This window comes from Pedobacter sp. (assembly GCF_041645105.1).
Taxonomy (GTDB): domain Bacteria; phylum Bacteroidota; class Bacteroidia; order Sphingobacteriales; family Sphingobacteriaceae; genus Pedobacter.
On sequence record NZ_JBAZQQ010000005.1, the window covers coordinates 1 to 115,343 of the forward strand.

A 115,343-nucleotide genomic window follows, 5' to 3' on the forward strand; every position below is an offset into this window, starting at 1 on the left:
CCACCAGAGCCGATGGTACTGCGGTAACACGTGGGAGAGTAGGTCGGTGCCAAATCTTAAAGAAAGCCGGTAGTTCAAATGACTACCGGCTTTTCTTGTTTATAGTAATTTCAATCCCAATACATCGGTTTATAAGAGCTTATAAATTAGGGCATGTTGTAACAACATAATTGTTTTTCCATCCTTAATTTCCCCAGTTCTGATCATGTCAATTGCTTTTGAAAATGGTAATTCAAGGACTTCTATATGCTCATTCTCTTCCTTTAATCCTCCACCTTCATTTACTTTCATCTCATTCGAATATTCAGCGACAAAGAAGTAAATCAATTCTGTAACTGAACCAGGTGACATATAAGCTTCAAAAACTTTCTCTACCGAAGTTATTCTATAACCTGTTTCTTCTTCAGTTTCTTTTTTAATGCAATCTTCAGCATTGTCCTTGTCAAGTAAACCAGCACAACATTCAATTAGGTAACCTGTTTCATTTCCGTTGAGAAAAGTTGGCATTCGGAATTGCCTAGTAAGTACAACCGTTTTTTGTGCTTTGTTATAAAGAAGTATTGTAGCTCCATTTCCTCTGTCGTATGCTTCTCTTTCCTGTATGGACTTAAAACCATCAGTTCTGGTTATTTCAAAGCTAATTTTCTTTAGTGTATACCAATTATCTGAAAGAATTTCTGTGTTAGTTATTTTTATGATGCTCATATTATTATTTTTTGAGCAAATTAAGTTGTTGGATTGAGGTATTTTTGGAATTTAGAAAAAATGATATTTATATAACCTGATCAATATGCAAATTTTAAATATGAAATAATCTTTTCATATTTAAATGCTAAATAAACGTTCTGTTTTATTAAAAGTGTATAGATTTACAAGGAGAAATTAGATACAAAATGGAGTTTAAACAAAGTACCCAGAAGGATATAGATGCAATTTTCCAACTTTATGATTATGCTACAGATTATCAGGGCGAGGTAGGTATATTAAAGTGGCAGGGATTTGAAAGAAGTATGGTTGAAAAGACCATAGACGAGAAACTTCAATGGCAGATTGTTATTGATGATGAACTAGCCTGTGTTTTTACTTTGACTTTAAATGATCCTTTAATTTGGGAAGAAAAAGATGAAGATCCTGCAATTTATATACACCGTATAGCTACAAATCCAAAGTTTAGAGGTAAACACTTCGTAAAACACATAGTAGCATGGGTAAAAAAGTATGCATTAGAAAATGGAAAGTCGTATGTAAGAATGGATACAGGTAGTGGTAATGAGCGATTGAACAATTATTATGTAAGTTGTGGCTTCAATTATCTTGGAGTAGTAAAACTAAAGCACACAGAAGGGCTTCCAAAACATTACCAAAATGGTTCATTCAGCTTGTTTGAAATAAAGCTAGGCTGATAATTCGAAATTTTATTTTATCTGGAGGGGAGATTATTCCTCTTCCTCCAGATAAATTTCATGGACTAAAAACTTTACGTGCTTAATGGGTTGTAAAAGTTCAGTAATGTCTTCCGAATCGATATGATAGATCGTTTCACCCGCATCTGGAATCTCAGAGTTTGGAATCAGTTCAAAAAACTTTATGGCAAGGTCTGTATCTAATTCTACAAGTTTGATATAATCTACACCGTTTGCTTTCCAGTCCTTTAATATTTGTGCATTAAACTGTACGTAGGGATTCTTATTTTCTTCTTCCATTTTATGCAGAGGGTTTTAATACTAACAGATTATTTATTGAACAGTTCAATGATCTTGCTGTAAGAAAGATCACTATAATCGTTAACATATGCATTGCAAGGAGGAAGTTCTTCTTTAGTATGAGAAGTTAATACTCCGACTACACGCATTCCAGCATTTAAAGCAGCTGATACACCAGAAAATGAATCTTCAAATACCAGGCACTGCTCAGGAGATACCACAAGATTAGCTGCAGAACTTAAATAAACTTCAGGATCTGGTTTATGTTTTTTTACATCTTCACTAGCTAGTACAGAACCTAATTTTTTACGGATATCAATTTTGCTCAATATCAAATCCAGATTGGCATAAGGAGCAGAAGTAGCTACACCCAATTTCACTCCATTATTTTTTAAGTCTGATATAAACTCAACAATACCAGTTATTGGAACAATATGAGGTTCATATATTTTCCTGAAAAGACTTTCTTTTTCCTGTTCAAGTTCTAAAAGTTCATTACCTGTAACAGGACGTTTAAAAAAATGGCTTAAAATATAACTATTACTTTTGCCAAACATATGTTCAGCAAATTCTTCATCAGAAGGTGCTAAATCTCTGGCAGCAAAAAATTCACGAAAGGCAAGAGAGTGGTAAGGGTTTGTATGGCAGATCACGCCATCCATATCAAATATAACTGCAATTTCATTATTCATATGATACAAATTTAGCGAAGTTTATTTGCATTGATGTATGCCCTTAGTTAAAGCTTGGTAAAGAAATGATTTCTAATTAATATTAAACTTTCAGTAATTACTGAAAGTTTAATATTAATTACTATCTTTGGTTATGGAACTAGCAGCAGCGAAACAAAAATTTATTGAAGCCTGGGGTAAATTGGGCTCTGAATGGGGGATTAACCGTACAATGGCCCAGGTGCATGCCTTGTTACTAATTTCTCCTGAAGCATTGACTACAGAACAAATTATGGATGATTTGAGCATCTCCAGAGGTAATGCCAATATGACTTTAAGAGATTTGATTGGCTGGGGATTGGTTGAAAAGCAACATAAGGCAGGCGAGCGTAAAGAATATTTTTATGCTGACAAGGATACCTGGAATATCGCCAGGCAAGTAGCAAAAGAAAGAAGAAAGAGAGAGTTGGATCCGGTATTGAAAATACTTGATGAGTTGTCCAATGTTCAAGGAGATGATAAAGATCCAGAGTTTAATACATTCAGTAAATCTGTTAAGGACATTAATAAACTCGCTAAAAATGTTGATAAAACCTTAGATACCATGTTAAAGGCTGAAGAAAGCTGGTTTTGGGGCTCAATTTTTAAAATGTTCAAATAGGTTTGCATTAATTAATAAGTCATGAAAACGCTTAAAAATCATTTGATTTTATTCGATGAAGAATGTCCGATGTGTAGGATATATACCAGCGCATTTGTAAGTACTGGTCTTTTAGAACAGGATGGACGTGCATCTTATCAGGAACTGCCCATACAAGTTTGTCCGAATGTAGATAGGCAACGTGCAGCAAATGAAATAGCATTGGTAAATCAGGAAACAGGAGAGGTTACTTATGGAATAGAAAGTCTGTTTAAAATATTTGCAATGGTAGTGCCTTTTTTAGGCCCTCTATTTAAGTTTAAGCCTTTTGTATGGTTGATGAGTAAAGTTTATGCTTTTATTGCTTATAACAGAAGGGTGATTGTTCCTCCAGTAAAAGGAGAGGATTTTCAGTATCAACCTAGCTTTAAGTTGCACTATCGAATCATTTATTTGGTTTTTACCTGGTTTGTTACTGCCTGGATACTTTCTGGATATACCAATTTAATGGCAGATATGCTGCCTGCAGGACATGCTTACCGGGAGTATTTTGTTTGTGGGGCACAAATCATTTTTCAGGGAGGAATTGTGTTTCTGGTTAATAAGAAGAAGGTATGGGCTTATTTGGGAAATATGATGACGATCTCTTTCGCAGGGGCATTGTTACTGTTGCCAGCATTGTTAGTGGCTGCATGGCTGAATCTGGATCCTCTGTTTTATGTCTTATGGTTTTTGGCTGTAGCTGGTTTGATGCTGCTGGAGCATATCCGTAGGACTAGACTTTTGAAACTTGGCTGGACTTTAACCTTTACCTGGGTATTGTATCGAGTTGCAGTTTTATTGATCATCTTTTTAATCGCATGAATATGAAATATCATAAAATAGTTTTAGCTGGTGGTAATGGTTATCTTGGAAATGTATTGGCAAATTATTATCGTGACCTGGCTACTGAAGTAATTGTGTTAAGTCGTAAAGCTGCTCCAGTAAATGGAAATATTAAAACAGTCATTTGGAATGGAGTTGATGAAGGTGGGTGGGAACAAGTGTTAGATGGAGCCGAACTCCTGGTAAATCTTTGTGGAAAAAATGTGAATTGCAGGTATACTGAAAAGAATAAAGCAGAGATCATATCTTCTAGAGTCAACCCAACTGTACTTTTAGGAAAAGCAATGGCTAAATTGAATAGGCCTCCTGAACTTTGGATAAATATTACGTCGGCTACTATTTACCGCCATGCGGAGGATCGTCCGCAGGATGAAGATACTGGCGATATTGGTTACGGTTTTTCAATTGATGTTTGCAAGATATGGGAGCAAACCTTCTTTGAAGTAAACACACCATCAACAAGAAAAGTAGCATTACGTATGGGGATAGTTTTGGGTAGGAGTGATGGTGCTTTTCCTCGCCTACTTAACCTGGTGAAATTTGGGTTGGGAGGGAAGCAAGGAGATGGCGAGCAATATGTTTCCTGGATTCATGAGCAGGATGCTGCAAAATGTACTGAATGGCTCATTGAGCACAAAGAATTAAATGGTATAATCAATTGTACTGCAGCGGAGCCAATAAAAAATACAGATTTGATGCGATCTATCCGTAACGCTTATGGTATTCCACTAGGACTGCCATCTCCAGCATGGTTATTGGAGTTGGGAGCAAAGGTTATCGGTACAGAAACTGAACTGATTTTAAAAAGCAGATGGGTATTACCCAAACGCCTTACAGATAGCGGCTATCAGTTTTTATTTAAAAGAATCGATTATGCGATTAAAGACATATTAAGCATTCGTTTATAGACTTGTCGCAATCGCCCCTTCGATATGTCGGCATTACACTGTATTAATTGTTTATAGCTGAGTTATCTTTACAGTACAGTATTGATATTAAATATTTAAGTTATGGAAACGACAAATAAAACAGTTATTACAGTACAAACCACCGTTAATCTACCTGTTGAAAAGGTATGGGAATCATGGACTAAACCAGAGCATATTATCAAATGGAATAGTGCTTCTGAAGATTGGCATACTCCGAAAGCTGAGAATGATTTAAGAGTAGGAGGATCATTTTCATCACGTATGGAGGCAAGGGATGGAAGTTTTGGTTTTGATTTTGGAGGAATATATGATGATGTTAAGACTCATGAAGTTATTGCCTATACGCTTGGTGATGATAGAAAAGTAAAGATCACCTTTGAATCAAATGATCAAGGAACAACAGTTACTGAATCTTTTGATGCTGAAAATGAAAACCCTGTTGAAATGCAAAGGGAGGGATGGCAGTCGATTATGGATAAGTTCAAAAAGTATACAGAAGAATTTTTTATTTCCTAAAATTGTGATGAGTATCAAATAAGGTAATTAGAATTATATATTTGTGTAATAAGAATGGTTAACTTCTTAATATACCCTTGAAAATATATATGCTATGAAAAAGTATACTTTTTTACTCCTGTTATTACTTTCTGTTTCGACTTATGCTCAGAATACCATTAATAATTACAAGTATGTAATGGTGCCAGAGAAATTTAGCTTTTTAAAACAACCCAATCAGTATCGGTTAAATGCGTTAACAAAAGCTTTATTAGAAGATAAAGGTTTTACAGTTTATTATGAAAATGAGCTCCCTCAGGAAATTGCCAATAATAAATGTAGTGCTTTACTTGTTGATATATTGGAGAAAAACGGGATGTTTAGTACCAATCTTACCTTGTTGCTAAAAGATTGTCAGAATAACATTGTCTTTAAAAGTAAAGAGGGGAAGAGCAGAGAAAAAGAGTTTAGCGTATCCTATAACCTTGCTTTAAGAGACGCCTTTACATCGCTTGACGAAACGCCTTATGCTTATGTTCCAAATGCACAAACCAAAGCACAGGCTGTGGTAAGTACACCTGTAGTTGCACAGCCAATCGTAGCAGCACCTGTTGTTAGTCCACCTGTTAATCAAAAACCTGTTGAAAAGGTTGTTTCGGTAGCTTCAGAAAATGCAGCAGGAACACTATATGCACAAGCAACGGCTAATGGATTTCAATTGATAGATACTACTCCTAAAATCGTTCTAACTTTATTTAAGACTTCACAGCCAGATTACTTTATTGGAAGCAATCCTTCTTCAAACGGTATTGTATTTAAAAAGAATGGGGAATGGTTCTTTGAATATTACAAGAGTAATACGCTTACTTCTGAAAAGCTGTTAATTAAGTTTTAATTACTTTTTGAAAGAAAGCTTTCTCTGGAATGCTTAAAATAATTTGGCCAGGCATAATTACCTGGCCAAATTATTTTAAGCATTTTCTAAATCTGCTATGATCAATTTTTTCATTTTCATCATTGCATTCATAGCCCTTTGTCCACGAACAGGATCATTAATCAGTTTAACAATTTCTTTAGGTATGATTTGCCAGCTGATTCCGTATTTATCCGTTAGCCAGCCACAGGCTACTTCATGACCTCCGTTAGAGCTTAGATAAGTCCAATACCTATCGATCTCATCCTGTGTTTCACAAGCTACAACCAATGATATGGCATCATTAAAACCGAATTTATGATCAGCGGAACTGTCCATGGCCATCATTACGAAATCATTGATCTTAAATTGAGCATGTTTTATAAATTCTTCAGAATCACCTTCTCCCTGTTTATAATTTAAGATTCCCTGAATATTTGAATCTGGAAATAGCTGAACATAATCCTGAATAGCTGTTTTAGCCTGACCAGCTTTGTTTCCTGTAAACATTAAAGTTGGGCTGAACTTTTGCAGCGTATCTGCTTTATCTCCTGTATACAATTGCCAGGAAACACCATACTTATCCTCTATCCAACCATATTTAGGGCTCCAATCATACTTGTCAAGAGCCATTAATATTTTTCCTCCATCTAATAATTTATTCCAGTACTGCTCTGTTTCAGCCTCTGATTCACACATCACCATAAATGATATGGATGGGTTCGGGCTGGAAGAAGGTCCATCATTAAGCAACATGAATTTTTGTCCACTTAATTCTATTAATATAACTATATCTGAAGTTTGTAATACTTTTGCACCTCCAAAAGTTTGGATATAAAATTCTGATGCTTCCGCAATTTTACCTTTTATTCCAAGGCATGGATAAATTGAGTTTTTCATAATCGTTTTGCATTAGTGTTTTACTGATATAAATATAGCACTGTTTAACATCACAAAAGCGGTATACGGTCGACAGATAACAGGGGTATATGCGACAAAAACAAAATGTTTTGTGCTATTGTTTTTTATAGAGGGTTTGAGACATTTGCTTTATTCCATCGCTATAACTTGTTGCTTTGATCTGAAAGGTATTTTCAAACTTAGAAGAGTCGAAAATGTAGTCATGATCATATTGATAATACATCTCTACGGTTCCTGCAACTACCTTTTTAAATATGCCTGCCAATTGAAGCATAAACTTATTGATTGTAGAGAAAGAGGGCTTTACTTCATAGATCTGTGCAGCTAATTCAATGAAATCTGTGCCTGTTAATGGAGCAGCTGTTGGTAAATGCCATATCTGATTTCCAGCTTCAGGTGCTTTTCCTAGTAAATACAGGGCTTTGCCCGCGTCAGGAATGTAAGTGAAATTGTGTAATACTTTTGGATTACCAATCCATTGCGCATTATTTCCGTTTGCATACTTATCTAATACCATCATATCCAGGAAGCTGTTCTTAGAGTCTGTACCATAAAAATCTGCAGCTCTTGCAATTGTTGCCTTTATATTTCCTGCTTTTACTTCGTCCATTAATTGGGTCGCTATACGGGCTCTTACCTCTCCCTTTATGCTAATTGGATTGTATGGTGTGGTTTCGAGCATCGGGCCATGTACAAGACCATACATATATACATTGTCAAAAAATATTAACCGGGCCTGTGTTTCACTAGCGGCATTAATTAGATTCTGCATAATAATTGGCCATTGCTGTTGCCAAATTTGTTTATCATAAATTAATCCTGCACACATATAAATAACTAATGATCCTTTTGTAGCTTGTAAAACTTCTTTGTAATTTAATAGATCAGCCTTATACCAGGCAACATTCAGACCCGATGTTTTTATTGGCCTGCGACTTACCAATCGAATGTTTTCCTGAGGATTGTGTTGAAGTAGTTCTTTTGTTATTGCATTGGCTGTTGGTCCGCCTGCTCCTAATATGGTATACATAGTTTTATGTTTTTGTATAGTGCAAACTTATGTGATGAACGCAGGTTAAGTTGTTAACAAAAGATAAGAAATTATGAATTTATTGATGAGGGTTGAAATACAGTTCTTTTTCTGATACGTGATAATGAAACAGGTGTTATGCCTAGATAATTAGCGACGTAGTGCTGTGGTACCCTTTGCATAATATCAGGATCCGTTTTCAGCATTTTTAAGTACCGCTCTTCTGGAGTGTCTAAAATAAAAGAAGAGATCCGATCTTCATAGCAGCAAATGTAATGCTCTGCAACTAAGCGTCCGAAACGTTCCATTTTATATGCCAAAAGTGGATGGTTGAGCATTTGTTTCATATTATTATAAGAAATAATGATGAACTCAGTTTCTTCAAGTGCTTGTATGTAGCCTGTGCCAGGGCTCCTTGTTACATAGCTTTTATAAGAGCTAACAAAATCGTTCTCGAAGCTGAAATAACCAGTGATTTCTGTGCCGTCTTTAATGTGGTAATACCGAACAGAGCCATTGACAACAAATCCTATATGATCACAGATTTTACCACTAACTGCAAAATGATCTTTCTTTTTAAGCGCCTTGAACTCAATGAACTTTTTAAGGATTTCCCATTCTGTATCTTCAAAAGTCACATAAGTAGCCATTCCAGTGCGGAATGTTTGTAAGGATGTACCAGTTATATGGGGAGTAGTCATTGCAGATTGAGTTAAAATTAGATGAAGATTCTTGTTCCGGAAAAACTTTTCCTAAACTCTTTTGGTGTACATCCCTTTTTCTTTTTAAATATTCTGTTAAAATTTGAGATGTTGTTGAAACCGCAATTATAAGCTATTTCGGCGGCAGTTTGAGTTGTATCTATCAGCATCCTGGACGAATGACCTATTCTAATATCATTTAAACTATCAATAAACGTTTTCCCGGTTCTTGCTCTAATAAATCTACTAAATGAACTTTCTGGCATATTAGCTACTTTCGAAACATCTGCAAGACTAATGCTTTTGGCATAATTGGTATTCATGTATTCAAAAGCTTTTTCAATTCTGCGGCTATTATAATTAAACTGACTGTTGTCAAATGCAGAATCAGATAGTGTTTTCATGTCCTTTGATATGGATAAGTCATGAAGTATAGAAAATAATTCGAGAACTGAGTCAAAGCCTGTTTTTTTGTCCAAGCCTAAAATTCTATCTTTTAGCTGGTGGACTGTTTCTCTGGAAAATAAAATCCCACTCTGGGCTCTGTCAAACATATTTCTTATGAAGCTTAGCTGGTTTCTTTTCAGCAGGCGGTCGTCCAGCAGCTCTTTATGAAACTGTATGGTTAACTCTTGAATTTTACCACTGGTACATTGATGAGTAAACCAGGCATGTGATAAATTGGGTCCGATAAGTACCAGTTCCAGATCTCCAATAACATCAATATGGTCACCAACTATTCTCCGGGCCCCAGGCGCATTGATGATAAAGTTAAGCTCATATTCTTCATGGTAATGCAAGGGGAAATCAAACTCTTTCTTTACTCTTGAAAACAAAGTAAAACAATCACTTTGTGTTAAAGGAGTGATTTCTCTGATGATATTATTGCTCATTTTAATATGCCTGTTAAAAATGTACTATAAATATTGACCGTTTGTTTCCCTTGGAAATAGATAAATTGAAATCCAAAATAGCATTTATTTTGACAAATACTTAATGATGACGATATTTTATAGCCCAAATAGTGATGATAACTAACTAGATATGCCGTCGTTTATCTGTGGAACCTCTATAAGTATAAAGATTGTAATTTATGTACAATTAAAATAATGGAGGGTGATATCTGATTATTTGTATGATTAAATGTTAAAATAGTATTAAGTTAAAGGTTTCGTTACGCCTAAATTTGTTATAACCAATGTAAACTAAATCTTATGAAACGAACTTTCTACTTGAAATTATTCAACAGTTTTTTTCTTTGCTGCTTTGCCTGTTTAGCTTTTGCGCAACAAAGACAGGTTGGGGGACAGGTAACGGATAGTAAAAATATGCCTGTTCCTGGGGCAACTATTAGCATTTCTGACACTAAAACAAGTGTGCAAAGTGATGCCAATGGTAATTTTAATATTCTGGTTCCCGACGGTTTTCAAACACTTGTGATAAAGTATCTGGGTATGGATACTAAAACTGTAAAACTAACATCGGGACAGAAAACTGTAAAAGTGGTTTTAGATGAGGCTTCCAGTGCTTTGGACGAAGTTGTTGTTGTGGGCTATGGAACTGTAAAACGTAGAGACTTAACAGGGTCGGTAGCTTCTATAAAAGGCAGCGATTTGTTAAAGACTGTACCAATAAGTATAAATGAAGCTTTACAAGGACAGCTTTCAGGAGTTGAGGTGCAACGCAATGACGGCGCTCCAGGTGCTGGTATCAGCATACAGATCAGAGGTGCCAACTCATTTGCAAGTAGTACAGAACCATTGTATGTAATTGATGGTATACCGTTTAATGCGGCAGCTACTCCTGTAAATGAAGCAAGTGAAATGAACCAAACCATTAATCCATTAGCCACCCTAAACCCAGAAGATATCGAAACTATTGATATCCTGAAAGATGCTTCCTCAACGGCAATTTATGGTTCCAGAGGTGCTAATGGAGTTGTGCTTATTACAACAAAGAGTGGTAAAGCCGGAGAAGATAAAATAGAGTTTTCTGTTAATACATCCTATAATACTATCGCTAAAAAAATTAAGCTGCTGGATGCTTATGATTATGCAACATTCCAGAATGAGGCCTATGCAAATCAGAACTTGTATGAAGGTACAAACAAACAGTTGCCTTATAGAGGAGAGATGATGACTGATCCTGCAACAGGTGGGACTTATTTGAATCCTGCACCGATTGATTTTAGAAATGGATATAATGGCGGGGGAACAAATTGGCAAGATAAAATTTTCAGAAATGTAATGACCAGTACTTATTCTCTAAGGGTTTCTGGAGGAAATGCAAAAGGAACCTATGCTTTTTCGGGGAACTATGTTGATCAGCCAGGGGTGATTGTCGGTTCAGGGTTTAAAAGGATTGGTACACAGATAAACCTGAACAGAAAAGTTCATAATTGGGTTGAGATTGGAACAAATACCAATATTTCAAGAACAACCTATAATTTGTCGAAGACAAATGCCGATAACTTTAGTTCAAATGTTTTGAATTCTGCATTACATTATCCATCAACTTTACCTGTTTTTGATCCGGCCTTAGAATCGGGATCTTCTGAATTAGATTGGTTTTCAGCAAATCCATTTACTTATGTAAGTAAAGCTAAAGATGTGACACAGTCTTTTGGATTGTATTCATCTACCTATGCAAAACTGAATATTAATGAATTTCTAAATTTTCGCCAGAATGTAGGGTTTAATATCAATCAAAATAACAGAGATATTTATTATGGAAGATATTTGATGGAAGGAAAAGCACCTAAGAATGGCATCGCATCAAAAGCTGACGATCAATGGCAGGGAATGACCTTAGAATCCATTTTAACCTTCAATAAATCATTTCAGAACAAACATAATCTGAATGCTACAGGGGTGTTTGCATACGAGACAGGGAGGTATTCTGGTAAATCTGTAACGGTTAAGAATTTTCCAAATGATATTCTGGAAGACAATGATATCTCAGCAGGTTTAGACAGGCCGGTATTAAAGAGCCGTAAAGGTGATAATACTTTGTTGTCTTTTTTAGGTAGAGTAATGTATAATTATTCGGGTAAGTATTTTGCCACTGCCTCATTAAGGAGAGATGGTTCGAGTAAGTTTGCTCAGAAACATAAATATGGTTTTTTCCCTTCATTTGATGCGGCCTGGCTGATTTCGGAAGAGGAATTCATCAAAAATAAATCTGTGATAAGCAATCTTAAACTAAGAGCCAGTTATGGTAAAACAGGTAATCAATCGATCAGTTCATATCAGACTTTAGATAGATTAAGCAGTACCAATGCAGTTGTAAATGGTACACTGGTCAGTGGTTTTTCTAATGGAAATCCGACTGATCCAAACTTAAAATGGGAAACTACCAGTGCGTCTGACATAGGATTAGATTTAGGACTGTTTCAGAATAGGTTGACATTGACTGCTGATGTCTACTATAAAAAAACTGAGAACCTGTTACAGAATTTACTGATTCCACTCAGTACAGGTTCTAGTTCTTATTTAACCAATTATGGTACAGTGACTAATAAGGGGTTAGAGCTGGCCGTAAATGCTGCTATATTTAGAGAAAGGTCTTTCAATTGGAATGTGAATGCCAATATATCTTTTAATCGCAATAAAATTTCTGGCTTAAATGGCGACCAGTTTGCACGTCGCTTATGGAGTGGAATAGATCAGGTATTTATACAAAGAAACGACTTGCCAATTGGAGCAATTCTGGGATATGTTGAAGATGGTTTTTATGATAATGAGGCAGAAGTAAGGGCTGATCCTGCCTTTGCGAATTTGGGTGACCCAGTGATCAGATCGATGATTGGAGAACGGAAGTATAAAAATATGGATAACGATAAAACCAGTATCAGTACTACTGATCGGGTTATTATTGGAAATACCAATCCTGATTATACTTTTGGAATTACCAATAACTTTCAATACAAGAAGTTTAATCTGAGTATTTTTATTCAGGGTGTTCAGGGAAAGGATATTATCAATTCAAACCTATTGTCTAACAAAATGGCACAAACAGGTAATGTCACACAAGAATCCTGGGATAACCGCTGGACGCCAGATAATTTCCAGAATGCAAAATGGCCTAAAGCAAATTCATCTTTCGACAGGAGGTTGTATTTCTCGGATAAGATCATAGAAGATGGCTCATATGTCCGTCTTAAAAATATCAATTTCGGATATACATTTAACAATCCTTTTAAAGGTCTGGCCTCTGTAAATGTGTATGGAAACGTTTCTAATTTAATCACCATTACCAATTACAGTTGGTATGATCCAGATATAAATTCCTTTGCAAGCGATCCGGCAAGCAGAGGTGTGGATCTAAATGCCTATCCAACAAGCAGAACCTTTACCGTAGGAATTAAAACTATTTTTTGATAAAAATATATAGTGATGAAAAGACTTAAGACTATAATATTCATTGCAATCGCAGCGTTGGGCCTGGGATCTTGTAAAAAGGCATTGGTGGAAACACCTTATGATTTTATTAACCCCGGACAACTGGGTACAACAGAAGCAGATGCAAAATTGTATGTAAATGGAGCTTTGAATGCCATTAATGGAGGCAACATGTTTCAATACGGCGCTTTTCCAAAAGTGCTTGAATTGGATCATGATGATATTACTGGCCCTGATTGGGGGATGGGTGATTTTGGAGCAGGGAACTTTACTGCTTTCTGGGGCATTAATACCATGTGGAGCGGTCCTTATACTTTAATTAAAAGATCAAACTTTGGTATTTATAAGATTACGCCAATGGGCTTTGATGAGAAAGCAAAAAACAACGCACTTGGACAACTGAACTTTCTAAAAGCATGGGGGTATTTTTTACTTGTTCGCGCTTATGGAGATGTTCCTCTTTATAAAATAGCTCTGGAAGAAGGGGCTGCTCCACAAATGCCACGTGCTCCTATAAAGGAGGTTTATGAGTATATTATTGAAACATTAAAATTAGCTGAGAGTCAATTGTACTCTGTCAAAGATGGGAAATATGAAATTGGCCGGATTAGTAAGGGAGCTGCAAGTACTTTGCTGGCTAAAGTTTACTTACAAATGGCTTCCGGAGCTTTGCCTGGTGCACAGATTACAGTAATGACTGGCCCTGCATTAAGGACTGTCGGAACTTCAAAAGTAAGAGTTGCAATGCCCGTTCCGATGACCTTTACAAAAAACGTAGTAGCAGGGTATGAAGGTTTTGATGCTAAAGCTTATTTTAAGTTGGCAAGAGATAAGGCAATGGAGGTTATTACCAGTGGCGACTATGATTTGTATCCAACTTATATGGATACATGGAAACTAGCTAATAGAAATAAGCTGGAGCATATTTGGTCGTTACAAGCTTTAAGTGGTGATGAAGAACTGGGAAATACGATTTCTAAAGAATACCTCGGTGTATTAAAAACCGCAATGCAAAATATTTCACTCGATGCTCCTCAAACATTAAGTGGAAGATGGTATGGAGTAAGAGATCATTGGTATGAACTATTTGAACCTGAAGATCAGCGGATCACTGATGGTATTTTACATCGCTGGCAGGATGCAAATGGGTTTTACCGATTTTTTCCGGGTAAGTTCTCCGATATTGTAAAAGGCGTAGATGTATCTCCAACGGCTTTAGCCATCAAGGCACGCTATGGTTTTCAGTCGAGCGATAGTTATGTAGCCAACTCTTTTCATATCGGCATGCTCAGGAAGTTTGCAGGGGTTACCGATCCAACAATAGACCGTCAGGATTTTGCTTTTCCTTTTTTAAGGTACGCAGATGTATTATTGATGTTTGCTGAGGCAGATAATGAATACAATAATGGACCTACAACAGATGCTTATACTTATCTGAATAAAGTGAGGTTAAGGAGTAACGCTTCAGAGGCAAAGAACTTAAATCTGGAGAGTTTCCGTTCAATGGTTATAGAAGAAAGAAGACGTGAACTAGCTTCTGAAGGGAATAGGCGATGGGATTTGATCCGCTGGGGAATTTATTTGCAGGTGATGAATGCTGTGGATATTGATGAAAATAACGTGCTTAAACGTAGACAGGAGAGACACTTGTTATATCCTATTCCTTTGGATGAGTTGAGTGCTAATAAATTAATCACAGGCAATAATAAAGGTTGGTAATTATTAAATTCATAAGGTTATGAAAATAAAAGTATTAAACAGTATATCATTGGCCATTGTGTTTGTTATGACCGGCCTATTATCCTGTAAAAAGGATAAGGTTGAATCTTGCACTGGAATACCTGGAATTACAAAGGTTTCTACAACACTAAACCGTGAAGATGGAAAAGATAAAGGAAATTTATCTGATTGGATTATTATACAGGGTACAAATCTGTGCGATGTAAACAGCATATCATTCAATAACATTGAGGCAGATTTAAAAAGTGCTTTTATCGAAGCGAATGAAGTAACTATCAAAGTACCTAGAGGAGTGCCTTCTGATGTTAACAACAAGATCATCCTGAAAACGAAAAACGGGACTGCTGAATATGGTTATACCATTGTTATCCCAGCTTTAGAGGTGTCGAGGATGTTAAATGAATATACACCTGCTGGCGAAACCATGGTTATCCTTGGCAAAAATTTCGATTTGTATGAAATCAATAAGACAGATGGGAAAGTGATTTTTGGAACTACTGAGGTTAATATTGAACGTGCAAGTGCTGATTCAATATATTTCAAAGTACCTGTTAATGCAGCAGTGAACTCCGTTATAAAGTTAAAGGACAAGAGAAATACGGTAACCCCTGTTCCTGGTTTTTATAGAGATAACAGAGGGATAATTTATGACATGGAAACAGCTGGTGATTATTGGAATTCCGCTGTATTGGTACGTCAGGATGGTCCGTTGCCAACACCAGTTGCTTCGAAATACGCATATTGGAAAGGAAATTATACAGCCTGGGGATGGAATGAGGCATTTCATATTGTCAGTAATCCTAAATTGGGTGATCATAATGTGGTCGGCTCTTCCAACAATTATACGATTAAGTTTGAATTGAATGTATTAGATACCTGGAAAGGGAGCAATATTAAAATAAAACTAATGGATATTACCTACACTTGGGTACCACCTTCAGGTTTTCCTGTAACAACCAAGGGCTGGGAAACCGTAAGTATTCCTTTAAATGTATTTAAAGTGAGCAATGTTCCGATTACTATAAGCCCAACACAGGCTGCCACAGCTAAAGAGCTTAGAATTTATATTCATGGTGCAACTGTCGAAAGTTTGAATATGGCCATTGATAATTTTAGAATTGTACCGAATGACTAAACTATATTTATTACCCTCTATTTTGTTCTTTTTGCTGGGTGCAGCTCATTTATGTGTTGCCCAGCAGAAGGTTCTTTCTAATAAAAAAGCTACTGATGAAGCTCAAAACCTATATCTGAATATGGATAGGTTAATGCAGAAAGGTGTGATGTTTGGGCATCAGGATGATTTAGCTTATGGCGTAAAATGGAAATATGAATCAGGGAGGAGTGATGTTAAAGATGTTGTAAATGATTACCCTGCGGTATTTGGATGGGACATTGCGGGACTGGAATCTGATCGTGATAAAAATATTGATGGTGTCCCTTTTTCTAAAATGAAAGCATATATAAAGTGGGTGTACGACAATGGGGGTATAAATACGATTAGCTGGCATATGCAAAATCCCTTGACCAAAGGTTCGGCCTGGGATACAACAAGAACTGTGTCTGCCATATTACCAGGGGGGGCACAACATGGTTTATACAGAAGCTGGTTGGATAAAGCAGCAGTTTTTCTTGATCATTTAAAAGGGAGTGATGGCAAAAGTATTCCTATTCTTTTCAGACCCTTTCATGAATTGAATGGATTTTGGTTTTGGTGGGGCGGCAGACATGCTACCAAGCAAGAATATATCAGATTATGGCAATTTACGGTTGCATATCTGCGTGATGAAAAAAAGTTACATCATCTGATTTACGTATACAATACCAATAGTTTTGCTACCCGGGAAGAATTTATGGAAAAATATCCCGGGGATGAATTCACAGACATGATGAGCTTCGATTCCTATTGCTTTGCTGCGTCAAATGCCTCGGAAGAACAAATAAAACAAGCATCAGCCAAGTTTAATAAGTCTTTGAAGCATAACCTTGAAATTTTACGTACAGAAGCTAAAAGACACAATAAGATACCAGCTTTAGCAGAAACTGGATTTGAGGGAATACCTGATAAATCATGGTGGACAAATACTTTGCTTGATGCTTTAAAGCAATATCCGGTTTCCTATGTATTGTTATGGCGTAACCATGGCTGGCAAAAATCAACCCAAAGGGATCATTACTATGCCCCATACAAGGGGCAGGTTTCGGCCGATGATTTTAAAATTTTTTATAAGAATAAAGCTACGCTGTTTAAAAATGAAATAGCAAAAGAATCTATGTATCAGCTAACAAAGTAAAAATGGCAGTACTTAAATTAAAAGAAAAGATAGGATACGGTTTTGGTGATTTTGCATCCTCCATGTTTTGGAAAATGTTTTCCATGTACCTGCTGTTTTTTTATACTGATGTATTCGGAATATCGGCAGCGGTAGTGGGTACAATGTTTCTGATCACGCGTATCTGGGATACCGCTTTAGACCCAATTATTGGAATAATAAGTGATCGGACAGATACTAAATGGGGTAAATTCAGACCCTATCTACTTTGGGTAGCCATTCCTTTTGGTATGATTGGTATTCTGACTTTTAGTACTCCGGAGCTTTCACAAAGTGGTAAAGTGATTTATGCATACATCACTTATACTTTAATGATGATGGTTTATTCTGCTATAAATGTACCTTATGCATCTTTAATGGGAGTTATGACTCCGGACATTAAGTCGCGCACAACTCTATCTACCTTCCGTTTTATTTTTGCTTTTGCAGGGAGTATTTTGGTACTTGCTACTGCAGAACCCCTGGTCGCCCTGTTGGGTAAAACAAATGATGGTATTGATCTACAAAGTGGTTGGCAAATGACCATTGTTATTTATGCCATTATCGCCTCGGTATTGTTTTACCTAACTTTTGCCTGGACACGCGAAAGGGTCAAACCTCCAATGAGTCAAAAAACGTCTTTAAAAGCCGACTTGAAAAACCTGGCAACTAATAAGCCATGGTTTATATTACTCGGTGCAGGAGTGTGTACATTAATTTTTAATTCTCTAAGAGATGGCTCGGCTATTTATTATTTTAAATACTATTTCAACCGTCAGGAAGCATTTACAATTCCATTATCAGACCTGAGTATTAATTACAGCACTTTATATCTGGTTTTGGGGCAGGCGGCCAACATTGTAGGCGTAGTGCTTGCTAAGCCTGTTTCGGATCGAATTGGAAAGAAAAATACATTTATGTATGCCATGATTGTAGCTGCAGTTTTAAGTTGCATGTTCTTTACGTTTGGAGAAAACGATCTGTTTCTGATTTTCTTTTTCCAATTTTTAATCAGCATCTGTGCAGGTAGTGTATTTCCTTTACTGTGGTCTATGTATGCTGATATAGCAGATTATTCAGAATGGAAAACAGGACGTAGAGCTACTGGATTAATTTTTTCATCCTCTTCAATGTCGCAAAAACTAGGTTGGACATTGGGTGGAGCACTTACTGGATGGATGCTTGCTTTTTACGGTTTTGAAGCCAATGTAGCACAAACGGAAGAAGCCAGAACGGGAATACGGTTAATGCTGAGTTTTATTCCTGCAGCAGGCGCTGTGTTGTCAGCCATATTTATCATTTTTTATAAACTAAGTGATGCTTTTATGATTAAAGTAAGTGATGAGCTTGAAGAGAGAAGATTAAAAGAAAATGTTGATCATTTATCCTAACATTAATACCGAATTAAATGAAATTTAAAGAGAAGTTGAATCAACTGTTTAAAGCATATGAAACTTTAGTATCTAAGGTGAATGAGCCATCTACTATCGATAATGGCGTTTTTAAACGATATAAGTATCCTGTATTAACAGCAGCTCATATTCCTGTTTTCTGGAAGTATGATTTGGATCAAAATAACAATCCTTATCTGATGGAAAGGATAGGAGTAAATGCAACCTTTAATGCAGGAGCCATAAAATTTAAGGATAAATACCTGCTGATTGTTAGGGTAGAGGCCAGTGATCGTAAGTCATTTTTTGCAATAGCGGAGAGTGATAATGGTATAGATAATTTTAGGTTCAGGGAATATCCAATCAATCTTCCTGTAAATGCTGGAGCAGACACAAATGTGTATGATATGCGTATTACCTTACATGAAGATGGTTATTATTATGGGCTATTTTGTACGGAACAACGCGATCCGGAAGCACATGAGTATGACCAGTCGGCAGCAATAGCTCAATGCGGAATTGTCCGTACGCTTGATTTTGAGTATTGGGAGCGCCTACCTGATCTTAAGACACCTTCGGCTCAACAAAGGAATGTAGTTTTACACCCGGAGTTTTATAAAGGAAAATATGCCTTATACACTCGTCCGCAAGACAGCTTTATTGAAGCTGGACATGGAGGAGGTATTGGATTTTCACTGTGTGAAAGTATGGAAAATGCTATTATTGGTGAGGAATATATTCTGGATAAGAAGGCGTATCATACTGTTTATGAGTTAAAGAATGGGCAGGGACCAGCTCCAATCAAAACAATTAAGGGATGGTTGCATCTTGCACATGGAGTAAGAAACACAGCCGCGGGACTTCGTTATGTGCTTTATATGTTTATGACAGACCTGAACGATCTTACTAAAATTATCCATAAACCGGGCGGGTATTTTATAGCACCGGAGGGAGAAGAACGAATTGGAGATGTCTCTAATGTTGTTTTTTGCAATGGCTGGATTGTAAATGGTGAGGAAGTATTTATTTATTATGCATCTTCCGACACGCGTATGCATGTGGCTACTTCTACAATAAGTCAGCTACTTGATTATGTGATGAATACTCCTGAGGACGGGTTTAGTTCCGGAGAAACCTTAAAGACCTTTTATAATCAGATAGAAAAAAATTTATTAATATTGGATAAAGTACCTACTGGTGATTAGTATGCTATGATTGATATCTGTAATGATGTAGAAAAGGCATTGGCTGATATTTTAAGCTACTGGACGAATAAAATGCCTGATCAGGTCAATGGTGGTTTTATCGGAAAAATAGATGTATTTGAACAATTAGATCTTGAGGCACCTAAAGGTGCCGTTTTGAATGCGAGGATATTATGGGCTTTTTCAGCTGCATTCATTCATACGCATAACCCGGTATACAAAGAAATGGCAGATCGGGCCTATAGATATATTATAAACCATTTTATAGATGGAAAATTCGGTGGAGTTTACTGGACTGTAACTTCGGAAGGAAAACCTTTAGAGACTAAAAAGCAGATTTATGCTTTGTCGTTTACAATATATGGTCTTGCTGAATATTATAAAATAACTCAGGATGAGGATGTATTGGAGGCTGGTGTAAAGCTTTTTAATGCAATAGAAACTCATAGTTTTGATAAAGATAGAGGAGGTTATTTTGAAGCATTTAACAGAGATTGGTCTCCAATGGAGGATCTACGCTTAAGTCGGAAAGATGTAAATGAGAAGAAGACCATGAATACTCATCTACACATTCTTGAAGCATATACTAATTTATACAAAGTAAATAAAGATGAGCAAGTACATGTTAAAATAAAAGGGTTGTTGGATAGTTTTTACAAACATATCATCAATCCCGAAACAATGCACCTTAACTTATTTATGAATGAAGAATGGCAGGTATCAGGTTCGGGAATATCTTATGGTCATGATATTGAAGCTTCCTGGCTTTTACTCGAAGCAGCCCAGTTATTGGGTGAACAGCCGTTAATTAATCAATTTAAAGAATTGGCGATCAGATTAACAGAAGCTGCAGTTCAGGGATTGGAAAAGGATGGCTCCTTGATTTACGAATACTTTCCTGAAAGTGGCAAGTTTAATAAAGAAAGACATTGGTGGGTACAAGCAGAGGCTTTGGTAGGTTTTTTAAATGCCTGGGAACTTACTGGCAAACAAGAATATTTTAATTACTTTAGCTCATGCTGGAGATTTATAAATCAATACATTATCGATAAAGAAGAGGGAGAGTGGTTTTGGGGAGTAGATGAAGATTTATTGATTATGAAAGGAGAGGATAAGGCCGGGTTGTGGAAATGCCCTTATCATAATGCCCGTGCTTGTATTGAAATTTTAAATAGACTGCTGAATAAAAGAATACCCAGCCAACCTCACTAAACTGTAAATTATAACCAAATGAGCTATTTTAAAGCCAACCTTTTTTTATTGTCAAAACTCACTTTAGGTGCTTGTTTCCTATTCTTTGTTAATCCATCACAAGCACAGGTTTACAATACGAAGAAGTTTGAAAAAAACATTAAAGCTTTCGATAAACGCGATAGTGTAGAAAATGTACAACCTGGATCAAATCTATTTGTAGGAAGTTCATCTATAACCAATTGGAAAGATGTAGCAAGTTATTTTCCTAATTCATACGTGATTAACCGTGGATTTGGTGGATCTAAATTTGAAGATCTATTGTATTATGCAGATCGTGTAATAATGCCATATAAACCTTCAAAAATATTTGTTTATGAAGGCGATAATGACATCGCTTCTGGTATGAATACAGAGTTACTGATAAAACAGGCTAAAGAATTAAGAGAGAAGATAGCTGTAGCTTTTCCTAAAGTTCCTGTTGTGTTTATTTCTGTGAAACCAAGTGTAGCCAGGTGGAAGTTGAAAGATAAGTATGAAGAGTTTAATAAAGCACTTAAGAAGTATGTAAAGAAAACAAAACGTACAGAATTCGCAGATGTATGGACACCAATGATTGACGATAATGGTGAAGTGTTTAAAGATGTTTTTCTAAAGGATAACCTGCATATGAAAACAAATGGTTACAAAATCTGGCAGAAGGTATTGGAACCAATGGTTTTAAAGAATAAAAAATAAAATTAATCCCGTTCTTGTAATGTTTCTACAGCTGGTTTTCTAAATACCCAGTATTTTTGCAGCACGTAGTTAAAACCCAGGGACACGATAATGTCGACCATAATCCTGGTGATCTTATAATCTAATTTAAGCCAATTGGTAAACAAGTAAGTGCCAGATGATTTTAGAGTGATACTACCAGCGACTACAAAAATAAACTTAACCAATTGTATGCCCACAGGAGAATGATAGGCTTTGTTGTCTTTGAAAGTCCAATATCTGTTAACTGAAAAGTTTAGGACTGCCCCAATGATTCCTCCGATGGCAATGGATATGGTGTAATGAATGTGCAGAAGTTCCGTGCAGAAGATCATCACAGCGTAGTCTAGTAATCCGCCTGTAAAAGCCGACATTTGTGCCTTGGCAAATACAAAAACAGATTTCTTCTTACTCATTAAGCAGCATTCTTTTTAGCTTTTCTTTCCATATCATCTCTGATGTCGCCCAGTTTTAAAAGCTTTCTGGTATCAAAGATATTAATGATGAAAAGAGTAATACATATAGCCCCAGCAAAATATCCAAAAAGGCCACCAAACATAGCTTCCAGGATAATAATTAGCGCCAAAATGATACGGATTTCAGTAGGCCCCACTAATCCGGAATCTATGCTGTAAATATCAGTTATTTTATATCTGAGCTGAGAAATAATCATGGCCCAACCGTACAGTACAACAAAAACAAAGGCAATAAGTTCGTACTGACCTCTGGCATAAACAAGGTAGCCCAATCCGATAAGAACGGTGCTTACCCAATCCATAATGATATCTAATGAAAAGCCATACCACTTACGTGGTATATTTCTGTAATAAGCTACACGCCCATCTAATGAATCACCCAGCCAATTAAGCGCAAGACCAATCACACCAAGTAACAGGTAATTTCTATTTTGTTGATAATGAGCTAGAATAAAACCCATAAGAACAATACCCGATCCCAATGTTCCGGCAAAAGTAAGCATGTTGGAAGTGATAAAGTCCGGGACTCTTTTAACGAGGAAGGAAATTGTTTTTTGCTCTATTGCATTTAAAATATTCGTTCTCTTTCTATCCTGAAATACTCTTTTAAGATCATCAGTTTCGGCAGATACAGTTAAAGTTTCTTCTCTCAATTTATTTTGTTCCATTAAGGCTCTATAATGTATACCTGTAGTACACCTTGCAAAAGTATAGAATTAAAACAATTCAAATTACTTTTTGTTGGAAAAGAACTTATCTAAGATAATTTAATTGTCAATTCTTTTAAGTTCAATCACTGTAATTTCAGGCCAGATACCCACACGCCCCGAAAAACCAATAAATCCAAAGCCTCTGTTTATGTTCAGAAACCGGCCATTTTTCTCAGCAATCCCTGCCCAATGTGCATATCTGTATTTAACAGGACTCCATTTTATACCTAAAGCTTCAATACCGAATTGCATACCATGGGTATGTCCAGATAAGGTTAATGCTATTTTTGTAGGATGGTTTTTAACCTCATTGTCCCAATGGGTAGGATCGTGAGATAATAAAATTTTGAAATCTGAAGGGTTTGTGCCAGATAGCGCTTTGTTAAGATCACCACGTTCACCAAAGCCAATACCCCAGTTTTCTACACCGGCGAGTATAATTTTCTCTCCATTCTTATACAACTCTATATGTTCGTCTAACAATAATCTGAATCCTATTTCCGCATGATGGAGTTTTAGTTGTTGTAGATTGGCTATTTTTGCAGCCTCACTTTCCCATTTTATATAATCACCATAATCGTGGTTTCCTAGTATAGAAAATTGACCATAAGGAGATTTGATTTGTGAAAAGTAACTGACCCAGGGCTCAACTTCATCCGCTTTATTGTTTACAAGGTCTCCCGTAAATACAAACAGATCTGAGTTTTGAGCCTTGATCAGATCTATACCTCTTTGTACCCCTTTAGCACTTTTAAAACTACCAGCATGTACATCCGAAATTTGTGTAATAGTGAAACCATCGAAACTCTTTGGTAAATCATCGAAATACAAAGTGTGTTTTATCACACGGTAAGCATATTTACCTTTTACAATTCCATATACAAATAGGGTTATGGTAAGGAAAAACATCAGCATTGCAAATTGCACCCAATATATGTTTCTGGGTGTCTTGGCAATCAGACGGTATAGATCAGGAGGGAGTAAGAGCAGAATAAAAACAAGTTCTGCGACAAACAATACCAGAAAAACATGGGTTGCAATTTTGAACATCATGTCCATACCATTATCACGCATACGTTGTATAGCATAGATAAGTGTAATCAGTATTAAGGTTGTTACGGCCCAGAATATTGGTGTAATGATTGGGTTCATACTCAAAGTATGAATGCCGGAAAGTACGTAGCTATTAATTAAGAAGAATAGTATTGCTATTACTGCAAAGGGCAGTATATTTATTTTTCGTTTCATTTTGTTTTAATTACAGCTTGGATGGAAAAGAGTTTCAGGTGTTACACGAAATTACATTAATGTGAAAAAAGATAGGTTATGTTTTGGAAGATTGGAATTCTAAAAAACTGATAATTGAGCGGGTTCCTTATAAGATTAGAATGATATGACTTTTTGGTTGAATCTGTTTATAAAATAATCCATTGTAATTCAATTATTTACATATTGTTTACAAATTAATACACTACTATTCCTGTATACTTTATATATTTGCTTTATGAACAAAACTAACAACAGTACTATTTACCTGAACATGCGTTGCATGTATGAGTAGAATTACGGACTGTTGAGATAAAAAATGTAAGCTTCTCCAGTCTTTTAGACAGAGGGGCTTTTTTTAAATAGAACCAATTTGACATGCACAGTTTTAGGACAGAGTTAGAGAATCCAATCGTTGAAAAGGATATTATTGATCTTGATAAAAAGATCAGGGCGTTTCGCGATGGTAAAATCCACGATGAGAAATTTAGAAGTCTGCGTTTAGCACGTGGTATTTATGGCCAAAGACAGCCGGGCGTACAAATGATCCGGATCAAACTGCCTTTTGGAAAAGTAACTTTTAAACAATTGTTACGTATTTCCGATGTATCGGATGAGTATGCAAGTCGAAATCTGCACCTTACTACACGTCAGGATATCCAGATTCACTATGTGAGCCTAGATCGGACTCCAGAATTATGGGAAGAACTTCAACGTGACGATGTGACAATAAGAGAGGCATGTGGTAATACTGTGCGTAATGTTACTTCTTCACCAGATGCAGGTATTAATCCAAATGAGCCGTTCGACGTATCACCTTATGCTCATGCTTTTTTTAAATACTTTTTGCGTAACCCGATTTGTCAGGAAATGGGACGGAAGATTAAGTTTTCTTTCTCCTCTGATGAGAGGGATACAGCTTATAGTTATATTCATGATTTGGGTTTTATTCCTAAGATAAACGAGCAGGGCGAACGCGGTTTTAAGGTTTTGCTTGGTGGTGGTTTGGGAGCTCAACCTTTTCTGGCCGAACTTGTTCATGAGTTTTTACATGAGGATCAGATTATTCCTTATGCAGAAGCTATGCTTAGGGTATTCGATCGCTATGGTGAACGTACCAATCGTAACAAAGCACGTTTGAAATATCTGGTTCAGAAGCTTGGATTGGAAGAGGTTTTAAGATTAATAGAAGAAGAACGTATTGCGAATAAGGTTAAATCTTTTACAATAGACCGCGATGCAGTTCCGGCAACACAAATCCCTGAACTGATTGATTATCCTGTCTTAGATGAAGTAACCAGTAGTCTGGATTATAAACATTGGAGAGCTACTAACGTTGTTGCTCAAAAACAGGAAGGCTTTTTCGCAGTATATTTAAAAGTTACCAAAGGTGATATCCCAACAGAGCAGGCACGTAAACTAGTTGATGCTATTGCACCTTATGCTGCAGATGAAATCCGCGTTACACAAAACCAGGGTTTAATGCTCAAATTTGTTAGAGAAGCAGCATTACCAGCTTTATATGTTGAGCTTAAAGCATTAGGTTTTGCAAAACCTGGCTTCGATGGTGTTGGAGATGTTACAACTTGCCCGGGTACAGATACTTGTAATTTGGGGATTTCAAATAGTATGTCGCTTTCTGTGGCTTTAGAAGATGTAATTTATGAAGAATACCCTGAGCTGATTTACGATAAAGACATTAAAATTAAAATCAGTGGTTGTATGAATTCTTGCGGACAACATGGTTTGGCGCATATTGGTTTTCATGGAAGTTCAGTAAAAGCAAATGGTAAAGTTGTACCTGCAGTACAGGTGATGTTAGGTGGCGGTACCATTGGTGATGGTGCAGGTCGTGTAGCAGAACGTGTTATTAAAGCGCCATCTAAACGTGCAACAGATGTGCTGAGGACTATCTTGAACGACTTTGCAGCGAATGCTCAAAAGGAGGAAAGTTTCCATCAGTATTACGACAGAAATGGTAAAGATTATTTTTATCAGATGTTAAAACCACTTGCAGATTTAGGTAATCTGAAAGATGAAGAATTTGTTGACTGGGGGCATGAAAGCATATTTGTACCTGCAATAGGAGTTGGAGAATGTGCGGGTGTAATTATAGACCTTGTGGCAACTTTATTATATGAGTCCGAAGAAAAGCTGGATTGGGCAAAAGCTTCTTATGATGCTGGAGCATGGTCGGATGCTATTTATCATACTTATGCTGTATTTGTTAGCATTGCTAAAGCACTATTGCTTGATAAAGGTGTGAACAGCAGTACACAAATAGGAGTGATCAGAGAGTTTGACAAAAATTACGTTGAAACTGGCGAATTTGTGTTGAATGGTTCATTTAATGATCTGGTATTACAAATTAATAAAAATGAGCCAACTGAAGCTTTTGCTACATCTTATTTAGCTGATGTGGAAGCTTTTTATAGTTCAATAAAGGAAAAAAGAGAGGGACAATTACAATGATTACTCAAATAAAAAATAAAGAACCAAGAATTACTCTAGTTGGTGCTGGTCCGGGCGATCCTGAATTGATTACACTGAAAGGTGCTAATGCACTTAAAACAGCTGACGTTGTTTTGTATGACGCTTTAGTAAATGAAGGTGTTTTAGATTATGCAAATCCAAATGCGATTAAAGTATATGTAGGAAAAAGATCAGGAGAACACTCTTATGGCCAGGATGCTATAAACAAGTTAATGGTTGATTATGCACTTAACTATGGCCATGTAGTACGGTTAAAAGGTGGTGACCCCTTTGTTTTTGGAAGAGGATATGAAGAGTTGGATTATGCAGATGGATATAGTATCCCTGTTTCAGTTATACCTGGATTATCAAGCTCTATATCAGTACCTGGTTTACAACAGATTCCGGTAACACATCGTGGATTAAGCGAAAGCTTTTGGGTGGTAACAGGAACTACTGCTTCAGGTCATATTTCTAATGATTTGTATGAAGCTGCACGTTCAAAAGCTACAGTGGTGGTATTGATGGGCTTAGGTAAATTAAAAGAGATTGTTAAGTTGTATCAGAATGAAGGTAAAAACCTATTGCCGGTAGCAGCTATTCAAAGTGGATCAACTGAAAATGAAAAACTAGCTATAGGTATTGTAGATACTATTGTTGAATTAGTAGAAGAAAAGAATATCAAAGCCCCTGCATTACTTGTTTTTGGAGAAGTAGTTTCTTTACATCCTTCTTTTCAGCCTATTAAAGATTTTTATCAGGCCTTAAAAGAAGAATTGTAGTTTTTATGGAAGACAACCAGTTATTTCCTGTCTTCATTAAATTAGAAACCATCCATACTTTATTGGTGGGAGCTGGGCCTGTTGGACTTGAAAAGCTAAATGCCATTTTGCAGAACAGCCCAGATGCTAACGTAACTGTAATAGGTTTAGAGGTATTGCCTGAGTTGAATAAACTGGCGAATCAATATGAAAGGGTGACTGTTCTGAAGCGTGAGTTTAATACATCAGATCTTGATGGTGTAGACCTGGTGGTTGCCGCTACAAATAATGATGATTTAAATCAGCAGATCAGACTTGAGGCAGACAGGAGGAATTTATTGGTTAATTTTGCAGATAAACCTGATTTATGCAATTTTTACCTTGGTTCGGTTGTAAAAAAAGGAGACTTAAAAATAGCCATTTCGACTAATGGTAAGTCGCCAACCATCGCAAAAAGGATAAAGGAAGTCTTAAATGATAGTCTTCCTGATGAAATAAATGATACTCTGCAAAATATGCAGGCATTAAGAAATACGCTAAATGGAGATTTTGCGTCTAAAGTTAAAAAGCTGAATGCAGTTACCGCTTCGCTTGTTGAAACTAACGGAGAAAAGAGCAGACCTAAGTTAAAGTGGTTGATCTGGCTGGCAATAGTATTTTCATTTGTTATTGTTGTTACAGCCTTTTGGCATAAAGAGCCTCAATTTCAGACTTACTTAACTGAGCTTCATCCTACGTTTTACTGGTTTCTGATTGGTGGATTTATTTTTGCCATGATTGATGGAGCAATAGGAATGTCGTACGGTGTTACCAGTACTTCATTTTCGATAGCAATGGGAGTTCCGCCAGCTTCGGCAAGTATGGGAGTGCATTTATCGGAAATTTTAAGTAATGGAATTGCCGGATGGATGCATTATCGATTTGGAAATGTAAACTGGAAGCTGTTTAAATTACTATTGATACCAGGTATTATTGGCGCTGTGACAGGAGCATATTTATTGTCTTCTTTGGAGCATTATAGTCATTATACCAAGCCGATAGTCTCGCTTTATACTTTAATACTGGGCTTTGTTATTTTATCGAAGGCCTATAAAGCCAATAGGAAAAAAACTGTAAGGCAAGATAAAATCAAAAAGATTTCAATATTGGGTCTTTTCGGTGGTTTTATTGATGCTGTTGGTGGTGGTGGCTGGGGTTCGATTGTATTATCCAGTTTAATAGCAGGAGGAAGGAATGCGCGAACTTCTTTGGGTACTGTAAAAATTACCCGCTTTTTTATAGCGCTGATGAGCTCGCTTACTTTTATCACCATGCTAAATGGTGCACATTGGGAAGCAGTAGCAGGTTTAGTAATTGGTAGTGCTCTGGCATCACCAATAGCTGCAAAAGTTTCCAATAGGATCTCTGTTAAAACCATTATGGTTTCAGTAGGTATTCTGGTAGTTTTAGTGAGTTTGCGGAGCATCATCAAATTTATTCTTGAATTAGTATAGTCATGAAGGAAAAATTAACAGAAATAGCAGAAAAAATAAAGGATCTTGATCCGGTTGAAGCATTGCGTTTTTTTGCTGATCAATACCCTGGGAAAATTGTTTTTTCTACCAGTTTTGGCTGGGAAGATCAGGTGATTACCCATATGATATTTGCCAATGATATTCCTATTGAAGTGTTTACATTGGAAACAGGTAGGTTATTTCCGGAAACCTATTATGTATGGAACCGTACTTTAGAAATTTATAATAAACCTATCCATGCTTATTTTCCTGATGCTCAGGCTTTACAGCAAATGGTGGATAAAAAAGGTCCAAATAGTTTTTATGAGTCGGTGGATAACAGGAAAGAATGTTGTGGAATTCGTAAGCTAGAACCATTAAGGAGAGCTTTAAAAGGAAACGATTTATGGGTTACGGGTATCAGGTCTGAACAATCAATGAACAGACATGATATGGCAAATTTGGAGTGGGATGAGCAAAATCAGATGATCAAATTTCATCCTATATTTTTCTGGTCGCTTGATAAAGTAAAAGAGTACATTAAAATAAATAACATTGTTTACAATACACTGCATGATAAAGGCTTCCCAAGTATAGGCTGTGCACCTTGTACCAGGGCGGTTAGAGAAGGCGAAGATTTCAGAGCTGGTCGCTGGTGGTGGGAAGATCAATCAAAAAAGGAATGTGGTTTACATGCCACAACGTAATTGCAACAGAACATGAGTAAGTATAATTTAGATTATTTAGACGAATTAGAGGCCGAGGCGATTCACATATTACGTGAGGTGGCAGGGCAATTTGAAAAACCAGCCTTATTGTTTTCGGGTGGTAAGGATTCTATTACATTGGTAAGGTTAGCAGAAAAAGCATTCAGACCAGGTAAATTTCCTTTTCCTCTGGTACACATCGATACCGGTCATAATTTTGAAGAGACCATCACTTATCGTGATGAAATGGTAGAAAGACTAGGAGAAAAGCTGATCATTGGAAGTGTACAGGAATCTATAGATCAAGGGAAAGTGGTGGAGCAGACCGGTAAAAATGCCAGTAGAAATGCTTTACAGACAGTTACCTTGCTCGATACGATTGCTTTGCATGGTTTTGATGCTTGTATTGGTGGTGCCAGAAGAGACGAAGAAAAGGCAAGAGCTAAAGAGCGTATCTTTTCCGTAAGAGATGAATTTGGACAATGGGATCCTAAACGTCAACGTCCTGAGCTGTGGAATATCTATAATGGTAAAATCCATAAAGGGGAGAACGTAAGGGTATTTCCAATCAGCAACTGGACAGAACTTGATGTTTGGAATTATATCAAAAGAGAAAACATGAGTCTGCCTTCTATTTATTTTGCACATAACAGAGATGTAATTACGCGTAATGGTCAGCTTATGGCAGCCTCTCCGTTTTTAAATATGGATGAAGATGATATTGTAGAAAACAAGAAGGTAAGGTTCCGTACTGTAGGCGATATGAGTTGTACTGCAGCTGTAGAATCGGACGCAGATGAATTGGATAATATAATTGCTGAGATCAGCGCATCAAAAATTAGTGAAAGAGGTGCCCGCATGGACGATAAAGTTTCGGAAGCTGCAATGGAAGACCGTAAGAAAGGAGGATACTTTTAATGAATATACTTAAGTTTTTTACAGCCGGTAGTGTTGATGATGGTAAAAGCACATTGATAGGTAGGTTGTTATATGATACGGATTCTATTCTGGCGGATCAGCTGGAAGCTCTACAAGCATCTAACCGCAAAAATGATGATGGGACAATTGACCTGGCCATTTTAACAGATGGTTTAAGGGCAGAGCGTGAACAAGGAATAACTATAGATGTAGCTTACAAATATTTCCAAACAGAAAAACGTAAGTTTATTATTGCCGATACTCCTGGACATATTCAGTATACCCGTAACATGGTTACAGGAGCGTCGACGGCTAAGTTGGCTATCATTTTAATTGATGCCAGAAACGGTGTGGTTGAACAAACGATCCGCCACTCTTACCTGGTTTCGCTGTTAGGTATTGAGCATGTAGTAGTTTGTTTAAATAAAATGGATATGGTGAGTTACAGTGAAACTGTATTTACTGCCATCACAGATAAGTATAAAACACTTGCAGCTGAATTGAATTTAAAGGATGTAAACTTTATTCCGGTAAGTGCATTGAAAGGCGATAATGTGGTAAATGAGTCTGAAAATATGTCATGGTATAAGGGCCGTAGTTTGTTGCATTTCCTTGAGACTGTAGATGTAGAAACCGGAGCTGAATCTGATTTAGCTCGTATGCCAGTTCAATGTGTGATAAGGCCACAGACAGACGAACTGCATGATTACAGAGGTTATGCTGGTCGTATTTTAAGTGGAGAATTTAATGTAAATGACAAGATAACTGTTTTGCCATCTGGCCATAGCTCAGTTATTGATAGCATAGAAATTTTTGATAAAAAACCTGAAGTAGCTTATGCCGGGCAATCTGTAACAATTCACCTGAAAGATGATATTGATATCAGCAGAGGAGACGTAATCGTCAATTCAGATCACCTTCCTCAAAAATCTCAGTTGATAGAGGCTGATGTTTGCTGGATGGATGCACGTCCTTTAGATGATAGTATTACTTATTTGTTGCAACATAATAGTAAGGTCACCAAATGTAAGGTGAGAGATATCATTTACAAAGTTGATATCAATACTTTAGAAAAGCAGGATGCTTATGAATTTAAGCTAAATGATATTGGCAGGGTTATTTTGAAAACTGCCGATGAACTTGCATTTGATCTTTACACAGATAATAAAGCTAATGGAGCTGCAATATTAATTGATAGCAGAACTAATTTGACGGCTGCGGCATTGATGTTTAGAGCTGTAGCGGATTAGTATATTATTGAAGCCTGTTAATAAGGTTTATACTAAAAAACGGATAGACTGTTCATGAGAATAGGATATCCGTTTTTTATTTAATATTATTTTTACCTAAATATTTGCTTTACGTTAGTTAATCGCTATTTTGAGATGATTTTTAAACCATCAGATTATGGAGATTATACACCTTAGTGCGGAATGTTATCCTATTGCTAAAGTTGGTGGTTTGGGCGATGTAGTAGGTGCTTTACCTAAGTATCAGAACAAGCTTGGACATGTGGCTAAAGTAGTTATGCCTGCATACCAAACTAAATTTTTACAGGAGAATGAGTTTGAAGTAGTATATGATGGCTGGGGTAAACTTGGATTCAGAAGTTTTCCTGTAAGAATACTTCGGGAAAAGACCAATAAGCTGGGCTTTGATTTATTTCTTGTGCATATAGAAGGCTTGTTAGATAGGCCTCTTGTTTATGGTTATGATGATGATACTGAGCGTTTTCTAGCTTATCAGATTGCCGTGTTGGATTGGATTGCACAATGGGAACATTCTCCTGACGTAATTCATTGTCATGATCACCATACAGGTTTAGTACCCTTTATGGCAGCTTATTGTGAGCAATTTAGAAAACTAAGCCAGGTTCCCTCTATTTTAACAATTCATAATGCCCAGTATCAGGGACAATTTGGCTGGGATAAATTACATTATATTCCTGCATTTGACTTATGGAAAACCGGTCAGTTAGATTGGCGCGGTACTATTAATCCTTTGGCTGCAGCAATTAAATGCGTGTGGCGGGTTACAACAGTTTCACCAAGCTATCTGGATGAGATCAGTCATAGGGCAAATGGACTTGAAGACTTATTGGCACAGGAACGTAGCAAATCGTTTGGTATTTTAAATGGAATAGATAATGAGGTTTGGAATCCGCAGACCGACCCGATGCTTGCCAAAAATTATAATACACGTACTGTGGAGGCAGGCAAAAAAGCCAATAAACAAGCTCTTTGTACTATTTTTAACCTTGATCCAGAGAAACCATTATTTACATTTATAGGTCGTTTGGTAGGTGAAAAAGGTGCAGACTTGCTTCCTGAAATATTTTATAACGCTTTAATAACTTATTCTAATCAAATTAATATATTGGTACTGGGATCCGGAGATCCACAGGTTGAGGGTCGTTTATCTCAACTTAAAGAAGCGTTTCCGGGAAATTATAATGCTTATATTGGATATAATGAGGAACTGTCGCACCAGATTTATGCTGGAGCAGATTTTTTACTCATGCCAAGCAGGGTAGAACCTTGCGGGTTAAATCAGATGTATGCTTTAAGATATGGAACTATTCCTATTGTAAGGAGAATAGGGGGCTTAAAGGATACAGTAGTAGATATAGGAGATGGAGGTTTTGGTGTTTGTCATGATCAAACCAGTTCCTGGGATGTAGGACATGCAATTGGACGTGCGTTTGATCTGTATGCAGATACAAAGCATGTTAAAGAAATACGTAAGTTAATAATGCAGCTGGATCATTCATGGGATAAGGCAGCGCAAGAATATATAGATCTATACCACATTTAAATGTAAAACTATGACTGACAATGTATTGGGGGTGATTCTTGGCGGTGGCCAAGGTTCAAGGCTAGCGCCATTAACAGAGACACGCTCTAAACCAGCGGTACCGATTGGTGGGAAATATCGATTGGTAGATATTCCAATTTCTAACTGCCTGAATTCGGGGATACACAGAATGTTTGTTTTGACACAGTTTAACTCTGCATCATTAAACAAGCATATTAAAAACACCTATCACTTTAGTCATTTCAGTTCGGCCTTTGTAGATATACTTGCAGCAGAGCAGACTCCTGATAATCCTACCTGGTTTCAGGGTACAGCCGATGCAGTTAGGCAAACTATGCATCACTTGTTAAATCATGAGTTTGAATATGCATTAATCTTATCTGGTGATCAGCTGTATCAGATGGACTTTAATAAAATGGTTCAGGAGCATGTGAATAAAGGTGCGGAAGTTAGTATTGCAACCATTCCTGTAACGGCTAAAGATGCAACTGATTTTGGAATTTTAAAGGTCAATGAAGATAGCTTTATTACCTCTTTTATTGAGAAACCAGCGGCGAAATTACTTCCTGATTGGTCGTCGGATACGGGGGCAGAAATGCAAGCCGAAGGACGTGATTATCTGGCTTCAATGGGGATTTATATTTTTAACAGAGACTTGCTGGTAAGGATCTTATTGGATAACCCTGATGAAAAGGATTTCGGTAAAGAAATTATCCCTAGAGCGATGGCTCATAATAAAGTACTGAGCTTTCAGTATGAGGGCTATTGGACGGATATTGGTAATATATCTTCATTTTTTGAAGCCAATCTGGGGCTTACTGATGATATCCCTAAATTTAATCTATTTGATAGTCGCCAAAGTATATATACCCGTGCAAGGATGTTGCCGCCATCAAAAATATTGGGAACAACTTTAAATAAGGCAGTGATAGCTGAGGGATGTATTTTACATGCAAAAGAGATATCTCATGCTGTGGTTGGTATTAGGGCCAGAATTGGAGTGGACACCGTTATCGAGAATGTCTACATTATGGGAAGTGACAGGTATCAGACATTAATTGAGATTGAAGAAGAGGTGGCAAAAGGTAGGCCTTTGATTGGAATTGGCGACAGATGTAAAATTGTTAATGCACTGGTAGATAAGAATAGCCGGATTGGTAATGATGTACAGATTATAGGTGGAGATCATTTACCTGATGGTGATCATGCTTTGTATACTGTTAAAGATGGTATTGTAGTAGTAAAAAAGGGTGCTATTATACCTGACGGAACAGTAATTTAATTAAGGATATTTAAACACAAGGGAAAAGGTTGTTTTCTCTAAAGGAGTAGAGTTAACTTCTAAATTTCCCTTGTGCATTTTCATGATATTCTGAGTTATGGTTAGGCCGATACCAGAGCCACTTTTTCTGGTACTAAAAAAGGGAACGAATATTTTTCTAAGTAGATCTGGTTCAACACCCTTCCCATTATCTGATACTTCCAGGTATAATTTATTCTGTTCCAGTCTATATCCTATTTCTATGACTGGCTGTTTTATGTTTTCGAGTGCATAAATACTATTGGTAACTAAGTTAATAAGTGCCTGTTCAATTAACTTCAAATCTATTTCTACATTAATTCTGGATGAAGTTTGCTCAACTTTTAAGGTAATACTACGCTCACTGGCAAAAGGTTGCATGAGTACTTTTATGTGTTGTAAGATCTCTCCAATGGTATGATATTCCAAATGTGGGGTTGGAAGTTCCGCTATTAGCCGGTATGCCTTAACAAAATCAAGTAATCCTTCGGATCTTCTTTTAATGGTTTGAATGGCTGGTTTTAATTCTTCCAGCTCCTCGTTATCTAAATCATGTTTGTTAAAAATCATACTATTCACCGTATCTGAAAGTGAACTAATAGGTGTAATAGAGTTCAGAATTTCGTGTGAAATAACTCCTATTAACCTATTCCATGCTTCCGCTTCTTTTTGTTCTATTTCATCTTTAATATTTTGAAAAGAAATGATCGTATAGTCTGTTTGATAAAGATTTAAAGGGATTACTTCTGTCGACAGCTGGATAACTTTATCTTGGACTTTTATTTCCATGAATCGCTTTCCCCCTGTGCTGATTTGCTCAATTTCTTTAGCAAACTGCGGTATATGTTGTACTATACGATGCCAGTACTTATAGGATGGGATATTCAAAAGATTTGTGGCGGCTTCATTAAAGAAAAATATTTCTGTTTTTTCTGTATGCTGAGGATGACCTTTTAACACTATTATTCCTGTGGGAATTTGTTCTAAAATCGTTTTAATAAGCTGAAACATGGAATCCTTTTCCAGTTGCATGTCTTTATTGATCCTAATGAGCTCGTTGAAGAATTTGTATAATTCTGGAAATACTCCTTTTGATGTCTTTTGACTAAAATTCAGCGTATTGTCTTGTGTCTTTACTCCTTCAACAAATCTTTGAATATCTTTAGTTATTTGATTGATGTAAAAGTATAAGCTTAAAATATTAATTAATAAAATGATGCTTAGGCCAACTATGGTGAACCATAATTCAGTTTTACTGATTAGGTAATATAAACCTATTGCCAGAAAATTAATGACTAGTAGTCTAATAATCAGATTAAAGTTGAATCGATTGTAAAACATCAGATATTAAATTTTTCTATGCGTCTATATAGTGCTGCACGGGTTAAACCGAGTTCTGCTGCGGCTCTTGAAATGTTTCCTTTGTGTTTTTCTATTGCCTTTTGTACCATTGCTTTTTCCATTTCTTCTAATCCAAGGTTACTTTGTACGACTATTGTTGATCCAAATTTCTGTGGACTCAACTGTAGGTCATTCGGGTCAATCTGGTGACCATCAGACATGATTACTGCACGCTCTACAACATGTTGTAATTCTCTGACATTACCCGGCCAGTGGTAGTTCAGCATCATTGTTTGTGCTTTTTCATCAAACGCAGTAATTCGTTTATGGTACTTTACACTGAATGATTGAAGAAAATGATTAGCTAACAATAAAATATCCACTCCACGCTCTGCCAAAGCAGGTAAAAAGAGCTCTACGGTATTAATCCTGAAAAGTAAATCTTGTCGGAACGTCCCTTTAGCAACCATCTCATTGAGTGGCATGTTTGTCGCGGTAATTAGACGAATATTAATCTTACGTTCTTTACTCTCTCCTAAACGGTTTATAGTTCTATTTTGAATCACACTTAACAGTTTTGCCTGTAATGGTAAAGAAAGATTACCTATCTCATCTAGAAATATGGTACCACCTTCAGCCATTTCAAACCTCCCTGGTTTATCTTCTTTTGCATCTGTAAAAGCCCCTTTTGCATAACCAAATAGCTCGCTTTCAAACAGATTTTCATTTAATGATCCGAGATCCACATGCATGAAAATCTGATTTTTACGTTGCGATAGTTTATGAAGCTCATATGCAAAAACCTGTTTGCCAGTTCCGTTATTTCCAAGAATTAGAACATTTGCATCTGTAGGTGCAACTTTTATGAGCGTATGTTGTAATTGTTTAATCGGTTCAGAATGACCAATTATACTTTCAAATTGCCTGTTAATATCTTTTTGGAGGGAAGAGTGAATTTTTTCAAGTTTCTTTATCCTTTTATTGGATTGTCTTAATTTCGAAGCTGAAGATAATGTAGCAAACAACTTTTCATTTTCCCATGGCTTTAAGATAAAGTCGGTAGCACCTTTTTTGATCGCTTGAACAGCAAGTTCGACATTTCCATATGCCGTCATTAAAATAACTACATAATCTTTATCAATAGAGAGAATATGATCCAACCAATACAAGCCCTCACGTCCGTCACTTGCCCCTTTTTGGTAATTCATATCCAGTAAAATGATGTCTACTTCATGATTACTAAGTAATGTATTAAGCTCTTTAGGAGATTTACAAGTGATAACCTGTCGGAAATGCTGCTTTAAGAATAGTCTGGCACTGAGCAGGATGTCATCATCATCATCTATAACAAGAACAGTTGCTTCTATCATCTAATACTAATTTAACCAAAAATAATATAAAGTGTTCGATGTCGTACAGATAGTGTTCGTTTATGAACAGTTTAAGAATGTTTTAATTTTTAATGTGTTGATAATTAGTTGTTTAAAATTTATATATCTCTTGGCATAAGCTTGGCTAACCGAGTGTAGTAATGTATGTAAAATAGATATGGATAAGCTTATAGAGAAAAAAAGATTCAGTACGAAAAAGATAGTAATTGCTATAGGGCTTTTACTATTTATCGTTATTGTAGCATATGGTTATAGCTTGTCGTTAACAAAAGTTTATAAAGCCGATGCAGATAAAGTTACCTTAAGTAAAGTATTATTTGGAGATTTTGAGGATGTCGTTTTATTAAATGGAAGTGTAGTTCCTCTAACCTCTGTAATTGTTAGTTCTCCTGAGGGGGGCACGGTAGCAGAAATTTTTACTGAAAATGGAGCCAGTGTTGTAAAAGGAACTCCCTTGTTAAGGATTGCGAATCCAAATGCTTTATCAGGGTATACATCAAGCGAAACAAGCATTACGGAACAAATCAATCAATTGCGTAAATTGAGGCTTGATCTCGAACAAAATCAACGGATAATGAGTCAGGATATGATGGGTATTGAGAACAGTTTAAGAACAGCAACTCGGAAATATAATACGGATAGTATACTGTATTCAAAAAAAGTAATCACCAAACAGGAATTTGAGATTTCCAGTCAGGATTATGAATATTACCAAGGGCGTAAGAAAATACTTAGAGAAGCTATTAAACAAGAAAATCAGAGTCGTATTATGCAGCTTAAACAAATTGATGTGTCTATAAACAATATGAACGAGAGTTTACAGACCATCAGGCAAAACATTAAAAATATGACTATCACAGCCCCGGTTTCTGGAAAGTTATCCTCATATGACCCTGTGATTGGTAAATCCTATGGTGTGAATGAGATGTTAGGTAAAATTGATGTGCTTCAGGGGTATAAGTTACAGGCAAGTGTTGATGAGTATTACGTGAGTAGGGTTAAGGAAAGTCAAACTGCGACATGTGAATTTGATGGTGGTAGTTATCAGCTGATCGTTAAAAAAGTAATCCCAGAAATTACATCTGGGCAGTTTCAAGTTGAATTGGGGTTTGAAAATAAATCGCCTGTTGATTTAAAAAGAGGCTTGACTTTACCAGTGAAATTGACCTTGTCCGACAATAGTAAATCTTTGCTTTTAAGTCAGGGCCAGTTTTTTCAAAGCACTGGAGGTGCTTGGGTATTTGTAGTTAAAGATGGAAAAGCAATAAAAAGAAATGTAAAAATTGGGCGTAAAAACTTTAAATATTATGAAGTATTGGAAGGATTAGAAAAAAATGAAGAGGTGATCACTTCCTCTTACGATCAGTTTAATCAGTACGACATGGTAGAAATTAATAAATAAGGCATAGCATAAAAATATAATTATGATAAGAATTGAGAATCTGGAAAAGGTCTATAAAACAGAGGAAGTTGAAACCACTGCATTGAATGGTATTAAGTTAGATGTTAAAGCCGGAGAATTTGTGTCAATCATGGGGCCTTCTGGTTGTGGTAAATCAACTCTTTTGAATGTTATGGGCTTATTAGACAAACCTGAAAATGGTAGTTATAAGTTTATGGATACTGAATTACTGACGTTGAATGAACGTGAGCGCCCAAATTTCAGAAAACGAAACATGGGTTTTGTATTTCAGAACTTTAATCTGATTGATGAACTTACTGTTTTCGAAAATATAGAGCTGCCCTTAATTTATAATAAAGTGGCTTCAGGAGAAAGGAAAAGGCTGGTTAATGAAATCATGGAGAGAATGAATATTGTTAATCGCAGTAACCATTTCCCACAACAGTTGTCGGGTGGACAACAACAACGTGTTGCCGTTGCCAGGGCATTGGTTACAAAACCTAAGCTAGTACTTGCCGATGAACCAACAGGTAACCTGGATAGTTCCCATGGTAATGAAGTAATGGAGCTTTTATGTGAATTGAATGAAGCGGGAACTACTATTGTTATGGTAACACACTCTTCCCATGATGCTAGTTTTTCTAATCGCATCATTAATCTTAAGGACGGGCATGTGATTTCCGAAAAGATCAACAGGACACCTACTGAAGAACTTATTTAATTCTTTTAACCGATTTGACAGATGTTTATATTCAATATTAAAATAGCCTTAAGGAACCTTTGGAAGAATAAGGGATTTAGCTTGATCAATATAGGGGGATTGGCAATAGGTTTGGCGAGTTGTATGATTTTATTGCTGTATGTGGCTTATGAATGGAGTTATGATAAGCAATCAGCTAATAGCGATAAGACTTATGTCGTTTATCAAAATGCTGAGGCCAATGGGAAGGTTTTCAGTTGGGCCTGGACTCCAAATGCAATGGCAGCAGAAGTGGCAGCAAAAATCCCGGGGGTTGAATATGCTTCTCACGCTACTTATTCAAACTCCCAACTCATTAGCGTAGGCGATAAAAAATTTAAGATTAAAGCTGTTTTTACAGACCCATTTTTTGTTAAAATCCTGGATTATAAATTTATTAAGGGTAATCCTGATCAGGTACTCAAAGGTGTTAACACAATCATTTTAACACAATCATTTGCTAAAAAGTTATTTGGGGACGAAGATCCTATAAATAAAACAGTAACGTTAGAAAATCAGGACGTATTAAAAGTAGAGGCCGTAATAGAAGATATTCCTGATAATAGTAGTATAACTTTTGAATGCTTGATGCCCTGGGCTTTATTTGAAAAGAGAGAGGAATGGGCACGAGAAATTAATTGGGGTAGCAATATGTGTCTTACACTAGTACAGTTAAAAAGTAATGACTTTTTTGCTGAAGCGAATGCGTTAATGAGAGACATCTATAAAAGAAATAAACAAGGGATTAGTCCAGAAGCCATACTACATCCTTTTGAAAAATGGCATTTGTACAATGAATTTGAAAACGGGAAATCTGTTGGTGGAAAGATAGAGCAGTTAAAGATTTTCTTATTGCTGGCCTTTTGTATCCTGTTGATTGCATGTGTTAATTTCATGAATTTGTCTACAGCCCGTTCTGAAAAAAGAGCTAAAGAAGTAGGAATACGTAAAGCTATCGGGTCTACCAGAAATTCTCTTGTAGGTCAATTTTTAATTGAATCTATCTTCATCACTTTTGTGTCAACTGCATTAGCTTTTGTACTGGTAGAAGTTAGTTTGCCCTATTTCAATAACTTATTAGACATTAAGTTGGCAATTAATTATAGTAGCCTCACATTTTGGGTAAGTCTTGGAGGGTTGATGTTATTTACTGGATTTATGGCCGGAAGTTATCCTGCTTTATATCTGTCTTCTTTTGAGCCTATTGCAGTATTAAAAGGCTTAAAAGTCAAATCTGACTCCTCAATTTCCATTCGGAAAGTACTAGTTGTTGTTCAATTTGTATTTGCATCCTGTCTAATCGTTTGTACAGTAGTTATATATCAGCAACTTAACTATGTTCAAAACAAACCTATAGGATATGATAAGTCTAACTTGGTTCAGATAAATATTCAGGGGGAAATGAGAAATGAGAGCAAGCGTGAGCTTTTAAAGACTCAGTTACTGAAATCAGGGGCCGCATCGCAGGTTACTTTTTTTAGTAAGGATATTACGGAAGATGGAAATAATACAACAAGCATTTCGTGGGAAGGCAGGAATCGTGGTGAGTCTATCCTTTTTAATAACCGTGGTATTGGATCCGACTTTATAAAAACCATTGGTACAACACTTATAAGTGGGAGAGAAATCACAGATAAGCTTCGGGATGATAGTACTAATATCATGCTAAATGAAGCCGCTGTGAGGATGATGCGACTTAAAAACCCGATAGGTGCAGTAATATATTGGGGAGATAAAAGAGTAACAAATGTAGGTGTTGTTAAGGATTTTGTAGTAGAAAGTGCCTATCAAAGGGTAGCACCAATGTTTTTTTATCCAAGTTATATAGATGGTGCTGCGGTAATGATCGTGAGATTGAATCAGGATAGAAATATAGGTTCTTCGCTTGAAAAAATAGACCAGCTGGTTAAGCAAATGGAACCGAATTATCCAGTTAGCAGAAAATTTGTGGATGAGTCTTTCGAGGCAAAGTTTAAGAATGAAAAGCTGTTGGGTACACTTTCTAATTGGTTTGGTGGCTTTGCAATCTTCATTTCTTGCTTAGGGTTGTTAGGTCTAGCACTTTTTATGGCAGAGCAGCGTAAAAAGGAGATCAGTATCCGTAAGGTATTGGGCGCAAGTACAACAAATATCCTTACCCTTTTAAATAAAGACTTTATTAGACTGGTTGTTATAGCAAATGTAATTGCTTTTCCTTTGGCTTATATTATCAGTAGTAAATGGCTTTCTGCTTACGAATACAGAATTTCTATTTCGATTTTCCCTTTCCTTATTGCGATCGGACTTTCGGTACTTATTGCTGTGATCACGGTGAGCATACAATCTATAAAAGTGGCAAAAGCTAATCCTGTTGATGCCTTAAAATATGAATAACCTATAAATAAGAAGACATGTTCAAACTCAATCTTAAAATTGCGCTGAGGAATCTTTGGAGATATAAAACCTCGTCAATAATCAATGTTATTGGCTTAGCTATAGGGCTAGCTTCCTTCCTTTTATTGATGCTATATGTGTCTTATGAATGGAGTTTCGATAAACAATTCAAAGGATCAGAGCATGTATATGCTGTGATGACCAATTTTAAAGATTCAAATGGTAATATTCAGGGGACTTCAGATCAGACAAGCAATATTATTTCAAGAGTTATAAAGCAGGAGATCCCAAATATTGAGGCAATTAGTTTGATCTGTAATGTCGGGGAGGCTTTAATTTCAAATGAGGAAAACAGTTTTAAAAAGGAAGCTATTTTTGCTGATCCTGACATGCTGAAGATTTACAATTATGAATTTATTGAAGGGAACGCAAACACGGCTTTAAATACACCAAAATCTGTAGTGCTTACGCAAAGTATGGCAAAGCTGTTGTTTAAAGATGGCGACGCGCTTAATAGATCTGTGCTATTTAATAATAAAGTTGATTTAAAAGTGACAGGTATCATCAAAGATTTATCGGATAATAGTTCAAATACTTTTGATTTTTTGATGCCATGGACCTTGTATGAAGAGCTTTTTAGTTGGGTAAAGAAACCTCAATGGGGTAATTATAATTGGAAGACCTTGATCCGGTTAGATGAGAAAGCAGATGTTAACCTAATTAATTCAAAGCTGAAAGATGTCATAAAAAGGAATGATAAGGGTTCTGAAAACGAGGTTTTTATATTCAAATTGTCAGATAGGCAGCTGTATGGAAAGTTTGTAAACGGCAAAAGCGTTGGCGGAAATATTGATCGTATTTATCTGTTTGTAGGCTTAGCTTTCGGGATTCTTCTTATTGCATGTATTAATTTTATGAACATGGCAACAGCTAAGTCTGAAAGACGAGCTAAAGAAGTAGGAATAAAAAAGACAATTGGTGCAAGCAGGTCTTCTTTAATTTCCCAATTCCTGATCGAGTCTCTTCTACTAACTTTTATAAGTGTTTTGTTTGCTGTAGTGTTGGTTGAAATTTTGCTGCCCACATTTAACCAGTTACTTAATATAAAATTGAGTATAAATTATTACAACAGCAGCTATTGGTTTGGAATTTTAGGTGTGATTTTGATGACTGGATTGTTGTCTGGTAGTTATCCTGCATCATATCTCTCTTCATTTGAACCTATTCAAACATTAAAGAGGAAAGTAATAAGAACGAATAGAATCCCTGTAAGTTTAAGACAGGTACTTGTTATTTGCCAGTTTAGCTTTGCTATTATCTTGATTATCGGTACGCTGGTTATTTACAGGCAAATTCAATTTATAAAAGACAGACCTGTTGGCTATGATATTAACCTACTGGTAGAAATGCAACAGGAGGGTGAATTAAGTAGAAAGTTTGACGTTTTTAAAACGGAATTGTTAAAGACAGGTGCGGTTACCGCAATTTGTCAGTCATCTGGAACTCTATCTAATGTAAGTTCTAATTTTTGGGGGTTTATATGGCCGGGAATGTCTGAAATGGATAAAGATATTAGTTTCAATCAAATTGCCACTACTTATGATTTTCTAGAAACAAACGGTATAGAATTGATAGCAGGACGTGATTTTTCCAAATCTTTTGCTTCGGATACAGCGGGGTTATTATTAAGTACTGCTGCTGTGAAAGTAATGGGGCTTAAAGATCCTGTTGGTACGAGAGTGAAATATCATGGTAACGATTTTACAGTTGTTGGCGTGTTTAAGGACTTTATTTTAGGCTCGCCATATTTTGCTGAAGGACCATTAGTGGTTGCTTTTAATCCAGATTGGCGTGGAAATATTACGATGCGTCTTAATCCGAATAATAGCCTGACTAAAAATATCGAGCTGATCACCAAAATAACGAAAGAAATAAATCCTGCATATCCTGTCGAATTAAATTTTGTGAATGATCTATATGTTAAAAAGCTTCAACGAGAAAGAGTTCTTGGGATATTATCGAACTTGTTTGGTGGCTTAGCCATATTTATATCTTGTTTAGGGCTCTTTGGACTAACGGCTTATAGTGCAGATCAGCGGGTTAAGGAATTCGGTGTTCGTAGGGTTCTTGGTGCTTCTGTTGTACATATCATGAAGTTATTGTCTGTGTCATTCATGAAAATGATTTTGGTGGCAGTTATAATAGGTGTGCCGGTAGCTTATTATCTTATGAATATATGGCTGACAAATTTTGAGTTTAGAACTGATATTTCCCTTTCGGTTATAGTTCTGGCAATAGTGGGAACATTTCTAATTGCTTTATTAACAGTAAGTATTCAGGCCTATAAAGCGGCAAAAGCAAATCCTATCGATGCGTTAAAGTATGAGTAGTTATTAATAAATTATAAGTGATGATCGACCTACAGGGTATTGAAAAATTTTATTTAAACAAAGGAGGGAAGAATTATGTCCTTCGTCATGTATCTGCAAGTATAAATGCAGGTGAGTTTGTTTCCATAATGGGGCCGTCTGGTGCTGGAAAGTCAACTTTGTTGAGTATTATGGGGATGTTAGAGGAACCAACTTATGGTTCATATGAATTTATGGGGCAGGATATGTTTTCGCTTAGTGAACGTAAGCGAATAGAAGTATATCGAAATTATATTGGTTTTGTATTTCAGGCATACCATTTAATAGATGAGATGACGGTTAAGGAAAATATTGAAGCCTCATTGATTTATAAAAAAGTTCCTTCAGCTGAACGTAAGAGCAGGGTTGAGGACTTGCTAGAACGATTTCATATAGGCGCAAAAAGAGATTTTTTTCCTAGTCAGTTATCTGGTGGAGAACAGCAATTGGTAGGTATTGCAAGAGCTTTAGCCGTTAGGCCATCTATTATTTTGGCTGATGAGCCTACAGGAAATCTACAGTCGGCCCAATCGTTACAAATTATGGATCTATTTAAAAAACTTAACGAAGAGGAAGGGATTACCATTATACAAGTTACTCATTCGGGAGTAAATGCTGCTTATGGCAATAGAACTCTGCATCTTCTTGATGGCGTTGTTGATAAAGAACAGTTTAAAAAGGGTTGTTAGAATCTTAACTAGCAATATATTTGTATCATGATTCGGACTTTTACTGATCAGTTGAATAGATCCATAAGTTTTAACTACCCTCCTAAAAGAATTGTGTCTTTAGTTCCTTCGCAGACCGAACTTTTATTTGACCTGGGATTGGATACAGAGGTCATTGGTATCACCAAGTTTTGTATTCATCCCATTAAAAAGTTTGCTGAGCGTACGAAGATAGGGGGGACTAAGAAATTAAACATTGATCAGATCAGAAGCTTAAAACCTGATCTGATTATTGGGAATAAAGAGGAGAATGAGCAAGCGCAGATCGAGGAATTAATGACAGAGTTTCCGGTTTGGATGAGCGATATTTATACACTTACTGATGCTAAACATACCATTACTCAGATAGGAGAGTTGGTAGACAGACAACCTGAAGCTTCATATTTAAACTTTTTGATAAATGCAGGTTTTACAGATCTTCAAGCATTAGCATTGCAACAGGGGATTGATAAGAGAGTTGCTTATTTAATATGGAGGGAGCCTTATATGTTAGCAGGTAAGGATACTTTTATCGATGATATTTTAACCATTAATGGGTTGAGAAATGTGATCACTCAAAGCCGTTATCCTGAGGTTGATCTTAGTAAACTGAATGAATTAAAACCTGATCTTATTTTTCTCTCTTCCGAGCCTTACCCTTTTAAGGAAAAGCATACGGAAGAAATAAAAAAGGCAGTACCAGGAGCCAAGGTAATGTTAGTGGATGGAGAGATGTTCTCCTGGTATGGAAGTAGGTTAGTTAAGGCTGTACAATACTTGTTTCAGTTCCAAAAGGAACTATTGTAAGGTTATGTGTTTGTGGGAGAAAAGTATTCCAGTAAAAGATTTTTAACTTCATCATAGAACAATAGCATATCTATCTGCTTATCGCTATCTATTTCTGTAGCGCTGTATAAAAACCAGCCTTTATACATATCCCACAATAAAGAATCAATTTCATTCTTATTGTAGTTTTTGAACAATTCTCGATGATGAGTTAATTTGGTTGTAGGGTTCATAGAAGCAAAAGTAAAAAATTAACAAAAAATAAAAAACAGGTGACCTTGTGATTAATTTTTGTAATTGAGTATTTACATTGGCCTTTTATTGTTTTTATTGGATTATATGGTTTAAACCGAATATAACTGATGAATTATATTGTTTAGTTGGAGAAAAAGAATTTAAATAAAAATATTTTTACTGAAAACCAGTATGTTAACTAAAAGGTGTTAAAATAATTCAAAAACTCTTTTGACTTTTCAGAACAATATCTATCTTTGCAGTCCTCAATACAACCAACATATGCGGAAGTGGCGTAATTGGTAGCCGCACCAGACTTAGGATCTGGCGCTTCACGGCGTGGGGGTTCGAGTCCCTTCTTCCGCACCAAGATCAAAAGCAGCCCAAAAGGCTGCTTTTTTGGTTTATATCTAAAAAGCATAGTTTAGATATAAACCAAATTATACTTGTTTTTAACTATTCCGGAAGCCTAAGTTCAGACATTTAAACGACATAATATTTTAATTTAGAGGCTTTGAAATCAACAAAAAAGCATATATTTGCGGCCTCGAATTGGGAAATTTGAGCGGTGGGTTGGATTCAATTCTTCCGCAGTAAACTTCCTCCGCAACACGGGGGATTTTTTATATAAAGAAATTAATAATTATTGATTCAGAAAGATGAACATTACACAGGAAAAAATTAACGATTTAAACGCGATTGTAAAAATTAAGATTGCGCCTGAAGATTATACTGAAAAGGTTGATAAATCTATAAAAGAACAAGCTAAAAAAGCTACCCTTCCGGGCTTCCGTAAAGGAATGGTTCCTGCAGCTCACATCAAAAAGATGTATGGCAGAAGTATCCTGGTTGAAGAGATCAATAATTTATTAAGTGAAACACTAAATAAACACCTTACTGATAATAAAGTAGAAATCCTTGGTCAGCCACTTCCTGTAATGGACGACTCAAAAGAATTCAAATGGGATTATACTGATGAGTTTGAGTTTGATTATGAATTAGGTCTTGCTCCAGCTATTGATGTTAGCATCACTGCTAAAGATAAATTTACAAAATACATCGTTAAAGCTGATGCAGAAACACTTGCTGCACGTATCAAAAATATCCGTAGAAGCTATGGCAAAATGACAAACCCTGAAGTTTCGGCTGAAGAAGATGTTCTTTATGCAGAATTGGTACAACTTGCTGGAGACGGTTCAGTATTTGAAGGTGGAATTACTCAAACTGGTTCTATCCGTTTAGATCAGGTTACTGATAAAAAGATTTTAAAATCTTTATTAGGTCTTAAAAAAGATGATGTTGTAGAACTTGATGTACAAAAAGCTTTTGATAAAAATGAGGTGATTATCGCCAAATTATTAAACATCAGCGAAGAAGATGCTAAAGATTTACAGTCTAAATTCCAGGTAACGATTAAAAATGTAAATCGTTTAGAGGAGTCTGATTTAAATCAGGAATTCTTTGATAAATTATTTGGTGCAGGTGTAGTAACTGACGAAGCTGGTTTTACTGCTAAAATCACTGAAGAGGTAGAAAGCATGTTCCAACAGGATGGTGATCGTAAATTACAAAACGATATCTACACTAAACTGATCGAAAGTGTAAAAATCGAATTGCCAGATGAGTTTTTACGTAAGTGGTTAAAAGCTACAAACGAGAAATTAACTGATGAAGAATTGGCTGAAGGTTATGATGATTTTGCTAAAAATCTGAAATGGACTTTGATCGAGAACAAATTGATTAAAGACAATAACATCGAAATTAAATATGAAGATGTTTTCCAGACTGCAAAACAACGTCTAGATGCTCAATTCAGAATGTATAGCCCAAGCCCAATGCCAGAAGATCAATTGGCACAGTATACAGCTACTTTCTTAAAAGAAAAAGACAATGCTAACCGTATTTTTGACGAAGTAAAAGCGATGAAAGTATTTGATTACATTCAATCAGTAGCTACTTTGGATGAAAAAGAGATTGCATATAACAAGTTTATTGAGTTAAAATAATCCTTGCTTTATTACAGCAATAAATTACTTTTATATAAAATAAGAATAAGGCGGCTTTTTTAGAAGGCCGCCTTATTTATATAAAAGGGAAACTAGAATTTTACATTTCCACAATAAATTACCAATTTAGTTTTATTACTATTGATGTAGTACAAAAGATAACAATTAGAAATCATGAAGATAGATAAAGACGAGTTTAGAAAATACGCAGTTAAACATCACCGCATTAATGGTTTAAATGTTGACCGTTTTATAGGTGCTACAAACAATTCTCCAAAGAGCATGACTCCGTACATCATTGAGGAGCGTCAGCTTAATGTTGCGCAAATGGATGTGTTCTCCCGTTTGATGATGGATCGCATTATCTTTTTAGGAGATGCAATTTATGATGGAAATGCCAACATCATTCAGGCTCAGTTGTTGTTCTTACAATCAACAGATAACAATAGGGACATTCAAATTTATATAAATTCACCAGGTGGCTCTGTATATGCAGGTTTAGGTATTTATGATACCATGCAATATATTAGTCCAGATGTAGCAACTATTTGTACTGGTATGGCGGCCTCTATGGGCGCTGTATTATTATGTGCTGGTGCAAAAGGCAAACGTGCTGCTTTGCCTCACTCTCGTGTAATGATTCACCAGCCTTCTGGTGGTGCACAAGGTGTAGCTTCTGATATGGAGATCAACTTGAGAGAGATGCTTAAACTGAAAAAGGAATTGTATGATATTATTTCAAATCATTCCGGACAAAGCTATGAGTGGGTGGAAAAGGCTTCAGACCGTGATTACTGGATGAAAGCTGACGAAGCGAAAAGCTTTGGAATGATTGATGAAGTGCTAGGTGCTAGCAAGAAAGACTAAAAGATGGCAAAACAAAGTAAAGAATCCCGTTGCTCATTTTGTGGTTCAGGTAAGCAGGATACATTAATGCTTATTGAAGGACTGGATGCATTTATCTGTGATAAATGTGTAGCCCAGGCCAATCAGCTGCTAGTGCAGGAATTGGGGACTAAAAAATCGAAACCTTTAGATACTTCGATTACCTTATTAAAACCACAGGAAATTAAAGCACATATTGATCAGTATGTTATTGGTCAGGATGATGCGAAAAAAGTACTTTCTGTGGCGGTTTACAATCACTATAAGCGATTAAGCCAGAAGGTGGATAAAGGAGATGAAGTTGAGATTGAAAAATCTAACATCATGCTTGTAGGTGAAACAGGTACAGGTAAAACGCTATTGGCAAAAACAATAGCGAAAATATTGCATGTTCCTTTTTGTATTTGCGATGCAACAGTATTGACTGAAGCTGGTTACGTAGGTGAGGATGTGGAAAGTATTCTTACGCGTTTACTGCAGGCGGCTGATTATGATGTGACTTCTGCTGAAAGGGGAATTGTATATATTGATGAGGTAGATAAAGTTGCACGGAAAAGTGATAACCCGTCTATCACCCGTGATGTTTCAGGAGAAGGTGTACAACAAGCTTTATTAAAGATTTTAGAAGGAACTGTTGTAAATGTTCCACCTCAGGGCGGACGTAAGCATCCTGATCAGAAAATGATTCCTGTAAATACCAATAATATCCTATTTATTTGCGGTGGTGCATTTGATGGGATTGAACGTAAAATAGCGAATAGATTACGTACACAGGCTGTTGGTTATAAAGTGAAAAAAGATGAAGAAGAACTTGATCTTAAAAACTTATACAAATATATTACCCCTCAGGATTTAAAATCATTTGGTTTAATACCTGAGTTAATTGGTCGTATACCTGTTTTAACACACCTTAATCCATTAGATAAGCAAGCTTTACGCAATATATTAACAGAGCCAAAGAACTCTTTGGTACGTCAGTATCAAAAGCTATTTGAGTTGGAAAATGTGCAGCTTACATTTGATCATGAGGTTTTAGATTTTATAGTGGATAAAGCTATGGAGTATAAACTAGGGGCAAGGGGACTTAGGTCTATTTGTGAAGCTATTATGTTGGATGCGATGTTCGAAATCCCATCCGATACAAGTGTTAAGGATTTGAATGTCACGCTCGATTATGCCGTGCAGAAATTCGAAAAGGCAGATTTTAAAAAGTTAAAAGCTGCTTAAGATATAAAGTCCCCGGTTTACCGGGGATTTTTTTTTATATTGTTATTTAGAAAGGATGAATATGAACGAAGAAAAAGATGTAAAAAAAGAGGAACAAGCTTCTGGAAAAGCAAAAAAGGTAAAGGAGGTAGAAACTCCGATCAAAAAAGGGCTGAAATCAAAAGAAGAAATAGTAAAGAACTGGTTGCCTAGATATACAGGAAGACCTCTTGAGGAATTTGGACAATACATATTGCTTACGAATTTTAGTAAGTATGTACAGATGTTTTCGGAGTTGCATGATAATGCGCCTATTATGGGGATTGATAAACCTATGCAAAGTGTAACGGCTAATGGTATTACCATTATCAATTTTGGAATGGGAAGTCCACTCGCTGCAACGATGATGGACCTACTTACAGCAATCCATCCGAAAGCCGTGCTGTTCTTAGGTAAATGCGGTGGTTTAAAGAAAAAAAACCAATTAGGTGACCTCATTCTGCCAATAGCAGCAATAAGAGGTGAGGGGACGTCTAACGACTATTTGCCAGCAGAAGTGCCTGCCTTGCCTGCCTTTGCTTTGCAGAAAGCTATTTCAACAACTATACGTGATCATTCGAGGGATTACTGGACTGGTACGTGCTATACTACCAATCGCAGGGTATGGGAACATGATAAAACCTTTAAAAAGTATCTTAAAACTTTAAGAGCAATGGCTGTAGATATGGAGACCGCAACTATCTTCACTACTGGATTTGCTAATAAAATTCCAACTGGAGCCTTATTGTTGGTATCGGATCAACCGATGATTCCAGAGGGTGTAAAAACTACGGAAAGTGATAGTAATATAACTTCTAAATACGTAGAAACGCATCTTAAAATAGGAATTGATTCATTGAAACAGTTGATCAATAACGGGCTTACCGTTAAACATCTGCAATTCTAATCGTCTCTCAGACTTTTAGGATAATCAAACTGGATGAGCCTGCCAATATGGTGGCTTACCAGTGCCCAATCGTCAATGTCAAATTCTATCAATACTGTGCCGCAGGTAGGGATATTGTATATATCTGCATCGCTTAGGTAATTAGCCAGATCCGTAAAACCCGGGTTATGTCCAAACATGGCGATGTAATTGAAATCATTGTTAAAGCTGTTGATCACTTTCAATAGTGCAGTTACATTAGCTTCATAAATTGAGGGTTTCTGTTCTATTTGTCCGGCCGACTTCTTCCATGCTTGTACAAAGTGCTGAGCAGTGGTAATAGCTCTTAATGCAGGGCTGCTAACAACCAGCTGCGGAACCAGATCCTTTTGAAGTAATCTGGCTGCCATTTCAGGTGCATTTCTATGTCCCCTGGGATTTAATGGCCTGTCGAAGTCTTTAAGGTGAGCATTTCCCCATTCAGATTTACCGTGTCTAACCAATAATAGCTGCTTCATATGGGCGAGTAGATTAAGAGTTTATAAAACTAACAACTATTTCAGGTTTAATGTTTTTCATGCAATTAAAATGACCTAATGGACATTTTTCCAGGCCAAATTTTGAGCATGGTCTGCATGAAAGATCTTCCCCAACAATTAATGACTCAGAGATTTTATAGGGATGTACACCTAGCAGATCAGGAGTTGTTCCGCCCCAGATAGAGGCTAAAGGTCTGTCAAATGCTTCAGAAATATGTGTGAGACCAGTATCAAAACCAATCACCTTATGTGCCTTGGATACCAGGAAAACAGATTGATCAAGGTTTGTAGTACCACATGTATTAAATACTTTGTTGCCTATCGCTTGTTGAATAATCAGGGCATTTTCTTTTACGTCATTTCCACCAAGTAAAACAATTGGAAGTTCTATTCCTTTACATATTTCAATAATCTTATCATTTGGTAGTCTCTTGGTAAAATGAGTCGCACCTATAACAAATGCAACAAATTTTTGCTGATGTTTTTCCGGTAAAAACGCTGATAATTCGTAAGATTTGGATATATAATAATCAATAGGCTTGTTGTCATTTTCTACTCCAAGAAACTTTACGGTTTCCAGATACCTGTCTACCAGGTGCTCTTTCGAAATAAAGCGGTTCCATTTGAATTTTAAAGCCAGCCATTTGCTAATTCTATCTTTTTTGTAAGTAGAAGAGGGTATCCCTGTTGCCAGTTTAATAATGGAAGTACGTAGATTATTATGGAGATCAATAATTAAATCGAATTTTTCAGATTTGATGTCAGCAATAGTTTCCGATAATGTCGGCTTAAGTGTATGTAAAGCTGTTAAATAAGGATTATTCTGATAAATGTATTTAAAAGCAGGTTTGGTAAGAAAATGGATTTCGCTATCTGGTAATTGTTCTTTCAGGCATCGCACTACAGGAGTAGTGTAAATAATATCGCCCATAGAGCTGAATCTTATAACCAGGATTTTTTTAGGAGTTTCCAAAAGCTCAATCTTTCTTAAGTATTTTTAATTCTATCTATGATGCTGGTCGACGAGTAGCCTGGTAAAAATGTAAGCACTTTAACTTCACCACCTTTAGCTAAGGTCTCTTTTGCACCAACAATACTGTCTAAATTATAATCACCACCCTTAACCAGAACATCAGGTTCAAGAGCTGTGATCAGATTAAGTGGAGTATCTTCACTAAAAAGTACAACTGCATCCACAAAGAACATAGAAGCTATGAGTTGTGTGCGACTAAATTCATCGTTTATAGGTCTGTTTTCACCTTTTAGTTTACACACAGATTGATCTGTATTTAAACCAATAATTAAAATGTCTCCTAAATCAGCAGCATCTCCAAGATAAGCGATATGCCCGGGGTGAACAATATCAAAACAGCCATTAGTAAAAACAATCTTTTTTCCTTCGGCTTTCCAGGTTTTGGCTTGAGCAACAAGATCATCTTTAGTAAAGATTTTATAATTTAAAGCCTGTTTTATATTTCTGCTCATGATTAATACAGATTGTCTACTGAAGTACAAAGAATGTGACCAATAAGAATATGCATTTCCTGGATTCTGGCTGTATTATCTTCAGGGATTACAATGTTTAAATCGCAAAGTTCATTCATCTGTCCACCATCCCGGCCAGACAATCCAAGAGTTTTACAACCCATTTCTTTTGCAGTCTTTAGAGCACTTAAAATGTTGGCGCTGTTTCCACTGGTTGATATGGCGATGAATAGATCCGAAGGGCGGGCATAAGCCTCGATTTGACGTTGAAATACTCTTTCATAACCATAATCATTACTAATAGCCGTCAATGCCGAAGTATCAACTGTAAGTGCAATTGCAGGTAGTGCTTTACGCTCTTTTACAAATCTTCCTGTTAATTCAGCAGCAATATGTTGCGCATCGGCTGCACTTCCTCCATTTCCTGCTATTAAAACTTTTCCCCCAGATAATATTGTTTCCGTAATCATGGTACAACCTTGTTCAATTTGAGGTACAAGGCTTGAAATCACTTTTTCAATGGTTAATCTATGATGATTTAGTTCGTCTAATACCATGAATATTAATCGTTTTTTAAAGATGCAATGATTTCCTCTATGTTTGTTGTTGCACTACCAATATGTTTAATAACAATTGATGCTGCATGATTTGCAATTGTTGCTGATTCTTCCATATCAAAGCCTAAAGCAAGACAATAAGCAAGGGTTGCAATTACCGTATCTCCGGCACCTGTTACATCGTAAACTTCAGTAGCTGCAACAGGTAAAATTTTATAATCGTCTTTTGTGATGATAGCAATCCCGGCTTCAGAAAGCGTTACAATTAAGTATGAAGCTTTGGTCGCCTCTAAAATTACATGAGCTGCTTTAACTAAATCCTCATTGGTACTGATGCTCTCCGATTTAGCCGCCTCTGCTAATTCTTTCCTATTAGGTTTAATCAGAAAAGCACCTTCATATTTGCTGTAATCCAATCCTTTAGGGTCTACTAATATTTTCTTTCCGATACTCTGGCAAAACTTGATGATTCTTAAAGATAGGCTGGGTGTGATTAAGCCCTTGTTGTAATCCGAGATGACAACTATGTCCGCTTTTTGGATATAAGGACTTAGAAAGGCAAATAAAGAAGATTCCAGTTCAGCAGAGATGTTATGTGAATCTTCTTTGTCGATCCTGACAATTTGATGATTTCCTACAATAACACGCGTTTTTACAGTGGTTACCCTACTTTCATCATTTATGATGAGCTGACTATTTATTCCTTTAGCTTCTAAAAGTTGCTTTACATCATCTGCAAACTCATCGTTACCTACCACACCACCAAGATAGACCTTCGCTCCTAAATCAATCAGGTTGCTGGCAACATTTGCTGCGCCACCAATAATTTTAGATTCTCTGTTTGCTTTTACAATTGGAACCGGGGCTTCGGGAGATAGTCTTGTTGCAGAACCAAATAGATAGTGGTCCAGCATCAGATCGCCTATAACTAATATATTTGGAGTAGGGTTATTATGATGGGCTTGATATAGTTTTTCTGTTAACATGCTCAATTATTAAAGTCAAAGGTAAGCATAATGGCTTTTATAATGATTAAATATTCTTGATTCTGCTTTCAAACAAGGCAGTAATCTCATTTAAAGAATAACTATTTAAGCATTGCTTTGGGGTTAAACCGCCCTTTCTTCCAATTAGTACTCCGTAATGCATATCATGGAATCCTTCCTTTCTGTGCGCATCAGGATTTATAGAGAGCAACACTCCCTTTTCTAATGCATAACGATGCCAGCGCCAGTCAAGATCAAGCCTCAATGGGTTTGCATTAATTTCTATAACAACATTATTGGCAGCACAAGCGTCAATAACTTTTTTGTAATCAATAGGGTAACCTTTTCTGCTCAATAATAGTCGACCAGTAGGGTGTCCAAGAATGGTTGTATAAGGGTTTTCAATTGCTGTAATGATTCTGGAAGTAGCTTTCTCTTCATCCATTCTCAAAATGCTATGGACCGAAGCAACTACAAAGTCGAACGTTTTAAGAATGTCATCACTATAATCTAATGATCCATCATATAAAATATCACTTTCAATGCCTTTGAAGATCCGGAAAGGGGCAAGCTTAGCATTTAAAGCATCTATTTCCTGATGTTGAGCATAAATACGTTGTTCATTTAATCCATTTGCATAAAAGGCAGATTTAGAGTGGTCGCACATACCCAGATATTCCAGCTGTAGATTTTCTTTACAGAAAAGTGCCATTTCTTCCAGTGTATGAACACCGTCGCTCCAGGTAGAGTGGTTATGTAAAGAACCCTTTAAATCACTATACGTTATTAATTGAGGAAGTTTGTTTTCTTTAGCAAGCTCAATTTCATTTAACCCTTCTCTTAATTCAGGCTCAATAAAGGCCAATCCTGCTTTTTGATAGATTTCATGTTCAGAGCTGAAAGGACCAGAACCAGCAAGTGCCAAAACGTCGTTAACATGCTTTTCATTTCCAGTAAGTTTAAACCAACTGAGGTAAAAATCACTCTTAGATACAACTTGCAGTTTTATCTTTAATCCAGATTCACTATGGGCCAGGTAAATGTTTTCAGATTGAGGTTCAAAATTGATCGATTTAAAATCAACAATTCTGGCTTGCAACTCTTCAGGACTATCTGCACCAATAATCAGTTCTATTTCTTCAATAATCTCTAAGCAGCGACGGTAATCTCCTCCAATGCTTAACAAAGGATCACCGCTAATCGTATTTAACCATACAGCAAGTTCAGAGTAGAGTTTGTTTACAGGGCCTTCCGTTTGAGCATATAGGAATTTACCCTGTGCAGCCATTTTAAATTCAATGATCTTCCTGATTTCCTCCTGAGTTTTTAGTCCAAATCCTTTAGCTTCAATCAGCCTGTTTTCATTACAGGCATAGTAAAGTTCCCCTATATTTTCTATGCCAAGATCTTTCCATATTACAACAATCTTTTTTGGTCCGATTCCTTTTATGCCCAGCATTTCAACTATGCCTTCCGGTGTTTGAGTAAGTATGGTATCCAGTTCAACCATGGATCCTGTTTCCAACAGTTCCCATACTTTTGCAGAAATACTTTTACCTAAACCATCAATCTGGCCTATTTCTTCAAGGTTTTTATCTTTAATAGCAAAAGGTAATTTATCAACTTTAAAAGCAGCATTTGCTACTGATTTAATTTTAAAAGGGTTCTCATTGTGGAGTTCCATCAATTGAGAAAGTAAGCGTAAAGTACGGGCGATCGTCTTATTTTCCATTAAGAAAATTTTTTTATTATTGTATTTTAATCTCAAACGGCATTCTGGTTTGAATCCCAGATCTTGATATTGCTGATTTTATTTGTTGATAAATGGTATAATTAGCACCAAGTTCCTGCTTAGCGTAATACATCTTAATTTTATCTGTAGTGCTTTCCATTAATGATTTAAATGGATCCAGCATTTCAGGATATTCTACCACACTATAATCTTTTATTTTTGCTTTTTTAGCAGCAGCAACGATGGCTTGGTTAAAGTTGCCAGTTCTGTCGGCCAGACCAATTTTAACGGCATCAGTACCAACCCATACTCTTCCACCTCCAACGCTGTCAACATAAGCTTTTGTTTTTTTACGTCCATCAGCTACACGTGTAATGAAGCTATCATACACACGGTTCACGTCATTTTGAATAATCAAACGCTCGCCAGCAGTCATAGGGCGGTCTGTGCTCATTATATCTGCGTACTTTCCTGTTTTAACACCATCGAAAGTAATACCTAGCTTTTCGTTATATAATTTCTGTAAGTTTGGAATCACACCAAATACACCAATAGATCCGGTTATGGTATTGGGCTGTACAAAAATTGAATCGGCTGCACAAGCAATATAATAGCCGCCAGAAGCAGCTACGTCACCAAATGAAGCAATTACAGGCTTAACTTTCTTGGTCAGTACGATTTCTCTCCAGATCACATCAGAAGCTAATGCACTACCTCCTGGTGAATTTACCCTTAGCACAATGGCTTTTACACTGCTGTCTAAGCGGGCCTTTCTAACTGCTCTGGAAATCCGTTCGGAACCAATCTGCTGATCAGAACCTTCACCTCCAATGATGTCACCATTTGCATAAATTACTGCAACTTTGTTTTTAGCAGAATTATCCTGGTCATCCGAAAAATTTCTGGCGTATTCATTAATGGTGACTGCAGATATGTTTCTTTTTTTATCTTTTCCACTTAAGGATTTCAGTTCATCAATAATTTCATCTTTATATTTCAAACCATCTACCATTTTATAGGCAAGAGCATCTTGAGGCTGCTGGATCTTATAGTCATCCGCAATCTGGTGCAGGATAGGGGCACTGATATTTCTGCTTTTTGATATTCCATCAAGATAAGTTTCGTATAGACCATTCAGATAAGCTGTTACCTGCTCCCGATTTTTATCACTCATTTTATCTGTAAAGAATGGTTCGACAACACTTTTATAGTTCCCAACCCTGATGATTTGGGCTTCAATGCCTAATTTGTCCAACGCACCTTTAAAAAACATGGTTTGAGATTTCAGACCTTTAAATTCTAAGGCGCCTTCTGGGTTTAAGTAAACTTTATCCGCAACGGAAGCCAGGTAATAAGCACCTTGAGTGTAAACTTCACTATATGCTATTATTTTCTTTTTACTGGTTTTAAAGTCGAGCAATGCATCCCTTATCTCGCGCATAGTCGCAAAACCTGCCTGTGGAGAGCTAACGCTAAGGTATATACATTTGATGTTGTCGTCGGTTTTAGCCTCACGCAATGAACGTATTATATCATTAAAACCTATACTTTTGTTTCCTTCAGAACCAACAACCGGCAGTTTTGAAAATGGATCTTCGGTTGTGCGCTCAGTTATGGTCTGATCCAGATTAAGAAAAAGAACAGAGTTGCTGCTAACGTTAACCTTGTTCTCCTTAAGTGAGGATTTTACAATACCCACAATAAGTACAATGAAAAATACTAAAAACAGAGCGAGTGAAATGACTACTCCAACAACTGTTGCAAAAACATACTTGAAAAATTCTCTCATGTGCCAGGTAAATATTTATTTTGTAAAGATAAGTAAACGATATGAGTTTACTTTTTAAATTGGGCTTTATATGGAATTGGATAATGAAAATGTTTATTTGTTACTGGGGAGTAATTTAGGAAATCGAAAAGAATTGATAGATGCCGGTTTAAAGCAGATAGAACTAAGTATTGGCCATGCTTTTGGGACTTCTTCTTTTTATGAAACAGCAGCCTGGGGAAAGGAAGATCAGCCTTCATTTTTAAATGTTGCGGTGGGAGTAACAACCCGATTAAGCCCGGTTGAAGTATTGGACACAGCTTTGAAAATCGAATCAGAACTAGGTAGAGTAAGACATGAGAAATGGGCTGAACGATTGATTGATATTGATTTGATATTTTATGGTAATGAAGTAGTTGATATGGGAGAGCGTTTACAGATACCACATCCACAGATGCAATATCGAAAGTTTGTATTGGAGCCCCTTGCAGAAATTGCCTCAAATTATGTACATCCAGTGCTTCAGCTTAAGGTATCAGAAATATTAGAAAGATTAAATGATAATTTGTCGGTATCAAAAGTATAAAATCAGTATTTTTGTTTATGATGATAAACGTAGAAAAAAATAACGAACCATTAGATCTTTCTTATTTAAGGGATATGTCTGGGGACAGCGCTGAATTTATCATAGAGATGATAGATATGTTTAAAATCCAGACTCCATTATACATCTCTGATCTGGGCAAGGCAATTGAGGACCAGGATTGGCCAAGAGTATCAAATTGTGCTCATAAAATAAAGCCAACATTTGCTTATGTAGGCAGAGAAGATGCGAAAGATCATATGCAAATGATGGAAAACAATGCCAGAGATCTTAAAAACATTGAGGGATTGCCAACAGCATTTCAGGAAATTAGTTCATTCGTAGAAATTCTGTATGCACAGCTTGATGAAGCAAAGTTAGACCTGGAAAAACAGCTTTAAGCTATGCTTTAAGTTGTCGGAAGTGAAGAACTGACAGACCAATATACAGTACCAGAATTAAGGGGACAGCTGCAAACTTTAATACCGCAACAAGCAATACAGATAAAATAAGGAAAATGTACTTTATTTTGTTCTGTGCCCAGCTTGTAGAACTGAATTTAAGAGAGAAGATTTTTATCTCACTTACCAATAGCCAACTTACCAATACAATTAGTCCAACCAGCAAAGGTGCAGAACCGATTATTTCAGGATAATCTTTCTGAATAAATGGTAATGACACAATGAACAATGTATTCATCGGTGTGTTTAGCCCTATGAAATCTTCAGTTTGTCTGGTGTCTATATTGAATTTAGCTAATCTTAAAGCAGAAAACGCAGTAATAACAAAGCCAAAATAAGGTAAGTAGGGAGAAGAAAAGTCACTTTGACTTAACAGTTGAAACATCACTACACCCGGTAAAAAACCAAAACTGATTACATCCGCTAAAGAATCCAACTCTTTGCCAATATCAGATTTTACATGTAGCAATCTTGCTGCAAAACCATCAAAGAAATCGAATATTCCAGAAAGCAATACAAAATAAGCAGCGGTTTCAAGGTCGCCATTAAAGGCATAAACGATACCGATACAACCTGAAAATAAGTTAGCGCAGGTAATAGCATTAGGAATGTGTCTTTTCATATGAATTCAGGAGCAAAGATTAAGGAACAAAGATAAAGGAATAAAGAGAAAGGGGTAAAGAAAAAGGAGCAAAGAACAAAGACTGTGTTTCTGGTCCTGGTTTCCTTGCTCCTTAATCATTAAGATATTATATCCGTTAGCTATTCATTGAAATCAAGAATTCTTCATTGGATTTAGTGCCTTTTATTTGTGCTTGAACAAATTCCATAGCTTCCTGAGCATTCATGTCGGCCAGGTGATTACGTAAAATCCATACGCGTTGTAACGTATCTCTGTCGTGTAACAGATCGTCTCTACGAGTACTTGACGCCGTGATATCAATAGCTGGGAAGATACGTTTGTTAGATAACTTACGATCTAACTGAAGCTCCATATTACCAGTACCTTTAAACTCTTCGAAGATTACCTCATCCATTTTAGAACCAGTATCAGTTAATGCAGTTGCAAGTATGGTTAATGAACCACCTTTTTCAATGTTACGAGCTGCACCAAAGAAACGCTTAGGCTTGTGTAATGCATTAGCATCAACACCACCCGATAGGATTTTTCCTGAAGCAGGAGCAGTGGTATTGTAAGCTCTTGCTAATCTTGTGATCGAATCTAATAGAATTACTACGTCATGACCACATTCAACAAGTCGTTTTGCTTTTTCAAGAACGATGTTTGCAATTTTAACATGTCGCTCAGCCGGTTCATCAAAAGTAGAAGCAATTACTTCGGCTCTTACACTTCTGGCCATATCTGTTACCTCTTCCGGACGCTCATCGATCAATAAAATGATCAGATAAACCTCTGGGTGGTTTTTAGCAATAGCATTTGCAACTTCTTTCAGCAAATTGGTTTTACCTGTTTTAGGTTGGGCAACTATTAAACCACGCTGACCTTTACCGATAGGAGTAAATAGGTCGATGATACGTGTAGAATAATTATTGGTTTCTGTAAAAAGATTTAATCTTTCAGTAGGAAACAAAGGTGTAAGGTAATCGAATGGTACGCGGTCCCTAACATCGGCAGGTATACGGCCATTGATTGTTTCTACTCTAACCAATGGGAAATATTTCTCTCCCTCTTTTGGCGGACGGATACTACCTTTAACGGTATCACCAGTTTTTAATCCAAATAGTTTAATCTGCGACTGAGAAACATAAATATCATCAGGAGATGAAAGATAGTTGTAGTCGGCAGATCTTAAGAAACCGTATCCATCAGGCATAATTTCAAGAACACCCTCGTTAGTGATGGTATTGTCGAAATCAAGGTTAGAATAACTGTTCTCGTTTTGTTTATGCGGACCGTTGTTATTCTGATTTTGGTTTTTAGGCCTGTTGTCTGGTTGTCTTTGTTTTTTATTGTGATCATTGTTGCCTGGAGCAGCAGTTTTTGCTTCCGGAGAAGTAACCGCAGGTGTATCCGTTACTGGAGCAGCAGTTTCCTTCTCTTCAGTTACTACAGGTGCTTCATAAGATGATTCCTGTTTGTTGCCATCGGCAAATTTATTACTGTCTCCAAATCCCTTTGGTTGTGGTTCAAAAAGCGAAGCCCTGTTAAATGGTCTTTGCATTTTTTCTTCCGTTTCTTTTGGATTCGAAGAAATACGTGCTCTTTTTCTTGCAGGCTTATCCCCTTGTGCATCTTTTTCACCGTCATCAGTCGGTAAGGCTGTAGAAACTTGTGCTTTCACATGACGTTCCTTTACAGCTGGCACTGGTTCTGTTATTTCTTGTACTACTTCTACATCAGTTTTTGCCTCTACTTCAGCAACAGCCGCTTTTTTTGCCTGGCTGGCTTTAGCAGGTGTAATTTTTGGAGTAGATTCTTTCACCGCTTTAGTTTTTGTAGCTTTTACGGGAGGTGCTATAGGGGCGGGGTCTGCCTCGGCTTGTTGCTCTGTTATTTGGGCAATAATTTCAACAAGCTCAGCTTTACGCAATTCATCCGCATTTAGAATGCCTTGAGTTTTTGCTATCTCACGCAATTCTGCCGTGAGTTTTTCATTTAATTCCGTTTTATTAAACATTTATATGGATGTAGAGAAAATTTTAAAAGGTAATTGTATAATTAAACTAAAATCGGATTTATCAATTGTTGAATAATCAGTTATATTCTTCATATATATCAACCAAAATTGACCATTTGAACAAAGCAAAAAATGCAGTTATAAAAGGCGTTGTAGAACAAAATTTTATGAGATTTTCTGGAATGGTCAGATGAACTTTAGAGAATTATGTTGCAATTGTATGTATTTGAAATTGATTCTCCAAGAAAAATTTGAAATTGTTTGTAATTATTTTGATGAAAAGTTTTATAAATGGCCGGAAATCATCTTGAAAATTAACATCTTTGTAGCCGTAATTTAGCCTCAGATGAATAAAAAACAACTATTTGAACAAATTAAAATTAAGAAATCGTTTCTATGTGTAGGTCTTGATCCAGTATTGGAAAATTTACCAAAACACTTGTTCAAATATGATAATCCCGTACTTGAGTTCAATAAACAGATCATAGATGCAACTAAAGATCTTTGTGTAGCCTATAAGCCAAACACTGCTTTTTTTGAATCAATGGGATTGAAAGGATGGGAAAGTTTAATTAAAACCTGGGAATACATCCCTCAAGATATTTTTACAATTGCTGATGCGAAAAGAGGTGATATAGGGAATACCTCAGCTATGTATGCTGATGCCTTTTTTAATCAGGAAAAATCGGGAATGAGTTTCGATGCAATTACTGTTGCTCCTTATATGGGTAAAGATTCGGTTGGACCTTTTTTAAACTATGCGGATAAATGGGTCATCTTACTTGCTTTAACATCAAATGCTGGTCATAGTGATTTTCAACTTCATCAAACACCAGAAGGTAAACTTTATGAAGAAGTAATTAGAATCTCTTCTCAATGGGCAAATAGTGATCAGTTGATGTATGTAGTTGGCGCTACCAGAGGTGCAGAATTTGAAAATATAAGAAGATTAGCTCCAGATAACTTTTTGTTGGTGCCAGGTGTTGGTGCACAAGGTGGAAGCATGGCTGATGTTTGTCAGTATGGATTAAACAGTGAGTGTGGTTTGCTGATCAACTCAGCCAGATCTATTATTTATGCCAGTAAGGGGGAAGATTTTGCTGAAAAGGCTAGAGAAGAGGCTTTAAAACTGCAACAGGAAATGGAGCAGATTCTGCTGGCTGCAAAATTGGTATGACCAAAAAAATAGATTTAAAGCTGGTTCTTGCACTAACTGGTGTAGCTTTAATATGGGGTACTACCTATTTAGGCATAAGGGTGGCAGTAGAAACTATACCACCCTGGTTTGTAGCAGCGTTCAGACAATCTATTGCAACAGTTATTTTGCTCATCATTCTTTTGAGAAAAAATGAGCTGACATGGAAAGGCTGGGCACATGCAAAACGACAGATGATCTTGTCGTCACTTATGATTGTTGGAGCCAATGGATTAACTACAGTTGCAGAACAAACTGTGCCAAGTGGCTTAACTTCCTTACTAACTTCACTTAGTCCGCTATTTGTATTTATCGCTAGCGTTGCTCTTGGATTACAGAGACCAAGCCTGAAGGGGTTTGCAGGTGTTCTGATTGGATTTCTTGGTGTAGCATTTATTTTCAGAGAAGGGATAAGTGAACTGCTCGATCCCAACTATAAAACGGGAATCACGTTTCTGTGCTTTGCCATATCTGGTTGGACAATTGGTACGATCTATATTAAAAAGTATAATCAAAAGACAGATAACATATTCCTGGATCTCTTTTATCAGTTTGCTTTTTCGGCTGTAGTTCAATTTATCCTGGCCCTGATTTTTTCTAAGGATACTGATGTTTCAGATTGGAGTATGAACAGTATGTTAGCTATAGCATACCTGGCTATCTTTGGTTCTGTTATTGCTTTTTTCTGTTATCACTATGCTTTGAAAAAGGTGAGTGCTACTGAAGTCTCTATTCTTAACTATTTCAATACCGTAATTGCATTATTCCTGGGTTGGCTTATTTTAAATGAAGTTATTACTGTAGATATTCTCATAGCTACCATACTTATTATCATAGGAGTTTTCATCACTAATTATAAAAGTAAAAAAGAACAAGTTTAATTTGTGGAGCAAATGGTCCCTTTAGGTTAAGTTCACATAAATGGATTTTAACGAGGACTTTTTACACTTTATTTGGAAATATAGGCTGTTTAACTCTAAGAAACTTGTTTGCAGTGATGGTGAAGAATTACAAGTATTACATCCTGGGTTTCTAAACACCCATGCTGGCCCTGACTTTAGTGATGCAAAGTTGATTATAGATCAGACGGTCTGGGTTGGCCATGTAGAGATTCATCTTAAATCATCAGACTGGTTGTTGCACGGACATCAGAATGATGCTTTTTACGATGCTGTTATTTTACATGTGGTTTATGAGCATGATAGCCCCATTTATCGTACTGACGGCAGTTTGGTTCCGGTACTTGTACTTGAAGGATTGTTTTTAAATCGGATATTGGACAACTACAAGGCGCTTATTGCAAATGCAAATTATTTTCCCTGCGAACGTCATATTGGTTCTTTAGATCAAATTCATATTTATTCCTTCTTATCAAGAATTGTTGTTGAACGTTTTGAGCAGAAAGCGGAAGAAGTATTTGAAAAACTCAATAGCAATCGTGGGGATTGGGAGCAGGTGTTTTATTGTTTCCTTGCCAGAAATTTTGGTTTCAAAGTAAATGCTGTTCCGTTCGAATTACTTGCAATTGTAATGCCTCTTCATATTCTTTCTAAGCATAAGAATAATGCATTGCAAATAGAAGCACTTTTATTTGGGCAGGCAGGTTTTTTAGAACAAGAGTTTTTTGAAAGTTACCCATTGCAGCTACAAAGGGAGTATTTATTTTTAAAGAAGAAATATCGTTTAGTTCCGATGAATGCAGCTGTATGGAAGTTCTTGAGAATGCGTCCTCAAAATTTCCCTACTGTTAGAATTGCACAATTTGCTGCATTAATTGTAAAGTCAAGTCAGCTGTTCTCAAAAATGCTAAGGATGGAGAGACTTTCAGATTTACATGCCATTTTCAATGACTTACCTGTAAATGATTATTGGCTAACCCATTATCATTTTAATAAAACAACAAATCGGGTTGTTGTTCAACCAGGTAAAGGAAGTATTGATAATATCATCATCAATACTGTCTGTCTGTTTTTATTTTGCTATGGGAAATATACAGATCAATCAGGATTGTCGGATCGGGCATCTGATTTTTTAGAAAGGATTCCATCAGAATGTAATGTTATTGTAAATCAATACAATAGTGCTGGTTTTGATGTTCCTAATGCTTTAACTTCGCAAGCCCTGCTTCAATTAAATAAATACTATTGCAATGAAAAAAAATGTTTAAATTGTACTTTGGGTTTGAAAATTTTAAAAAAATAAAATGTTCCAGCAGATTGTTACCTTTTTTGAAAAGCGGAGTTTTGGTGTATGTACCTATCTTGCCGAGCGGTTAAACATATCTATTAGTAAAATCAGATTGTTTTTTATTTATGCATCTTTTCTTGCTGTGGGTTTCCCCATTATATTTTATATACTGGCAGCCCTTGTTTTGGATGTGAGGCATTATATAAAAAAGATTAGACTATGGGTTTGGGATGTTTAATTAAACACTCAATATATCAGCAATTTCATTAAAGCCTTTTTCTTTGGCCAGATCTGCTGGTAATTTGCCGCCTTCCATTCTTACATCAACTTCTGCATCATGTTCAAGTAACAGGATGATCAATTCAATATTCCCCAATTGTGCAGCTGCATGAAGTGGAGTGAAGCCTGCCTGTTGCATTACATTTACATTAGCTCCGGCATTGATCAGCATTTTTGTGATATTGACATTTCCAGAAGCAACTGCAGAGTGTATAGGAAAAACATTGAAGCCGTTTTGAGCTGGTGTATTTACATTAGCACCTCTTGAAATTAATAGCTTAACTATTTCTTCATTGCTAAAATAAGCAGCTAAGCCAAGAGCGGTAAAGCCATCTTTGGAAAAACTATTTACAGAATTTGGATTACGTTCGGTAAGAAAGTCTGTTTCTTCTAATTTACCTAATGCCGCAGCTTCAAAAAGATTGATTTGTTTAGCGAAATTGGCTATTAATCCAGCAATCTGCGGTTTTTTAAAATAACAAGCCAATAAGATTGGTGAAATGCCATGGCTGGTGTCTTTACTGGCTTCACCTGGATTTTGAGTTAAAAAATCAAAAATATCCTGTCTGTTGCCTGTTTCAATTAATGTTTCAAGATCCGCCATCGCTACTATTAAATTTCGGCTAAAATTGAGTAAATAATTTAATATAGGCAAATGAGCTTAATTTTTTAAATTGAGTTCATGAAATGTTTACGCAATTTATCTAAGTTTGTTAATTATTAAAATCAGTCAATAAAGATGTCGGTAAGGGGAAATCAATTTAAATCAAATTCATTCAAAAATGAGACAGGAGACAAGAAAAGCTCTAGGTCAACTGAACCCAGACCATTCAAAGAAAGGATAGATATTTTGCCTCGTCTGAATTTTCAGGACGGGAGGCTATTTAAGATCATTGGACTTTTATTCCTGATCTTATCCCTTTATTTCCTGATTGCTTTTACCTCGTATCTGTTTACCTGGCAGGAAGACCATAGCTATGTAATAGATGCTAATGGAGGATGGGATAATCTATTCAAAACTTACGAAGAACTACAGCAAGTTAACATTCCGCCGGTAGTACAAAACTGGCTTGGTAAAATAGGCGCATTACTATCACACCAATTTATTTATGAATGGTTTGGATTGGCCTCTTTTCTATTCGTTTTTGTGTTTTTTGTAATTGGTTACCGACTGCTTTTTAAGGTGAAGATCTTTTCAATTGAAAAAACATTAGGTTACAGTTTGTTCTTTTTATTGTTTCTATCGCTGACATTTGGCTTTGCACATGCATTCTTTACTAACACTCCTCATTATATAGAAGGGGAGTTTGGTTATTGGACAAATAAGTTACTGGTAGCACAAATTGGGATAGCAGGAGTAGGTGGATTGATCGCTTTTTTAGCATTAACCGTATTGATCATTGCTTACAACATAGATTTTAAAATTCCAACACGTACAAAGAAAGAAGGAAGAAATGATGATTTTGGTGTGATACCAGATGTGCCGGAAAATGTAGAACTGGAAGATGAAGTTAGATCAGAGCCAGTAGAATTTACAGTCAATGACAAGTTAGGTAATCAGCGTAAACGTGAGCAGAATATAGTGATCACACCATCCAGGTTTGAAGAAAAGGAAGTTGAAGAGATCATTCCTCAATTTACACCTGCTGTAAACGTAATGACTCCTCCTCCAGCGGTAGTTAGTCCTCCGTTTGAGACTGTCCCGCCAAAAGTTGAACCACAATTAACCATTGAAAAGACCGAAGAAGAAAAGAAGTCTGATGAATTGGTAGAGCAGTTCGGTACTTATGATCCAACTTTAGACCTCTCTAGTTATGTATATCCACATTTGGATTTATTAGAAAATTATGGCTCTAATAAGATTTCAGTAGACTCAGAGGAACTTGAAGCCAATAAGAATAAAATTGTTGAGACGCTTAACCATTACAATATCGAAATTGATAAGATCAAGGCAACTATTGGTCCAACAGTTACCCTTTACGAGATTATACCTGCTCCGGGCGTACGTATATCAAAAATCAAGAACCTTGAAGATGATATTGCATTAAGTCTGGCAGCATTAGGCATCCGTATTATTGCCCCAATGCCTGGTAAAGGAACTATTGGTATTGAAGTGCCTAATATGCATCCGGAAATGGTTTCAATGCGAAGTATTCTTGCAACTGAGAAATTCCAGCAAACAACTATGGATTTGCCTATTGCAATGGGTAAAACGATTTCCAATGAAGTCTTTATTGGTGATTTATCAAAAATGCCTCACTTACTGGTTGCAGGAGCTACGGGGCAAGGTAAATCTGTTGGTATCAACTCTATTCTGGTCTCTTTACTTTATAAAAAGCACCCATCTCAGCTTAAATTTGTATTGGTTGACCCGAAGAAAGTAGAGTTAACACTATTTAATAAAATTGAGCGCCACTTCTTAGCTAAATTACCCGGAGAGGCAGATGCTATTATTACAGACACGAAAAAGGTAATTAATACTTTACAATCATTGTGTATCGAGATGGATCAACGTTATGATCTGCTGAAAGATGCACAAGTAAGGAATTTAAAAGAGTACAATGAGAAATTTATCAAGCGTAAGCTGAACCCTAATAATTCACATAGATTCTTGCCTTATATTGTTTTGATTGTGGATGAGTTTGCTGATTTAATGATGACTGCAGGTAAAGAGGTAGAGCAACCAATTGCACGTTTAGCACAGCTGGCCCGTGCGGTAGGTATTCACCTTGTTCTAGCTACTCAACGCCCATCTGTTAATATCATTACAGGTACTATTAAAGCTAACTTCCCAGCCAGGTTAGCATTCAGGGTATTGTCGAAGATAGACTCAAGAACTATCCTTGATAGTGGGGGTGCAGATCAGCTGATTGGTCGAGGTGATATGCTTTTATCAACTGGGAATGACCTGATCAGGTTGCAATGTGCTTTTGTAGATACACCAGAGGTAGATCGTATTTCAGAGTTTATCGGAAATCAGAGAGGCTATCCTGAGGCTTACCAATTGCCTGAATATATTGATGAGGCTGCAGAAAATGCAAAGATGGATTTTGATGCGTCAGACAGAGATTCTATGTTCGAAGATGCTGCACGTTTAATTGTATTGCATCAGCAAGGCTCAACATCTCTAATTCAGCGTAAATTGAAATTAGGTTATAACAGAGCCGGTCGTATTATTGATCAGTTAGAAGCTGCGGGAGTAGTTGGACCATTTGAAGGCAGTAAGGCAAGGGAAGTATTAATTCCTGATGATTATGCTTTGGAACAGTTCTTGAATGAACTTGGCAACAAATGAAATTAAAAGATAAGATGATGAAGAGATTTATGTTGCTGTTGGTAACAGTCATTGGATTTGTACCTGTTGTAAATGCACAAACTGATGCGAAAGCAAAAACTATATTAAATGAAGTTAGTAAAAAATACCGCTCTTATAATATCGTAAAGGCTGATTTTTCTTTACTGATAGAAAGTAAACAAACTAATTCCAAAGATACTCAGCAAGGCACTTTGTATGTAAAGGCCAATGCGAATAAATATAAGGTTAGTATGACTGGTCAGGAAATGATTAGTGATGGTAAAACACTCTGGACTTATCTGAAGGAGGAAAAAGAAGTTCAGGTTACTGATGTTAATACGAGCGATGAAGCGCTGAATCCTGCGAAAATATTCACTATTTATGAAAAGGGGTTTAAGTATTTATATACTGGGGATAAAAAAATAGGCACTAAAGTTTATCAGATTATTGATCTGACACCTACTGATATTAATAAATCGTATTTTAAAATACGATTAACGATTGATAAAGCAGCGAAGCAAATCGCGAGTGCACTTATATTCGAAAAGAATGGAAATAAGTATACTTATGATGTGAAGTCATTCGTAGCCAATGCTAAGGTGCCTGAATCTATTTTCACATTCGATGCTAAGAAATTTCCTGGAGTCGAGGTTGTAGACTTAAGGTAATTTTTCTAAGTTTGAAATACATGCTTGGAACAGAAATATTTTGAAAGTAACATTTTTAGGAACGGGTACTTCCCAGGGCATTCCTGTTATTACCTGCAAATGTGCAGTTTGTCAGTCACCAGATTATCGTGATAAACGGTTGAGGGTTTCTATTTTGATAGAAACTGCTGATAAGACTATCGTGATAGACAGTGGTCCCGACTTCAGATATCAGATGCTCCGGGCAGGTGTGCAAGATCTGGATGCCATACTGTATACTCATGAGCATAAAGACCATGTAGCTGGACTAGACGATATCCGTCCTTTCAATTATCTGTTAAAAAAGAATATTGATATTTATGCAACTGAAAGAGTGCAACATGCATTAAAGCGTGAGTTCTCCTATATCTTTGCTGAGGTTCATTATCCTGGATTACCACAAATCGATATACATACTATTAACGATCAGCCTTTTTATATTGGTAATTCTGAAATTATTCCACTGGATATAATGCACTATAAATTACCAATTCTAGGTTTTAGAATAGGTGATTTTACTTATATCACTGATGCTAAAACTATTTCTCAAGAGACCTTGGAGAAAGTTAAGGGCTCACGTTACCTGGTAGTAAATGCTTTGCAACACGAACAGCATATTTCTCATTTCACATTGGATGAAGCCATTGATTTTGCACAAAAGGTTGGGGCAGAGACTACTTATTTCACACATATTAGCCATAATTTAGGGCTTCATGCAGTTGTGGAAAAAGATTTGCCAACAAATATCAAATTAGCATATGACGGGTTGACAATATTATCCGAATAAATATATATTTGCAACACCAAAATACCCAGGTGGCGAAATTGGTAGACGCACCAGCTTGAGGGGCTGGCGCCGGCAACGGTGTGGGAGTTCGAATCTCCTCTTGGGTACAGTTCAAAATAAACTCGCTAAGGGCATAAATTGGACTTTGAACATTTCAAAGTCCAATTTTTTTTTAAAATCACTGTTTTCGATATCATCAAGCTTGTTCAAGGTGTTTTTCGTAAAGGTTTTTACAATTGCGGGCCATTAGAGGATTATCTTTGAATATTTTTTATTCAAAGATAGCCTGTGTAGATAAACTTCTAGTTTATAATGGGTTATAGTCACATGGCTACTAATGCATGTTTGTAGCGCTCAGCTAAAAATCAGTCATTCATCTTGAAGTCACTGATCCTGAAATTGGATACATATGTCAGTAAAATGGATACTTTTATCAGACCGTGTTAGCCGAATTTTGTACCACAATCAAAATTAAAAAAATGAATACACAAAAAGTATGGTTTATCACAGGTGCATCCAAAGGGATGGGGCTTGAAACTGCCAAACTGGTATTGGCAAATGGCGACAAACTGGTAGCTACTTCACGGAATGTTAACGAACTCATGAGCAGCCTTGGCGAAGCTAGCGAAAACTTTCTTCCTCTGGCATTAGATATTACCAAGGACGGAGCCGTTAGCGATGCCATATTCAAAAGCATTGTACATTTTGGAAGGTTGGACGTGGTATTAAACAATGCCGGCTATTATCTGGTGGGGAGCTTGGAAGAAATTTCTGAAGAAGAATTCCGTAAAACGCAGGAGGTTAACGTTTTTGGAACGGTGAACATTATTCGTCATGTCCTACCGCACCTCAGAAAACAGCAATCCGGACACATCATTAACATAGCTTCAAATATGGGTTATATTGGTTACGCCAATACCGGAAGTTACAATGCGGCTAAATTTGCTGTTGTAGGTCTTTCAGAAGCATTGGCACAAGAAGTCAAACCCTTTGGCATTAAGGTTACTGTGGTGGCTCCAGGTATGTTCCGTACTAATTTCATGTCTGATTATACGCTAGTTGTGGCCAAAAAAGATGTGATCGGTTACGGTAAAAAAGAGCATGCAGCCATGTTGAGCAGTTTTAACGGATACCAACCAGGCGATCCAAAAAAACTGGCACAAGCACTGAATGCAATCGTAAAAGCAGAAGAGCCTCCCGTTCATCTTGTTCTTGGACCAGACAGCTACAACTCTATTCTGGAACACCGGAAAAACGAGCAAACTGAAATGGAACAATGGAAACACCTTTCATTTTCCACCAACTTCGATTAATTGGTTAAATTTGAGTAAATGAAGAAGACAGATCAATCACCTTACCAGATCAGTTCGATTTCTGAACTGCATCGTTTATTTGCACTTTCAAAGCCTGATCATCCTTTGGTAAGTGTGATTGATTTTGCACTGCTGAGCTACAAACACAGTGATGTATGGAAGCATTTTACGAATGATTTCTACTGCATAGCCATAAAAACTGGTACAAATGGTAAATTCCGTTACGGGCAACAGGATTACGATTTTGAAGAGGGGATCATGACATTCACTAAACCAGGACAGGTGTTCTCGGTACGAGAAACAGGCGGAAAACCGATTAATGGCTACATGCTGGTATTTAAGCCAGCGCTCATCCAGAATTATCCCTTAGCAAAGCATATTAAAGATTACGGTTTTTTCTCCTATTCTGTTGCAGAGGCACTCCATTTATCGGTAAAAGAAGAAGAAATTATTTTCTCCCTCCTGAAACAAATGCAGCAGGAGCTAAAAAACAATATCGATCAATATAGTCAGGATGTGATGGTTTCGCATGTAGAGTTACTACTTAGTTACTCAAATCGCTTTTACAACAGGCAGTTCATTACCAGAAAGGCTGTACATCACGATCTTTTAACAAGGTTAGAAGAAATCCTTACTGGCTATTTTGAAAATGATAAAAAGGCTATGCCTACGCTTCCCAGTGTCAAAATACTTTCCGAAGAACTTAATCTTTCTGCCAATTACTTAAGTGATATGTTGCGTAGCCTCACCGGACAAAGCACCCTGCAGTATATCCACAATCATATCATCGAGGCAGCAAAAGTGTTACTTTCTACAACAAGCCTTAATGTTAGCGAAATTGCTTACCGCTTTGGATTTGAGTATCCTCAGTCTTTTAATAAGTTATTTAAGAAAAAAACCATGCAAACCCCTTTACAGTATCGCCAGTCATTTAATTAATTATTCTTACTCATGTTTTTGAATAATTGGTTGGATTTTCTATTTTTGTATCAATCAATACAAAAATGATTATATCAATGAAAGGAAGACCTACATTATTTGAGAATGCCGAGTTGGTGACCAAAGCGCAACAAATTTTTTGGAAAAAAGGATATACAGCAACCTCGCTAAACGATTTGTTGACTGCTACCGGAGTAGGTTCCGGTAGTTTTTACAACAGCTTTAAAGGAGGAAAGAAGGAAGTTTTCAGCGCCGCAATTCAACAGCGGAGGGAAGCATTTAATGATTTCAGAAAAATACTGGAAAGAAGTGAGTTTCCGTTGACGTTAATAAAAGATTTTTTCAGGAGTATAGCCAAAGCAAACCAAACAGATCATTTTAAAGGCTGTATCATAGCAAACACAGTTGTAGAAATGACTTTTATTGATGATGAGCTGGAGGCAGATGCCATTCGAATACTAAAAGATGTGGAGCAGATGTTTGTGAGTGCAATTGAAAGAGAAAAGGAATTCGGTCACCTGCAAAATCCATTATCATCGCAAGTTTTGGGTAGATACCTAATCACTTTCTGGTGTGGCCTTAATACCCTCAGAAGGATTTATCCTGATGAAAAAGTACTCGCAGTGCAGGTAGAAATGCAGCTGGATATTTTAGCTTAATTTTTTTGAATAATTATGTATTGAACGATACAAAAATAAAAATAAGATGGATTTAAAACTAAAAGGAAAAAGAGCGTTTATCAGTGGCGCGACACAGGGAATTGGATTTGCTATTGCCCAACAATTACTAGCTGAAGAGGCTGAGGTCATTATAAATGGTCGTGAAGAAGCAAAAATGAATGCTGCAGTTGCGGCTTTACAAAAACAATTTCCAAATGCAATTGTATCTGGGATTGAAGCTGATTTCTCTGTTAAAGCACAGGTAGAAGCCCTGTTAAGTCAATTAAGTGATATCGATATTCTGATTAACAATGTTGGGATTTTTGATCTGAAAGATTTTGCGAAAACTACCGATGACGATTGGTATCACATGTTTGAGGTCAATGTCATGAGCAGCGTAAGATTATCAAGGGCCTTATTGCCAAAGATGCTCAGCAAGAACAGGGGAAGGATCATTTTTATCAGCAGTGAGTCGGGTGTTAATGTTCCGGATAATATGATACACTACGGAATGACCAAAGCCGCAATGATGGCGGTAGGCAATGGCTTATCGAAATTAACCAAAGGTACAGAGGTTACGGTAAACACTATTTTAGGCGGGCCGACTTATTCTGATGGCGTAGCTAAAACCGTTGAACATATTGCAGGTATACAAAATATGAGTGTGGAGCAGTTAAAAGTTGGTATCATGCAACAAACGAATTCCCATTCGCTATTGTCACGCTTTATTGAACCGACAGAAATTGCAAACCTGGCTACCTATCTTTCCAGTCCTTTGTCGTTAGCTACAAACGGAGCAAGCCTGAGGGCTGATGGTGGTGTTTTGAAGACACTTTGATCTTGTTTTCAGTAGTTAATTCAAATAAAGTATTAGTTTTATAATGTGAAACTTGAGGTTATATAACTTCAATATAAACCAAAACTACAATCTCTCATATTTGCCAACTTTTTTGTTCTAAAGTAGTCTTGTCAAGGTATCCTTTCAAAGATTACCTTGACAACGCCTAGAATTTTAAATGAAATTTTTCCGCTGCAAATCCTCAATTATGGGTTCAATAAGCAACAAAAAGAGATTTAAATGTTCAAAGTATTCCTGCTCATGGTTCAGTCTGGTAAGGGGGAAGAGGAGATTAGCTTAGAACTATTTTATCATCCATACATTTCATACAATGTATTAAAGATCAATCCATCATTATCATGTTGTTGCCAAAAGTCCTGTATGGTATATATAGTTTCGAAACTTTTTTTTTCAGGTCCAAATTGATAGTCAGTGAGAATACAGATTTTCTTAATAGGTGATTTGTCAAGCGCTGTTTTTAATAGTTTATCGATGTCAGCCTTATATTGATCCAAGAACCTAAATCTGAACTGTTGACTTGCTCCGCTATCATAAACTGGGCTATCCAAATTGTTGATTGGTATTGTGATTTCTTCATTTGAGTCAATACTCCAATTGATTATCTTGCCGGCATAAACTCCACCATCTTTTTGATTTTTAAAGTCAGGGTTACCAACATGAACTATAGTTCCACTTTGTTGTCGAAGCAATTCATAAAAAAGTCCCCGATGACTTTCAAGCTTATTTTCTTCAATTATTGTAATCTCAAAGTCAGTTTGGTTCAATCCAAGTCCTGTCGAATTAAATGAAGCTATTTCTATTGTAGGCATTGCTATTTTATAATGAAATATAGATGTTTAAATATATGTAATTCACTATTAACTCATAAGTTTCATTATACATTTTGGATTCTTCTTCAAATTTAACGTTGCATTGATTGTTTTCTTTAAATTTGGAGTATCAGCACCTATATTGAAGAAATCAGAGGTATCTTAGCTGCAGCCAGACAAAACGCTTACACTGCTGTGAACGCAGCAATGGTTGAGGCATATTGGCTTATCGGAAAACGTATTGTTGACCAAGAACAGCATGGTGAAGAAAGAGCCGTTTATGGAGAAGGTATATTGAAGGAACTTTCTAAAGCGCTGACAGCTGAATTTGGCAAAGGTTTTTCTTACTCTAATTTATATAATTTCAGACAGTTTTACCTTACTTATCCTGAGCAAAATAAATTCTACACACTGTGTAGAAAATTGACATGGAGCCATAATCGGTTAATAATGAGGGTGGAAAATGAAGGGGCTAGGACATATTATTTGAATGAAGCGGCTGAACAGAACTGGAGTGTTCGAACTTGAGTTAGGAAAGGGCTTTTCTTTCGTGGGTAGGCAATTTCGAATCAGTGCTGAGATAGATCACTTCTATATTGATTTGGTCTTTTATAATTATTTACTTAAATGTTTCGGGCTAATTGATTTGAAAGCTGGAAAGCTTACTCATCAGCATGTTGGTCAAATGGATATGTATAGACGGATGTTTGATGATCTAAAAAAACCAGAAGGCGATAATCCAACAATAGGTATTATTCTTTGTACAGAAAAAAGTGAAACAGTAGTTAAGTATTCTGTGATCAACGATAATCCAAGACTCTTTGCTACTAAATACATGCCTTATCTACCTACAGAAGAAGAACTGATTGCAGAAATAGAACGGGAAAAGGTAAAACTTAACCTCTTTAATAGTTAAAAGATTAGTTCTCGTATTTGCCAACTTTTTTGTTCTATTATAATCTGGTCAAGGTGTTGTAATCGAAAATCACCTTGTATTTCGATGTCTGCTCAAATGAATTTTTTTCGTTCCAAATCCTCAATTATAGGCTCTATAAGTAATAAAAAGCGATTTAAATGTTCAAAGTACTCCTCCTGATCGGTACTGTTATGTAAAGTCTTGTAGCTTTATTGCCTGCAAGGCTTTTTTATTTTAACAATACAAATTTACATACAATTTTAGCTCGGAAACCACATGCCTAGTAAAGCGCTTTCCATACACATGATATAAAAGGAGCTGAGAAAGCTGTTGACAGAGCGGAAAGGTACGCGGTAAATTCTCAAATAAAGACGTAAAACAAGACACTAAAAAAGCCTCTCATCTCTGAAAGGCTTAATTTAAAAAGCTGTTATAAGAATTAATCCTCTTTTAGAGGTTGATCATCTTTAGATACTTTTACTTCAACTTTAGTTGCTCCAGCTCTTGCAGCTGAAACCGACTTCCCAATTTCAGTTAATCCTTTTGATTCGTAAATCTTCATTGCTGTAACGACATCAATTGCTTGTCTGGTCTGTTCTTCCGGAATTGGCACAAATGAAAGAAAGTTTAAAGTTACCCCCTTCGTTTTTAACAAATCATTTACGTTTTTCAACAACTCAGCTTCAAACTCATTTTGATTGAAATCCACGATGTCTTCACTTAGCAATAGATCTCTGGCAATTTCTTTAATTCTTTTGTCTATCACCGAGTTTTCAGCAGTCTCATAAGCTTTTGAGCTATTCACCTCACTATCGCTGTCACTATTCATTTTACCTAAGTACTTAGCCTCGCCAATGTATAATTTCGCATCAGTTATCGAATAATCATAAGTAACTTCAATCTTCGCCATCACCCGGTTTTTAAATGCACTTTTAAAAACACTCTCCCCCTGCATTGGATAATCGGGTACTGTAATTTTATAAGAACACATTCCAACCCCTTTAGGTACAGTTTCTCCAGCTTTAATTAATTCCCAACTCACGCCACAATTACTAGTATACAGGGTTTGCACATTTGATTGAGCACGGTCACAGGAGGTAAAGAACATAGCCATAAGGCCGATACAAATTGTTGTAAATAAATTTTTCATCGTTAATTGTTTTTGATTCGTTTGATTAATAGGTAAGAAATGTAGATCACGGCAATTGGACATAATACACCAATAGTTGTGAAAAATAAGCCAGCACTGGCATAATATCTGCCGACAATATAAACCTGATACCAATAGTTAATCAGGGAAACTGCTATTACAGAAATCAAAATGTAGAGTGTTATTTTCATGTTTCTAAATTATAATTTCTTATTGATTACGGCTTAAATTAATTCAATTGTATGCTTATTCATTTTTATTGGTTTAGTTTTTGTAATAGATCGTTATATGGAATTTATTTTGGAAATAATATTTGTAAACGGCCCCGAAATTTTATCCGAGTGGATATTAAGTGTTGTTAAGTCTGAAAAGTAACTTACTCATCACCACCTCCTTTCAGTAGTTCATAGTTTTGATGGATGTTACCGATGATAGATTTACCGGGCATAGTGATGATGATAAACGTTATGACGTGTGTAGTTATCTATTCAGTCTTGTATAGCTGGATGCCGCTCGAATTGGCTTTGAGCAGGAGATTGTCCCTGAAAATATAGTATTCCTGGTAGCTATTGCCATTGGACAGGTCAAATTTCAGTGTGCGATTGATGTTGCCCTTGTCATCCAGCAGCACATAGTTGATTTGTTTTGTCTTAGCCTCCTTTACGATCAGCCAAGAGGCTGTGGCGTTCGAAAAGGTTGAGAAACGAACGTCTTCCCAACCCAGATTTGCATAGGGTATAGTCTTGGTACTAACTTTTTTGCTAGCCAAGTCGAGATAATAGTACTTCAGATATTTGTTCATATCCCCATAGACGCCCGGAAAGACACAGACAGTTGTTAGGATGTTTTTGTTAACGTAACTATCCAGGAAATATTCCTCTTTCTTTGGCTTTAGTAAAATCTCTCCATATCTGCCACTTTTAAGGGAAATGACGTTTGGCCGGTTCGGTTTCAGGTACATGTCCGAAAGGAATATACCTGCATTAGTCGCAATGATTTTTTTTGGGTAATAAAGTCCCTGACTACCCCTGTGCCTAGTAATTTTTTTGGTAGTTAGATTGTACCTGATAATTTCTGGTGTCGAGGGACTGGAATAACTGGTACCAGCATTGAAAGTATTTCCGAACACGAGATGCTGTCCATCAATGGCGATATTGGAGGGGGCATAGAATGTCCGCCCTAGCGGTACTCTTTCTGCTATTGAGCCATCGGGAAGGATGATGTATAGGATGAGAAAGATGTCCTTAGAAAGAGGCTGCATCTTGCCCTGGCTGACAAGGGCGTATATTTTCTCCTTATACTTCATGATAGCACCTATCTCATTGTAATGTTTATCAGCGATCTTAAGTGACCATTTTGGCTTTAAGGATAGGTCGTAGTTGACCAGATAGGCATCCGTGGAGTTCCCATCATTGATCTTAGTTTTAAAGGTATAGCCGCTGCAATATATATCATTCTCATGCCAAGCTAGAGCTTGGACATATTGGATGTTTTCGAAGGAAGCTCTGGTAATCATTTCCTGACCGGATACAAAAGCAGGCAGGATGATGGTAAGAATTATTGAAAGTTTGATTTTCATTTTTTATTCACATGATTCGTAATAGCCTGCTTTTTATTCGCTGGAATCATCAATGATATGAATACTCCCAGGCGAGCCAATGTTTCTGTCAATCTCATGGGGCTAAACCATTGAACTCTCGCTTGTAAATATAACTATGGGCTGATCTAACATTATAGTTTGTTTGGCTAATATAAACTTAAATACTATAACGATTTGAATCTTTAGTTTTGCAATTTAGCCACGATTACCTAGAAAATGACATTTTATAACTTTTTCTTTCAATAATTGATTTTTTGTATATTTATTAATATATGAAAGCCATTCTCCAGAAAGTTCCTGAATTTATAGATTCATCTTTTGCTGTACAGGAATTCCGTTCACCATATTTTAGTACACCTTGGCATTTCCATCCAGAGTATGAACTGGTATTGGTACTAAAAAGCGAAGGAAAGAGATTTGTGGGAGATAAAATTACAGACTTTCGTTCCGGAGACCTTGTCCTATTGGGCTCTAATATTCCTCACTGGTATAGAAATGATGCTTGTTATTATGAAAATGTTCCAGAATTAGAGGCAGCTTCTCTAGTGATTCAGTTTACAGATGACTTTATTGGAAAGGAGTTTTTTCAAACTCCGGAGACAGTTGGTATTCAGCTGATGTTACAAAAGGCAGCTAAAGGTTTGGAGTTACATGGTTCTCTGGCAGAGAAAATTACGAAGATGATGCTAGAGATTAAGGAGATGAAGGGGATGGACAAATTGATTCATTTGCTTTCACTTTTAAATACTATCGCAAATTCTAGAGAATATACTGTGCTGTCTGATGAAGTTGGTTCTGGAAGTATTAATGTCAGTGATCCAAAACGTATCAATAGAATTTATGAATATGTAATGAAACATTTTCAAGAACCTATTTCAATTGAAGAGGCTTCTGGCTTAATTAACATGTGTCCATCTGCATTTTGCAGATATTTCAAAAAAAGAACACGTAAAACATTTACACTCTTTTTGAATGAAATTAGAATCGGACACGCTTGTAAGTTGTTGATTGAAGAAGATTTGAGCGTGACAGAAATCTGTTACCAAAGTGGGTTCAATAATATTTCTTATTTTAATAGACAATTTAAAGCCATAAAAAATATCACACCACAACTTTTTAGGCAGGAATATTTCAGAAAAATGAACGTTTCTTAAGCATCTTCATTTATTACCATTTCATATTGGAAAATGGTCAATATAGTACAAATAACATAGCAAAAAGTATAGGGTTATCGTAATAAATACAGATAAGTTTGAACTAAATTAGAATTCGAAAGAATTTAATATTTAGTATGAAACCAACTATAGATCTGCAACATCAAATCAAGATGCCTTTAAAACCTTTCTCAATCATTGTGATAGGTGCTGGAGGAATTGTAAAGGACGGGCATTTACCTGCATATAAAAAAGCTGACTGGCATGTTTTAGGGATATTTGACCCTGCATTAGAAAAAGCAAACAAACTTGCAGAAGAATTTGATATTGAAAACGTATATACTTCACTTAAAGAAGCGATATCTTCAGCGAGAGTCAATACTGTATTTGACGTTGCTGTACCTGCATCGGCCATAGTTGGAGTATTAGATCAATTACCCGAAAAGGCTATAGTGTTGATTCAGAAGCCTATGGGCGAGAATATTTCCGAAGCAGACAAGATCATGAAAATATGTAAGGAAAAACAATTTGTAGCTGCTATTAATTTCCAAATGCGTTTTATTCCGTCTGTGGTAGCCGCAAAAAAGATAGTTGACAGTGGACTTATTGGAGATTTGCATGATGTTGAAATAAGAATGAACATTTATCATCCTTGGCATTTATGGGAATTTTTGTTTCATATTCCGAGAATGGAGATGCTGTATCACAGTATCCATTATATGGATCTATTGCGTTATTTTTTTGGGGAGCCTCAAAAAGTTTATGCTAAAACATGGAAACATCCAAAAATGATGCAATTGGCTTCTACAAGATCTATTATTTTTCTGGAATATGATGAAATAATCAAAGCTCATATCAATACCAACCACGGACATGAGTTTGGTTTAAAACATCAGGATTCTTTTATAAAGCTGGAAGGTACTAAAGGGGCCATCAAAGCAACATTAGGAATGAATATCAATTATCCTGATGGAGTAGCCGATACATTTGAATATGTTATTCTTGAAGAAGGAAAAGAGCCAGAATGGCAATCTGTAAGTTTTGAAGCAAGCTGGTTTCCTGATGCTTTTATAGGCTCTATGGCAAACCTAATGTGTTATGTAGAAGGTTCCTCAGATATCCTTATCAATCATATTGACAGCGCTTATCAAACTATGGCCCTGGTTGAAGCGGCCTATGAATCAAGTGAGCATGGAGGAGTAATCAGCAATAAATATCAGTTTTCGCAGAAAGACTCCTAGATAGATGCACCTAACCTATGAAATTATTATTAACCAATGAATATATTAAATAAATACAGCCGTATCTTAACAGAAGATGTCAGTCAGCCATCTTCAAAAGCTATGTTACATGGAGTAGGACTTAGTACTGATGACCTTAAGAAAGCACAGGTAGGCATTGCAAGCTCGGGTTACGAAGGGAATCCATGTAACATGCATCTGAATGACCTTGCACTAACAGTAAAAAAAGGAATTGCAGAAGCGGGGTTGGTAGGACTTATTTTTAATACAATAGGGGTTAGTGATGCACTTTCTATGGGGACAACAGGAATGAGATTCTCTTTGCCATCTCGTGATATTATAGCTGATTCTATTGAAGCAGTAGTTAGTGCACAATGGTATGATGCAGTTGTACCTATTATGGGGTGTGATAAAAACATGCCAGGAGCGGTAATTGCTATGTGCCGGTTAAATAGACCGTCTATAATGGTTTACGGAGGGACAATACATTCCGGTAATTATAAAGATCAAAAGATCAATATATTATCTACTTTAGAAGCCTATGGGGCAAAGATAGCAGGTAAAATTTCGGAAGAAGACTTTAATGGAATAGTGCTGAATGCTTGTCCAGGAGCGGGTGCGTGTGGTGGTATGTATACTGCAAATACGATGTCAGCAGCTATTGAAGTTATGGGTTTAAGTTTACCCTATAGTTCATCAAATCCAGCTGTGAGTAAAGAAAAGCAAGAAGAATGTTTGAAGGTTGGAAGCTATCTTCATCATCTGTTGATGGAGGACATCAGGCCATCGGATATTCTGACGAAGCAATCATTTGAAAATGCGATTACACTTATTATGGCCTTAGGAGGTTCTACCAATGCCGTTATTCATCTAATTGCAATGGCGAAATCAATCAATATAGAAATTGGTTTAGATGATTTTCAACGAATAAGTGATAAAACCCCTCTGCTTGCGGATTTGAAACCAAGTGGGAAATTTCTGATGGAAGACCTGCATCTGGCAGGTGGGACGCCAGGAGTGATTAAGGAGTTGTTAGAGGCAGGATATTTACACCCGGATTGCTTGACAGTTACTGGGAAATCGTTAGCTGAAAATACGAAGGCTATAAAGCCATTAGACAAAAGTTTTCAGATACTTTCAACATTTGATAAGCCATTAAAATCTTCCGGACATTTAAGAGTGATGTATGGAAATCTGGCAACAGAAGGTGCAGTCGCAAAAATAACAGGAAAAGAAGGTGAACTTTTTGAAGGACCAGCAAAAGTATTTAATGATGAACCCAGTGCTATTGAAGCAATAAAAAATAAAAAAGTTATCTCTGGAGATGTTATTGTCGTAAGATATGAGGGGCCAAAAGGAGGCCCTGGTATGCCCGAAATGCTGAAAATAACAGCAACTGTAATGGGAGCAGGGTTAGGAAATGATGTGGCTATTATTACTGATGGCAGATTTTCAGGTGGAACACATGGATTTGTGATTGGGCATATTACCCCTGAAGCTATGGATGGAGGGTTAATAGCACTCTTACAAGATGGTGACATCATTACGATCGATGCTGTAAATAATACGATTAATGCTAACATTACAGAAGATGAAGTGAAAGAAAGAGGTACTTTATGGAGACAGCCTAAACTCAAGTATGATAAAGGGATGCTTTATAAATACAGTATTACAGTTTCATCAGCCTCTGAAGGATGTGTAACGGATGAGAAAAAGCTTCTGTAACATATAGCTCAGCAACTGATTTACTTTTAACTAAGTTTTATTATAGTACAGATACTGTATCTAGAAACGAGAAGCGTATCTGGAAAAATAAAGTCGCTGTTATAAATACGACACAAAAAAATTACATGTAATGTTCCTGAAAAGTTTAAATATGGCTTTTTTTATGTAAAAGATATAAGTGGAAATGCTGTTTCCGGAGAGTTGTTTATCAACTAAAATTATTGTTTATTTAATGAATACAAATCTGACCTGAATTTATGCAAGCTATTTTTGGAGTACTGTTCCATTTTATCGGAGGATTTGCCTCCGGTAGTTTTTATATTCCTTTTAAAAAAGTAAAAGGCTGGGCATGGGAAAGTTATTGGATTACCGGGGGAATTTTTTCATGGCTTATTGTACCTATTTTGGCAGCATGGTTGACGGTACCTGGATTTATCGATATCATTCTTGATACCAATATAAATACACTATTCTGGACTTATTTTTTAGGCTTATTATGGGGAATTGGAGGCTTGACTTTTGGTTTGGCAATGAGGTACCTTGGAATATCTTTAGGTATGTCTGTTGCCTTGGGGTTTTGCTCGGCTTTTGGAGCACTTATTCCTCCAGTTTACGCAGATATTGTTTCAACAGAAGGGACAGATACATTTAGTTATATGTTAAGTACAAGTGGAGGGCAACTGGTTTTGTTAGGTGTCTTAGTGTGTCTTGTTGGTATAGCCATTTGTGGAGCTGCTGGAATGAGAAAAGAAAAAGAGTTATCAATAGACCAAAAGCAGGCAAGTATTAGTGAGTTTAATTTAAAAAAAGGCTTGTTGGTTGCAGTATTTTCAGGAATTCTAAGTGCTTGTATGAGTTTTGCTATAAGTGCAGGCAAGCCAATGGGCGAAGCCGCTGAAATAGCAGGAACAGATCCATTGTTCCGTAACAATGTCATATTTGTGGTGGTGATGCTTGGAGGGCTTACCACGAATTTTATATCATGTATGGTCATGAATGCAAGAAATAAAACTTTTGGGAATTATGGCAATAAAAAGACTCCTTTGCTCAATAACTATTTTTTCTCTGCTCTTGCAGGAACAACCTGGTTTATGCAATATTTTTTTTACGGGATGGGGGAGAGTAAGTTAGGGAATGGAGCAAGTTCGTGGATTTTACATATGGCCTTTATTATTTTGATTTCTAATATTTGGGGTATCATTTTAAAAGAATGGCAGGGTGTCAGTAGAAAAACAATGTTCACTATTTTAGCTGGTATAACTGTTATTATATTATCTGTGGTATTGGTGGGATATGGAAATTCATACTAGATTCTGTAGAATCTACTCGCATTTCTAAACAAAATGTTAGCCATTTCTTCTGATGTAAAATCTTTACATAATGCAAGAAAAGCCTCAAACCAATCAGTGTAATTTGAAGCAAGATTTACTACAGGCCAGTCGCTGCCAAAAACTATTCTGTTAAAACCAAATTGCTCTACAATAAAGTCAAAATAAGGCCTTAAATCATCAACCTGCCAGTTATTCCACTTAGCTTCTGTAACCAGTCCTGAAATTTTACAATAAACATTTGGATTATCAGCCAGTAATCTAATGTTTGCTTTCCATTGAAGCATTTCGGCATTTTTTATGTCAGGTTTGCCGCAATGGTCAAGCATATATTGAATCTCAGGCTGCCTCTCAACTATTGTTATGGCCTGTGGTAATTGCCAGGTTTTTACACCTATATCAAAACTTAGATTATATTTTTGAAGCAGAGCTAGATTGTCTGTAAATTCATAGCTAGCATATAAAGAAATTGGAGACTCTTCCAATCGTCTTATTCCACGTATTAATGGATTTTTAAGTAGAATTTGAAGATGAGCTTCTGCATCTGGTAATTCCAATGGAAACCAGGAAATAATACCAGCAATACGGCGGTCATAAATAGCAATTTCAGAAACATAATTTACTTCATCCATGTACTGTTCAGCTAGACATTCGCATTGCACAAATATCATTTTCTCTATAGGGATGAGAGCAGTAGCCTCCTGGTAATCTTTTATATCAAAACTTTTTCTAATATCTTGTACTTCATCCAACCAGGGATATTTTAGTTTCTCTACGTCCCAAAGATGTAAATGAGTATCAATCAACTTGTTTTTCATTATTTTAAAAGTTTATACCGCTAATGTAAGTTTCAGATAATTTTCAACCTAATCCTTTCTGTTAATTATACTGTACTATTTTGATATTAAAACAATATTATCGAACTAATATGTTAAACAACTTTATTCCAAAAATTGGGGATGTATAGAAATCTATCAACAGAGGATATATTTAATATTAATCAGTAATCCTTTATTAACAATATCTTTTTTGTTAAGAATTAAGTAGGTCAAAATAGTGTAGGTGATTGACAAATAAGTGTTTGTTTAAGATTGCCATTGCCCATATTATTGTACTAATTAAAATCAAATATAAATTCGAGAATGATGAAACAGGTTTTAAAGCAGAAACTTTTTCTGCTTTGTGCACATAGGGGGGGCTATGCTGCGTCGCAAAGAAAGTTTACATGGTTACTGTTATTAACAAGCTTATTATTTATAGCTCCTGCTTATGCACAAAATATAAGTATAAGCGGTAAAGTAACTGATGCAATGGGAGAAGTTATACCCGGAGTCAGCATAAAACTAAAAGGTACTACAATTGGACAGGTAACCAATTCAGAGGGCAATTATAGTCTGAATATACCTGCTACTGGTGGCACATTGGTGTTTTCATCTGTTGGTTTTTTAGAGCAGGAAATTCAGGTTAGTAAACAGTCAGTGGTAAACGTCAAATTAGTCGCTGATTCAAAAGCTATGGATGAAGTTGTAGTTCTTGGATTTGGACAGAGCCAGAAAAAAATTGCGCAAACAGGAGCAATCGCTTCTGTGAGTGGAACTCAACTGAAGCAAAGCCCTACAGCGAATGTAATGAATGCACTTGCAGGAAGATTGCCCGGTTTAGTATCAGTACAGCGCTCAGGTGAGCCGGGTAGGGACGATCCGTCATTATTCATCAGAGGACGTGCGTCTTTAAATACTGCGTCTACACCATTGGTCACAATTGATGGTGTACAGCGTGATTTCAAAGCAATCAGTTTACTAGATGTTAATGAGATAGAAAATATAACTATACTTAAAGACGCATCAGCAACAGCTTTGTATGGTGTTAAAGGGGCTAACGGGGTAATTATTGTTACCACAAAAATGGGTAAAATAGGTAAACCTCAAATTAACCTTACGCTAGAGAAAGCTGTATCTACAGCGGTAGAATTACCTAATTTTTTAGATTCTTACCAAACAGCACAACTTTACAATGAAGGATATAAAAATGATAATCCTAACAGCACACAGCCATATTATTCAGCAACAGCTTTAGAAGCGTTCAGAACAGGTTCAGATCCATTGCGGTATGCCAATGTAGATTATGTTAAAGAGCTTTTAAAGCCAGGATTAGAAACCCGAGCCAATTTTAATATTACAGGAGGAGGGGCACAAGCGCGATATTTTGTAAATGTTGGATATTTAGACCAGGGTGGGATCTATAATGCAGAAAAAAATAAAGATTATAATCCTAATGCCACTTACAAACGTTATAACTTTCGTTCTAACGTAGATATAGATTTTGATGAGAATTTCTCCATAGGCTTAAAATTAAGTGGCTCTATACAAAATATAAGTAGGCCAAACGGCTCAGTAGCTAATATATTTATTACAGCACTTACAGTATCTCCAACAACACCAATTAAGTATCCAACTGGATACTATAGTTATGATGGGCAACAGGCTAATCCATTCTGGTTTTTGAATGAATCTGGTTATGTAGAAGAATACAATTCAGCACTTTCTGGTATGCTGACTGCTACACATAAACTGAACTTCATCACCCAAGGCTTATCAGTAAAGGGGAACTATTCTTTTGATGGATTGTACAATAATAGTCTTGTAAGATCAAAAGAAGTACCTTATGCTACCTACAAAGGATCGGGGGATTTTAACGATCCCGCTAATTATACTTACCTGAAAACAAATATTCCATTATCGGCACCTACGGGAGCATTTTCTCAAAACCGAAATATATGGATGGACGCGTCTCTTAATTATCAAAGGAAGTTTGGGAATCATGATGTGTCAGGATTACTACTTGCAAATCGAACACAGATTGTTAACGCAGTAGTGTCAGCCTCTGCAACGAATGCTATTCCATTGGTGTCACAGGGATTGGTGATGCGAGCCGTATATAATTATAAATACAAGTATTTTGCTGAATTTAATGCAGGATATAATGGAACGGATAACTTTTCTCCCAATAAAAGATATGGTTTTTTTCCAGCAGTTTCAGCAGCCTGGTTATTGTCAGAAGAAAAATTCCTTAAAGGAAATAGTTTAATAGATTATCTTAAAATAAGAGCAACGTATGGTTTAACGGGAGATGATCAGATAACTGGAAGAAGATGGCTTTTCTTTTCTGAATATGCCAATAATGGTGCATATGGTTACGGAACAACATTGCAAAACATAGCCGCAATTACTGAAGGAGCGATGGCTAATCGCGATGTATCATGGCAAATAGCCAGAAAAACCAATTTAGGCTTAGAACTTAAAATGTTTAAAAGTAAGCTAGGCCTTAATGTGGATTTGTTTCATGAACACAGATATAATCAGCTGATTATGCCAAACACTGTGCCCGGTATATTGGGCGTATCCGGAAACAATCTCCCCCCTATAAACGAAGGTAAAGTAGAAAATAAAGGATTTGAACTAGAACTTACACACAATAACCGAATAGGTAGTCTGAGTTATTTTCTAAATGTAAATGCGTCATTTGCCAGAAACAAGATTCTCTTTATGGATGAAGCCCCAAAACAATATCAATGGTTACAAACTACTGGAAGACCTATTGGGCAATATTATGGTTATACGGCCATTGGCTTTTTCAGAAGTGTAGAAGAAATTAACAACAGCCCTACACAATTTGGAACTGTAATCCCAGGAGATTTAAAATATAAAGACCTGAATAGTGATGGTGTGATTGATGGTAACGATATGGGATATATAGGTGGAAGTAATGTCCCAGAAGTTTATTATGGTCTTTCGGGAGGAATCAACTGGAAAAACTTAGATGTCAGCTTTTTGCTACAAGGCGCTGCAAATAGTTTCCGTAACAATGCAGGAATAGGTTATTGGGAGTTTTTTAATGGAGGGAAAGTTACAGAAGCACACTTGGGACGTTGGACACCAGAAACCGCCGAGACAGCAACTTATCCTGCAATGCACTCTGTAAGAAATAGTAACAATCATAGGCAGTCGACATTCTTCTTAGAAGATGTAAGTTATGTGCGTTTGAAAAATTTTGAGATAGGTTACACTTTTAAAGATGTTAAGCTTACAAAAACCAGAGGTTTTTCTTCAGTAAGGGTGTATGCGAATGGACAAAACCTATATACCTGGTCAGACTCAGTATTCGACCCTGAGTTAACAGGAGCAACCAATACCTATCCAACTATGCGCACATTTAATTTTGGTACAGCAGTAAGCTTTTAAAAGAAAATCTATAGGCAATCAATATGAAAAAGAGATATAAAATTATCCTGTTTACATTGCTAATGATAGCAGTAAGCGGAATACAAAGTTGTAAAAAGGTTGACGAGTATCTGGATAAAGCACCAACCGGAGGATTAACAGAAAATCAGGTATTTGGAAACTATCAACAAGCATTGCAATTTTTGGCAGGTATTTATCAACGTTTACCTGATGAATGGCAGCCTGCAGGCAGTGATACATTTACTTATGGAGCAGCTTCAGACGAAGCGCTATGTTCGGTACAATTAGGTAATGGACCCCAGGAATATACCAATGGATTGATTTCATCAACAAGCAACGTGCTAGATGTTTGGGTTCCGCTTTATGCATCCGTTAGGAGCGCCAATTTGTTTTTGGAAAAAATAGCATTGTGGCAACCAGCAAACCCAATTGAAGTCGCCGCTAAAGACCGAATGATAGGAGAAGCATATTTCTTAAGAGCATTCTTTTACATGGAGCTTTTTAAACGCTACGGAAGGGTTCCAGTGTTTGAAAGAACATTAAACATAACAGATAACCTGAATTTGCCAAGAAATACGGTGGATGAAACTGTTAGTGTTATCATTACAAATTGTGAGAAGGCAGCAAATTTATTATATCGAGAAAATGCTTCAGCAGATTTGGGAAGAGCAACCAAAGGAGCTGCTCTGATGTTAAAAGCACAGGCTTTGTTGTTAAGAGCTAGTAAATTACATAATCCATCAGAAGATAAAACTAAATGGGCAGCTGCTGCGGCAGCAGCAAAGGATGTAGTGAATTTAGGAGTTTATAGTGTAGATGGAAATTATAAAAGTTTGCTTCATTCTCGTACCACTCCTAATATTATTTTCCAGTCAACAGTGAATAAAGCAGCATGGCGAAACTTAATGTTTTTGCCAAGTTTGGGAGGTTATGCTCGTGTACAACCTATACAGGAAATGGTAAATGCCTATGAAATGCAGTCAACAGGGAAAGCAATAACAGAACCTGGTTCTGGATATGACTTAAATAATCCTTACGTAGGAAGAGATCCCCGTTTAGGATATTCAATTATTTATGATGGCAGTACCTGGAAAGGAACAGTAATACAAACTTATCAGGGAGCACCTGGAACTAATGGCTCACAACCACAAGGAGGTGCGCCTCAGACACAAACTGGGTACTACCTTGCGAAAACTGTTGATGAGAATGCTAGCATAACCCCTGCGGTAACAGGTGAACATTATTGGATATACATGCGTTATGAAGATTTGCTATTGATGTATGCCGAAGCCCAAAATGAAGCTTTAGATATACCCGATAATACAATTTACGATGCTGTGAATGAAGTGAGGACAAGGATAGGAATAGCTATGCCTGCTTTACCATCTGGTTTAAGTAAAATTCAGATGCGTGATAAGATAAGAAATGAAAGAAGAGTAGAGTTGGCATTTGAAGGAAAAAGATTCTGGGATATACGTAGGTGGCGTATAGGTGAAAATGTAATGAAACAGGCTTATGGCGTATTGATACAGAGAAATGCGATTACTGGGATTAAGACTTACAATTATAACTTGATACAAAGCAGAACATATAGAAACGAATTTGATTTATTTCCGATACCGCAAGTAGAAAGGCAAAAGCAGCCTGCATTGGAACAAAACCCTGATTATAATTAGTAGAATTTAGAAAATATGAGTTACGGAAGAATATTTTTAATGTTTATAAGTTGCTTTGTCAGCTTTGTAGCATTGTCGGCATGTAAAAAAGGTGCCGGTAACGAAGGTGGAACAATAGATAAAAATGAGCTGGTAGCCCCTCCAGCTGAACTTATTCAGCAATTGGAAAGCCATGCACAACTATCGTGTTTTACCAATGCTTTTAAGACGTTCAAATTAAGCAGAGAAACATGGGATAAAGGTATTACTATTTTCGCTCCTGAAAATCAGGGAAGTGTTTGCGCTCCACTTTCTACACAGGAACTAAAGAATCATATTGTTTCAGAAATGCTGAATAAAGAACAGCTTTCTCAAAGGACTTCTCTTGCCAGTGTTGGTGGGAAACCGATTCCTGTACGTAGATGGCCGGGAGAAGCGCAAGGTGTTCGACTGAATGGAATAGCTTTAAACGAAACTTCAGCAACCGGAGGAAAGTTTAGGCTTTATGTTGCAGAACGTCCTTTGTTTAGTTTACCTGGAGAAGTTGTCGTTTACAGTGCGCCGTCTAGCCAAAGATATATTGGGAATCCAAGCATTTGTATTTTGAGCAATGGAGATTATCTGGCATCACATGATTTTTTTGGAGCAGGAATAACCTCAGGAGTCTCAAGAATATACCGTTCAATTAATAAAGGATTATCCTGGACACAAATAGCGGAACTACATGGTCAGCAGGTAAGTAATCTGTTTGTTCATAGTGGGAAATTATATATTCTAGGACTAGATAAAACAGGACAGGTAGTTATACGACGGTCAGAAGATAATGGTCTTAGCTGGACAATACCTTCAAATGATCAGACAGGTTTATTACGCACAGGACTTTATCAAACAGCATCCTCAGCGATAGTTGTCCACAATGGACGCATATGGAAAGCTGTAGAACAGGTTACAGGAGCAGCATCTTTATGGGCTAAAGCATTTGAGGCTATGGTAATTTCTGCTCCGATTGGCTCAGATTTATTGAAAGCCTCTAGCTGGACATCCAGTACATCAGTTCCATATAACAGTACATGGTTAAGTGGGCGGTTTGAAGGAATGTTGGAAGGGGGAGCATTGTTGGGTACAGATGGAGTAGTCCGAAATGTTTTAAGAGTACATACTAATATTACAGGGCAGGAATATGCTGCTTTAATTAAAATAAGTGCAGATGGGGCTACCTCAAACTTCAACCCGTCAACAGATTTCTCACTTTTTCCTGGAGGAACTAAAAAGTTCAGTATAAGGTATGACCAACAATCTGGAAAATATTGGTCATTGGTTAATAGCATCGCTCCAGATCAATGGGCATTCACATGGACATCTAAAATAAGGAATACATTAGCATTAATTTCTTCAACTGATCTAAAAGACTGGACAGTAAATAAAATTATTGTCAATCATCCAGATGTAGAAAAACATGGTTTTCAGTATGTAGATTGGGATTTTGATGGCAATGATATCATTATGCTTATCCGTTCATCTTTTGATGATGGAAAAGGTACCCCGAATGATTATCATGATGCCAATTATTTATTCTTTAAAAGAATTAACGCTTTTAGCCAGTACAAAGATAAAAACTATCCTTACGGTCCTTTACAATAGCATAAATAAAAATTGAACATGAAAGTATTAAAATTAAAATCATTTAAATTATCAGCTTTAATCCTGGTAATTGTAATAATTGCAGGTGGTTGTAAAAAGAAAGGCCCATTTGATTATTTTGAAGAAACAACTCCAATAGAGAAAGAACCTCAAGTGCCTGAGGATGATACAAAAAAGACGAAGGATCCTGGTACTAATATTGGAGATTTAGGGCAGGTAGTGTTTACCTACAATGGTGAAACAGTAGTTTATAAAACTGTACGTTTAGGCGACGGTAGTATTTGGTTACAACAGAATATGGGGTCAAAAGCGGTAGCTACAGCTTTCGATGATTTTATGGCCTATGGCGATTTGTTTCAGTCAGGAAGATGGGATGATGGTCATCAAGTGGTTGTAAGAACTAGCAACACAGGGACCACTTTTCCAGTAGGTAGTAGTGCAGGAACTAATACCGTTCTTACACCAAATGATCCAACAGGTTTGGGGCAGGGTATCCCTTTATTTTATCACAACAATGCCCCACGTTGGTGGGCAACTACAGCTCCTGTAACAATTGATGCCTCTAAATCAACAGATGTTACAGCAATTAAGGGGTGTGATCCTTGTAAAGCAATAGGAGAAGGATGGCGTCTTCCTACTCAAACTGAGTTTGTTGCAATCAGAGTAAATGAAAATGGGATTTTAGGAGAGGTTGGTATTAGCGCTGCTTCACCTATGACTAATTCAACTGCATTTGTATCAATATTGAAATTAACTGCAGCTGGAGGTAGAAATGCGTCAGGAGCTACCGGGCCATTGGTTGCTGTAGGAAGTCAGGGACTTTACTGGAGCAGTACAGCTACGACCACTGACAATGGTGCTGCAGGAGCAACATTTTCACTTGGAACTACCACCACTGGCTCAACTGTAGCAGGTGGATATAGAGCATGGGGACGAAGTATAAGATGTTTAAAAAAACTCTGAATAAATAATATTTGAATTACATAAAATCAATACATTGAGAAAGAATAATTTTATGCTACTACGTATATTGTTTATTTATGCCGTTATGATGTCGGCCTATTCTTATGGGCAAAATGTATCTATTGACCCGAAATTACTAAAAGGACAATGGAATGCTCAATGGATAACCTGTCCTAATGTACCCCAAAAAGAATACGGAGTATATCATTTTAGAAAAGGGTTTAGCCTATCAGAAAAACCCGATAAGTTTGTGGTACATCTAACAGGAGATAATCGTTACGAACTATTTGTAAATGGAAAAGCAGTAATAAATGGTCCTGCAAGAGGAGACTTATATCACTGGTATTTCGAGAGTGTAGATATAGCCCCCTTTTTACATAAAGGAGAAAATGTAATAGCTACGGTAGTCTGGAATATGGGAGAATATGCACCAGTAGCACAAATAAGCAATCAAACAGCATTTGTTTTACAGGGCAATACTCAAAAAGAACAAATCGTTAATACAAACAAAACGTGGAAAGTTTTTCATAACAAATCTTATAAACCATGTTCTATAGATAATTCCAAAAGGGTAAGAAATTATATGGTTGTTGGTCCCGGAGACCAGGTTAACGGCGAATTATATCCTTGGGGATGGGAGCGAAATGAATTTGATGATCAAAAATGGCTTTCACCGAAAATTATTGGCAATCCGGTTCCTACAGGTTATGGTACAGATAATTTATGGACTCTGGTCCCAAGAAATATTCCTTTATTTAAAGAAACTCTGCAACGCATTCCTGAAATACGACGTACAAATATTACAGGAATCAGGAGCGATTTTTTAAAAGGAACTCAGCCTCTTCGTATTCCTGCTAACAAAAAAGTTAGCATCTTGTTGGATCAGACTTATAATACTGTTGCCTACCCGGAACTATGGGTAAGTAAAGGCAAGGGAGCTGAAATTAAATTAACTTATGCCGAAGCTTTATACGATAAAGACTTTGTAAAAGGGAATAGAAATATTATAGAAGGAAAAGAGATTGTTGGTAATGATGATATTTTTCTTACTGATGGCGGAGATAACAGAAAATTCAGACCATTGTGGTTTAAAACCTACCGCTATTTGCAGATAGATATTCAGACTAAGGAAGAACCTTTACTTATAAATGATTTTTATGGCATGAAGACAGGCTATCCCTTTAAAATGGAAGCTAGTTTTACCAGCAGTGATAAATCTTTGCAAAATATTTGGGATGTAGCATGGAGAACGCAGTTAATTTGTGCAGGAGAGACTTTTTTTGATACGCCATATTACGAGCAACTTCAATATCCAGGAGATACGCGTTTACAGGCACTCGTTACACTTTATATGAGTGGTGATGATAGATTAATGAGAAAAGCAATACTTGATTTTTATCATTCTAAAACACCAGAAGGAATGCCCCAGGGGCGGTATCCAAGTAATAGGTTACAAGTAATTCCTACTTTTTCCCTTTTCTGGGTCTCTATGATACACGACTATTGGATGCATCGGTCGGATGATGAATTTGTAAAACAGTTTATCTCTTCTATTAGGGATGTACTGGACTGGCATGAAAAAAATATCAATGAAGAAACCAAAATTTTGGGTGCAATGCCTTGGTGGAATTTTATCGATTGGGTTCCAGGATTAGTCAATTCAAGAGGAGGAAGCGAAGCAAATACTGCAATAAGGACTTTACATTATGCCTATACTTTGCAGCAAGCAGCAGCTCTTTTGAAATATTTTAATAAAAATTCAGAAGCAGAACATTATCAAAAACTTGCTTATGATTTAAACGCTGAAACTTATAAGCTAAGTTTTAACAATAACAGAGGATTAATGGCTGATGCGCCAAGTCAGAAAACCTATAGCCAGCATGCAAATATCATGGCTGTAATAAGCGGGGCTGTAAAAGGTAAAGAAGCCCGGGATGTATTAATAAAAACAATTCAGGATACTACAATTTCGCAGGCTTCATTCTACTATCGCTTTTATCTTACCAGAGCCATGAACAAAGTAGGAATAGCAGATTTGTATTATAGTCAGCTTGAACCATGGAGAAAGATGCTGAGTATGGGCCTAACTACTTTTGCCGAGACTCCTGAACCGACACGTTCTGATTCACATGCATGGGCTTCTACACCAAATTATGAATTTTTGGCGACTATATGTGGAATTGTGCCCGCAGAACCGGGATTTAAAAGTGTGATGATAAAACCGGCATTTGGAGATCTGAAAGAAGTAAGAGGAGAGATGCCACATCCTCTGGGTAAAATAAAAGTCTATTTAAAAAGAAAATCAGGTTCGAAAGGTATTTCCGGAGAAGTACATCTTCCAGAAGGACTAACAGGAAAATTTATATGGCAAGATAAAGAACTTGTTATTAAGCCTGGTACTCAAAAAATTAATTTGTAATAAATATTCCATTATTGAAGTGGTAAAGCTCTAATACTAATTGGAATGAGAAAGAATATAACAGTTTTTCTGATCATTATGTGTTTATCTCTTGTGGTCCGAGGACAAAACGTAATTCCTTTGTATCAAGATGAGATTCCTGGTTCGATTCCAGATACTAATTACATTGAAAAAGAAAGGATAGAGAAAGGAGTTGGCAAACTGGTTTCCCAAGTTTCGGTACCAACGTTAACTTTACACTTGCCACAAAATCCAAATGGAATGGCTGTTATTATTTGTCCGGGTGGAGGATATAGTGTATTGCTCATGGAAAGAGAGGGAAATGAAGTAGCAAAGGCTTTTAACAAATTAGGAATCACTGCTTTTGTTCTGAAGTATCGGCTGCCAAACGATAGAATAATGAAGGAAAAATCAATGGCTCCATTGCAGGATGTAATGCAGGCGATGAAAATTGTAAGACAGAATGCCAAAGGATGGAAAATTAATAAAAATAAGATTGGTGTTATGGGGTTTTCAGCTGGAGGGCATCTTGCGGCAACGCTTGCAACACACTATAATGACTCATTGATAGAAAACAAGAAACGCACAAAACTACGCCCTGACTTTATGTTATTGATATACCCCGTAATTAGTTTTCAGGACAGTATTGTGCATAAAGGTTCCAGAAAAAATCTGTTGGGAGAAGAACCTACAAAAAAACAAATTGAATATTTCTCAAACGAAAAGTATGTAAATAAGCATACACCATCAGCATTTATCACGTATGCAAAAGATGATAGTGTAGTGTTGCCAGAAAATAGTATTCATTTTATTGAAGCATTAAAAGTGAATGGCATCTATACTGGGGAAGAAGTTTATGATAAAGGTGGGCACGGTTATTTAAAAGAACCATCATTTGATGATTGGTTTATAGCTTGTGTAAATTGGTTAAAAAATAGATTCTAAAAACGATCAAATGTTATCATTAGAGAATAAAACTGCGGTTATTACCGGAGGAGGAAGTGGTATTGGTAAGGCTATAGCACAATTGTTTGCTAAACAAGGTGCTGAGGTACATATAATTGAAATTAGCCAAGATGCAGGGCAACAAGCTAGAGACGAGATTAAAGAACTAGGTGGTCATGCTACAGTTCATGCTTGTAATGTTGCGGACCAGCAACAAGTGATAAGTGTATTTAATAAAATTGAAACTTTAAATATATTAGTTAACAACGCGGGGATAGCGCATATAGGTAAAGCTGATACAACTGAGGAAATAGATTTTGACAGAGTCATGAATGTAAATGTAAAAGGAGTTTACAATTGCTTGTCTGCTGCAATTCCTAAAATGAAAGTAAGTGGAGGTGGTGTTATTTTAAATATGGCATCTATTGCAGCTCTTGTGGGTATTCCCGATAGGTTTGCTTACAGTACAGCTAAAGGTGCTGTGAAAGCAATGACAATGAGTGTTGCAAAAGACTATTTATCGGATCGAATTCGTTGTAATTCTATTTCTCCAGCCCGTGTACATACGCCATTTGTGGATGGTTTTTTACAGAAAAACTATCCAAATAATGTCGAAGAAATGTTTGAGAAACTGTCAAAAATCCAACCAATTGGCCGAATGGGCTTGCCGATAGAGATTGCCACATTAGCTCTTTATCTCTGTAGCGAGGAGGCTGCTTTTGTGACCGGTTGCGACTATCCTATGGATGGTGGATTTACTACTTTAAACAACTAAAAATACATCATCAGAATTAGAAAACTATTATGAACTTAAATTATAACCAAGCTTATCCTGGCATAGATGATTTACGTAACAAAGCGAAAAGCAGAATTCCTGGCTTTGCCTTTGAATATTTAGATGGTGGCTGTAATGAAGATGTAAATTTACATCGTAATACTACTGAATTAAGAGATGTGCGGCTAAAGCCCTTTTATTTGGGAAGTTATGCTGGAGTAGATACAAGTAAAACCTTATTTGGTAAAACCTATGCGGCACCTTTTGGCATAGCTCCTGTAGGTTTGCAAGGGTTAATTTGGCCTAATTCTCCAAGTATATTGGCAAATGCCGCCAAGGAGCATAATGTGCCTTTTATACTCAGTACTGTAACAACATCTGCTATAGAAGATATAGCTAAAATTACTGATGGTGATTTCTGGTATCAGCTTTACCATCCGGCAGAAGAAAAACTAAGAGATAGTATCCTAGGCCGATTAAAAGATGTGGAATGTGACGTTTTGGTAGTTTTGGCCGACGTACCAACATTTGGATTTAGGCCACGAGATATTCGCAATGGATTGGCAATGCCACCGCGAATGACGCTTAAGAATATGCTTCAAGTAATTAGTAGACCCAGTTGGGCAATAAATACCTTAATTCACGGTACACCCTCATTTGCGACAATGAAACCTTATCTGCCCAATCGAATGGATATGAAACAGCTTGGAGCATTTATGGATAGAACATTTTCGGGACGTTTAAATAGAGAGCGTATTGCTGCTATTAGAGAACAATGGAAAGGGAAACTGATAATTAAAGGGATTACTAGTAGCGAAGATGCTCAGTTAGCAGTTGATTTAGGATTAGATGGCATTATCGTATCAAATCATGGTGGTAGACAATTGGATTCTGCGGAATCTTCTGTAAAATCACTGTCGGACCTTTTATTGTTCAAGAATAAATTAGCGGTTATGATGGATAGCGGTATTAGATCTGGTGCAGACATTGCAAGAGCTCTTGCTGTAGGGGCAGATTTCACTTTTTTAGGTCGAACATTCATGTACAGCACAGCGGCTTTGGGAGACGAAGGCGGACAACATGCTATGGCTATTCTAAAACGACAATTAACACAAGTAATGGAACAAATTTGTTGTCCGAATATAAATGAGTTTCCCAAACATTTGATTTCTTAGAATATAGGATTATTTTAATCATGCTCAGTTCTTACCTAAGGAAGCGAAAAAAAATAGAGAATATTTATTGAAATCCGATTAGTAGGAAATGAATATAGTAGTGAAAACCATATCTTTATTACCAACCGTAAATAATCTTTTATAATAGCTGTTGTTAATATCAATCTGGTAATGATGAAATTTGTTAGAAGCCCACTCGCTCATCTTGTTATTGTGGCATTCTTATGCAGTTCCTGCTCATTAAGCAAAAAAGTGCAGATAAGTGAGTATGCCGGACTGATCAGTTGCCACCAGCAGAGGACATTGGATGCGGGAAGACAGAAGCCTCGTCCTATTCATGAACTGAAGATTGATACCGCCCTTATAAATCATTTTGGTTTTGCCAGTTTGAACATTGCCAATGCTTTTGGTTTTCTTGACCTCTTGCAAAAGTTTGCGAAAGCTAAGGAGGACTATCAAGTATCGCCTGTTATAGAAAACAGATTAAGGAAAATTGAAATGGCAATGAAGCTTTCAGAGCGCATTAACCTCGCTTCATTGGAAATCTCTTCCTTTGCATCAGAGTTGGATTGTGAAGAGGAACGAATTACGCAAGTAGCAGATTTTTTAAAGGGAAAGGAAAAGCAACGGGAAACACGTCTCACTGTTGCAGCTATTGGAATTGGCGCAATTGGTGGGGTAGCTTCAGGATTCTTATCATCAAATGATAATGCTGGCCACAGTGGGGACTATGTAGGCATAGGGACTGGTATAGCAGAAGCTATATTGGGTGTTCTTATTTTAAAGAATAGCAAAATGACGGAATTACAACACCCTCGTAATGCTTTAAAAGATATATGGTATGGGCAAGATACCTCTGCTATTTTTCCCCCTTCAGTTTGGTACTACATAACTTATAAAAATCCGTCTAAACCTAATGAACTTTCATTAAGAGAAAAAATAATTGAAAGGTGGAAAGGTTTTAATCAGGTGTCGGTTGATAATATAGAAGAGATGAATAAGTTTAAATTACAGTATCTTCAGGATAAAGGTGTTTATGGTACCGATGATCTCTATAATCGTGCTAAAATGTACGACCAGATCGAATCTTATGTCAAAATGATAAAGCAAGATTTAACGACGCTATCTCTTGAATTGGGAGATCATAGTGATATCTGATAGGAGAATCACTTCCTTATTTCCATATCATCCAGTCCCCATACTGCCATTGCATTCAGAACAGGCTGTAGCTTAGCGCCTGCAGGTGTTAGTGAATAAGTAACAAAAGGAGGGACAACGGGTTCTGCAGTTCTAAGCACAAGGTCGTCTTCCTGCAGTTGTTTTAGATGCTGGATTAGCATTTTTTCTGTGATATTAGGTATTGAACGCTTTAATTCGCTATAACGCTTTGGGCCAATTGCAAGCTGATATAAAATAATGGGCTTCCAATGTCCGCCAATCTTGTTCATTACATAGGTGATAGGACAAAAAGTGGCAGAATTTTTCTTATTAAAATTACGGGTAGAGTTTTCTTTAATCGCTGTCATTGGCACATACTTTGGGGTAAGTACTTGTTTAAAAGTAAGTACAAATATACCTTTGTATTCAATAACTTAAAATATATAATCATGAATTTTACAATAACAGGATCACTCGGAAATATTAGTAAACCATTAGCTGAGATTTTAATAGCAGCCGGTCATCAGGTGACTATCATTAGCAGCAATGAAGCTAAGAAAAAAACAATCGAAGAGCTGGGAGCCACCGCTGCAATTGGCTCAGTTGAAGATGTAGCTTTTTTAACTAAAGCTTTTTCAGGTAAAGATGCCATCTATACGATGGTTCCACCAAATTTTGGTGCATCGGATATCAGAGGATTTATTTCAAATGTTGGTAAAAAATATGCAGAAGCTATTGAAGCTGCCGGTGTTAAGCAGGTAGTCAATTTAAGTAGTATCGGAGCGGATTTAGATGGAGGTACAGGACCAATTGCAGGTTTGCATGATGTGGAACAAATCTATAGTAAGATTGAAGGTGTAGCAGTTAAGAATCTTCGCCCGGCATATTTCTATGTTAATTTCTTAGGAAATGTTGATATGGTTAAACATGCAGGTATTTTAGGCTCAAATTATGGAGCTGATACTCCTTTAGTATTGGTACATCCAAATGACATTGCAGCTGTAGCAGCAGAAGAATTACAGCAAACATTTACAGGTAAGAGTATACGCTATATTGTAAGCGATGAAAGTACTGGAAGAAATGTGGCTAGTGTATTGGGGGCTGCTATTGATAAACCTGAACTTCCATGGGTAGAGTTTAGTGATGAAGATGCTTTACAGGGTATGATGCAGGCTGGTCTACCTGAACCAATGGCTAAAAGTTATGTGGAAATGGGTGATGCAATGAGAAGTAGAAAATTATACGAACACTATTTTAATAATAAGCCATCATCCTTCGGAAAAACAAAGTTAGAGGATTTTGCAAAGGAGTTTGCACAAGTATATCAAGCATAATAAGCTATAGTATTATTTATAGTTAGATCTGCTTACTAATTTCGCGATATCTTTTACCCAAATTTTTCGCCCTTCAGTTCTTATAATTTCTTCAGATTTGAATTCCTTTAATAGACGGATGACATTTTCTTTTGCAAGACCAGCCATATTTGCGAGGTCACTACGAGAGATATTAATTATTGTTTCTTCTCCTTCAGGAGTTTCAATCTTTGATTTCTCACGGATGAGGATCAAGGCTATGGCTAGTCTTTCTGCTGCGGTTCCTTGTGAGAATATTGATATGCTGTTTGCAAGTACACTATACTCATGACTGAGGGCCTTTAAAAGGCGGTTAGCAAAGGCTGGGGATTGGTGTAAAATGCTTAAGAAATCTTCTTTTGGGATAAATGTGAGCACACTTTCTTCTAAAGTAGCGGCAGAATCAGGATAACGTTCCTGAGACAAAACCGCATGATAGCCAATAAGTTCATTCTTATTGGCTACATATATGATTTGTTCTTTACCCGCCAGGCCGATTTTGTATTTTTTTATTTTACCCTTATGGATAAAGTATATACCCGATGGGACCATTCCCTCTTTGAAAATGACTTCTCCTTTTTGATATTTTTGCACCCCCTGTTTACTGATTAAAAAGGTATAGTCATCTTCAGAAAGGGCATTGAGGATGGATTGTGTATTAAAGTTCCATTGATCAATCGGGAAAATATCAGATAAGCTCATCGGGTATATATGTACTATTAAAGCACAGATTCTTCTTTTGCTACTGAGCGAAGGCATATAAGCGCATAGCGCATACAACTCCACTGGGTACTATTTACAGAAAGAGGTGATAAGTCCTCAAGTTTATCTTCCAGGGCTTTAATCCGCTCATTTTGTGAGAATTCAGAATCAGTCATCGGATCTGCCCAATTTGAAATTGCAGTTTCTACTTGTTCGTAATTTTTCATTTCGCTAATTTTTTCAAGGATAGCGGAAACATGCTTGTCTAAGGTCATGGTATTTCTATTAAAAAATTGTTTTATCGTTTAATCCACATTTTAAGTTGCTGGTCAAAATCTGTATCTTCAAGATTGTAGCAGATTGGGATTTCATTTTCACTTACATGATAAGTGGTCAGTCTTGTCCCAGCAGATTTTTCTTCCAGTATTTTATACAGATAATTTGCATAATAATTATAAAGGCTGGCCGAATGTTGGATTGTATTATCAATCTTGCCGAAAGAATACAGATTTTCAGCAAAGGAGTTATAGAAGTAAATACCTGTATAAGCATTCAGGTTTAATTCTGTAAAATCTCCATAAATAAAATGAACATTGTTAAGGCCAGATATTTCTTTTGAGTACTCCGCAGTTGTATGTAGGTTCATACGTTGCTCAATGCCATGAAATTCTGAATCAGGGCAGTAATGTGCAGCAGCCAGGCAGAATTTACCAACACCGCTACCTATGTCTATGACTTTGCAGCCAGGATTTGGTGCAAGAAAGCTTGCTGCTCTCTTAACCACAGAAAGAGGAGACCAATGCACTTTGGATAATTTTCTTATCCTCGGAGAAAAAAGCTCATCAAATGAATCATCGTTCTGATAGCTTAGAGAGCCTAAAGAATCTATATTCATGATTTCAATACTGACCTGATTTTACAAGTTATTATTCAGGGACAAAGTTATACTTTTTTCTGTATTGAGGTATGGTATAGTGTCAGCTCAAAAGCTGATATTTATCAGTTTTTACACTATTTAAACACGATTTTGGATGATGTAATGTGTAAGAAGTCTGGCATCCAAATGGGGTGCTAATGAACGCCAGCCTTGTCCATGTTATTTTAAAGCGCTGGTATTTAGTTCTTTCATAAAGGATTCTAATTCGCTTAAACTATATCCGTTGCCATCCAAACTTATAGAATACCTGTCTTTGTAAAGATACTTAATAGATGAACTAACAGATTCATCACGTTTGGTGTCTTCTGTTAAAGTACGGATTCCGTTGATTTCAGTAGTCTTAGTCTTAGTATCAGCATTTTCCGATTCGGTATTCATACTTAATGATAAGGCTAATAAAGAAACCATAGCACTTCCGGTCTCTCCCGCACCATCCATGATCCCAACTTTAATTGATTTAATATCATCGCCATATTCTGCTTCAATAGAACTTAAGCCCCCAACAGCAGATAAGCCTCCTGCATTATAACTTTTTCTTTTTAATCCATTTAGTGTTTCTGGGACAACTGCTTTCAGTTCATCGTTGGTTAAAGGTGTAAGTCCTTTTAATTTGTTGGTTATCTCCTCAACTTTATTTGCAGAGCTGGCAATTTTACTGAGATTGCTGACTTTATCTAGTACACCGCTGGTTTCCGAATTTTGCTCTTCCTTGTTCGAGTTTCCGCAAGAAAGCATGAATAATGCTATACCTGCAATCATTGTTTTTTTAAGCATGACTTATGATTTAAGTTTGCTCGAAAATAATGAATATATATTATACCTGAGGATAGTAATATGTTAAGAATACATTTATTTTGCTCTAAATATTACTATGGCTTTACTCCGGCCTTACTAGGGGGTTACTAGGGCCTTTCTAGGGCTAATTGACCTAGAAAGGCCCTAGTAGTGCTTAAGTAATCCTGTAGTAATGATTAATCAAATATTAACCCTGATAAAATGCTTTCAAATAATTATGCATACGGAGGGCTTATTTTCTTAAACCATATGTAATAGCAACTATTAGCATTAATGCACCTATAAAAGCAAAAGCAATATTTAGAGAAAATTGATAGGCTATAAAACCAAGTAATGCAGGACCTGCCAGTTGACCAGCATACCCCATTGTACTGATTGCTGGTATTGCTATTGTTGCCGGAACGTTTTTAATTCGTCCACCCTCACTAAAGAAAACAGGAACAATGTTGGCTGCTCCAATTCCAAGAAGTACAAAACCAAAAAGCGATGTTGCTATCCAGGGAGTGAGAATGGCTAGAAAAATACCTGAAGCAGCAACGATAGAACCACCGACGACTACTGTTTTTTCGTTTAAATGGGATACAATTTTATCACCCAGTAAGCGCATTGTTGCCATAGCGATAGAGAAAGCTGCATATCCTATACCAGCCATTTCTGGATTAATACCTTTGTTTTCATCGAGAAAAACAGCACTCCAATCTAACATAGCTCCTTCAGATAGAAAAACAGAGAAACACATCAAACCCAAAAAGATGATGCTGCCTTTTAGCCAGGAAATTCCTTTCAGTTTAACTTGTTCTGTTTCATTAGAAAATTTTCTGATGAGTTCCTTTTCGGTATGAACATCAAAAAGAAACTGATAGTTCCAGGAAACAATAGCAATTAATAAAATAGCGATACTTATCGCTGCGGCAATTGGACTCAATCCTAATTTCATTAGAAAGCCAAGTCCTAATGCTCCAAATAAACCGCCAACACTAAATAGGCCATGAAGCGATGACATAATTGGCTTTTCTGAGCTGTTTTGTACCTGAACGCCATGTGCGTTCATGGCTACATCTACAGTACCAACAGCGCCTCCAAATATAAACAGTGCTAATCCCATCCAAATCGGAGAACTGATTAATAAAAGTAAGGGAAGCGTAAGTGCCATTATTATTGCCGAGTATCTGATTACAATGCGAGTTCCATAACGATGGGCAAGTATTCCACTAACAGGCATCATAGCAATAGCTCCTGCACCAAGTAATAAAAGTAAAAGGCCCAGGTCAGCATTATTAAGACTTAAACGATCTTTTGCATAAGGAACCATCGGTGCCCAACTGGAAATTCCCAGTCCGCATACTAAAAAAATAGCTTTTGTAGCTTTCCTTGCTTTAATTGTTTGTAATAGCATTGGTCTTTAATTCTGATTTGTTGCAAAAATATGCAATTTATTGCAATTTTTATGCAAATTGTTGCGATTTTTGTTGAATGGAGTGATTGCAGCAGAATTCTATAAACTATTCACAGAATCCTGTAAAACAAAGGGGAGCATAGCTACCTATCTTTGTTATAGTAAAATAAAGATAATTATGAACAATAATATAGAAACGATATCAATGCCAGTTCTGGGTATGACTTGTGCATCATGTGCAGTTAGTGTTGAATCTATTATAGGAGCACAGCCGGGTGTTGATAAAGCAGAGGTTAACTATGCCACTCAATCAGTAAACGTAACTTATCACCCAAATGAAATACAGCCAGACGCTTTTCAAAAAGCTGTGCAGTCTATTGGCTATGATCTGATTCTTGAACAGGAGGGAGCCAAAGAACTTCAGGAAGAAACTCAAAGAAATAATTATGAGGCTTTAAAAAAACGGTTGATCTGGTCTGCAATACTGACCCTTCCGGTAGTAATTATTGGAATGTTCTTTATGCATATGCCTAATGGCAACTATTATATGCTTGCTTTAACTACTCCTGTCTTGTTTTTCTTCGGTCGTGTGTTTTTTATCAATGCCTGGAAGCAAGCCAAACATGGTAAAGCCAATATGGATACTCTGGTTGCTTTAAGTACAGGTATCGCTTATATATTTAGTGTTTTCAATACTTTTTATCCGGAGTTTTGGTACAATAAAGGACTTGAACCACACGTCTATTTCGAAGCGGCAGCAGTAATTATTGTTTTTATTATGCTGGGCAAATTGCTAGAAGAAAGAGCAAAATCCAATACTTCTTCCGCCATTAAAAAACTGGTTGGTTTACAACCGAAAACTGTAATTATAGTCACCGAAAATGGTGAAAAAGAGATAGCCGTTGCTGACGTACAGATCGCTGATCAGATTTTGGTGAGGTCTGGAGAGAAAATCCCTGTGGATGGAGTAGTTTATGAGGGGACTTCATTTGTAGACGAGAGTATGATTACCGGGGAACCTGTAGCGGTAGCAAAGAAAGGGGGAGATAAAGTATTTGCAGGAACAATTAACCAGAAAGGTAGTTTTAAATTTAAAGCAGAGAAGGTAGGGGGTGAAACCATGCTAGCTCAGATTATAAAGCTAGTACAGGATGCTCAGGGCTCTAAAGCTCCGGTACAGAAACTAGTGGATAAAGTTGCTGGCATATTTGTACCCATAGTTATCTTAATTGCTATCATCAGTTTAGGTGCCTGGTTGCTATTTGGTGGTGAGCATGCATTTACGCAAGGTTTACTTGCTATGGTTACCGTATTGGTGATTGCCTGTCCTTGTGCGTTAGGCCTGGCAACGCCAACGGCCATTATGGTAGGTATAGGCAAAGGTGCAGAAAATGGTATCCTTATTAAAGATGCCGAAGCTTTAGAGCTTGGACATAAAGTGAATGCAGTAATCCTGGATAAAACTGGAACAATTACTGAGGGAAAACCTGAAGTAACCCATATAGAATGGGCAACTGAATTACCTAAAGATAAATCACTATTAAAAGAAATATTAGTGGCTCTTGAGCAATCTTCTGAACACCCATTAGCAGAAGCAATTGTAAGTAAGCTAAAAAGCGATGGGGCAAAAGGAGCCTCAGTAAGTGGTTTCGAAAGTTTGACTGGTAAAGGAGTGATGGCTGTATTTGAAGGAGATAGGTACTGGGCAGGAAGTCATAAAATCCTTGCTGAACAAAATGTTCTGGTTGATGCTGCTTTGCAGGAAAGGGTTACTGCATTACAGCAACAAGCACAAACTGTAATTTTCTTTACCAATGCTTCACAGGTACTAGCCATTGTGTCTATTGCGGATCAGATTAAGGCAGGTTCGGCTAAGGCTGTCGCCGCGTTAAAAGCTGAAGGAATTGATGTTTATATGCTTACTGGTGATAATCAGCAAACTGCTGCCTCGGTAGCTGGACAGGTAGGTATTGATCATTACCAGGCAGAAGTCTTACCATCAGATAAATCAGACTTTGTGAAAAAGTTACAAGCTCAGGGGAAAGTTGTAGCTATGATTGGTGATGGTATAAATGACAGCCAGGCCTTAGCACAGGCAGATGTTTCTATTGCGATGGGTAAGGGCTCTGATATTGCGATTGATGTAGCTAAAATGACATTGGTGTCGTCAGACTTAAAACAAGTACCAAAAGCATTGCGTTTATCAAAGCTTACAGTCAAAACAATACGTCAGAATTTGTTCTGGGCATTTATTTACAATTTAATCGGCATACCAATTGCTGCCGGACTATTATATCCGGTCAATGGATTCTTATTGAACCCAATGATTGCAGGTGCGGCAATGGCACTAAGTTCTGTATCTGTTGTAAGTAATAGTTTGAGGCTGAAATTTGCAAAACTGATGTAGAATTTACTAAATAATCAAATTAATAATCATTAATAATTATATCATGGAAACTTTAAAATTCAAAACAAATATCAAGTGCAGTGGATGTATAGCAGCCGTAACACCTTTTCTAAACGATTTACCTGAAATTGAAAATTGGGCAGTAGATACAGATAATCCGGAAAAGATACTTACTGTTGAAGCAAGTGATGATTTAACGGCAGAAACTATTGTTAAAACTATTGAAAAAGCTGGTTACATAGCCTCTGAGGTTTAAGTAAATACTTTAAACATAAGGCTATATAACTTGAAGTAAAAAACGATATGTAAAAAAAGAGCGGAATTATATAAAAATAATTCTGCTCTTTTGTTAATCTTTGTAAATAATGAAAAGAATATTGCTTACCATATTTGCCGTTTTTTATCTGGGGATTTCCAGTGGGGCATCTGTGCATTTTCATTATTGTATGGGAAAGCTGGTGAGCTGGGGATTGGAAAAACAATCTGATAAGATTTGTGATTTCTGTGGAATGCCCATAAAAGACACTGATAAAAAATCATGTTGCGAGGATGTAGAACAGCAAGCTAAGGTTGAAAAATCTCAGAAAGCTGGTCAAACCGTTTACAAATTTGAATCCTTTTCTACTGCAATTCTATTACCCGAATTTTATATAAATTATAAGGTATCTATACCAGTAAAAATTACAAGGGAAGCATTAAGCAATGCACCACCAGAAGGACAGGGAGTTCCTGTTTACCTGAAAAACTGTACCTACAGAATATAATACCCTCTTTCTTTTTTTGCGCTAATGTGCATTATAAAGCAGTATGTGCTTTACCCGGGCAATAAATACGCTGCTTTTATCAATTCATTTATTTCAAATTTCTTCAAAATCAATTCAGATGAAATCATTAAGAATTCTTTCGGTGGTCGCGTTGACTTTCCTTAGTAGTGCTGTATTTGCACAATCAAAAACAGACAAAATCAAGGTTTTAGGTAACTGTGGAACCTGTAAACATAAAATCGAAACTTCACTTAAAGTTCCTGGTGTCAGTTCCGCAGAGTGGGATAAAGCTGCAAAGGTGCTGACAGTAACTTACGATGAGGCAAAAATCAATAACAAACAGATACAGAAGAAAGTTGCTGCTGTAGGTTATGATACGGAGCTGTTTAAAGCCAAGGATAAGGTGTATAACAAACTGCATAACTGCTGTAAATACGACCGTACTGGTAAAACAAGCGAAACGCACTAAAAAAGATAGAGGGTTATTAAAAAAGGATTTTTAAATGGTACATAAAATTATAGAATGGTCGATGCACAATCGCTTTATTGTGCTGGTGCTATCTGCCCCGTTATTTATATGGGGCGTATTCTCCATACAAAAGAACCCGATAGATGCAATACCTGACTTGTCAGAAAACCAGGTAATTGTATTTACGGAATGGATGGGTAGATCACCTCAGTTGATTGAAGATCAGGTGACTTACCCCTTGGTTACTAACTTGCAGGGGATCCCTAAAATTAAATACGTAAGGGGATCGTCCATGTTTGGTATGAGTTTCATTTATGTCATCTTTGAAGATGATGTAGATGTTTATTGGGCTAGAGAGCGGGTATTGGAACGTATCAGTACAATTTCCAGGACCTTACCTGAAGGTGTTGCTCCTCAGCTGGGACCTGACGGTACGGGGGTAGGCCATATTTTGTGGTATACGCTTGATGCGCCTGATATGGATTTGGGAGAACAGCGTGCTATACAAGACTGGTATGTAAAATTTGCCTTGCAAAATGTGCCAGGTGTAAGTGAAATTGCCTCGTTCGGTGGTTTTCAGAAACAGTATCAGATTTCAATAGACCCCAATAAACTATTGTATTATAAGTTAAGTGTGCCTCAGGTGATTGCTGCTGTAAGAAGTAACAATAACGAATCAGGAGGGCGGAAGTTCGAAATGAGTGATATGGGGTATATCATCAAAACATCAGGTTACCTTAAGTCGCTAGACGAGATTGCCAATATTCCGGTAAAAAACCAAAATGGTACACCAATTAAAATTTCTGACCTCGCTACAGTGCAGATGACGGGAGAAACCAGACTGGGCATATTTGATCAGGACGGTGAGGGGGAGCGTGCAGGTGGTATCGTGGTCATGCGTTACGGAGAAAATGCAGCTGAGGTAATTGAAAGAGTAAAGGCTAAAATGGAAGAGGTTTCTAAAGGCTTGCCTAAAGGAGTGAAGTTTGATATTGTATATGATAGGGGGGAGTTGATTAAGGAATCTATAGCGTCTATAAAAACTACGCTGATCGAAGAGATGATCGTAGTATCATTAATTGTATTTATTTTCCTGTTTCATTGGCGTAGTGCATTAAGTATCATTATCCAAATCCCAATTACCATCGCAGCCAGTTTTATATTGCTTAATGCTTTTGGAATTTCATCAAATATCATGTCGCTAACGGGTATTGCTCTGGCAATTGGTGTTATCGTTGATAATGGAATTATCATGAGTGAAAATGCTTATAAGCACTTGGCCGAACGTTATGAAGTATGGGAAAAGGATCAAAATAAAACAACAACATCATGATCAAGTGGTTTAAAAATATATTTAAGAAATCTCCGGATTGGATTACTGAAGAAGATCGTCTTGCAGTAATTACCAAATCCAGTAAACAGGTTTCAAGAGGAGTGTTCTTTGCAACAGTCATTATCATCACTTCATTTTTACCTGTATTTATGTTAACAGGACAAGAAGGTAAGTTATTTCATCCATTGGCTTTTACCAAAACATTCATCATGATTGTTGATGCTTTGTTGGTTATTACGCTTGCTCCGGTTTTAATCTCCTTTTTTATGAAAGGGAAGTTTAAACCAGATAGTGCTAATCCGGTAAACAGAGTATTGGAAAAGGTTTATGAGCCGATCATCAGAACGGTGTTAAAATGGAGGAAAACAACAATAGCCATAAATATTATTGCATTGTTGATTACCATTCCCTTGCTTAAAAATCTGGGTACTGAGTTTATACCGCCATTAGATGAGCAGAGTATTTTGTTTATGCCGGTAACATTACCTGATGTTTCAAATGCAGAAGCTAAAAGACTTTTGCAGGTTCAGGACAAAATTATTAAGTCGGTGCCTGAGGTAGATAAAGTACTGGGGAAAGCTGGAAGAGCAAGTACAGCAACGGATAATTCACCGATGAGTATGATTGAAACGATCATTACGCTGAAACCAAAAAGTGAGTGGCGCGAGGGGATTACCAAGAAAGATATTGTGAATGAGCTGGATGCGAAGTTACAAATTCCAGGTGTGGTGAATGGTTGGACACAGCCTATTATCAATAGAATTAATATGCTTGCAACGGGAATTCGTACAGATGTAGGTATTAAAGTGTTCGGACAAAATCTGGATACTATTGCATCTGTTTCTGAAAAGGTAAAAGCTGCATTAGAAGGCACTCCTGGAGTGAGTGATTTGTTTGTTGAGCCAATTACTGGCGGCAAATACTTATCTATTGATGTTAAAAGAGAAGAATTGGCCAGGTATGGTTTAAATGTAGATGACGTAAATCAGGTTGTAGAATCTGCATTAGGTGGTGCCACAGTTGGTAATACAATTGAAGGCAGACAAAGATTTTCGATCAGCGTTCGATTGGCCCAGGAGTATAGAAATAGTGTAGAGCGGATTCAGAGAATTCCTATTCAGTCGGCCAGTTTCGGTGAAGTCCCTTTATCAGCAGTAGCTGATGTTAAATTTGAGGATGGTCCGCCAATGATTAGTTCTGATAACGCCATTTTACGTGGTGCCGTAATGTTTAATGTAAGGGATAGAGATTTGGGTAGTACTGTGCAGGATGCAATGGAAAAACTAAACATGGAAAAAGGTATTCTTCCTGAAGGATACTTTTTGGAATGGAGTGGACAGTACGAAAATCTGATCCGTGGTAAACAAACATTAATGTGGATAGCTCCTGTAGTACTTGTCATCATTTTCTTCTCTCTTTACTTTGCATTCCACTCTGTTAGGGAGGCTTTTTTAAGTCTGATTACTGTTCCTTTTGCATTAATAGGAGGGGCATATATGATTTATTTCTGGGATGTGAACCTATCAGTGGGTGTTGCAGTTGGTTTTATTGCTTTGTTTGGTATTGCTGTAGAAACGGGTATTGTAATGGTGATATACTTGAATGATGCCATGCACCAGCTAATTAAGCTAAGGGGGAACTCAAGTGAAACTATTTCGAAGGAAGAGTTAAGAGAGTTTGTGGTTCATGGAGCAGCCAAAAGATTACGACCAAAACTGATGACTGTCTGTGTGTCTTTATTTGGTTTGGTGCCTGTATTATGGGCAACAGGTGTAGGGGTAGATGTGATGCAGCCTATTGTGCTGCCAATGATAGGCGGGGTATTAACCTCATCAACGCATATTTTACTCGTTACCCCATTGATCTTTTTAATGTCCAAAGAGTATGAATTGAGGAAATATGGAAAACTGGAGGTGCATGATGTACATCATTAAAAAAATAACAGTTTTACTCCTGCTACTGCCTTTTTATGGAGTAGCACAGGACGTTCAGGTTTTGTCGCTGGATACTGTTTTGCAAAGAATAGACAAAAATAATTTATTACTACAAAGCTACGGACTGAAAGCTGAGAGTTATAAACATGCTGCGAATGCAGCAACTGCCTGGATGGCTCCTATGATTGGTGTTGGTACTTTTATGACCCCATATCCTGGTCAAAAGTTAATGGACGACGGCGATAAAGGTTCCGTAATGGTACAATTGGAACAAGACATTCCAAACATGGTTAAGTTAAATGCTAACAAACGCTTTATTGAATCAAAGAGCAAGGTAGAAAATGAAACCAGGGGAATAACATTAAACGATTATAAATCACAAGCTAAACGTTTGTATTTCGGCTGGCTGGTTGCGCAACAAAAGATTAATGTGTTGAAGCATAATGAGAATATTATGCGGATGATGAAAAAGATTGAAGAAATCAGGTATCCTTATAACCAGTCGAAATTAGGTAGTGTTTACAAGACTGCTGCTAAATTGGAAGAAAATAGCAATATGATCAGGATGCAGGAGGGAGACATTGCTCGTAGCAGAGCCTGGTTAAATAGTCTGATGAATATGAAGGGGAATAGTAGTTTTATGATAGATACTACTTTCCAGCCTGTCTTTGTTCCTGCTGCAAGTATTGATACAGGGAGCCTGGCTCTGGCAAGAAATGACATCAGGAAAATGGATTATAGTATACAATCTATGCAACTGAATATTGAGGCAATGAAAAAACAGAGCCGACCAGATTTCAAACTGAGATTTGATCATATGTCGCCCCTAACTAAAATGATGCCTAAGGCTTATAGCGTGATGGGGATGGTCAGTATTCCTATTGCTCCATGGTCTTCAAAGATGTACAAATCTGAAGTGAAGGGGATGGAGTATGAAATTCAGGCAATGGGTAAAGAGAAAGCAGCCATGTTGCAGGAAACCCAGGGTATGTTATATGGTATGCAGTTCGAAATCCAATCTATGCTGAAAAGAATTGAAGCAATGGAAAATAAGATTATTCCAAGTCTGCAAAAAACGCTTGATGTTAACTTTTTAAGTTACAGGGAGAATAAAATGGAACTGCCTGAGGTAATTGATTCATGGGAAGCGCTGACCATGATGCAGACGAATGTGTTAGATGAGAAATTGAAACTTTATTTAATGATTGCTGATTATGAGAAAGAATTATATCGTTAGGCGTATTACACTAAAGGCTTACAGTCTTTTAGCGCTGCTGATGATCGGTGTGTTTTTCATCAGCTCATGCAATAGTAATGAAAGTAAGAAAGATGGTCACCATGATCCCGGTACTGTAAATATTGATAGTAATCTTGCTCATTTATTGCAACCATCAAACGAACAGGTGGTGTCTACTTTACCTTTAATTAAGGCAGAGCATGGTACTAAAATATTTATTGAAGAAGCACAAGGAATCATTAATTATGATACGCGTAATCAGAATAGTATAGCTAGTCGTGTAAGTGGGAGGATTGAGCGTTTGTTAATAAAGTATAATTATCAGCCGGTTCGTAAAGGTCAGCTCATTATGGAGGTTTATTCTCCTGACCTCGCTGCGGCACAACAGGAACTTTTGTTTTTGAAAGATACCGGAAATGATATGCAGTTGTTACAAGCATCAAAACAAAGATTAATGTTGCTTGGAATGAGTGCTGATGCTATAAATAGGGTGTTGAAAACAGGAAAAGTTAATTACCGTATACCAGTATATAGTAATGCAGATGGTTATATTTTGGAGCAATCGGCAGTAACTTCAGCAAGTTCTGCTCCCACTACTCCACCAACTGCAACTGGAGGAGATGGGATGAGTGGGATGGGGGCTTCATCGTCAACTTCAGCGGTTGCTTCTAACAGTGCTTCTGCTGCGGTAAATACACCTGTGTTGCTGCGTGAAGGACAGTATGTTAATGCAGGTCAGTCACTTTTTACGATTTATAATGCTGATCGGTTGATTGCAGAGTTTTCATTAAAACCTGCTCTAGCTGCATTGTTAAAAAAAGGAGACAAGTTTTTGTTTTATAAAACAGCAGATAAAAATACAATTGTAAGTGCTTCACTAGGTATGATTCAGCCTGTTTTTAAAAACGGTGAAAACTTTACTATCGCCAGGGTTTACTTGAATAAACCCCGTTTTAGGGTAGGCGAATTACTTACAGCACGTATTCCCGTTTTATTACCCGCATCATTGTGGCTACCTGAAGCAGCAATAGTATCACTTGGAAATCAGTCAATACTGTTTAAAAAGGAAGGTAATGTAGTAGTTCCTAAGGCAATTAAAACGGGCGTTACTATCGGAGGAATGGTGCAGGTTAAAGAAGATATTAGCAGCTGGGAAGTTAGTGCAAATGCAGCCTATCTGGTAGATAGTGAAAGTTTTATTAAGGAGGGGTTTAAAAAATAGAACTATGGAACGCAAATTATTTATAAGAAATATAGCTTTAATAGCAATAGCTCCATCAGTGCTGCTCGCCGCTTGCAGCGGTGAGAAAAAAAAAGATGCAGGAACAGCTAAAGAGAAACAGCAAACTTTTACCTGTCCTATGCATCCGCAGGTTATTAAGAATGAGATGGGAACCTGTCCGATTTGTGGAATGGACCTGGTACCGTTCGAAAAAAATAGTAATGATCTGGTATTGAAAATAGATGATAAGCGTCAGGCCCTGGCGAATATTACAACAATTATCATTGGCGAAAATACTCTATCAGGAGCTAAACAGCTTAATGGCAGACTTACGGTTAACCCAGAGCAAAGTAATTATATTTCTAGTAGGATTGCAGGTAGGATTGAACAGTTGTATATCAGAGAGACAGGTGTAAAAGTAAGTAAAGGACAACCATTATATAAAATCTATTCTGAACAACTGGCAACATTACAGCAGGAATACCTGATGGCAGTTGCTCAGGAAAAACAGTTTCAGGGAGATAAAGTGGAACGTCAGATTGTGGCTTCTGCAAAACAGAAATTACTGTTGTATGGACAATCAGAAAGTCAGCTGCAACAATTGCTTAAAACACAAAAGAAAGATCCTTTTGTTATGTTTCATGCGCCAGAAAGTGGTGTGGTCGCCGAGTTGTCGGTAACACAAGGGCAATATGTGGTTGAGGGGAGTCCCATCTTAAGATTAGAGGGGTATGGCCAATTATGGGTAGAAGCGGATGTTTATCCGGCCGAAGCCTCGAGAATAAAAGTCGGACAAAAAGTAAAAGTTGTTGTTGCCGGTTGGGAAGATCAGCCTCAGGAAATGGTAATTAATTTTATTACCCCATCATTGCAATCGGGAACCCAGCTGACACAGGTTCGTGGAAGCATTTCGAATCCAGGCAATCAATGGCAGCCGGGTTTACAGGCTAATGTTTTTCTGCCTTCAGCAAATAAAGGAAATGTATTGACATTGCCGGTTGATGCTGTAATCAGAGATGGGAAAGGAATGCATGTATGGATTAAAACTGGTAAAGAAACTTTTGAGCCAAGATTGGTAAAAACCGGTACAGAGAATGATAGTCAGGTTGAAATATCAGAAGGTTTAAAAAATGGAGATCAAGTGGTAATAACTGGTGCTTATTTGCTGTATAGCGAGTATGTGCTTAAGAAAGGAAAGAACCCAACCGAAGGACTTAAATTAACTAAATCATAAATATAAAAATCAAAAAGAAGATGAAAACAGTAACTAATTTTGTAATTGCTTTAGCTGCAGTAACGATGTTTGCAGCATGTGGAAATACCCAAAAACCAGCCGATGCAGATCCTCATGCAGGACACAATCATGCCCCGGGAGAAGGCCACGGTGCTCCAGTTGAACAAACTACAGCATCAACAGTCAGTCTGAAAGATGATAAACTGAACGCAGTTTATCAACATTATATCCACCTGACTACAGCACTTGTAAATGGTGATATGGCGGAAGCTAAAATAGCTGCGGCTGCAATTGAACTGGGTTCAAAAGAATTAAGTAATGGAAGTGCTTTAGCTACATTGGCAGGTAAAATTGCAGCCGCAGCAGATATTGAAGCGCAAAGGACTTTACTTTCCGATTTGAGCAATGACTTCATTACAATGGTTAAAAGCACCGGATTAAGTTCGGGTGAAATATATGTAGAGTATTGTCCGATGGCAATGAATAATAAAGGTGCATATTGGTTAAGCAACGA

105 protein-coding genes and 2 tRNA genes (1 of these 107 running past the window's edge) are annotated in these 115,343 nt (G+C 36.8%); 73 read left to right on the forward strand and 34 right to left on the reverse strand.

All coding sequences use genetic code 11. The features are described from left to right. Positions 1-129 precede the first annotated feature (129 nt). Positions 130-705, reverse strand: a complete 576-nt coding sequence (gene nudK, locus WC623_RS15880) for a GDP-mannose pyrophosphatase NudK (RefSeq protein ID WP_372852817.1) — start codon at positions 703-705, stop codon at positions 130-132. A gap of 188 nt (positions 706-893) precedes the next feature. On the opposite strand from nudK, the gene WC623_RS15885 reads away from it, so the two are divergent. Then, positions 894-1,403, forward strand: a complete 510-nt coding sequence (locus WC623_RS15885; protein ID WP_372852819.1) for a GNAT family N-acetyltransferase — start codon at positions 894-896, stop codon at positions 1,401-1,403. A gap of 33 nt (positions 1,404-1,436) precedes the next feature. On the opposite strand, the gene WC623_RS15890 is transcribed toward WC623_RS15885, so the two are convergent. After that, positions 1,437-1,703 carry a hypothetical protein gene (locus WC623_RS15890; RefSeq protein ID WP_372852821.1) on the reverse strand — a complete coding sequence of 89 codons (267 nt, stop codon included), beginning with the start codon at positions 1,701-1,703 and terminating at the stop codon, positions 1,437-1,439. A 29-nt stretch (positions 1,704-1,732) separates the two neighbouring features. Continuing rightward, positions 1,733-2,395, reverse strand: a complete 663-nt coding sequence (locus WC623_RS15895) for an HAD family hydrolase (protein ID WP_372852823.1) — start codon at positions 2,393-2,395, stop codon at positions 1,733-1,735. 133 nt (positions 2,396-2,528) lie between these two features. Here WC623_RS15895 and WC623_RS15900 point away from each other — a divergent pair, with 133 nt between their 5' ends. The 5 genes from WC623_RS15900 (at position 2,529) to WC623_RS15920 (ending at position 6,218) form a co-directional block, all read left to right on the forward strand. Next, complete coding sequence (locus WC623_RS15900; RefSeq protein WP_372852825.1) at positions 2,529-3,035, forward strand: GbsR/MarR family transcriptional regulator; 507 nt, start codon at positions 2,529-2,531, stop codon at positions 3,033-3,035. Positions 3,036-3,056: 21 nt separating this feature from the next. After that, positions 3,057-3,878 carry a DUF393 domain-containing protein gene (locus tag WC623_RS15905; protein ID WP_372852827.1) on the forward strand — a complete coding sequence of 274 codons (822 nt, stop codon included), beginning with the start codon at positions 3,057-3,059 and terminating at the stop codon, positions 3,876-3,878. Between the two features lie 2 nt (positions 3,879-3,880). Then, the gene (locus WC623_RS15910) at positions 3,881-4,807 is read left to right on the forward strand and encodes a TIGR01777 family oxidoreductase (RefSeq protein ID WP_372852829.1); all 927 of its coding nucleotides are present in this window, start codon (positions 3,881-3,883) and stop codon (positions 4,805-4,807) included. 102 nt (positions 4,808-4,909) lie between these two features. Then, a complete protein-coding gene (locus tag WC623_RS15915) occupies positions 4,910-5,344 on the forward strand; it encodes an SRPBCC family protein (protein WP_372852831.1) in 435 nt (144 codons plus the stop codon). Between the two features lie 94 nt (positions 5,345-5,438). Continuing rightward, positions 5,439-6,218 (forward strand): hypothetical protein, encoded by a 780-nt coding sequence (locus WC623_RS15920; RefSeq protein ID WP_372852833.1) that lies wholly within the window; start codon positions 5,439-5,441, stop codon positions 6,216-6,218. Positions 6,219-6,293: 75 nt separating this feature from the next. Here the strand turns inward: WC623_RS15920 and WC623_RS15925 are convergent, their stop codons facing one another. From WC623_RS15925 to WC623_RS15940, 4 genes are all read right to left on the reverse strand, one after another. Beyond that, positions 6,294-7,136 carry a VOC family protein gene (locus tag WC623_RS15925; RefSeq protein ID WP_372852835.1) on the reverse strand — a complete coding sequence of 281 codons (843 nt, stop codon included), beginning with the start codon at positions 7,134-7,136 and terminating at the stop codon, positions 6,294-6,296. A gap of 115 nt (positions 7,137-7,251) precedes the next feature. After that, positions 7,252-8,187 carry an NAD-dependent epimerase/dehydratase family protein gene (locus tag WC623_RS15930; RefSeq protein ID WP_372852837.1) on the reverse strand — a complete coding sequence of 312 codons (936 nt, stop codon included), beginning with the start codon at positions 8,185-8,187 and terminating at the stop codon, positions 7,252-7,254. Positions 8,188-8,258: 71 nt separating this feature from the next. Continuing rightward, positions 8,259-8,888, reverse strand: coding sequence for a Crp/Fnr family transcriptional regulator (locus WC623_RS15935; RefSeq protein ID WP_372852839.1), 630 nt, complete (start codon positions 8,886-8,888; stop codon positions 8,259-8,261). Between the two features lie 17 nt (positions 8,889-8,905). After that, the gene (locus WC623_RS15940) at positions 8,906-9,781 is read right to left on the reverse strand and encodes an AraC family transcriptional regulator (protein ID WP_372852841.1); all 876 of its coding nucleotides are present in this window, start codon (positions 9,779-9,781) and stop codon (positions 8,906-8,908) included. Positions 9,782-10,102: 321 nt separating this feature from the next. Between WC623_RS15940 and WC623_RS15945 the strand changes: the two genes are divergently transcribed. The 8 genes from WC623_RS15945 to WC623_RS15980 are packed head-to-tail and all read left to right on the forward strand — an operon-like array spanning position 10,103 to position 21,865. Further along, the gene (locus tag WC623_RS15945) at positions 10,103-13,267 is read left to right on the forward strand and encodes a SusC/RagA family TonB-linked outer membrane protein (protein WP_372852843.1); all 3,165 of its coding nucleotides are present in this window, start codon (positions 10,103-10,105) and stop codon (positions 13,265-13,267) included. A gap of 15 nt (positions 13,268-13,282) precedes the next feature. Further along, entirely contained in the window at positions 13,283-15,007 is a 1,725-nt protein-coding gene (locus WC623_RS15950) for a RagB/SusD family nutrient uptake outer membrane protein (RefSeq protein ID WP_372852846.1), read from the forward strand. A 19-nt stretch (positions 15,008-15,026) separates the two neighbouring features. Then, positions 15,027-16,163, forward strand: a complete 1,137-nt coding sequence (locus tag WC623_RS15955) for a glycan-binding surface protein (protein WP_372852848.1) — start codon at positions 15,027-15,029, stop codon at positions 16,161-16,163. Continuing rightward, positions 16,156-17,322 (forward strand): glycoside hydrolase family 26 protein, encoded by a 1,167-nt coding sequence (locus WC623_RS15960; RefSeq protein WP_372852850.1) that lies wholly within the window; start codon positions 16,156-16,158, stop codon positions 17,320-17,322. The genes WC623_RS15955 and WC623_RS15960 overlap by 8 nt, the downstream gene beginning before the upstream one ends. A gap of 2 nt (positions 17,323-17,324) precedes the next feature. Next, on the forward strand, positions 17,325-18,731 hold the full coding sequence (locus WC623_RS15965) for an MFS transporter (RefSeq protein WP_372852852.1): 1,407 nt from the start codon (positions 17,325-17,327) through the stop codon (positions 18,729-18,731). A 17-nt stretch (positions 18,732-18,748) separates the two neighbouring features. After that, positions 18,749-19,936: a glycosidase gene (locus WC623_RS15970; protein ID WP_372852854.1), complete on the forward strand. Its 1,188-nt coding sequence runs from the start codon at positions 18,749-18,751 to the stop codon at positions 19,934-19,936. 6 nt (positions 19,937-19,942) lie between these two features. Continuing rightward, complete coding sequence (locus WC623_RS15975; RefSeq protein WP_372852856.1) at positions 19,943-21,148, forward strand: AGE family epimerase/isomerase; 1,206 nt, start codon at positions 19,943-19,945, stop codon at positions 21,146-21,148. A gap of 18 nt (positions 21,149-21,166) precedes the next feature. Beyond that, on the forward strand, positions 21,167-21,865 hold the full coding sequence (locus tag WC623_RS15980; protein ID WP_372852858.1) for a GDSL-type esterase/lipase family protein: 699 nt from the start codon (positions 21,167-21,169) through the stop codon (positions 21,863-21,865). Positions 21,866-21,867: 2 nt separating this feature from the next. Here WC623_RS15980 and WC623_RS15985 read toward each other — a convergent pair whose 3' ends face one another. From WC623_RS15985 to WC623_RS15995, 3 genes are all read right to left on the reverse strand, one after another. Further along, the gene (locus tag WC623_RS15985; protein ID WP_372852860.1) at positions 21,868-22,299 is read right to left on the reverse strand and encodes a GtrA family protein; all 432 of its coding nucleotides are present in this window, start codon (positions 22,297-22,299) and stop codon (positions 21,868-21,870) included. After that, complete coding sequence (locus WC623_RS15990; RefSeq protein WP_372852863.1) at positions 22,299-23,027, reverse strand: CDP-alcohol phosphatidyltransferase; 729 nt, start codon at positions 23,025-23,027, stop codon at positions 22,299-22,301. Before WC623_RS15990 ends, WC623_RS15985 begins: the two co-directional genes overlap by 1 nt. A gap of 99 nt (positions 23,028-23,126) precedes the next feature. Then, on the reverse strand, positions 23,127-24,317 hold the full coding sequence (locus tag WC623_RS15995) for a metallophosphoesterase (protein ID WP_372852865.1): 1,191 nt from the start codon (positions 24,315-24,317) through the stop codon (positions 23,127-23,129). A 396-nt stretch (positions 24,318-24,713) separates the two neighbouring features. On the opposite strand from WC623_RS15995, the gene WC623_RS16000 reads away from it, so the two are divergent. From WC623_RS16000 to WC623_RS16035, 8 genes are all read left to right on the forward strand, one after another. After that, positions 24,714-26,807: a nitrite reductase gene (locus tag WC623_RS16000; protein ID WP_372852868.1), complete on the forward strand. Its 2,094-nt coding sequence runs from the start codon at positions 24,714-24,716 to the stop codon at positions 26,805-26,807. Next, a complete protein-coding gene (gene cobA, locus WC623_RS16005) occupies positions 26,804-27,589 on the forward strand; it encodes a uroporphyrinogen-III C-methyltransferase (protein WP_372852870.1) in 786 nt (261 codons plus the stop codon). Before WC623_RS16000 ends, cobA begins: the two co-directional genes overlap by 4 nt. Positions 27,590-27,594: 5 nt before the next feature. After that, positions 27,595-29,061: a TSUP family transporter gene (locus tag WC623_RS16010; protein WP_372852872.1), complete on the forward strand. Its 1,467-nt coding sequence runs from the start codon at positions 27,595-27,597 to the stop codon at positions 29,059-29,061. Between the two features lie 2 nt (positions 29,062-29,063). Continuing rightward, positions 29,064-29,768 (forward strand): phosphoadenylyl-sulfate reductase, encoded by a 705-nt coding sequence (locus tag WC623_RS16015; RefSeq protein WP_372852874.1) that lies wholly within the window; start codon positions 29,064-29,066, stop codon positions 29,766-29,768. A 12-nt stretch (positions 29,769-29,780) separates the two neighbouring features. Then, positions 29,781-30,686, forward strand: a complete 906-nt coding sequence (gene cysD / locus WC623_RS16020) for a sulfate adenylyltransferase subunit CysD (RefSeq protein WP_372852877.1) — start codon at positions 29,781-29,783, stop codon at positions 30,684-30,686. Continuing rightward, positions 30,686-31,936: a sulfate adenylyltransferase subunit 1 gene (locus tag WC623_RS16025; RefSeq protein WP_372852880.1), complete on the forward strand. Its 1,251-nt coding sequence runs from the start codon at positions 30,686-30,688 to the stop codon at positions 31,934-31,936. The genes cysD and WC623_RS16025 overlap by 1 nt, the downstream gene beginning before the upstream one ends. A gap of 157 nt (positions 31,937-32,093) precedes the next feature. After that, on the forward strand, positions 32,094-33,500 hold the full coding sequence (locus tag WC623_RS16030; protein WP_372852882.1) for a glycogen synthase: 1,407 nt from the start codon (positions 32,094-32,096) through the stop codon (positions 33,498-33,500). Between the two features lie 10 nt (positions 33,501-33,510). Next, positions 33,511-34,782, forward strand: a complete 1,272-nt coding sequence (locus tag WC623_RS16035) for a glucose-1-phosphate adenylyltransferase (RefSeq protein WP_372852885.1) — start codon at positions 33,511-33,513, stop codon at positions 34,780-34,782. Here the strand turns inward: WC623_RS16035 and WC623_RS16040 are convergent, their stop codons facing one another. Beyond that, complete coding sequence (locus tag WC623_RS16040; protein WP_372852887.1) at positions 34,783-36,141, reverse strand: PAS domain-containing sensor histidine kinase; 1,359 nt, start codon at positions 36,139-36,141, stop codon at positions 34,783-34,785. Next, positions 36,141-37,511, reverse strand: a complete 1,371-nt coding sequence (locus WC623_RS16045; protein ID WP_372852889.1) for a sigma-54-dependent transcriptional regulator — start codon at positions 37,509-37,511, stop codon at positions 36,141-36,143. Before WC623_RS16045 ends, WC623_RS16040 begins: the two co-directional genes overlap by 1 nt. A gap of 178 nt (positions 37,512-37,689) precedes the next feature. Here WC623_RS16045 and WC623_RS16050 point away from each other — a divergent pair, with 178 nt between their 5' ends. Genes WC623_RS16050 through WC623_RS16075 form a run of 6 tightly spaced genes read left to right on the forward strand, consistent with a single transcriptional unit; the run spans position 37,690 to position 45,968 of the window. Next, positions 37,690-38,934 carry an efflux RND transporter periplasmic adaptor subunit gene (locus tag WC623_RS16050; protein ID WP_372852891.1) on the forward strand — a complete coding sequence of 415 codons (1,245 nt, stop codon included), beginning with the start codon at positions 37,690-37,692 and terminating at the stop codon, positions 38,932-38,934. Between the two features lie 22 nt (positions 38,935-38,956). Beyond that, entirely contained in the window at positions 38,957-39,655 is a 699-nt protein-coding gene (locus WC623_RS16055) for an ABC transporter ATP-binding protein (protein WP_372852893.1), read from the forward strand. Positions 39,656-39,676: 21 nt separating this feature from the next. Then, positions 39,677-42,046: an ABC transporter permease gene (locus WC623_RS16060; protein WP_372852895.1), complete on the forward strand. Its 2,370-nt coding sequence runs from the start codon at positions 39,677-39,679 to the stop codon at positions 42,044-42,046. Between the two features lie 17 nt (positions 42,047-42,063). After that, entirely contained in the window at positions 42,064-44,436 is a 2,373-nt protein-coding gene (locus WC623_RS16065) for an ABC transporter permease (protein WP_372852897.1), read from the forward strand. Positions 44,437-44,456: 20 nt separating this feature from the next. Then, positions 44,457-45,143 (forward strand): ABC transporter ATP-binding protein, encoded by a 687-nt coding sequence (locus WC623_RS16070; protein WP_372852899.1) that lies wholly within the window; start codon positions 44,457-44,459, stop codon positions 45,141-45,143. 27 nt (positions 45,144-45,170) lie between these two features. Further along, positions 45,171-45,968, forward strand: coding sequence for an ABC transporter substrate-binding protein (locus tag WC623_RS16075; RefSeq protein ID WP_372852901.1), 798 nt, complete (start codon positions 45,171-45,173; stop codon positions 45,966-45,968). Between the two features lie 2 nt (positions 45,969-45,970). Here WC623_RS16075 and WC623_RS16080 read toward each other — a convergent pair whose 3' ends face one another. Next, positions 45,971-46,180, reverse strand: a complete 210-nt coding sequence (locus WC623_RS16080) for a hypothetical protein (protein ID WP_372852903.1) — start codon at positions 46,178-46,180, stop codon at positions 45,971-45,973. 285 nt (positions 46,181-46,465) lie between these two features. On the opposite strand from WC623_RS16080, the gene WC623_RS16085 reads away from it, so the two are divergent. From WC623_RS16085 to WC623_RS16105, 5 genes are all read left to right on the forward strand, one after another. Then, positions 46,466-46,550, forward strand: a tRNA-Leu gene (locus WC623_RS16085). A 290-nt stretch (positions 46,551-46,840) separates the two neighbouring features. Further along, positions 46,841-48,187: a trigger factor gene (tig, locus tag WC623_RS16090; protein WP_372852905.1), complete on the forward strand. Its 1,347-nt coding sequence runs from the start codon at positions 46,841-46,843 to the stop codon at positions 48,185-48,187. A gap of 174 nt (positions 48,188-48,361) precedes the next feature. Continuing rightward, on the forward strand, positions 48,362-49,054 hold the full coding sequence (clpP, locus tag WC623_RS16095) for an ATP-dependent Clp endopeptidase proteolytic subunit ClpP (protein WP_372852908.1): 693 nt from the start codon (positions 48,362-48,364) through the stop codon (positions 49,052-49,054). Positions 49,055-49,057: 3 nt separating this feature from the next. Continuing rightward, the gene (gene clpX, locus WC623_RS16100) at positions 49,058-50,299 is read left to right on the forward strand and encodes an ATP-dependent Clp protease ATP-binding subunit ClpX (protein WP_372852910.1); all 1,242 of its coding nucleotides are present in this window, start codon (positions 49,058-49,060) and stop codon (positions 50,297-50,299) included. 61 nt (positions 50,300-50,360) lie between these two features. Further along, positions 50,361-51,224, forward strand: a complete 864-nt coding sequence (locus WC623_RS16105) for an AMP nucleosidase (protein ID WP_372852912.1) — start codon at positions 50,361-50,363, stop codon at positions 51,222-51,224. On the opposite strand, the gene WC623_RS16110 is transcribed toward WC623_RS16105, so the two are convergent. Genes WC623_RS16110 through sppA form a run of 7 tightly spaced genes read right to left on the reverse strand, consistent with a single transcriptional unit; the run spans position 51,221 to position 58,291 of the window. After that, entirely contained in the window at positions 51,221-51,721 is a 501-nt protein-coding gene (locus WC623_RS16110) for a histidine phosphatase family protein (RefSeq protein ID WP_372852914.1), read from the reverse strand. The two genes, WC623_RS16105 and WC623_RS16110, sit on opposite strands and share 4 nt — an antisense overlap. Before the next feature lie 13 nt (positions 51,722-51,734). After that, positions 51,735-52,673 carry a glycosyltransferase family 9 protein gene (locus WC623_RS16115; protein ID WP_372852916.1) on the reverse strand — a complete coding sequence of 313 codons (939 nt, stop codon included), beginning with the start codon at positions 52,671-52,673 and terminating at the stop codon, positions 51,735-51,737. Between the two features lie 56 nt (positions 52,674-52,729). Beyond that, on the reverse strand, positions 52,730-53,227 hold the full coding sequence (gene rfaE2, locus WC623_RS16120) for a D-glycero-beta-D-manno-heptose 1-phosphate adenylyltransferase (protein WP_372852918.1): 498 nt from the start codon (positions 53,225-53,227) through the stop codon (positions 52,730-52,732). A 2-nt stretch (positions 53,228-53,229) separates the two neighbouring features. Then, positions 53,230-53,784, reverse strand: a complete 555-nt coding sequence (gmhA, locus tag WC623_RS16125; RefSeq protein ID WP_372852920.1) for a D-sedoheptulose 7-phosphate isomerase — start codon at positions 53,782-53,784, stop codon at positions 53,230-53,232. A 5-nt stretch (positions 53,785-53,789) separates the two neighbouring features. Continuing rightward, positions 53,790-54,770 carry a D-glycero-beta-D-manno-heptose-7-phosphate kinase gene (rfaE1, locus tag WC623_RS16130; protein ID WP_372852922.1) on the reverse strand — a complete coding sequence of 327 codons (981 nt, stop codon included), beginning with the start codon at positions 54,768-54,770 and terminating at the stop codon, positions 53,790-53,792. A 46-nt stretch (positions 54,771-54,816) separates the two neighbouring features. After that, positions 54,817-56,502 (reverse strand): helix-hairpin-helix domain-containing protein, encoded by a 1,686-nt coding sequence (locus WC623_RS16135; RefSeq protein ID WP_372852924.1) that lies wholly within the window; start codon positions 56,500-56,502, stop codon positions 54,817-54,819. Positions 56,503-56,518: 16 nt separating this feature from the next. Further along, positions 56,519-58,291, reverse strand: a complete 1,773-nt coding sequence (gene sppA / locus WC623_RS16140) for a signal peptide peptidase SppA (protein WP_372852926.1) — start codon at positions 58,289-58,291, stop codon at positions 56,519-56,521. A gap of 70 nt (positions 58,292-58,361) precedes the next feature. Between sppA and folK the strand changes: the two genes are divergently transcribed. Both folK and WC623_RS16150 read left to right on the forward strand, forming a co-directional pair. Next, positions 58,362-58,856 carry a 2-amino-4-hydroxy-6-hydroxymethyldihydropteridine diphosphokinase gene (gene folK / locus WC623_RS16145; RefSeq protein ID WP_372852928.1) on the forward strand — a complete coding sequence of 165 codons (495 nt, stop codon included), beginning with the start codon at positions 58,362-58,364 and terminating at the stop codon, positions 58,854-58,856. 17 nt (positions 58,857-58,873) lie between these two features. Beyond that, a complete protein-coding gene (locus WC623_RS16150; RefSeq protein ID WP_372852930.1) occupies positions 58,874-59,254 on the forward strand; it encodes an Hpt domain-containing protein in 381 nt (126 codons plus the stop codon). 1 nt (position 59,255) lies between these two features. Here the strand turns inward: WC623_RS16150 and pssA are convergent, their stop codons facing one another. Both pssA and rho read right to left on the reverse strand, forming a co-directional pair. Then, the gene (gene pssA, locus WC623_RS16155; protein WP_372852932.1) at positions 59,256-59,936 is read right to left on the reverse strand and encodes a CDP-diacylglycerol--serine O-phosphatidyltransferase; all 681 of its coding nucleotides are present in this window, start codon (positions 59,934-59,936) and stop codon (positions 59,256-59,258) included. 136 nt (positions 59,937-60,072) lie between these two features. After that, the gene (rho, locus tag WC623_RS16160; RefSeq protein WP_372852934.1) at positions 60,073-61,953 is read right to left on the reverse strand and encodes a transcription termination factor Rho; all 1,881 of its coding nucleotides are present in this window, start codon (positions 61,951-61,953) and stop codon (positions 60,073-60,075) included. Positions 61,954-62,299: 346 nt separating this feature from the next. On the opposite strand from rho, the gene pyrF reads away from it, so the two are divergent. The 4 genes from pyrF to WC623_RS16180 are packed head-to-tail and all read left to right on the forward strand — an operon-like array spanning position 62,300 to position 65,573. Beyond that, positions 62,300-63,130 (forward strand): orotidine-5'-phosphate decarboxylase, encoded by an 831-nt coding sequence (gene pyrF, locus WC623_RS16165; protein WP_372852936.1) that lies wholly within the window; start codon positions 62,300-62,302, stop codon positions 63,128-63,130. Beyond that, complete coding sequence (locus WC623_RS16170) at positions 63,127-64,029, forward strand: DMT family transporter (protein WP_372852938.1); 903 nt, start codon at positions 63,127-63,129, stop codon at positions 64,027-64,029. Before pyrF ends, WC623_RS16170 begins: the two co-directional genes overlap by 4 nt. Before the next feature lie 40 nt (positions 64,030-64,069). Beyond that, complete coding sequence (locus WC623_RS16175) at positions 64,070-65,350, forward strand: DUF2851 family protein (RefSeq protein WP_372852940.1); 1,281 nt, start codon at positions 64,070-64,072, stop codon at positions 65,348-65,350. 1 nt (position 65,351) lies between these two features. Then, a complete protein-coding gene (locus WC623_RS16180; protein WP_372852942.1) occupies positions 65,352-65,573 on the forward strand; it encodes a PspC domain-containing protein in 222 nt (73 codons plus the stop codon). On the opposite strand, the gene WC623_RS16185 is transcribed toward WC623_RS16180, so the two are convergent. Continuing rightward, positions 65,574-66,218, reverse strand: a complete 645-nt coding sequence (locus WC623_RS16185) for an ankyrin repeat domain-containing protein (RefSeq protein WP_372852944.1) — start codon at positions 66,216-66,218, stop codon at positions 65,574-65,576. Between the two features lie 135 nt (positions 66,219-66,353). On the opposite strand from WC623_RS16185, the gene WC623_RS16190 reads away from it, so the two are divergent. The 8 genes from WC623_RS16190 (at position 66,354) to WC623_RS16225 (ending at position 74,131) form a co-directional block, all read left to right on the forward strand. After that, on the forward strand, positions 66,354-68,909 hold the full coding sequence (locus tag WC623_RS16190) for a DNA translocase FtsK 4TM domain-containing protein (protein WP_372852946.1): 2,556 nt from the start codon (positions 66,354-66,356) through the stop codon (positions 68,907-68,909). A 14-nt stretch (positions 68,910-68,923) separates the two neighbouring features. After that, entirely contained in the window at positions 68,924-69,577 is a 654-nt protein-coding gene (locus tag WC623_RS16195) for an outer membrane lipoprotein carrier protein LolA (RefSeq protein ID WP_372852948.1), read from the forward strand. Positions 69,578-69,617: 40 nt separating this feature from the next. Further along, positions 69,618-70,382 (forward strand): MBL fold metallo-hydrolase, encoded by a 765-nt coding sequence (locus tag WC623_RS16200; protein ID WP_372852950.1) that lies wholly within the window; start codon positions 69,618-69,620, stop codon positions 70,380-70,382. A 23-nt stretch (positions 70,383-70,405) separates the two neighbouring features. Then, positions 70,406-70,489, forward strand: a tRNA-Leu gene (locus WC623_RS16205). A 372-nt stretch (positions 70,490-70,861) separates the two neighbouring features. After that, positions 70,862-71,695 (forward strand): SDR family NAD(P)-dependent oxidoreductase, encoded by an 834-nt coding sequence (locus WC623_RS16210; RefSeq protein WP_372852952.1) that lies wholly within the window; start codon positions 70,862-70,864, stop codon positions 71,693-71,695. An 18-nt stretch (positions 71,696-71,713) separates the two neighbouring features. Further along, complete coding sequence (locus WC623_RS16215) at positions 71,714-72,634, forward strand: AraC family transcriptional regulator (RefSeq protein ID WP_372852954.1); 921 nt, start codon at positions 71,714-71,716, stop codon at positions 72,632-72,634. 77 nt (positions 72,635-72,711) lie between these two features. Beyond that, positions 72,712-73,293, forward strand: coding sequence for a TetR/AcrR family transcriptional regulator (locus WC623_RS16220; RefSeq protein WP_372852957.1), 582 nt, complete (start codon positions 72,712-72,714; stop codon positions 73,291-73,293). Positions 73,294-73,339: 46 nt separating this feature from the next. After that, positions 73,340-74,131: an SDR family NAD(P)-dependent oxidoreductase gene (locus tag WC623_RS16225; RefSeq protein WP_372852959.1), complete on the forward strand. Its 792-nt coding sequence runs from the start codon at positions 73,340-73,342 to the stop codon at positions 74,129-74,131. Between the two features lie 311 nt (positions 74,132-74,442). Here the strand turns inward: WC623_RS16225 and WC623_RS16230 are convergent, their stop codons facing one another. Beyond that, positions 74,443-74,961: a hypothetical protein gene (locus WC623_RS16230; RefSeq protein WP_372852961.1), complete on the reverse strand. Its 519-nt coding sequence runs from the start codon at positions 74,959-74,961 to the stop codon at positions 74,443-74,445. A gap of 195 nt (positions 74,962-75,156) precedes the next feature. Here WC623_RS16230 and WC623_RS16235 point away from each other — a divergent pair, with 195 nt between their 5' ends. Both WC623_RS16235 and WC623_RS16240 read left to right on the forward strand, forming a co-directional pair. Further along, complete coding sequence (locus WC623_RS16235) at positions 75,157-75,489, forward strand: DUF1016 N-terminal domain-containing protein (protein ID WP_372852963.1); 333 nt, start codon at positions 75,157-75,159, stop codon at positions 75,487-75,489. Next, positions 75,452-75,877, forward strand: coding sequence for a PDDEXK nuclease domain-containing protein (locus tag WC623_RS16240; RefSeq protein WP_372852965.1), 426 nt, complete (start codon positions 75,452-75,454; stop codon positions 75,875-75,877). The genes WC623_RS16235 and WC623_RS16240 overlap by 38 nt, the downstream gene beginning before the upstream one ends. 439 nt (positions 75,878-76,316) lie before the next feature. Here the strand turns inward: WC623_RS16240 and WC623_RS16245 are convergent, their stop codons facing one another. From WC623_RS16245 to WC623_RS16255, 3 genes are all read right to left on the reverse strand, one after another. Continuing rightward, the gene (locus WC623_RS16245; RefSeq protein ID WP_372852967.1) at positions 76,317-77,027 is read right to left on the reverse strand and encodes an SPFH domain-containing protein; all 711 of its coding nucleotides are present in this window, start codon (positions 77,025-77,027) and stop codon (positions 76,317-76,319) included. Between the two features lie 2 nt (positions 77,028-77,029). Next, positions 77,030-77,218: a hypothetical protein gene (locus WC623_RS16250; protein WP_372852969.1), complete on the reverse strand. Its 189-nt coding sequence runs from the start codon at positions 77,216-77,218 to the stop codon at positions 77,030-77,032. A 293-nt stretch (positions 77,219-77,511) separates the two neighbouring features. After that, positions 77,512-78,606 carry a hypothetical protein gene (locus WC623_RS16255; protein WP_372852971.1) on the reverse strand — a complete coding sequence of 365 codons (1,095 nt, stop codon included), beginning with the start codon at positions 78,604-78,606 and terminating at the stop codon, positions 77,512-77,514. 293 nt (positions 78,607-78,899) lie between these two features. Between WC623_RS16255 and WC623_RS16260 the strand changes: the two genes are divergently transcribed. From WC623_RS16260 to rhaT, 4 genes are all read left to right on the forward strand, one after another. Continuing rightward, a complete protein-coding gene (locus tag WC623_RS16260; RefSeq protein ID WP_372852973.1) occupies positions 78,900-79,781 on the forward strand; it encodes an AraC family transcriptional regulator in 882 nt (293 codons plus the stop codon). Positions 79,782-79,918: 137 nt separating this feature from the next. Beyond that, positions 79,919-81,022 (forward strand): Gfo/Idh/MocA family protein, encoded by a 1,104-nt coding sequence (locus WC623_RS16265; RefSeq protein WP_372852975.1) that lies wholly within the window; start codon positions 79,919-79,921, stop codon positions 81,020-81,022. Positions 81,023-81,058: 36 nt separating this feature from the next. Further along, the gene (ilvD, locus tag WC623_RS16270) at positions 81,059-82,747 is read left to right on the forward strand and encodes a dihydroxy-acid dehydratase (RefSeq protein WP_372852977.1); all 1,689 of its coding nucleotides are present in this window, start codon (positions 81,059-81,061) and stop codon (positions 82,745-82,747) included. Between the two features lie 257 nt (positions 82,748-83,004). After that, positions 83,005-84,057, forward strand: a complete 1,053-nt coding sequence (gene rhaT / locus WC623_RS16275) for an L-rhamnose/proton symporter RhaT (RefSeq protein WP_372852979.1) — start codon at positions 83,005-83,007, stop codon at positions 84,055-84,057. Here the strand turns inward: rhaT and WC623_RS16280 are convergent. Then, on the reverse strand, positions 84,054-84,893 hold the full coding sequence (locus tag WC623_RS16280) for an amidohydrolase (protein ID WP_372852981.1): 840 nt from the start codon (positions 84,891-84,893) through the stop codon (positions 84,054-84,056). The two genes, rhaT and WC623_RS16280, sit on opposite strands and share 4 nt — an antisense overlap. Positions 84,894-85,217: 324 nt before the next feature. On the opposite strand from WC623_RS16280, the gene WC623_RS16285 reads away from it, so the two are divergent. The 9 genes from WC623_RS16285 (at position 85,218) to WC623_RS16325 (ending at position 99,047) form a co-directional block, all read left to right on the forward strand. Beyond that, complete coding sequence (locus WC623_RS16285) at positions 85,218-88,316, forward strand: SusC/RagA family TonB-linked outer membrane protein (RefSeq protein ID WP_372852984.1); 3,099 nt, start codon at positions 85,218-85,220, stop codon at positions 88,314-88,316. 23 nt (positions 88,317-88,339) lie between these two features. Further along, on the forward strand, positions 88,340-89,992 hold the full coding sequence (locus WC623_RS16290) for a RagB/SusD family nutrient uptake outer membrane protein (protein WP_372852986.1): 1,653 nt from the start codon (positions 88,340-88,342) through the stop codon (positions 89,990-89,992). A 15-nt stretch (positions 89,993-90,007) separates the two neighbouring features. Continuing rightward, entirely contained in the window at positions 90,008-91,612 is a 1,605-nt protein-coding gene (locus WC623_RS16295) for an exo-alpha-sialidase (protein ID WP_372852988.1), read from the forward strand. Positions 91,613-91,630: 18 nt separating this feature from the next. Further along, complete coding sequence (locus WC623_RS16300; RefSeq protein ID WP_372852990.1) at positions 91,631-92,575, forward strand: hypothetical protein; 945 nt, start codon at positions 91,631-91,633, stop codon at positions 92,573-92,575. Positions 92,576-92,609: 34 nt separating this feature from the next. Beyond that, entirely contained in the window at positions 92,610-94,994 is a 2,385-nt protein-coding gene (locus WC623_RS16305) for a family 78 glycoside hydrolase catalytic domain (RefSeq protein ID WP_372852992.1), read from the forward strand. Positions 94,995-95,039: 45 nt separating this feature from the next. Continuing rightward, a complete protein-coding gene (locus WC623_RS16310; RefSeq protein ID WP_372852994.1) occupies positions 95,040-95,939 on the forward strand; it encodes an alpha/beta hydrolase in 900 nt (299 codons plus the stop codon). Positions 95,940-95,949: 10 nt separating this feature from the next. Beyond that, positions 95,950-96,714 carry an SDR family NAD(P)-dependent oxidoreductase gene (locus tag WC623_RS16315; RefSeq protein ID WP_372852996.1) on the forward strand — a complete coding sequence of 255 codons (765 nt, stop codon included), beginning with the start codon at positions 95,950-95,952 and terminating at the stop codon, positions 96,712-96,714. A 29-nt stretch (positions 96,715-96,743) separates the two neighbouring features. Next, the gene (locus WC623_RS16320) at positions 96,744-97,889 is read left to right on the forward strand and encodes an alpha-hydroxy-acid oxidizing protein (RefSeq protein ID WP_372852998.1); all 1,146 of its coding nucleotides are present in this window, start codon (positions 96,744-96,746) and stop codon (positions 97,887-97,889) included. 171 nt (positions 97,890-98,060) lie between these two features. Further along, positions 98,061-99,047: a hypothetical protein gene (locus WC623_RS16325; protein WP_372853000.1), complete on the forward strand. Its 987-nt coding sequence runs from the start codon at positions 98,061-98,063 to the stop codon at positions 99,045-99,047. Between the two features lie 8 nt (positions 99,048-99,055). Here WC623_RS16325 and WC623_RS16330 read toward each other — a convergent pair whose 3' ends face one another. Beyond that, a complete protein-coding gene (locus WC623_RS16330; protein WP_372853002.1) occupies positions 99,056-99,415 on the reverse strand; it encodes a winged helix-turn-helix transcriptional regulator in 360 nt (119 codons plus the stop codon). Positions 99,416-99,496: 81 nt separating this feature from the next. Here WC623_RS16330 and WC623_RS16335 point away from each other — a divergent pair, with 81 nt between their 5' ends. Continuing rightward, the gene (locus tag WC623_RS16335; protein WP_372853004.1) at positions 99,497-100,381 is read left to right on the forward strand and encodes an NAD(P)H-binding protein; all 885 of its coding nucleotides are present in this window, start codon (positions 99,497-99,499) and stop codon (positions 100,379-100,381) included. Positions 100,382-100,393: 12 nt separating this feature from the next. On the opposite strand, the gene WC623_RS16340 is transcribed toward WC623_RS16335, so the two are convergent. The 5 genes from WC623_RS16340 to WC623_RS16360 all read right to left on the reverse strand — a co-directional run bounded on the left by WC623_RS16340 (position 100,394) and on the right by WC623_RS16360 (position 104,229). Beyond that, positions 100,394-101,101 carry a Crp/Fnr family transcriptional regulator gene (locus tag WC623_RS16340; protein WP_372853006.1) on the reverse strand — a complete coding sequence of 236 codons (708 nt, stop codon included), beginning with the start codon at positions 101,099-101,101 and terminating at the stop codon, positions 100,394-100,396. 17 nt (positions 101,102-101,118) lie between these two features. After that, a complete protein-coding gene (locus WC623_RS16345; protein WP_372853008.1) occupies positions 101,119-101,376 on the reverse strand; it encodes a hypothetical protein in 258 nt (85 codons plus the stop codon). 23 nt (positions 101,377-101,399) lie between these two features. Continuing rightward, entirely contained in the window at positions 101,400-101,996 is a 597-nt protein-coding gene (locus WC623_RS16350; protein ID WP_372853010.1) for a methyltransferase domain-containing protein, read from the reverse strand. A 201-nt stretch (positions 101,997-102,197) separates the two neighbouring features. After that, complete coding sequence (locus WC623_RS16355) at positions 102,198-102,812, reverse strand: hypothetical protein (RefSeq protein ID WP_372853012.1); 615 nt, start codon at positions 102,810-102,812, stop codon at positions 102,198-102,200. A gap of 253 nt (positions 102,813-103,065) precedes the next feature. After that, complete coding sequence (locus tag WC623_RS16360) at positions 103,066-104,229, reverse strand: MFS transporter (RefSeq protein ID WP_372853014.1); 1,164 nt, start codon at positions 104,227-104,229, stop codon at positions 103,066-103,068. Between the two features lie 178 nt (positions 104,230-104,407). Between WC623_RS16360 and WC623_RS16365 the strand changes: the two genes are divergently transcribed. From WC623_RS16365 to WC623_RS16410, 10 genes are all read left to right on the forward strand, one after another. After that, complete coding sequence (locus WC623_RS16365; RefSeq protein ID WP_372853016.1) at positions 104,408-106,636, forward strand: heavy metal translocating P-type ATPase; 2,229 nt, start codon at positions 104,408-104,410, stop codon at positions 106,634-106,636. A 43-nt stretch (positions 106,637-106,679) separates the two neighbouring features. Further along, complete coding sequence (locus tag WC623_RS16370; RefSeq protein ID WP_372853018.1) at positions 106,680-106,892, forward strand: heavy-metal-associated domain-containing protein; 213 nt, start codon at positions 106,680-106,682, stop codon at positions 106,890-106,892. A gap of 109 nt (positions 106,893-107,001) precedes the next feature. Then, complete coding sequence (locus WC623_RS16375; RefSeq protein WP_372853020.1) at positions 107,002-107,400, forward strand: hypothetical protein; 399 nt, start codon at positions 107,002-107,004, stop codon at positions 107,398-107,400. A gap of 118 nt (positions 107,401-107,518) precedes the next feature. Then, on the forward strand, positions 107,519-107,869 hold the full coding sequence (locus tag WC623_RS16380; protein WP_372853022.1) for a heavy-metal-associated domain-containing protein: 351 nt from the start codon (positions 107,519-107,521) through the stop codon (positions 107,867-107,869). Positions 107,870-107,903: 34 nt separating this feature from the next. After that, positions 107,904-109,202 (forward strand): efflux RND transporter permease subunit, encoded by a 1,299-nt coding sequence (locus WC623_RS16385; protein WP_372853024.1) that lies wholly within the window; start codon positions 107,904-107,906, stop codon positions 109,200-109,202. Continuing rightward, positions 109,199-111,136, forward strand: coding sequence for an efflux RND transporter permease subunit (locus WC623_RS16390; RefSeq protein WP_372853026.1), 1,938 nt, complete (start codon positions 109,199-109,201; stop codon positions 111,134-111,136). Before WC623_RS16385 ends, WC623_RS16390 begins: the two co-directional genes overlap by 4 nt. After that, a complete protein-coding gene (locus WC623_RS16395) occupies positions 111,120-112,373 on the forward strand; it encodes a TolC family protein (protein WP_372853028.1) in 1,254 nt (417 codons plus the stop codon). Before WC623_RS16390 ends, WC623_RS16395 begins: the two co-directional genes overlap by 17 nt. After that, positions 112,351-113,595 carry an efflux RND transporter periplasmic adaptor subunit gene (locus WC623_RS16400; protein ID WP_372853030.1) on the forward strand — a complete coding sequence of 415 codons (1,245 nt, stop codon included), beginning with the start codon at positions 112,351-112,353 and terminating at the stop codon, positions 113,593-113,595. The genes WC623_RS16395 and WC623_RS16400 overlap by 23 nt, the downstream gene beginning before the upstream one ends. A 4-nt stretch (positions 113,596-113,599) precedes the next feature. Then, entirely contained in the window at positions 113,600-114,829 is a 1,230-nt protein-coding gene (locus tag WC623_RS16405) for an efflux RND transporter periplasmic adaptor subunit (RefSeq protein WP_372853032.1), read from the forward strand. Positions 114,830-114,849: 20 nt separating this feature from the next. Next, positions 114,850-115,343, forward strand: the 5' portion of a protein-coding gene (locus WC623_RS16410) for a DUF3347 domain-containing protein (protein ID WP_372853034.1). Its footprint extends 73 nt past the window's final position; the window shows 494 of its 567 coding nt (coding positions 1-494); the start codon lies at positions 114,850-114,852; its stop codon lies beyond the right edge, outside the window.

Coding starts and splice junctions, on each gene's coding strand:
- rfaE1 (WP_372852922.1), bottom strand. CDS start 54,770: ATGTTAACAGAAAAACTATATCAAGCCCATCATAATAACCCTACTCCA.
- WC623_RS16340 (WP_372853006.1), bottom strand. CDS start 101,101: ATGAGCTTATCTGATATTTTCCCGATTGATCAATGGAACTTTAATACA.
- clpP (WP_372852908.1), top strand. CDS start 48,362: ATGAAGATAGATAAAGACGAGTTTAGAAAATACGCAGTTAAACATCAC.
- WC623_RS16055 (WP_372852893.1), top strand. CDS start 38,957: ATGATAAGAATTGAGAATCTGGAAAAGGTCTATAAAACAGAGGAAGTT.
- WC623_RS16295 (WP_372852988.1), top strand. CDS start 90,008: ATGAGTTACGGAAGAATATTTTTAATGTTTATAAGTTGCTTTGTCAGC.
- WC623_RS15885 (WP_372852819.1), top strand. CDS start 894: ATGGAGTTTAAACAAAGTACCCAGAAGGATATAGATGCAATTTTCCAA.
- WC623_RS16105 (WP_372852912.1), top strand. CDS start 50,361: ATGAACGAAGAAAAAGATGTAAAAAAAGAGGAACAAGCTTCTGGAAAA.
- WC623_RS15930 (WP_372852837.1), bottom strand. CDS start 8,187: ATGTATACCATATTAGGAGCAGGCGGACCAACAGCCAATGCAATAACA.
- WC623_RS16225 (WP_372852959.1), top strand. CDS start 73,340: ATGGATTTAAAACTAAAAGGAAAAAGAGCGTTTATCAGTGGCGCGACA.
- rfaE2 (WP_372852918.1), bottom strand. CDS start 53,227: ATGAGCAGAAATATAAAACAGGCTTTAAATTATAAAATCTTTACTAAA.
- WC623_RS16240 (WP_372852965.1), top strand. CDS start 75,452: ATGAAGCGGCTGAACAGAACTGGAGTGTTCGAACTTGAGTTAGGAAAG.
- WC623_RS15950 (WP_372852846.1), top strand. CDS start 13,283: ATGAAAAGACTTAAGACTATAATATTCATTGCAATCGCAGCGTTGGGC.
- WC623_RS16135 (WP_372852924.1), bottom strand. CDS start 56,502: ATGGAAAATAAGACGATCGCCCGTACTTTACGCTTACTTTCTCAATTG.
- WC623_RS16045 (WP_372852889.1), bottom strand. CDS start 37,511: ATGATAGAAGCAACTGTTCTTGTTATAGATGATGATGATGACATCCTG.
- WC623_RS16170 (WP_372852938.1), top strand. CDS start 63,127: ATGACCAAAAAAATAGATTTAAAGCTGGTTCTTGCACTAACTGGTGTA.
- WC623_RS16250 (WP_372852969.1), bottom strand. CDS start 77,218: ATGAAAATAACACTCTACATTTTGATTTCTGTAATAGCAGTTTCCCTG.
- WC623_RS16060 (WP_372852895.1), top strand. CDS start 39,677: ATGTTTATATTCAATATTAAAATAGCCTTAAGGAACCTTTGGAAGAAT.
- WC623_RS16290 (WP_372852986.1), top strand. CDS start 88,340: ATGAAAAAGAGATATAAAATTATCCTGTTTACATTGCTAATGATAGCA.
- WC623_RS16395 (WP_372853028.1), top strand. CDS start 111,120: ATGATGTACATCATTAAAAAAATAACAGTTTTACTCCTGCTACTGCCT.
- WC623_RS15975 (WP_372852856.1), top strand. CDS start 19,943: ATGATTGATATCTGTAATGATGTAGAAAAGGCATTGGCTGATATTTTA.
- WC623_RS16360 (WP_372853014.1), bottom strand. CDS start 104,229: ATGCTATTACAAACAATTAAAGCAAGGAAAGCTACAAAAGCTATTTTT.
- sppA (WP_372852926.1), bottom strand. CDS start 58,291: ATGAGAGAATTTTTCAAGTATGTTTTTGCAACAGTTGTTGGAGTAGTC.
- WC623_RS16345 (WP_372853008.1), bottom strand. CDS start 101,376: ATGACCTTAGACAAGCATGTTTCCGCTATCCTTGAAAAAATTAGCGAA.
- WC623_RS15915 (WP_372852831.1), top strand. CDS start 4,910: ATGGAAACGACAAATAAAACAGTTATTACAGTACAAACCACCGTTAAT.
- WC623_RS15970 (WP_372852854.1), top strand. CDS start 18,749: ATGAAATTTAAAGAGAAGTTGAATCAACTGTTTAAAGCATATGAAACT.
- WC623_RS16030 (WP_372852882.1), top strand. CDS start 32,094: ATGGAGATTATACACCTTAGTGCGGAATGTTATCCTATTGCTAAAGTT.
- WC623_RS16285 (WP_372852984.1), top strand. CDS start 85,218: ATGATGAAACAGGTTTTAAAGCAGAAACTTTTTCTGCTTTGTGCACAT.
- WC623_RS16230 (WP_372852961.1), bottom strand. CDS start 74,961: ATGCCTACAATAGAAATAGCTTCATTTAATTCGACAGGACTTGGATTG.
- WC623_RS16180 (WP_372852942.1), top strand. CDS start 65,352: ATGTTCCAGCAGATTGTTACCTTTTTTGAAAAGCGGAGTTTTGGTGTA.
- WC623_RS16025 (WP_372852880.1), top strand. CDS start 30,686: ATGAATATACTTAAGTTTTTTACAGCCGGTAGTGTTGATGATGGTAAA.
- nudK (WP_372852817.1), bottom strand. CDS start 705: ATGAGCATCATAAAAATAACTAACACAGAAATTCTTTCAGATAATTGG.
- WC623_RS15935 (WP_372852839.1), bottom strand. CDS start 8,888: ATGACTACTCCCCATATAACTGGTACATCCTTACAAACATTCCGCACT.
- WC623_RS15980 (WP_372852858.1), top strand. CDS start 21,167: ATGAGCTATTTTAAAGCCAACCTTTTTTTATTGTCAAAACTCACTTTA.
- WC623_RS15910 (WP_372852829.1), top strand. CDS start 3,881: ATGAAATATCATAAAATAGTTTTAGCTGGTGGTAATGGTTATCTTGGA.
- pyrF (WP_372852936.1), top strand. CDS start 62,300: ATGAATAAAAAACAACTATTTGAACAAATTAAAATTAAGAAATCGTTT.
- WC623_RS15925 (WP_372852835.1), bottom strand. CDS start 7,136: ATGAAAAACTCAATTTATCCATGCCTTGGAATAAAAGGTAAAATTGCG.
- WC623_RS16280 (WP_372852981.1), bottom strand. CDS start 84,893: ATGAAAAACAAGTTGATTGATACTCATTTACATCTTTGGGACGTAGAG.
- WC623_RS16010 (WP_372852872.1), top strand. CDS start 27,595: ATGGAAGACAACCAGTTATTTCCTGTCTTCATTAAATTAGAAACCATC.
- WC623_RS15945 (WP_372852843.1), top strand. CDS start 10,103: ATGAAACGAACTTTCTACTTGAAATTATTCAACAGTTTTTTTCTTTGC.
- WC623_RS16000 (WP_372852868.1), top strand. CDS start 24,714: ATGCACAGTTTTAGGACAGAGTTAGAGAATCCAATCGTTGAAAAGGAT.
- WC623_RS16375 (WP_372853020.1), top strand. CDS start 107,002: ATGAAAAGAATATTGCTTACCATATTTGCCGTTTTTTATCTGGGGATT.
- WC623_RS15955 (WP_372852848.1), top strand. CDS start 15,027: ATGAAAATAAAAGTATTAAACAGTATATCATTGGCCATTGTGTTTGTT.
- WC623_RS15920 (WP_372852833.1), top strand. CDS start 5,439: ATGAAAAAGTATACTTTTTTACTCCTGTTATTACTTTCTGTTTCGACT.
- WC623_RS16365 (WP_372853016.1), top strand. CDS start 104,408: ATGAACAATAATATAGAAACGATATCAATGCCAGTTCTGGGTATGACT.
- WC623_RS16050 (WP_372852891.1), top strand. CDS start 37,690: ATGGATAAGCTTATAGAGAAAAAAAGATTCAGTACGAAAAAGATAGTA.
- WC623_RS16075 (WP_372852901.1), top strand. CDS start 45,171: ATGATTCGGACTTTTACTGATCAGTTGAATAGATCCATAAGTTTTAAC.
- WC623_RS16195 (WP_372852948.1), top strand. CDS start 68,924: ATGATGAAGAGATTTATGTTGCTGTTGGTAACAGTCATTGGATTTGTA.
- WC623_RS16190 (WP_372852946.1), top strand. CDS start 66,354: ATGTCGGTAAGGGGAAATCAATTTAAATCAAATTCATTCAAAAATGAG.
- WC623_RS15895 (WP_372852823.1), bottom strand. CDS start 2,395: ATGAATAATGAAATTGCAGTTATATTTGATATGGATGGCGTGATCTGC.
- clpX (WP_372852910.1), top strand. CDS start 49,058: ATGGCAAAACAAAGTAAAGAATCCCGTTGCTCATTTTGTGGTTCAGGT.
- WC623_RS16350 (WP_372853010.1), bottom strand. CDS start 101,996: ATGAATATAGATTCTTTAGGCTCTCTAAGCTATCAGAACGATGATTCA.
- WC623_RS16320 (WP_372852998.1), top strand. CDS start 96,744: ATGAACTTAAATTATAACCAAGCTTATCCTGGCATAGATGATTTACGT.
- WC623_RS16065 (WP_372852897.1), top strand. CDS start 42,064: ATGTTCAAACTCAATCTTAAAATTGCGCTGAGGAATCTTTGGAGATAT.
- WC623_RS16040 (WP_372852887.1), bottom strand. CDS start 36,141: ATGTTTTACAATCGATTCAACTTTAATCTGATTATTAGACTACTAGTC.
- WC623_RS16035 (WP_372852885.1), top strand. CDS start 33,511: ATGACTGACAATGTATTGGGGGTGATTCTTGGCGGTGGCCAAGGTTCA.
- WC623_RS16300 (WP_372852990.1), top strand. CDS start 91,631: ATGAAAGTATTAAAATTAAAATCATTTAAATTATCAGCTTTAATCCTG.
- WC623_RS15990 (WP_372852863.1), bottom strand. CDS start 23,027: ATGGAACAAAATAAATTGAGAGAAGAAACTTTAACTGTATCTGCCGAA.
- WC623_RS15965 (WP_372852852.1), top strand. CDS start 17,325: ATGGCAGTACTTAAATTAAAAGAAAAGATAGGATACGGTTTTGGTGAT.
- WC623_RS16325 (WP_372853000.1), top strand. CDS start 98,061: ATGATGAAATTTGTTAGAAGCCCACTCGCTCATCTTGTTATTGTGGCA.
- WC623_RS15905 (WP_372852827.1), top strand. CDS start 3,057: ATGAAAACGCTTAAAAATCATTTGATTTTATTCGATGAAGAATGTCCG.
- WC623_RS15985 (WP_372852860.1), bottom strand. CDS start 22,299: ATGAGTAAGAAGAAATCTGTTTTTGTATTTGCCAAGGCACAAATGTCG.
- WC623_RS16335 (WP_372853004.1), top strand. CDS start 99,497: ATGAATTTTACAATAACAGGATCACTCGGAAATATTAGTAAACCATTA.
- cobA (WP_372852870.1), top strand. CDS start 26,804: ATGATTACTCAAATAAAAAATAAAGAACCAAGAATTACTCTAGTTGGT.
- ilvD (WP_372852977.1), top strand. CDS start 81,059: ATGAATATATTAAATAAATACAGCCGTATCTTAACAGAAGATGTCAGT.
- cysD (WP_372852877.1), top strand. CDS start 29,781: ATGAGTAAGTATAATTTAGATTATTTAGACGAATTAGAGGCCGAGGCG.
- WC623_RS16215 (WP_372852954.1), top strand. CDS start 71,714: ATGAAGAAGACAGATCAATCACCTTACCAGATCAGTTCGATTTCTGAA.
- WC623_RS16080 (WP_372852903.1), bottom strand. CDS start 46,180: ATGAACCCTACAACCAAATTAACTCATCATCGAGAATTGTTCAAAAAC.
- WC623_RS15900 (WP_372852825.1), top strand. CDS start 2,529: ATGGAACTAGCAGCAGCGAAACAAAAATTTATTGAAGCCTGGGGTAAA.
- folK (WP_372852928.1), top strand. CDS start 58,362: ATGGAATTGGATAATGAAAATGTTTATTTGTTACTGGGGAGTAATTTA.
- WC623_RS16370 (WP_372853018.1), top strand. CDS start 106,680: ATGGAAACTTTAAAATTCAAAACAAATATCAAGTGCAGTGGATGTATA.
- WC623_RS16070 (WP_372852899.1), top strand. CDS start 44,457: ATGATCGACCTACAGGGTATTGAAAAATTTTATTTAAACAAAGGAGGG.
- WC623_RS16265 (WP_372852975.1), top strand. CDS start 79,919: ATGAAACCAACTATAGATCTGCAACATCAAATCAAGATGCCTTTAAAA.
- gmhA (WP_372852920.1), bottom strand. CDS start 53,784: ATGGTATTAGACGAACTAAATCATCATAGATTAACCATTGAAAAAGTG.
- WC623_RS16260 (WP_372852973.1), top strand. CDS start 78,900: ATGAAAGCCATTCTCCAGAAAGTTCCTGAATTTATAGATTCATCTTTT.
- WC623_RS15960 (WP_372852850.1), top strand. CDS start 16,156: ATGACTAAACTATATTTATTACCCTCTATTTTGTTCTTTTTGCTGGGT.
- WC623_RS16150 (WP_372852930.1), top strand. CDS start 58,874: ATGATGATAAACGTAGAAAAAAATAACGAACCATTAGATCTTTCTTAT.
- WC623_RS16210 (WP_372852952.1), top strand. CDS start 70,862: ATGAATACACAAAAAGTATGGTTTATCACAGGTGCATCCAAAGGGATG.
- WC623_RS16390 (WP_372853026.1), top strand. CDS start 109,199: ATGATCAAGTGGTTTAAAAATATATTTAAGAAATCTCCGGATTGGATT.
- WC623_RS16220 (WP_372852957.1), top strand. CDS start 72,712: ATGAAAGGAAGACCTACATTATTTGAGAATGCCGAGTTGGTGACCAAA.
- WC623_RS15890 (WP_372852821.1), bottom strand. CDS start 1,703: ATGGAAGAAGAAAATAAGAATCCCTACGTACAGTTTAATGCACAAATA.
- WC623_RS16380 (WP_372853022.1), top strand. CDS start 107,519: ATGAAATCATTAAGAATTCTTTCGGTGGTCGCGTTGACTTTCCTTAGT.
- WC623_RS15995 (WP_372852865.1), bottom strand. CDS start 24,317: ATGAAACGAAAAATAAATATACTGCCCTTTGCAGTAATAGCAATACTA.
- WC623_RS15940 (WP_372852841.1), bottom strand. CDS start 9,781: ATGAGCAATAATATCATCAGAGAAATCACTCCTTTAACACAAAGTGAT.
- WC623_RS16330 (WP_372853002.1), bottom strand. CDS start 99,415: ATGACAGCGATTAAAGAAAACTCTACCCGTAATTTTAATAAGAAAAAT.
- WC623_RS16015 (WP_372852874.1), top strand. CDS start 29,064: ATGAAGGAAAAATTAACAGAAATAGCAGAAAAAATAAAGGATCTTGAT.
- WC623_RS16245 (WP_372852967.1), bottom strand. CDS start 77,027: ATGAAAAATTTATTTACAACAATTTGTATCGGCCTTATGGCTATGTTC.
- WC623_RS16385 (WP_372853024.1), top strand. CDS start 107,904: ATGGTACATAAAATTATAGAATGGTCGATGCACAATCGCTTTATTGTG.
- rhaT (WP_372852979.1), top strand. CDS start 83,005: ATGCAAGCTATTTTTGGAGTACTGTTCCATTTTATCGGAGGATTTGCC.
- rho (WP_372852934.1), bottom strand. CDS start 61,953: ATGTTTAATAAAACGGAATTAAATGAAAAACTCACGGCAGAATTGCGT.
- pssA (WP_372852932.1), bottom strand. CDS start 59,936: ATGAAAAGACACATTCCTAATGCTATTACCTGCGCTAACTTATTTTCA.
- WC623_RS16115 (WP_372852916.1), bottom strand. CDS start 52,673: ATGGGCGATATTATTTACACTACTCCTGTAGTGCGATGCCTGAAAGAA.
- WC623_RS16405 (WP_372853032.1), top strand. CDS start 113,600: ATGGAACGCAAATTATTTATAAGAAATATAGCTTTAATAGCAATAGCT.
- tig (WP_372852905.1), top strand. CDS start 46,841: ATGAACATTACACAGGAAAAAATTAACGATTTAAACGCGATTGTAAAA.
- WC623_RS16400 (WP_372853030.1), top strand. CDS start 112,351: ATGAGAAAGAATTATATCGTTAGGCGTATTACACTAAAGGCTTACAGT.
- WC623_RS16355 (WP_372853012.1), bottom strand. CDS start 102,812: ATGCTTAAAAAAACAATGATTGCAGGTATAGCATTATTCATGCTTTCT.
- WC623_RS16255 (WP_372852971.1), bottom strand. CDS start 78,606: ATGAAAATCAAACTTTCAATAATTCTTACCATCATCCTGCCTGCTTTT.
- WC623_RS16185 (WP_372852944.1), bottom strand. CDS start 66,218: ATGGCGGATCTTGAAACATTAATTGAAACAGGCAACAGACAGGATATT.
- WC623_RS16310 (WP_372852994.1), top strand. CDS start 95,040: ATGAGAAAGAATATAACAGTTTTTCTGATCATTATGTGTTTATCTCTT.
- WC623_RS16175 (WP_372852940.1), top strand. CDS start 64,070: ATGGATTTTAACGAGGACTTTTTACACTTTATTTGGAAATATAGGCTG.
- WC623_RS16315 (WP_372852996.1), top strand. CDS start 95,950: ATGTTATCATTAGAGAATAAAACTGCGGTTATTACCGGAGGAGGAAGT.
- WC623_RS16110 (WP_372852914.1), bottom strand. CDS start 51,721: ATGAAGCAGCTATTATTGGTTAGACACGGTAAATCTGAATGGGGAAAT.